The organism is Metabacillus sediminilitoris (assembly GCF_009720625.1).
Classification (GTDB): Bacteria; Bacillota; Bacilli; order Bacillales; family Bacillaceae; genus Metabacillus; species Metabacillus sediminilitoris.
In genome coordinates this window covers 1,259,560-1,374,902 of record NZ_CP046266.1, presented here as the reverse complement: position 1 = coordinate 1,374,902, position 115,343 = coordinate 1,259,560, and the positions used below count along the sequence as shown (strand labels likewise).

The window sequence follows — 115,343 nt, the reverse complement described above, 5'->3', positions numbered from 1 at the left end:
GGGTCTATCTTTGTTGTTGTACTGGCCATTATGTCTTCTATTTATATTAAGAGAAGAGAAACAAAACTGCTTGCTTCGATCTCAGTATTATTTCTAATCATACAGGCTTTAATGGGGGCTGCTGCCGTTATGTGGGGTCAAAACCCATATATTATGGCGCTGCATTTTGGTATTTCAATGATTTCATTTGCTTCAGTATTGTTACTCGCTTTATTAGTCTTTGAGTTTGACTATAAATTCGATGCTAAGGAATTAGTGATTGGGAAAAAGATGAAACGAAATCTTTATTTCCTATCTTTTTATACTTATTTTGTTATTTATTCTGGAGCACTTGTCCGACATGAAGGAGCAGGTCTTGCCCTGCCTGTATGGCCCTTTGGTAATGGTGGTTTCATTTCCCTGGAAACGATTCAGCAACTTGTTCAGTTTGGGCACCGTTCACTTGCTCTGATTTTATTCGTATGGATTTGTTCAACTGCTTATTTTGCATATAAACATTATTGGAACTACCGCGTTATCAAATATAGTATGATTAGTTTGGTTGTATTATTGCTGATGCAAATTACAAGTGGAATCTTGACAGTTGCTACAGGTTTGAGTTTGACATTTTCACTTATACACTCTTTAGTTATTACGCTTATCTTTGGTGTTCTTAGCTATATCATGCTGTTAAATTCTCGCAGCAAAAGTGTAGAAAAAATGTTAGACAACAAAGAGATGAAAAGAGTAGGGTAAGACTTACTCTTTATTTAAATTGAAAGAGGAGAATGGTTGTGAAAAACACCGAGATCGTATTAAAAGATTCGCTTTCTTTGAAAGAGTATTTCTCTTGGAAAGTGATAAAATTAATTATAAAAACTGGAATCATTAAATCCAATATATTAGGGATGCTCGCTGGACTAAGTCTTGCATTATATATCTATGACATCGGGTTTATCGAAAAACTACCGATTATCTTACTATCTTTAATTGGAACATCATTTGTCGTAGGCGGATCTGGTGCTATTAATAACTATTATGACAGAGATATTGATTCTATCATGAAGCGAACGAAGGTCCGTCCAACAGCTGACGGTTCCATCAATCCTAAATTTGCATTATGGTTAGGGATCGCATTGGTTGCGATTGGATTAGTGCTGCTCCTTTCTATTTCAATTTTGGCAGCAGCAATGGCCTTTTTAGGATTTGTCTTTTATGTATTTGCTTATACAATGTTTACAAAACGTTCCACCATTTATAATACTGAAGTGGGAAGCTTGTCTGGTGCAATGCCTCCAATTATAGGATGGGCAGTTATTTCAGCAGATATTTTCCATCCTGTTGCAATTGGATTATTCGTCTTTATGTTTTTATGGCAGCCACCGCACTTTTATGCCATTGCGATTAGACGATTAGAAGAATACAAAGATGCCAGCGTACCAATGCTGCCAGTTGTAAAAGGGATTTATCGAACAAAGGTGCAAACAATTGTCTATTTAATTGTTTTACTAATCACTTCATTTCTCTTTTTCCCATATAGTAAAACAATTACCTTTGCCATGTTTGGACTAACGTTAGTATGGATACTGTTGGGGATTTGGGGATTTAAAAAGGTAGATGATAAAAAATGGGCCAATCTCATGTTTGCCTTTTCATTATCACATCTTACAATTCTTTTTGCATTAATGATTATTATTTCGTTGATCTAAAACAATTCATTTCGTGTTTGTATTTTAAACTGCGCTCGAAAATAGTACAGAAACCTTGGGGGTACTCAATGAATATATTGAGTACCTCTTTTTATTTGGCTGTTTTCGAAAACTTTGTTGCTATATACCAAGTAGTGCGGTGTAGTTGATTGCAGCGAGAGGATGCTCGCTTTTTAGCGGGGCGGGCGGTGAGCCTCCTCGATGTAATGCCTGCAGGAGTCTCGCAATCTGCTCCAATTAACCATAAATAGTTTTCGTTTTAAAAGACAATCTCCTAGAAAGAGCCTTTTATTATGATTTGAGTTTTTAGGTAATCAAAAGAACATATTGACGATCTCAATCCACATTAACAAAAAAATCCAGTGAAAAACTTAGTTTTCACACTGGATTTTCTCTGTTATGTCTATTTGTCCGCTTCCTTTAAAGGATAATAGTTTAAGATATATTATGATTCTTTTAATTCTTCAAACCACTTAATTTTATCTCTTAATTCCACAACTTGTCCGACTAAGACAATTGCTGGGTGTGTAATATTATTGCGTTTTACTTCTTCGACGATTGTTTCTAGGTTGCCTGTAATCGTGACTTGTGATGTTGTTGTTCCCCATTGAATGATGGATACGAGTGTATCTGGACTTTTTCCATGTTCGATTAGTTTTTCACAAATATATGGAAGGTTTTTGATTCCCATATAAAATGCAATTGTATCGATTCCATTTGCTAAAGCTCCCCAATTAATTGTATCCGTTTGTTTGTCTTCTCTACCATGTCCAGTAACAATCGCAAAAGATGATGCATAATCCCGGTGAGTAACTGGTATACCAGCATATGCAGGAGCTGCTATTCCCGAGGTAATCCCAGGTATTACTTCATAGGAAATACCATGATTTTTTAAAACCTCGGCCTCTTCTGCTCCACGGCCAAAGACAAAAGGATCTCCACCCTTTAATCTGACAACGATTTTTCCTTCCAATGCCTTTTCAACTAATACTTCATGTATTTGTTCTTGGATGAGTTCATGTTTACCAGGAAGTTTTCCACAATAAATAAGTTCAGCATCATTTTTGGCATGTTTCAACAACTCTTGACTAATAAGACGGTCATAAACGATGACATCAGCCTGTTTGATACTCTCTAATCCATAGACAGTAATAAGCTTTGGATCACCAGGCCCTGCACCCACTAAAAACACTTTTCCTTTATTCATCGTTTCTACCCTCTTCCATATCCATATAATTCATTTATTTTATCACACTATTTCCAATCTTTAAAAAGGTATTATTTCATGATAGAAGTAATTATTACCAATGCTTTTTTACACTTTTTCTTTTAGTTAAATGAAGTACCCTAATTCACATCTATACATACACTAAATATAAGCCAAATAAAAAAGAATCATTGTTTCATCTAATCACAAGGAGAGAAATGAGATGGAATTTATTGAACTGTATATCCGATCTGATGCATTCATTTTAATTCCTGTCTTATATTATATCGGAGTATTCTTGCGGCAAACCCCGTTCCTCCCAAAATGGAGCTACACTTGGATTAAGCTCATTTTTGCCATTATAGCATGTCTTCTTTATTATGGATTTGAAATTGAATCCGTTGTTCAAGGCATACTTGTTACAGGTGTCGCTGTTATGTTTCGGGATATCCTTCATCATTCAATCTTAGGAATATTTGAAAGAAATACTCATAAGAAGTAGGAGATTCTACATTTTGCTGATAAAAAGACCAGTAAATAGTATCAACTGGTCTTTGGTTCATTTTTATTTAAGCTATCAATCTAGTTAATGAGGAAAAGAATCGTTGAATAAATAGGTAGAGTGAGTAAAAAAATAGGTTAACTCTTTTTATACCACTATCATATTATATACTAGACGTGAGGCAGCACCTTGCGTCACATTAGACTGGCTTACTAAAGTCAGTCTCTTTTTATGAACCATTTGCTTTATGACATAGATTCGTTACCATATCTTTAACAAACGAATATTAACTTTTTCTTTCATTCCATTCATTCACAAGCATTCCATACACAATATGGTCAACATAATGGTCATATAACCATTCGGCCTGCCTAATACATCCTTCATTGACAAAACCTAATCTTTCCGGGATATTTCTGCTCTTCTTATTGCCCGCTGCTGCCCTTATTTCAACCTTATTTAGGTACAGCTCCTTAAATGCATATTCTGTCAAAGCATTTGCAACCTTCGTCATGATCCCGTTTCCTTGAAATTCTTCACCTAGCCAATAGCCTATATATGCCGTTTTGTTTGACCAATTTATTTCATTATATCCAGCTACACCCGCAATTTGTCCATTAACTAAAATAACTGTATTCAAGCTTTTATTTTCAGCAAAGCCTTTTAATGACATTTTTATAAATTCATTTGTATCATCTTGTTTTGTCGTTTGGTCCAGCCATGGAAGCCATTGTCTTAAATAATCTCTTGAACTGTTTGTTAAATCAAAAATTTTTTCTCCGTCTCTTACTTCTAGTAACTTTAAAGATATCTGATCATCAATATTGTATAGAAACATATTCATCTCCTACCATTTTTTTCATATGTCCAATATAATTTATCAGCAGATTTTTTTGTGATGTGAAAGCCAATTTTCTCTAACACGCGAATAGATGCAAAATTATCTGAATTACAGGTCGCTATAGCTTTGTTTACACCTGGTTGGGACAAACCCCACTCTACCATGGCTTTTCCCATTTCAGTTGCATATCCTTTACCACGGTAACGAGGAACAATACTATAGCCAATGTCGATGATTCCCTTTTCATTTGGTCCGCCTTTAAAACCCATATCACCTATTATGCAATTGTCACTTTTATGAATGATGATACCTTCCCACTCATTTTCATGCGGGAAATTGTGAAACCTATTTATTTTATAAAGAAAAAGTTGTTTATATTCTTCTAATGGCCATTCTGGTGCAATACAATATGGGATCAACTTTCGAAGCTCGTCATGACCTTTTAACAATGCTTCCATCATCTCTACTGTAAATGTAATGATTTTAAGTCTTTCAGTCATTATTTCCTGCAAAGTAACTCCTCCTAGCCAAAATGAATACTCCTATGTAACTAATACTCAAATGTTTTTTAAATACTTGCAAATTTCAATAAATCTTTTAAACCTATTTTAAAACGAATACATTTTCTGATCAATAAATCGCAAATGTTACATTTTAGTATTTCATTATTTTCAAGTATAATTGATTACTAGATCAATTTAGTTATTGAAAGGAGAAATTGAATGAATTGATGTTTTTATTTATACATTACTGATTGTTACGTATATTGTATCAAGATTTATTGAAGCCACATTTTTCAGCTACGAGATTGGTATTCTAGTAATTCTTACATTAATTCTTTCATTTAGAAAGGCTGGCGGGCTTTATTTAATTTCCGGTATTTGCTTTCTAAGCACTGGAACTCTTTTATTTATAAGCAATGATTTTGCCTTGGTATACGTTCCTCTTTCATTTTGAATCGATGTCAGACGTTCTTTCCCTATTTTTAGCCCTTCCCTTTATTAACTAAATTATCCGAGTGGGCCGATATGATATCAATCTTGGTCTCTTATTAAGAATAAAGTAAATCAATTGAGTACATTATATAAACGCAGTTTTCTCGTTACATATTTTCTTGGTTTATTCTTAAATATCGCTACCCTTTCATAGTAAAAAATTCGTTAGAACGGACATTGTCACAACTACCAAAAAACAAGGTAGATAAATACTATTCTCAAAATTTATTACGCGCTTATGCACTTTGTCTTACTTGGAGCCCGATGGAAGCAATGATCAGTGCATCAATCGATATTACAAACAAGCATTATTATCAAGTATTCCCAATATTATTTTCGATTGCTTCGATAACCGTCATTTCCGATTGGATACTATCGTATTTCAAGTATAAGAATGTTCCAATAACCATTGAAAATAAGTCAGAAATATCGATTAAAAAAGTTAGTAAAAAAATTATTGAAATGGTTTTTATACTAATTATTTTTATTATTTGTGTTTCTTTCTTACAAAATGTTCTGAACAAAGGCTTTCTTTTTTCTTTCGTTCTTGTGATTATTCCTATTTCAATCATATGTGCCATTGCGGTGTGGTTGATTGCAGCGAGAGGATGCTCGCTTTCCGCACCATCTCTTAAAGGTGCCTAAGACAAAAAGGGCTGTAAAGATTACTCCATATCTTTACAACCCTTTTTTCATATAAGGAAAATGGTATCTTATCATTACGCGTTTTCTGTCCCTTGGGAAATGTCTCGGGGCCTGCTCTCTCTATACCATTGTAAACAAAGGAGAAAAATGAGAAAGAGATCTATGAGATCCCCGCCATAATACATCAGCATCCCACCTATTTCAGCCTGTGCTGCTGGTACGCCAGCAGGTGGGTTTGCATAAATGTATTTAGATAACATACCATGTGCTGCTAAAGCCATGATTAACGTAATTGCACGATATAGATAACTAGATCTATGTGGTGCTGGATCAATATAAATGATAGAAATCGTAAACAAATAGCCGGCAAAAAAAACATGCACATGGATAACGAAATAAAGCAGGAAATAGTCATGCATTATGGCATATAAATTCGTCGTATATAGAATCCACACCCCTCCTACGTTAAGCAGGGAGGTCATAATTGGGTCACTAAGGATACGTAGCGGCCTGCTCTTTAGTGCACGCGTTAGAAGTCTTGCTTGTTTCACATTGAGTGCTCGCAGGACAAGAGTCATCGGGGCAGCTAATACGATAAGAAGCGGAGCAAGCATGCCAAGAAATAAGTGACCAAGCATATGGACTGTAAAATCACTATGAGCACGATTCGCTATCGGGCCTACAAATACCAATGCGGTACAGAGAATCCCTAATATCCAAAAGATCGTACGGGATAAAGGCCATTTTCGATAACGGCAACTTGTAATCGATGCTGCAAGAAGATAAATGATGATTGCAGCCAAAAACGGAAACAACAAGAAGAGGTCATAGGCTTGTTCACTTCCATGATGAATATGATTATTGTTCATTTGCTATTTTCCCATTTCCTCTTTTTGATTCCCTTCCCGTTCGAAAAATTAGGCTCATCGCCGTTAAAACCATCAAGGCGGCAACTATGTTCCAAACTAAATCGTAAATAAGCACATTTTCCACATAGCGAATTTGATGTATTCTCATAATCTTGTGTTGTATGGTTCCATCGTATAACTGAAAAATACCTCCACCAAGCATCATGCCGCCCCACCATCTTTTAAACCAAAAGGCATTCCTGCGATTTAGGTCAGCAACCAGGAACAAACCACCAATCGTTGCAAACCAACTAAACGCGTGAAACAAACCATCTGAGACCAAGCCAATTTCTGTTGTTGACTTGTCATAAAAATGATGCCAATGTAAAAGCTGATGAAAAACTGCTTCATCAAAAAAAGCAACAAGTCCTAGTCCGAACAGAATACCTGACCACAAATTACGACTCAAGTAATCAAAGCGAGCTGAAAAATCTTGATTGTGATTCATTTCAGAAGCCATAGGTGTCCTCCTCCAACTTTATACTAGCTTTCATCCAGTTTATCCAAGAATAACAAGCGATACACCAAAGGAAATCATTCACCAGTAGGATCATGAAAATACCCAATAACATTTCATTTTCTATCATTTAGCAAATTTCTTCCTTCGCATTCTATTGTTTCTTATATTGATTAACTTTTTTCACCTCTTGAATAATTTCACAAATTCTAAGCATCATAATTTGTGTTTAGGAGGTGAAAATGATGGCTATTCAAGAAAATACTAATGAAAAGCAAAAAAATAATGCAATAACTAGCAAACAAGATTCAGGATCAGAATATCACCGTGAACATGCAGGAAATGTTGAAGGTTATGGAGAAACAGAACCATATGTTAAGGGTTTAACTAATATGACTGAAAAAAATGATCAATAATTTTTCAAAGATATACTATTCTTATATAAAGCAAACATAGAAGTGTGTCGTAGTTGGCGTCTTATCTGAAAAAATACGAATCATGTTAAGAGTGAATGAGGTATTCACTCTTTTTATCGATTATATAGGTATCTATGCATGTCAAAAAACAAGCATAGCTTTTTTGCTATGCTTGTACACAAATGATTATTTACTTTCTTCATGTGGCAAACGATCCTCCACTTCTGTTTCAGCCATTCCATACAATCCGTTCATAGCTTGTTCATCCATATCAAGTCCAATGGAATTTTCAATTTGCACATTAATTTTACCTTTTGTTTCTACGACTTTTTTAGAATTTGGATTATTCATAAGAGCTCACCTCCAAATTTAGTATGTTTAAAAAGGCAGCAAATCATTAATCAAAGGTCATGATTGTCCCTTACATATGAAGCTCTTTAGGTGCTTCACCATGATCATTTAAAATACGTACAGTTTCCGGCTGTATTTCTAGAAACACATAATTTGGATCATTTGGTCCCTCAAACCATTTGTTAAATGATTCTTCCCAGAATCTTTCTTTCACTTCTTGGGATTTATTGATCGTCGATGTTCCAGTAATTTCAACATACGTATCGCCTATTCCATTACCTTCATACCCAATCAGCACAGCCACATTTGGATTATTTTTTATTTCATCTACTTTCTCTGTATCAAGCTTTGTTGGTGTAAAAAGGGTTAAATCCTCATTATAAAACGTCATATATCTTGTATGTGGTTTGTTGTTTTCAACGGATGAAAGGACACCTGTTTTATGATTTGCGATCGTATTTATTACTTGTTCTTTTAATTCTTGTTCACTCATCATTATCCACTCCTATCAGTTATTTTATTAAGCTGTTTTCGCAAACTTTGTTGCTATCTATATACCAAGTAGTATGGGTTAATTGCAGCGAGAGGATGCTCGCTTTCCGCGGGGCGGGCGCCTCCTCGGGGGTCTCATCTGTCCCGCTGCTCCAGCAGGAGTCTCTTAATCTGCTCCAATCATCCTTAAATAGTTCTCATTTTAAAAGCAAAATAGAATCCTTTTATTATTACTTTTCCTCTAAATACTGAATTTAAACACTCGTACAAAATCAAATAAAAAGTATACGACTTATTTTCAAGTTATACTGACATTCTTTTTCCACTATTTAAACGGATATTTTTTGGACCTAAAAGAAAAATAGGAATAGAAAGGAAGTTCTTTATGAATAAAAACACTGTCATTAAGGAATTAAATGAGTATTTAAAAGGCGAGTTCATGGGTATCCATGCTTACGAACATTACATTCAGCATACAAATGACCAAAACATGAAAAAATCCCTTCAGCAAATTCAGCAGGACCATAAACAACACGCAGCAAAAATTGCGGAAAGAATTCAAAACCTTGGCGGAAAAGCAGCTGAGGATAATGGATTCATGGGTTCCATAAGGGAATCAATGATGATGATTAAAGGCTTTCCAGATACAACAGATGAAATTTTAAAGGAGTCATAAATGGGCAGCAACTGGGCATTCGAGCCACAGAGAATATCGTACGAGGGGATTTGGATCCAGAGAGCCTACAAATTGTAAAAAGTAATCTTGATGAAGATCGGTCACATATTGATCAATTGAATAGGTTAATGGATTAGATCTAGAGTATCGATTATCTTGTTTATTAGACAATGCTTGTTATCACGAAAATTTATCCTATTCATCCCTGCTAGGCGAACATTAAAAAATGGTGTACAACACACCTACTAACTTCGATGTGGATGAAAATGACTATAAATATACGTGAAGGATTCATTCCAACTGCATTAGGGACAGCCGTAACAGCTGCCGGGTATGCGCTAAAACAAAAACTAGGTTCCATTAAAGCGAAACTTCTATCAGTGCGAGGTTTTCTTATCTCACTGATGGTTAGTGAGACTTATCGGACATCTACGGACAGTTATCCCCCCACCTTCGCTTCATTGTATAACTCTAGCTTAGAGGTGGGGGTTTTACTGCCCGTTAATGGCCCGTTAATGAGGGTTTGTTACGGATTGATGCCAAAATAAACCAACCCATATCCTTCTAATCACTTCCACCACCCTCTAAATATTTTTTCGTAATCGAATTTATCGTCGTTAACATATGTTCCTGCCCATTACTCTTTTATATAACAAATATGAAAACAAGGCTCTTTGAAAAATAATGATCGTTTATCAAGTAAAATTTAAGGGCTGTTCTAATATCTATTTTTCTAATCCTAGCAACCTTTAAGAATAATATTTAGAAAAAAGTGGATAATACGATTGACTGTTATGTAAATAAAGGAGTTAAGTGCAAATGGATGATTTAGTCTTAGCAAGATCACTTTTTGGAACAACGATGGGCTTTCATATTATTTTTGCAACACTTGGTGTAGGTATTCCACTCATGATCTTTTTGTCAGAAATACTCTATCAAAAAACAAAAGATCCAGATTATGCGGTGATGGCCAAAAGATGGACAAAGGGGCAAGCTATTCTATTAGGTGTTGGGATTCCAACCGGAACGATTGCAGGTGTGCAACTTTCTCTATTATGGCCTGGTTTTATGGAGGTTATCGGCAAGGTTATGTCACTTCCATTTCAAATTGAAATTTATGCATTCTTCATAGAGGCCTTGTTTATGTCCATATATGTTTATGCTGCTGACAGACTTTCACCAATAGCAAGAATTATTTCAGTTTTTTTTGTCGTAGTCGGTGCAGCATCATCTGCAATTTTAATTACAAATGTACATGCGTTTGAAGGTACTCCAGCTGGATTTCGCATTGAAAATGGTGAAATTGCTGATGTTGATCCATGGGCAGCGTTTTTTAATCCTAGTTTTATCACAACTGCTGGGCATGTTGCAGTATCTGCGTTTACAACAGGGGCTTTTGTTATTGCTTCAATTGCTGCGTTTAAAATGATAAAAAATCGAAAAAATGAACGTCTTTATCAATTTCATCGCAAAGCACTATTACTCGGCTTAACAATTGGTGGGATCTTTTCATTGGTAACAGCTTTAAATGGACATGAATCTGCCCAATTGCTCCATGAATATCAACCTGAAAAACTAGCTGCAGCAGAAGGATTATTTGAAACACAAAGCTACGCTCCCCTTGCTATTGGAGGTTTTACTGACCGAGAAACACAGGAAATAAAATACGGCATAGAAATCCCTTGGGCGCTCAGCTTTTTAGCTGGAAACCGATTTGATACGGTTGTCGTTGGACTGAATGATTTTCCTGAAGAATATTGGCCGCCATTATTTATCCATACCTTATTTAATGGAATGGTATTTATCGGCAGTTTTCTTATTCTTTTAGCTATTGTTGGTTTAGCATGGAGATTTATCTTAAAGAAAAGGATTTTTCCAAAATGGTTATTAATTCCCGTGATTGCCTCTGGTCCGCTTGCATTGTGTGCCATTGAGTGCGGCTGGATTTTTGCTTGTACTGGAAGACAACCATGGGTTATTTACCGCATATTAAAAACAGCAGATGTTGTAACAACTTCAGGGCAAATTGGTACACTATTTATCCTCTTTACAATTGTTTATTTTGTTTTGGGTGTTGCTGTTGTCCTTGTGTTAAATTACTATTTCAAACGAAATCCTGTTGAAAAAGAAATTGAAATGACGATGAGTTCATAAGGAGGAAAAGGATTTGTCAACGGATGCGCTATTAGCAATTACGATCATATGGGGATTTATTTTTATCTATGCCGTCATGGCTACAATGGATTTTGGTGCGGGTTTTTGGTCGATGGTTTATATTAATAAACCACAAACAAATGCCACCAATATTGCAAACCGATATTTGTCCCCTACATGGGAAGTAACAAACGTATTTATTGTCGCCATCGTTGTCGCACTGTTTAGTTTTTTTCCAGGTGCTACTTTTATTCTCGGAACTGTCTTATTGATTCCCGGTAGTGCAATCTTACTGTTACTTGCCATTCGCAGTGGCTTTTTAGTTTTTTCCCATATTGCCAAAGAATATGAAAAATTCCTTACATATATTTCAGGTATATCAGGCTTTATCATTCCAGGCATATTAATGCTTGTCCTACCTATTACACATGGTCAGTATATTGACGTTGTAAATGGAAACTATGTACTCAATGTTGGAGCTTTACTCTCAAGTCCAAACATCTATGCATTTGCTGCATTTGCCGTGACGAGTACATTGTTTTTATCTTCACTTTTGTTAGCTGACTATTCAAATGTTGCAGAAGATTTAGACGCATATAAATTGTATCGTCGGGATGCACTAATCCTTGGTCCGATCTCAATTATCATGGCTTTTTTCATCATGGTTACGCTTAGAACCGAAGCAAATTGGATTTTCACTAAAATGATGGATAATATGCCGTGGTTATTAGGTTCTGTTGCGATGTTCCTGATTGCAGGAATTTCACTTTTTTTACCTTCCACACGGCATTCAACACTAAAAGGTCGTCCTAGGTTAGCCGTTGTTGCTGCTACATTCCAATATTTTTTTGCCAGCTATGCATATGGACAAGCACATCTACCTTATATGATTTATCCTGATGTGACAATTCAATCTGGATTTACCCATCCAGAAACCTTCCGTGCCCTATTCATTACTTATATAGTCGCATTTATTATCCTTTTCCCTGGTTTTGTTTACTTTTGGCGATTATTTATGAAGGATAAAAGATATATAAAAGCAAAATAAATCTTAGTCGTTTTTTCGAAAATATGAATGAAAGCAAGTTTCCTGACAGATACTTTGTTATGTATTTCATATTTGATATAAAACATGCCTGTTTTATATCATCTATAACCCGTTAGGAGAACTTTATGGATTTTAAAAAAACATTAAGGAGTGCTTTCATGGGAATTTTAAGTGGTAATCCTCAAAATGAACCAATGCATTATGGCGAAGTCTTTGGTACTTGGTCTTTCGTAACTGTTGCGAAGGGTGTGGTATCTGGTTATCAAGCTCATTTGAATCATGCAGGTGATGAAGATTTAAAAAAATTACTAGCAGAAGCTATTCAGCACTGTAATCAGGAGATTGAACAAATCGAAGCAATCCTGAAAGAAAATGGGATCGGACTTCCGCCAACACCACCAGAAAGACCTAATGCTTGCCTGGATGATATTCCTGTAGGTGCGAGATTTGCTGATCCGGAAATTGCTGCTATGTTAGGAACGAATACTGCAGCTGGTTTAGTTGCTTGCAGTCAAATTATCGGTCAATCAATAAGAGAAGATATTGCGGTGTTATTCGGTCAAATTCATACACAAAAAGCAGCATTTGGTGCAAAGGTGTTAAGACTTAATAAGGAAAAAGGATGGTTAATCCCTCCTCCCCTTCACCATAGTCACTCTGAAGACTGCTAAAAAACAAGTGTCTCTAATTGAGGCACTTGTTTTTTAACCATTTATAGTTCACCATTCCACTGCAGAGCTTGTTATCCGCTTTACTCCTCGAATCGAAGCGATTTCCTCCACTAATCGTTGCATGGCAAGATTCTTTTGCTTAGCCTCTATCATAACGTCAAAATCTTGATTAAGCTCCTTTGCCATTTTTAAGAAAGGAAGGATAAACTCTAAAGAAACAAAATCTGCATGTGAACGAAATTCTTTATCGGATTTTGGTGATGAAAGATGAACTTTTGGTATGAGAGATGGACATGCCCAAGTGTTGAAAATACGCTGCAAATATGACGGAAGCTTAACTTCCCCGCTATTCGCCATAAAATGATGATAATCAAGGATCATCGGAATCTTTTCTATCTCACATGTATGGAGCGTCTCCTCAACATTATACGTCTTATCATCATTTTCAAGTGTCATTATCTTTTTTATATGAATTGGCAAATGTTTTATATTCTCATGAAATCGTTTAATAGATTCTTTTTTATCACCATATGCTCCGCCAATATGAATATTGATGATTGAACGATCAATGATCCCCATGGCTTCAAGCATCCCATAATGATATTCCATATCCTTTATAGAATTGATTGTAACTTCATCCCTTGGACTTGTGAAAAGGGTAAATTGATTAGGATGAAAGCTTGGACGCAGTCTAAAATGATTGACCAATTGTCCAAGCTCTTTCCATTCCTCTTTAAAAGGTGAAATAAAATCCCACATGACTTCAGGATGAGTGGCTAAAGGTACAAGTGAGCTAGAAAATCGATACACTTCTATCTCATGTGCCACATTATAATACAGGATTCGTTTCGTATGTTGTATATTTTGCGCTGTCACTTCTAAGAGCTTTTCCTTTCGCTCGTCTTTCGAGAGAGCTGAATAGTGAGCAAATGTTAATGTTTTTGAGGGACTTGCATCCCATAATCCTAAAGCATTCGCAACATAACCAAATCGAATCTTCATAAAACTTCCCCTTTAATTATGTAAATTTGAGCATAGTTCACCATACCCTTTTTTTTACATTTTCATTTCTTATGAAAATTATTTTAAAAGTGGGGATATTTCTACTGCCTAAAATTAGTGTTCGAATTCAATTACTTGTTTATGCGGAAAGAATATTTATCAGTGTATTTTAACTATATTAGCGATTTCTTACCATATATCAGCGAATTTTTAATTATTTCGGCGATTTCTCACATTTATCAGCGAAATCCATCTACTAACTTCCAAAATGATGTAATCATAATATCTCTCTTATAAGGAAAAATGATACTAAAAGAAAAAAGGTGATTAAAATGGAATTACATAATGAAGATATTCGTTATCAAGTGGGTGATACTGTTTATATTTTTTATCGAAACCCCCATACGCAAAATGTTGCGAATATCCAAGAGGCTGCAGTTGTGGATGACCCTGAAAATCCGCATGGGTTAGCGCTTTTTCTCTATGAGACATACTATCCTTTAACAAATGAAGTTGCTGTTTATTCAAGCCAAAATGATGCGGAACAAGCCTACCAACAATATTTTGGCGACTATTAAAGGGGGATGATTTATGGTTAAGCCATTTAAGCCCCAGCTTGTCTACTTTGAACCGGATTCGCTGGACTATCCGCTTGGTCAAGAGCTAAAAGAAAAGTTCGAAAAAATGGATGTTGAAATTCGGTATACAACCTCACATAACCAGGTCAGAAATCTCCCTGGGGAAAATGATTTTCAGAAATATCGAATCGCAAAGTCTACGCTTGTCATTGGCATTAGAAAAACTCTTAAATTTGATACATCAAAGCCTTCTGCCGAATATGCGATCCCTTTTGCAACAGGTTGTATGGGACATTGTCATTATTGTTATTTGCAAACAACAATGGGTAGCAAGCCATATATTCGCACATATGTAAATGTCGAAGAAATTCTCGAAGCTGCAGATAAATATATGGAAGAACGAGCACCTGAAATAACGAGATTTGAAGCAGCATGTACGTCTGATATTGTTGGGATCGATCATCTGACACATACGTTAAAGCGAGCGATTGAGCATTTCGGTACATCTGAGTACGGAAAATTGCGATTTGTTACGAAGTTCCATCATGTTGATCATTTGCTTGATGCTAAGCATAACGGAAAAACGCGATTTCGTTTCAGTGTAAATGCTGATTATGTCATTAAAAATTTCGAACCAGGCACCTCTCCCCTTGCAAAACGGATTGAAGCAGCTGGAAAAGTAGCAAGAGCAGGATATCCACTTGGATTTATTGTCGCACCCATTTACCTGCATGAAGGATGGCAGGATGGCTACCTTCATATGTTTGAACGTCTTAATGAGGAATTACCAGAAGATGCAAGGGATGATATCACCTTTGAGTTTATTCAACATCGGTTTACAAAGCCTGCTAAGAGAGTGATCGAAAAAAACTATCCAATGACAAAATTAGAATTGGACGAATCAGCAAGAAGATATAAATGGGGAAAATACGGGATAGGCAAATATATCTATCAAAAAGACGAGGAAGAAGACATTAAAGATCATCTATACTCTTATATGGAAAAATTCTTTCCAAATGCTAAATTAGAATATTTCACTTAATGAATAAACTCTTTACAATTGAATATGCCTATCATATAAATTCTATGAGAGGCTTTTAAAATTGCTTAGTAAAAGTCATTCTTGATTTTTAAATATAAAAAACTAAGGATAAAATAGACAGGCAAAATAATTACTCAAATAATTCCAGAATGGCAAGTGAAATACATAGAACTGCTAGAGTAAATAGGATAACAGCTGTTACACGATTCTTGATTAATTTCATTCCATAAATACAGAAAAAGATAGCAGCAGCAAATTTCGAATAACTTTGGTAATAAGGATTATCTGAAAAAAATGAACTGCTAAAAACAATCGAACTTAGCAAGGTTGTAGAGATTATTATTTTAAACCACAAAGGTTCCTTTAGGAATTGTTTCATCATAAATTTTATCCATGCCATTATGTATAAACCACCCTTAATGGAAATGATCTTTTTAACTAATCATATGGTATTTTTTTAAAAGTATCACTTCCCTCCTTTAAAAACGAAAACTATCTAAGGTTGATTTGAGCTGATTGTGAGACTCATCCCAGGCATTTACGCGAGGATGCTCACCGCCCGCCCCGCTAAAAAGCGAGCATCCTCTCGCTTTAATCAACCACACCTCATTACTTGGTAAATAGCAACAAAGTTTGCGAAAACAGACAAATAAAAAAAGAGCCTATGGCCCTTATTGTTTCAGTTGATTTAAATCTGTGATACATTCTTGTACAAGGGTTACAGCCTGACTCATTGCAGCACCGCCGCCAAAAGCTGCTGTTACACCAATCGCTTCTAAAATTTCTTCCTCTGTCGCCCCTTGATCGATACATCCTTTTGTATGATAAATAATACAATATTCATCTTGTGAAAAGACACTTATGCCTAATGCAATAAGTTGTTTTTCTTTTTGTGATAATGTGCCCTCTTTAAAGCATGCCTCTGTAAATGCATTAAAATGATGTGCTAGCTCTGGCATTTTTTGAGTAAACGTACCTAATCCCATTTTATAATCAAGCAATGCCGCTTCTGTTTCATTTCTCGGTTCTTGAATATGTTCCATTTATCACAACTCCATTCAATGATTTTCATTGTTAGTATGGAATAATAAAAGTAAACTATTCAGGTAAAAAGAAAAAACGTCTTCTTCATTACTGAGACCCATTTTCTTAGCTGAAATTACTACTACAGGCTGTCTAGCAATCCATATTTTTCACCATACTATTAATGAGGTGGAAAAAATGACGATTGTACGTCTTGGTTATGTTGCCATTAGCATGGAATTAAAAAACGCATCCCCATCGCAAACGATGACATTTGACCAATTTCAAAAAATAGAGGACCGAGAAGCTGCATTACGAAAATTAGAACGTATCTCACTTTCAAATTTAGAAAATACCCTTAGACTGCTAAAGCATAATGCAGCTTCTGACATTCATTTTTATCGGTTAACATCCCGCCTTATCCCTTTGGCAAATCATGAGGAGCTTCTTGACTGGGATTATATGAAACCTTTGCGTGGAATGTTGCGTGAAATTGGAAATTTTGTAAAAAAACATGAGATCAGGATCGACTTTCATCCAGATCATTTTGTCCTAATAAATTCCATAAAAAAGCAGGTATTACAAAATTCAATTCTCACATTAAAACTGCACTACCTTTTATTAAAAGGGATGGGGATTGACACTACTCACCGTTGTGTCATGCATGTTGGCGGCAATTATAAAGAAACTGAAAAATCCCTTGAGCGTTTTATTGATAATTGGATGGTCGTCCCCCGAGCGATTCAAAACATGATCATGCTTGAAAATGACGACACTTCCTTTACTTTGGATGATACTCTATATTTATGTGAAAAACTAAGTATTCCACTTGTATTCGATTATCACCATCATTTAGCCCATCACCAAAATCCAAATTGGGAGGGCAATTGGGACCGCGTTGTCCAAACATGGATGGATTCTCCTCTGCCCATTAAGATGCATATATCAAGTCCAAAAAGTGAAAAAGCCTTTCGTCATCATTCAGACTTCGTTGACATTGACATGTTTTTCAGGTTCTTATGTAAAATAAAGGGAAGCATCCCACAAATTGATTGTATGATTGAAGCAAAGAAAAAGGATGAGGCACTTTTTAAATTAATGGCAGACATCAAAACACGCGGGGATGTTGAGATCATTGACGGCTCAACGTTTCATTTTAAATAAAGGTTATGTTAAATGATATTATTGATTATTATTCAGAAACCAAAGGACTCACAATTTCATTATGAGAACCTTTGGTTTTGTTCTGCAAAACACCAACAAATATCAACGGATCACTTTACATTCTTTTGGTAAATTCCCTTCATGTATCCATGTTTCGACCAAATGATTAAAGAAATTTGGGTTGGCCAAAGGAACTCCATGTCCAATATTAGGAATCATCACTCCTATACAATTTGAATTAGATTCTACAATATCTATTGCAGATTTTTTCATAATAGCTTTTTCTCTTTCACCAACCGTAACCAACATCTTTCCACTTGCTTTTTTAAAATCATTAGGTATTTCAAACGACATGTTTTCTTCTAATACTCTAACAAGTGTGTCAGGTTTTATTTGACAACTTTCTTCATAATATTTTTCAAAGTAGTCATCACCTATATATAATGTTTTTGCTTGCAGTTTAGAAAACCGCCTATTTTTAATGATTGGAAATGATAATCTAATAGAAGACTGAATCAATTTTTTAGCATATGAAATCGGTCTGACCAAAGCACTATTTATTATGGCAACATCAATTAAATCTGGTTTCATACTTACCATTTGAATAATGACTTGAGATCCTAACGAAAACCCAATGACGATTACTTTCTTTGCTTTTTCTTCGATTAATTTCAACAATTCTTCTGCACTACTTTTTATAGAAAAACGAATGTCATCATAATTGTTCAGCCCATGTTCAGGCAAGTCTGGAACAATGCAATGATAATGAGTGAAGTTTTGAATTTGTTTATCCCACATCCAACCGCTCACTCCGCCACCATGTAAAAAATAGCATCAAAGAAGAACTTTTATCACCGTATTCTTGATAATGTAACACCAATTGTTTCATCCCTCTTTTTTAAAAATTTATCATTTTGTTAAGTGTTAGTGATCTATAGGTGATACGTTCAAAATAAACAATACGTTTCATTAATTGGAAATAAGCAACGTTCTATGATCATTTTACATAATTGTCGAGATATTTTATGGCCGCCCCATTAAATCCATGTTTCCAATTGGATAAGTTCTGCTGACTAACGAAGAGATTACCTTCAAACATACATTTATTTAGAGAACGAAAAGGAATGTTTTAAAAAACAAAGAGCTTGGATAACTATCCCAAGCTCAAGTTTCATACTATTTCATTGACAGGATTAAGGCATCTTTTTCCCACGTGATGCCGTGTATAATGAATACCATTCTTCACGGGTCATCAATTCAGACTGTTTAACTGCATCTTGGCAATTATTGATACGTTCCGGATTTGTTGTACCGATAATTGGCTGAATGAGTGCAGGATGTCTCATCAACCAGCCAAGGACGATTGCCTCTGTTGATGTATCCTTCTCAGCTGCCATTTTTTGAACCAATTTCTTTGTATGTAAATCCGCTTCTGTTATGTCATCCAGCTCACGTCCTGAATAGATTCCGTATGCTAATGATGCCCAAGCTTGAATTTGTATATCCTCTAATCGACAATGCTCAATGATTCCATCTCCAAAGTTGATCTCTGTTCCGGCTTTTTGATTGACTAATATCCCATGTTCCACCCAGTCAATTCGTTTTAAACTCATTTCTAGCTGATTGACAATAATAGGCTCCGAACAATAGGCACTAAGCAATTTTATTTGCGCGGCATTCATATTTGATACCCCAAAATTCCGGACTTTCCCTGAGGCTTTTAATAATTCAAATGCCTCAGCAACTTCTTCTGGCTCAATAAGAGGATCAGGTCGATGCAATAATAATATATCTAAATAATCGATCTGCAGTCTTTTTAAGATGCCATCAACAGAGTTCACGATATGATTTTTAGAAAAATCAAAACGGTGTGGTGCATCACCTTCAGGAAAACGGATTCCGCATTTGGATTGAATCACAATCTTTTCTCGTAAATCAGGACGATCCTTCAGTATTCCTCCAAAAATAGATTCCGCTTTTCCCATTTTATAAATATCAGCATGATCAAACATATTAATTCCTGCAGATAATGCAGCGTCAACTGCTTTTTCAGCTACAAGAATATCGTCTTTTGTAACCGGATTTTGATCCCAGCTTCCACCAAATCCCATACACCCTAGTACTAAGCGGCTATTTGTAATTTCTCTTTTTTGTAATGGCATTGTTTTTCTCATCATAATCCTCCTTGGCTCTATCGAAATAAACTTAATTTAGAAAATATGTAATCTGTTTTTATACATTCTCATTAGGATAGAGGATCTCCTGCTTTTATTATTCACCTTTCAATCTGAGCATTCTATATTACCAATCTGAATGACAGGAATGATCTAGAAAATCGCACAAAACTACTTCATTCAATTCTTCCCTATTTGAAAGAATTTTAATTTATTGTCGTTTATTTATAAAGTATGAAGGGTATAAAAAACTAAACCGTTAAAGGAGGACAACTACTATGAAACGAAATACGATACTTGGAACATTAGCAGTCGGTGGTGCAGCCTACATGTTACGGAACAAAGAATCACGCTCAAAAGTTAAGAATCAATTTAAATCGTTTTCTACATCTGAGAACTTCGAAAAGGTAAAAAACAAAATCCAAAATTTCACACAATCTAATTCACAAGGAACAGCAAATAAAAAGCCACAAGTCGTAAAGTCATTAAAAGATCAGGCATTGCCAGATTATGCATCTACCGAAAAGGAAAAAGCAGGAAGAACGTAAATGAGTCGATCAAAAACCAAAACTTTTTAGGAATCGGTTATATCACTGCTTCCTTTTACCTTAACCACAGGTTTCTGCTGCCTGTGGTTAGTGACTTTTTATTTCCCCAAGACGAAAACTTCGTACCACAACATCAATTTCTAGCCAATCCTCTGTTTATAGTCTTTCGGTGTTACACCATAATATTTTTTAAATGTTTTTATAAAATAACTTTTGCAATCAAATCCTAACATTTCTGATATCTTTTCAATTGATTCATTTGATTGGTCAATTAATTCTTTGGCTCTCTCCATCTTGGATTTCGTAACATAATCAATAAAATTTTCGTTTGTATTCTTTTTGTAAAGCCTGCTAAAATAACTTGGATTTAAATGAAGATGCTCGGCTACATCACTTAAGGTAATCTTTTTATTTAAGTTCATTAATACATACTTTTGAGCTTTTAGAATTTCATTCCTCTTTGGTAATTCATTAATTTCAATCATACTTCGAATAAATCTCTTAAAAATAGAAACTAGTTCTTCCTCGAGCTGATAAATCGTTTCAACATTTGTAATAAAATGATCTGAAACCGATACTGAATAGGTAGATTCAAAATTTTGCATAGAATTAAACTTCAGCTTAATATCCAAAAATATTTTCATCATCCACTCTCTGACTGATTCAGGATGATACCGTTTTTCTTCTATAAAAGAGACCCATTTTCGAAGCGATTTTTCTAATTCTTCTACATCCTCTTGGATGATAAGTGATTTTAACTCTTGCATTGCGTCTGTATAGCACGAAAAGATGTTTTCAGCAGTAAAATCTTCCTGTTCGACAAGACCGAAATATCCAAATCTCATATAAAACCTTTGACTAGAAGTCGTTATCATTCCTTTTAATCTCTGAACGAGTTGTTCTATTGATGTGCAATTTTCTCCAATAATCGTTGAAATACTTATGTTTAGATATTCTTGTAACTTGTTATAAATCACTCTTAAAGCTTTTTGTATGATCATCTCCATTTCCAGCCTTTGACCATGGGGAAAAAAAATAAAAAACATGGAATCCTTATAAAAGATGCTAATACCATTTCCTGTTTGATTTAGGATCTCATTTACAAGATTATCAATGCTAAACTTTAGTAATTCATCTGAAACAAATGCTTCTTTCATTTCCACATAACGATCAATAAAACAAAGCAAAGGGGTGCATTGATTGATTGAAGCTAATCCTAATTCATGCCGTTGTTGTTCCCACCACAATTTATTCTCTTGTTTATCATCTATCATTGCATGTAAAAACCTTCTTTTTAAAACTAAGAGATTTTCTTTTATAAGATATTCCATTTGGTTTTTTTTCATATTGGTTGTTTTTTCTTGATCAAGTTTTTCTTTTAATCTCGATAATAAATCCTCGATCATCGTTGCTTCCATTGATTCTTTTAAAATATAATCGAACGTTTCCAGCTTCAATGCTTGTTGGGCAAAATGAAAGTCATCGTGGCAGGACAAGATGATTGAATAGATCGTTGAGTTCCATTCTTTTATATGACGAATTAATTCGATTCCATTCATTTTTGGCATGCCAATGTCTGTTATGATGACATCCGGCATTTCCGTTTTAATATGTTCTAAAGCCTGCGTACCATTTTGATATGATCCAACAACAGAAAAACCTAATTCTGCCCACGGGATCATATGTGTTAAAAATTCTAAGACTAGATAATCATCATCTACCAAAATGATTTTATACATCCTTTACACTCCCTATTTTCTTGGAATATAAAACTTAATTTCGGTCCCTTTAGATCGTTGACTATCTATTTCCATACGGAAGGTTTCTCCATAAATCATCATTAAGCGTTGATAAACATTATTAATTCCTATCCCTGTTAGCGAAGCCTTATTTTCCAATTGATGGTTAAAGGTCTTATTCATGTACTTTTGTTTAAGCAGCTGTAAACGCTCCACATCCATGCCTTTTCCATTATCATTTAAACGAATAATCAATACATCATCTTCAATCCAGGATGAAATAATGATTGTTCCCCCTTTTTGGTCAAACCCATGAATGATGGCATTTTCAATTAATGGCTGCAGAAAAAACCTTGGTATTTCTTCTAATATCGTATTTGATGCTAAATCATTTATGATTTCAATATATCCCTTGTGTCTAAAGTTCATTAACCTCACATAATGGTCAACGACTTCAATTTCTTCATATAATGGAATAAATTCATTGTTACGGTTGATCGTCATTCGTAAAAGGGAGGAAAGGGATTGAATCAGCTTTGCACTATCCTTATCACCATTCATGATGATTTTTAACCGAATTGAATTTAAAACATTAAACAAAAAATGTGGATTAATTTGGGCCTGAAGCATTTCCAGCTCCGCTTTACGTTTTCCATTTTCTTCTATTTTTATTTGTTCGATCATTTCTTCTATTTTATCTAGCATTTTATCAAAGGAGTTACCCAATAACGCGATATCTCCATTTCCTTTAATACCTGATCGAATCTGCAAATTGCCATTTTCCACTTCTTTTGTTACATGACTTAGCCTAGAAACAGGCTTTGTTAGCTCATTTACTAAATAAATAAGGATAATAAGGAATATAAAGAACAAAACTCCTTGTAATAGTAGGGTCGTCCGTGTAATCGTATTGATATTACCAACCGTTTTTTTGTAAGGAACTAAGCTTACTAGCTTCCAATCGGCATTTGATAACGAGCGACTTACAAGCAGATACTCTTTATTCTTATAATCAACAATACTATAATTCTCCTGATTATTTTGAATCTGCTTTATATAGCTAAATTTCTTTTGAATTTCTTGTTCGTTTTGATTGGATATAATCGTTCCTTCAGAGTTAATTAACATTAGGGTTTGTTCATCATTCGAAGCAAATTGCTCAAAAATGTTACTAATTTCTTTTTCATTTATGCTAATAATGGTGTATGCATATGTTTTTCCTGATATTTCGATTGCTCTTGCGATTGTGATTAAGTAAGGATTCTTCTTTTTTTGTGATTCGATGTAAGTTGGATGTGCACCAAGCCAATATGTTTCATAAAAATTTAAATCCTTTATGTTATCAAACCATTCTTGTTTGTAAAAATTATTAGGATCATACTCATAACCAGGATAATTTGTATAAGAGAAGCCATTTTTCATTAAAATGGTGATATAAGATGGCGATAATAAATCTGTCATATCTTCTAAATTCCTTGAAATTTTAACATACTGAAGTGCGCTAAGTTTGCTGACAGGGCCATCTTTTGTATAATGATATTGATTTTCTTTTAAAATTGAAGTAATTTCGTTATTAAATTGAATATAATTTGAAACATACATCAAATTATCTAAGTAACTAGTAATATTTAAATCTAGCAATCGTAACGTGTCTTCCGATTGCTTTACAGCACGTTCCTGCAGAACATCTTTTGTAAAATAGTTTGATACCAAAAAGGTAATAAGCGAAGGAAGGAGAACACATAGAATCGCAGAAATGATTAATCGTTGTCTCAAAGAAAGAGTGGCAAACTTTAGTGTAAGCCCTTTCATTTTTATTTTCCCCTTTTCTTCAAATTGAAAAGTAGAGAGGATCATGTCCTCTCTACTTTTTATCATACTATTTACTTTAACGAAAAACTACTCTTTATTTGCATCAACAATTTCTTCCACTTTCTTTTTCGCATTTGATATCGTTGTGTCTAAATCTTGTTCACCTAATAAATACAACTCTGCCTCTGCATTATAAGCATCATATACTTCTGTAATAAATCCTTTCGGAATTCCTCGTTTTGCAGGTATTGCATTTTCAAGCGTATAGATTAGTGACTCTTTATCAACAGCATCCGGTTTTCTCGTGCTGGCAACTAAGTCATTGACCACTTGTTCTACATCAGCATTTTTCCAAGCAGGAATACTCTTTTGTTGAATCATTAACCCTTCTGTTGTAAACCATCTAATAAATTCATAAGCTTCTGCTTTATGCTCAGAATTTTCGGCAATATTGATAACGTCCCCTTGCATAATGGTGTGAGGTTTGTCACTTTTGTTATTCTTCGGGTATGGAGCCCATGCCATTGTAAATTCAGGTGTGAATTCGCCCCATTCGGTTACCATCCAGCTGCCAACAGGAACCATACTAGCTGATTGAGAGAAAAATTGTTGGCGATAATCAAGCTTTTGAGAAAGAGTTTCTGCCATCGGTACTGATGAACCATCCTCTTGCTCCATCGTATAACGTAATTTCAGTGAATCTTCCACAAGCGGATCATCCATATTTGATGTACCATCTTCATTAATGATGTGTGTTTTATCTTCTTTACCTAACAACTTAAGAACGAGATAAAAATCTGACCATGTATGGAAGTAAGATCCATATTGTTTAGAAGCACCTTCACCCTTTGTTAGCTTTTTCGCATATTCTTGATAGTCATCCCAAGTCCAATCAGTTGGAACTGGTAATCCAGCTGCATCAAGATGATCTTTATTTAATAAAACTAAATTCGTTACTAATTTAGCAGGTAGTCCATAATAAGAACCGTCTATTTTACTTGGTGGGCTATTATATTCTTCTTCCACATTCAAGCCTTCTTTTTCGATAAAACTATCTAGTGGTGCTACTAAACCAGCGCTAACTCGTTTAGCAAAGTCTGCATGATTGGAAAACATCAGCACATCAAGTTGTTCACCAGATGATGCAAGTAAGTCTAATTTTTTTAGATACTCATCATGGTTAAGATTTTCAACTAATGGGACAGATTCAACCTTAATCTTCGGATGTGTTTTTTCAAACTCAGCAATCACTTTATCCCAATTTCCAGCTTCATCATTATACCAGTGATGAAACTTTAAGGTAACAACACCATCCTCTGATTTTCCACCCTCACCACTTGATTTTTCCCCATTTGAACAACCGACAATCGCAAAAACCAAGATCAATGCACAAAACAATACCCCTAATCTTTTGAGATTCATCATTTCTCCCCCTTGATCAATGTGAAATAGATAAACGATTTTCACTACTATTTTTATCCTTTAACACCTCCTAACGATATCCCTTCAATGACTTGTTTCTGCCCGATAATAAAGACGATAAGCAATGGAATAATCGCTGATACGGCTCCTGTCATCATTAACGAATAGATTGTCCCATGTGCATCTGCGAACTGAGCGATTCCTAATTGCAATGTAAAGAGTGATTCAGATCGCAGAAAGATAAGTGGATATTGATAGTCATTCCATGTCCAAATAAAACGTAAAATAGCGTATGTTGCGATTGCCGGTTGGACTAATGGAAGTGCAATATGGAAAAATACCCTAAAATGTCCTGCTCCATCTATCCGCGCTGATTCTATGATTTCATCATTAATACTTAAGAAAAATTGCCGGAGCATAAATGTACCGAAAACACTAAAACTATTTAATAGAATCAAACCTAAATGTGAGTCGAATAGCCCCATAGATTTATATAATAAGAACTGCGGCACTAAGATTGATTGCGGTGGAATCATATACGTCGCAAGTACAATTAAGAAAATGAATTCTCTCCCTTTAAATTTCACCTTTGCAAATGCATAGGCAGCCAAACTTGAGACAATAACGGATGTTAACGTCGTTAAAATCGTTACTTTAAAGGAATTCCAATAATATAAGAGAAATGATTTATCTCCAAACCAAACCTTTGAATAATTCTCGACTGCATTCCATGATGTCGGGATCCATTCAATCGGAAAGGTTAAAACATCCTTCTCAAGTTTGAATGATGCCGATAACATCCAAATAAATGGGAGTAAAAATATGAGCCCAAGTACTGCCATGATGATTGTAGTCATTAATTTGCTTATATCGACCTTTTTAAAAAATTGTTCCACTTTCCTCCCCCCCTTTTCCCTTAGTAGTTGACCCATTTCTTCTGGCCAAACCATTGCAACACTGTAATCAATAGAATTAAGACAAACAGCACTAATGCGATTGTTGACGCATATCCTGTTTTTAATTCGACAAATGCTTGTTGATAAAGGTAAACGACTGGTAATGTTGTTGAATGTGCTGGACCGCCATTCGTCAGTACAAGAATCAAATCAAAAACTTTAAAGGACGAAATTAACCCTGTTACCAATAATAAAAATGTAGTAGGTGATACGAGAGGAACTGTAATCTTTCTAAACATATACCAAGATGTAGCCCCATCCATCTCAGCAGCTTCATAAAGCTCTTTCGGAATATTTTGCAGCCCTGCCAGATAAATAATTAATTGAAAGCCAATATGAGTCCAAATTAAGATAATCATGACAGATGGAAGTGCAAAGCTTGTATCAGCAATCCATTTTGGAGGATCTTCGATACCCATCGACATTAATAGTTGATTAATCGGCCCCAATGTTGGGTGAAATAATACTTGAAATACAATCGCTACAGCGACAACACTTGAAATATAAGGCATAAAGTAGATCACCTTAAAAAAATCTTTGAAATAAACATTTTTGTTTATAATAACTGCTAAAATCAACGATATGAATAAACCAATTGGAACAACTAAAAGCACGATAATGTTATTTGTAAGCGATTTCAAAAATATCGAATCTTTAAATAAGTTCTTAAAATTATCTAGTCCAATAAAATTAAATCCTTTTAATCCAGTAATAAAGTTCCAGTCTGTAAAACTTAAAAAGATAGAAGCAAGGATTGGAAAAATTGTTAATACAGTAACTCCTATTAACATCGGTGCAACAAAAATATAACCTGCTAGTGTATCCTGCCATCCCTTGAAGCGAACTTTTCTTTCTTTTGCAGAAGAAAGTTTAATGTTCTCTTCGACTTGCAGCCCCACTTCGTTCTTCAATTTAATCCCCCCTCTTTTTTATTTGTAAGATGCTAGCCTTATTATAAAATCTTCATTCCTATTACAACAATGAATTATTTTTACTTTATCGGGAATATCTTTACCATTTTCAGAATTTTTAGTTTTCGTATGGTAATTTGCTCAAAAAAATGTGATTAATAGTATAATGAAGACAATCGTATCAGTTTAGGAGGGAGACAGATGGAAACGAATGGGATGATGAGTTTCATCTACAAGTTAACAAATTGGACGATGAGGTTAGCTTATGTAAACATTCTATGGATTGTTTTTTCAATCATGGGTTTAGTTATATTTGGTTTTTTTCCAGCAACAGTTGCTATGTTTGCCGTCATACGATTATCGGGGAAAGATGAGGATGTTCCTGTTTTTAAAACATTTTGGAAAGTGTACAAACAAGAATTTCTGAAAAGTAATCTTCTAGGATTAATCTTGATTATTATTGGCCTTATCTTTTATATGGACTTTCATTTTTTAAAGGCAACAAGTAATACCTTCCTTCAACAATTGTACTTGCCTTTAGTCTTTTTAAGTTGCTTGTTTTATTTGACCGTATTATACATGTTTCCTATTTATGTTCATTACGATTTAAAGACGGTGCAAATCTTTAAAAACGCTTTTCTCATCATGATAATGAATCCGTTACCAACCATATATATGATCGCTGGGATCATCGCTGTTTATTTTGCTGTTAGTTACTTTCCTGGTCTTTTACCAGTGTTTAGCGGAAGTATTTTAACACTTATTATCTCGTCATCAGCCTCTCTTGCCTTTAAAAAAATTGAACGTAAAAAAAGTGAGTTAGAGGCACAAGGGTAGCAATCTATTGTGAGCATCTTTTTTCACTAGATGCTCTTTTTTTAGACGAATCGTTTCACTATACTCACAATCAAAACAATAAGGGAAAGCTACTAGAATAGAGGAATGCTAGATACAATATTTCTCCTACTTGTTCAGTCCATTCTCCTCTTGAAAAAACCAATATTTTCAACTATATTACAAACAACACCATCTTTAGATTAGGGGTAAATCATATGGAAAAGAAAGTGACGTCGGCAATCGAAGTGGCTAAACTAGCGAACGTGTCCCAGTCAACAGTATCACGTGTTTTCACACCTGGAGCTAGTGTTTCAGAAAAAACGAGACAGAAAGTATTAAAAGTAGCTGAAGAACTAAATTATCAACCAAATGCACTGGCAAGAGGACTGATTACGAAAAAAACTAATATGGTTGGCCTGGCTATGAAGGATATACAGAATCCTTTCTATCATGAAGTTTTAGGGGTATTCACAAAAAAACTGCGCGCAAAAGGATATTCTGTCTTATTTGTATATACAGAAAATGAAGAGATTCAACAGGAAGAGATTAATCATTTCTTAGAATATAATGTTGAAGGTATTATTGTAACCGATGCCCTTCTCTCTTCTAAAGTGGTTGCAAAACTCCAAAACAACAATATTCCTGTCACATTATTTAACCGTGATGATAAAAATTTAATGTGTAATTCTGTCAGCTGTGACAATATGAATGCAGCTAGGGAGATTGCTAAATATATTTATGAAAAAGGGTATAAAGATATCGTTTATATTACTGGAAAAATCAATACTTCTACAAACCAGGACAGACAAAAAGGATTTACAGATTTTTTAACTAGCAAAGGCATCGAAGTAACGATCGTAGAAGGAGATTACACATACGAAAAATCCTTCCATCTTACAAAAAATCTAATTGAAACTGGACATAGACCTGAAGCTATTTTTGGAGCAAATGATATAACAGCATTGGGAGCGTTAGATGCACTAAAGGAAAAAAAGATTTGTGTCCCTGACGAAACGATCGTCATTGGATTTGATGATATAAAGATGTCTTCTTGGCCTAATTATGGATTATCTACATGGGTTCAGCCAATTGAACAGATGGTTGATGAAACAATTAAACTATTAGATTCTCCGAACGACAATCATCAAGTCATTCATTTAAAAGGTCAGTTTATCCACCGAAGGACGACAATATAGTGTGAAAATTTTCGTTTGACAAATGTAACCGCTTCATTTACTATACTATTTAAGCGATTACAATTTCACTTTTGCATACGTATGCAATATGGTAACAAGAAAGCAAAAGGCCTAGAAACCTAGATTCCCTTTCTTGTCTACCATTTCTATTTAACTTTTTTGCATACGTATGCAAATTTTAAAAGGGAGAGATTTACACATGGCGATTTATTTAAAACAAGGTAAAGTTGCGGAAGACATTCAAAAAGATGATGCAAAGGTTGCGGAAATTGTTAGTTCCACAATCAAGAAAATTGAAAACCAAGGTGATAAAGCAATTAGAGAATTATCGGAGAAGTTTGATAATTGGAGTCCTGATAGCTTTCGCTTAACTACAGAACAAATTGAAGAAATTTGCTCTACTATTCCAGAACAAACGGTTGAAGATATTGAATTTGCCCAAAACAATATTAGAAGATTTGCAGAAGAACAAAGAAAGTCAATGTTAGATATTGAAGTAGAAACAATGCCCGGTGTTATACTTGGCCACAAAAATATCCCAGTAAGCAGTGTAGGCTGTTACATTCCTGGCGGTCGTTATCCAATGGTTGCTTCAGCACATATGAGTGTATTAACTGCAAAAGTTGCTGGCGTTAAAAGAGTTATTGCTTGTACACCTCCAATTAATGGAGAAATTCCAGCTGCAACCGTTTATGCCATGCACAAAGCTGGTGCAGACGAAATTTACATTTTAGGTGGAATTCAAGCAATGGCTGGGATGGCAGTTGGTACAGAAACCATTGCTCCTGTCGATATGATTGTTGGACCTGGTAATGCATTTGTTGCTGAAGCAAAACGCCAATTATACGGTCGCGTTGGTATTGACTTATTTGCAGGACCAACTGAAACATTAGTTGTTGCTGATGAAACAAGTGATCCTGATATGATCGCTACAGACCTACTCGGCCAAGGGGAGCATGGTCCAACTTCACCAGGTGCATTAATTACAACGTCTAGAGAAATTGCTGAGGAAACAGTTAAAGAGATTGAAAGACAACTAGAAATACTGCCTACAGCAGATATAGCAAGAGTTTCATGGGAAGATTATGGACAAATTATTTTAGTTGATGACGAACAAGAAGCTTTAATAGAAGCTGATAAATTAGCATTTGAGCATGTTGAAATCCTTACAAAAAACCCTGATTTCTTCTTAGAAAACATGACAAACTATGGATGTTTATTCTTAGGACCTGAAACAAATGTTGCTTATGGAGATAAAGTAATCGGGACAAATCATACTTTGCCTACAAAAGGTGCAGCAAGATATACTGGCGGTCTTTGGGTTGGTAAATTCCTAAAAACAGTTACTTATCAAAAAGTGACATCAAAAGAGCAAAGTGCTTATATCGGTGAATATGCTGCAAGACTTTGTCAGTTAGAAAACTTCGCTGGTCATGCTGAACAAGCATTACTACGTGTTCGCAAATACGGAAATAAAGAATAAAGAACTTCTTCCTTTTATTTACTAAAAAAGTAGGTGGCATATATGATAAGTATGTTAGGGTTAATTGGCGGCCTAATTTTGTTAACCATTCTCGTTATGAGAGGAATGAATCTACTAATTGTTGCTCCACTTTCAGCACTGTTTGTCGCAGTGCTGAATGGAGTACCTATTTTCCCGCAGTTCGCAGCTAAAGGAGAGGTAGACTTTATTACTGGTTATATGGGTGGCTTTTCAGGATTTATTACTTCTTGGTACCTCATGTTTTTAGCAGGTGCTATTTTCGGAAAAGTGATGGAAGATAGTGGTGCAGCAGAAAGTGTATCACACTGGATTGTTACGAAAATCGGAATGAAAAACGCTGTACTTGCCATCGTTCTCGCTTGTGCCGTGTTAACATATGGCGGTGTTAGTCTATTTGTCGTAGCGTTTGCCGTATATCCAATGGCAGTTAGTTTATTTAAAGAAGCAAATTTACCAAGACGATTTATTCCGGCTGCTTTAGCATTTGGTTCTACCACATTTACAATGACTTCTGCTGGTTCACCGGAAATTCAAAACTGGATTCCAATTCCTTATTTAAATACAAGCCCGTATGCAGGATGGGAAGTTAGTTTAATTACATCAGTCTTTATGCTTATATTCGGATATTGGTGGCTCATGAAAATAATCCGAAAAGCCGTAAAGAAAGGTGAACAGTTTGTTGAACGTGAAACCGATAATACGGAGATCCGAACAAATTTACCACATCCATTATTAAGTGTATTCCCTTTATTAGTTGTTCTAATTATTGCCTTCATTTTCCACGAATCATTAGCTCAATCAGCATTAATTCTTGCTCTTGTCGGTGGTATTATTGCTACATGGCTATTGAACAGAAAATATTTTAGAAACTTTTGGGATGCAGTTGGTGAGGGAACAATTGGGGCATTAATTGCAATTGGGAATACTGCTGCTGTAGTTGGTTTTGGAGGAGTTGCTAAAATAACACCTGCCTTTGAAACAGCCGTTAATTTTATGACCAGCATACCAGGATATCCTTTAATCGGCGGGGCTTTAGCCGTTATGGTTATTGCCGGATTAACAGGCTCTTCATCTGGCGGCCAATCAATTGCCCTACCTATTCTCGCACCACACTATTTAGATATGGGAGTAAATGCAGAAGCTCTTCATCGAACTGTATCAATTTCCTCCGGTACATTGGATTCATTACCACATGGAGGATATGCTGTCACAACAATCAGATCGATTTGTGGTGAAACACATAAAGATGCATACCCTGCATTTGGTGCTATGACGGTAATTGTTCCAATCATAACAGTAGTTCTTGCGGTAATTTTATTTTCACTTGGTGTAGGTATTTAGGTTAATAGAAAAGAAAACGTTTTATCGTATTTAAAAAGCTGTATGTAGTATTTACTACATACAGCTTTTTTCTTTTTATAATCTCTCTCCATTTGTTGCAATGACGTCTTTATACCAGAAGAAGGACTTTTTCTTTTTCCTTGCTAATGTCCCACTTCCGTCATCATGTTTGTCAACATAAATGAAACCATAACGCTTAGAGAACTCTCCTGATGAGGCACTTACCAAATCAATGCAGCCCCAGCTTGTATAGCCCATTAATTCAACACCATCTTCAATTGCTTCACCAATTGCTTTTATATGATTACGAAGAAAATCAATTCGATAGTCATCATTAATTGAACCATCCTCTTCGACTTTGTCATAGGCCCCTAATCCATTTTCTACAACAAATAGCGGTACTTGGTAGCGGTCAAATAATTGGTTTAAACTAATACGTAATCCTTCTGGGTCAATTTCCCAGCCCCAATCACTTGCTTTTAAGAAAGGGTTTTTCACACCGCCGATCAGATTTCCTTCAGAATTTTCTATATCAGTCTTTTCTTTTTTCTCTGTTCTCGACATATAATAACTAAATCCAACATAATCAACAGTGCCCTCTTTAATTAATTCCAGGTCACCCTCTTGAATGTCTAATTCGATTTTAAGTTCATCGAAATAGCACTTAATAAATGCTGGGTATTCGCCTCTCACCTGAACATCTGCACAAAAATAGTTAAACATACGTTCTTCTTGAAGAGCATACATCACATTTTCCGGATTGGAATCATACGAGTAAACGGGTGCATATAAGATCATACAACCAATTTGAGCACCAGGAATGATGTCATGACATGCTTTTACTGCAATTGCACTAGCAACAAATTGATGATGGAAGGCCTGGAAGGTTGGTTTGTACTTGTCTTCTTCTGTTTGAATCGCAAACCCAAGACCCTGAATCGGCATAATAAATCCACTATTAATTTCATTAAATGTCATCCAATACTTTACTTTGTTTTTATAACGATGAAAGATTGCATTCACATATCTTTCAAAGAAGGTAACCACTTTGCGATTTCTCCAGCCACCATATTCCTTCACGAGATTTAACGGCATTTCATAATGTGAAATGGTTACAACAGGCTCGATTCCATTTTTGTGCAACTCATCAAACACACGGTCATAAAAGGCCAAGCCCTCTTCATTTGCTTCTAACTCATTTCCATTTGGGAAAATTCTTGTCCAAGCAATAGACATACGGAATACCTTGAAACCCATTTCTGCAAATAATGCAATATCCTCTTTATATCGATGATAAAAGTCAATTGCTTCATGGTTTGGATAATCTTTCTCTGGATCGATTTCGAAATTAAAACCTGGGGATTGTAAAATGCTGAGTCTTTCTTTTCCCCCTGGAAGAACATCGGCAATATTTAAGCCTTTATTCCCTTCATGAAAGCCACCTTCTATTTGATTTGCTGCTGTAGCTCCACCCCATAAGAATCCTTCAGGGAATTGATATGTTTTCATTTAAATACCCCCAATATGTTTTCAATATCTTTACTATTTGTTTTTTATGTCAATATATAACTCTTCTTTATAATTAAACGGAAATAGATTACAACGGAATCATAACGATATTCAGTAGGATAGTAAACTAGTTAAGCGAATCTAGTACTTCTTTACATGCAAAGTTACTTGTTACATAAATGTAACACTGTGTATCTTATTGGGGAGTTGTGGTAAAATACGGTTATAGTTTTTCAGGGAGAAAGATACTTTATCTATGACAGAAGGAGATTCTTACATACATGTTTTCAAATGAAATCATCGCTTCTTTCAATGAATTAGAAACTTCACTATACAACTATATCATTCAATACAGTGATAAGGTCGCTTATATGCGTATTCGCGAACTAGCAAATGAAACCCATATATCAACAGCCTCTATCTTACGTTTTTGTAGAAAACTTAATTGTGAGGGTTTTTCTGAATTTAAAGTAAAGCTTAAAATGCATGTGGAAGAAAATAAAAAGACGATAATTAAAAGCTCTCAACATTCGGTAGTAGAGTTTTTTGAACGGACGTTAAAAGGTGATATAGAAGAAAAAATTAAACATGCTGCACATTTCATTACGAAAGCAGATCATGTGATTTTTATTGGGATTGGAAGCTCAGGGATCCTTGCTGAATATGGTGCGAGATATTTCTCAAGCTTAGGTAAATTTTCATTGTATATTAAAGACCCTCACTTTCCAATTCATTCTAAACTCCGGAATAATAGCATAACAATTGCTTTATCAGTCTCAGGAGAAAATCATTTTACCGTTACACATCTTAATCAGCTCAAACAAGAGGGAAGTAAAATCATTAGCATAACAAATAATAAACTCTCAACCATTGCCAAAATTTCTGATCTAAACATTCCCTATTATGTAACGGAGGAATTTTATGAAGAAGCAAACATTACGACACAAGTACCTGTTGTATATATTCTAGAATCGATAGCCCGCGAAATCCATCAACTTAATCAATAGCTACGAACTATCCCACTAGCAAGCAGCGATCATAAATAAGCGTAAACGCCAATCTCTCATTGATTGGCATTTGTTCATTTATTCATCTTTTTTATGATTTTTATGACCTTCTATTCTTTCTTCTTTAAAAGTAAGGCTGTTTTCGCAAGCTTTGTTGCTTTTACCAAGTCGTGCGGTGTGGCTGATTGCAGCGAGAGATGCTCGCTTTCCGCAGGGCGGGAGGTGAGCATCTGGAGCGGAACCCCCTGTGGGGCTCACCTGTCCCTCTGCTCCAATTAACTTTAAATAGTCCTCGTTTTAAAAGTAATATTCCTCTTAGAAAAGAGCCAAAAGTAAAAAGTCGTTTAATTGGTTAAAATAGCTAGATGAATCTCAGAAAAAGGTTAATTTTATTAGCAAATCATTTTATTGTTACATAATCCTATGTTAACATATATTTATGTTACATTTCATAAGGAGTTTTTACGATGAAAACAGTGGAAGCCATTAAAGATGAACAACAGCTATTAACAATTAAATCCTATTTAAAAAACCGTTCTGCAAGGGATTATTGTCTGTTTATGCTAGGAATTAATACAGGGATCCGCATTTATGACTTGTTGCATTTATATGTAAAGGATTTTATCTGTGAAGAAACAGATGAAATCTATCATTTTATGAAATCCTCCGTACACACAGATCCACCAGTTTATTTAAACAAACATGTCCGCGAATCATTACAATCCTGTAGGTTAGAAGGATCACTCCAGTTACATGATTATTTGTTCAAATCCAGAAAAACAAATGAGCCAATTACTCGCCAGCAAGCCTACCGCATTATTAATGAAGCGGCAAAACAAGCTGGAATTAGCGGTTCAATTGGTACACATACCCTCCGTAAAACATTTGGATACCATGCTTATAAAAAGGGAATTGCGATTTCTCTCATTCAAAAAAGACTACAACATATAACCCCATCAGAAACAAGACAATATATAGGCGTGACAAAAGAGCCTTCTGTCCAAATCAAGCTTGACGTGAATTTATAGAAAGTGAGTTGATTCATTATGTTTGCTGAAGAATTGCATACCGACGCGTTTATTCTACTTGCAGCCATTTTATTTATTATGGGAGTCGTTTCAACAAAATTTTCCGCTAGACTTGGAGTTCCATCACTTGTGTTGTTTATGTTAGTTGGAATGATTATGGGTAGTGATATTTTAGGTATTGTCTATTTTGATAATGCAGCACTTGCACAAATGGTTGGCATTTTTGCCCTAGTTATCATTTTATTCGAAGGTGGATTGCAGACAAAATGGTCCTCTTTACGTCCTGTTATTATGCCCTCCCTCTCCCTTGCAACGATTGGTGTTTTAATAACATCTGGTACTGTAGCTGTTGCAGCGAAATATATCCTTGAATTAGGCTGGCTCGAAGCCATTTTATTTGGAGCAATAGTCGGCTCTACTGATGCTGCAGCCGTATTTGCAGTACTGAAAGGACAGAATATTAAAGATAGAATAAGTACCACTTTAGAAGCTGAATCAGGCTCAAACGATCCGATGGCTGTCTTTTTGACAGTAGCAATGATTGAATTGATTACCTTGCCTGATGCAAATATTTTTTCACTCATTGGTTCATTTTTTATTGAAATGGGTCTTGGCCTTGTAGTTGGTTTTATTGCTGGAAAACTAGCAATTAAAGCTCTGAATTCAATAAATCTTGATTCAAGCGGCCTTTATCCGATTTTTGCACTTGCTTTTGCCCTTTTAACTTACGGATTGACCGCATTTTTACACGGAAGTGGTCTACTTGCCGTTTATGTCTTAGCAATCATCATTGGAAATGCCGAAATAGTATACAGACATTCCATTTTTCGCTTTTCAGAAGGTTTTGCATGGATAATGCAAATACTCATGTTTGTTATCTTAGGTCTACTTGTTTTTCCATCCGAACTTTTTACTTGGGATATTAGTTGGAAAAGCCTGTTAATCTCTGCCATTCTCATTTTCATCGCAAGACCAATTGCAGTCTATCTTTCAACAATTAAAATGAACTATACTCATAAAGAGAAAATCTTTTTATCTTGGGCAGGATTAAAAGGCTCAGTACCGATTGTTCTGGCAACCTTCCCAATGCTCGCACATATTGAAGGAAGTCAGCTGATCTTTAATGTCGTCTTTTTCGTTGTCCTCGTTAGTTGCTTAATCCAAGGAGCAACCGTTACAAACTTAGCAGAGAAGCTTAAATTGAATGGTCCGCAAAAGGTCACACCAATTCACGCACTCGAACTCCTTTCACTTGGGAAAACGAATAAGGAAATAGTAGGATTTGAAATTAATTCAGACTCAGTACTTGTTGGGAAAAAAATACTCGACATTCCTTTTCCAGAAGGAGCCATTATTAATGTAATCATTCGCAAAGACCAAGTGGTCACACCAATGGGAAACACAATCATTCATTCTGGGGATTTTCTCTATCTTTTAACATCTAAACAAAACAAGCCAAGATTAAAACAATTATTAGAGGAGAAAAGGCACGAGGTTTATCAAGAGGTCAATAAATCGTCATAAGAAAAACACCCCATATGTGTATATGTTGAAAAGACGTTCAATTGAATTGGACGTCTTTTTTTGTGTGTAAGCAATATTCCAGTCCTGATTTTGCAACAATAATCCTTTTATGATAAAAACATCTATGTTAATAATAAGTGTAACCACTTACATCCAAAAGGAGTGTTATCCATGTTATATCCGATTCATACAGAAACTCGTGGAGTTATAGATTTAAATGGAATCTGGAATTTTAAATTAGATAGCGGCAAAGGCTTTGAAGAAAAATGGTATGAGTCAAAACTAACAGATACCATGCCAATGGCTGTCCCTTCATCTTATAATGATATTGGTGTGACAAGAGAAATTAGAAATCACATCGGCTATGTTTGGTATGAGCGTGAATTTGTCATACCAGCTTACTTAAAAGACCAGCGAATTGTATTACGTTTTGGTTCTGCAACACACAAAGCAAAAGTTTACGTAAACGGTGAATTAGTTACCGAACATAAAGGCGGATTTCTACCATTTGAAGCTGAAATTAATAACAACTTAAAAAAAGGTAAAAATAGAGTGACTGTTGCTGTTGATAATATTTTAGACGAATCTACCCTTCCAGTTGGACTTTACACTGAAAAAGAAGAAGAAGGATTAGGAAAAGTGATTCGCAACAACCCTAATTTTGATTTCTTTAACTATGCTGGCTTACATCGTCCCGTAAAAATTTATACAACACCATCAACATATATGAAAGATGTAACGATTGTAACAGGTTTTAACGGTACGACTGGAACTGTTGACTATAAAATAGATGTTCAAGGAAATGCTGAAACTGTAAAAGTTAGTGTAGTTGATGAAGACGGTAAAGTTGTCACATCAATTGAAGGCACTTCAGGTACTATTGACATCCCAAACGTAAACCTTTGGGAGCCATTAAATGCTTATCTTTATCACCTTAAAGTAGAGGCAATGAACGGCGGACAAACCGTTGATGTCTATGAAGAGCCATTTGGCGTTCGAACAGTCGAAGTAACTGATGGGAAATTTTTCATTAATAACAAGTCGTTTTATTTCAAAGGATTTGGAAAACATGAGGATACGCCAATCAATGGAAGAGGCTTCAATGAAGCAGCAAACATCATGGATTTCAATATTTTAAAATGGATTGGTGCTAACTCCTTCCGTACAGCACACTATCCATATTCTGAAGAATTAATGCGACTAGCAGACCGTGAAGGATTAGTAGTCATTGATGAAACTCCTGCTGTTGGCGTTCATTTAAACTTTATGGCAACGACTGGTTTAGGGGCAGGTTCTGAAAGAGTTAGTACATGGGAAAAAATACAAACCTTTGAGCATCATCAAGATGTGTTGCGAGACCTGATTGCTCGTGATAAAAATCATCCATCAGTTGTAATGTGGTCTGTTGCAAATGAAGCAGCAACAGAAGAAAAAGGTGCATATGAATACTTTAAACCTCTTGTTGAATTAACAAAAGAACTAGATCCGCAAAAACGCCCAGTTACAATTGTCTTATTTGTAATGGCAACACCTGAAACAGATCAAGTAGCAGAGCTATGTGATGTCATCGCATTAAATCGTTACAATGGATGGTATTTTGATGGCGGTAATCTTGAAGCTGCTAAAGTACATCTACGCAAAGAATTTAATGAGTGGAATAAGCGTTGTCCAGGAAAGCCAATTATGATAACAGAATACGGGGCTGATACGGTAGCTGGTTTCCATGATATCGATCCTGTTATGTTTACAGAGGAATATCAAATTGAATATTATCATGCAAACCATGAAGTATTTGATGAATTTGAAAACTTTATTGGTGAACAGGCTTGGAACTTTGCAGACTTTGGAACAAGCCAAGGTGTCATGCGTGTTCAAGGAAATAAAAAAGGTGTATTCACACGTGACCGCAAACCAAAATCAGTTGCACATGAATTCCGTAAACGTTGGACAAACATACCTAATTTCGGTTATAAGGGTTAATACTAAAGCTGGCCTCTCCAAAAGGCCAGCTTTTCTTATTGTTCATCGCCATCCCGAAATTGTGTTGGTGTCATGCCTGTCTCTTTTTTAAAAACTCTTGCAAAGTAAGATGGGTCATCATACCCAATGATCCACGCAATTTCCTCAACCGATAAGTTCTCAGTTTTTAATAGATGTTTGGCTTTTTTTATACGTAACATTTGCTGATAAGCAGTGATTGTCATCTTTGTTTCTTCTTTGAATTTTCGGGATAGATGGCTTGGGTGTGTAGATAAGAGCTCCGCTAATTCATCTTTATTCATTTGTTTATCATAGAAGCTTAGTAAGTGTTCAATAACTTTTTGTGTCATGGTTGAATACTTTCTTAATGAGTTTTCAAGTACTAAATCACAATACTCCTCTATCATGCGATCTTTTAAGAGTTGAAGTTCTGCTAATTGATTAGTATTTTCAATTTCATAAGCATATTTTTCAGAAATACGATGGATGATAATAGCAGGTACATTGCTATTTCTTGCTGATATACGTAAAAGTGTATTGAGCACGATGGCAACATTTCTCTGACTGCGAAGGGGCTGATTTGGAAAGCGTTCCGAAAAATAGAACAGCATATTGCTTGAATTAATCAGTTTTAATGCTGCAATTTTATCACCTTGTTCAACAGCATGCATAAAATCCTTTTCAGTCTTATACCGGACTTTAACAAGTTCAGCTTCCTCATCCAAGGTGATGTTATCAGACTTTATATAAATAGAACGTTTGTTTTGATCAGAAACGATGGTTCGAGGCGTCGTCTCCTGTTCGGTCATTGATTTAAACTGCTGTAGAAAGCTTGCAAAACTGCTAGCTTGTTCTTCCGTTAGGACATAGATTTTATCGCAAACAACTTTTAAATTCTCACTTTGGATGCTACTGAGATGATATTCCCTTGATAAACTATATAAATTAGGTTGTGTTTCAAGATATGGACCGATGATGATTGTGAATCCTTCATTCTTAACGAAGAAGGTATATCCAAAATAGTGTAAATTCCAATGATTAATATAGGAATATAACTTCTCTTCTTCACCTTTCATTTTTTCAAACAAATACAAAATATCTTCATTCCCTGAACCAGGCATAAATGTTGGGACCGAAATGATTTCATGCTGGTACAAAAACTCTCCATTCCCATCTAATACATATGTATTTAAATTGGTAACATGATGGATTTTCATTGCTGTAGAAATGATTTTAGATTGTTCCATACTCTCTTCCTCCAAGAAACAGATCTATATTAAAAAAATGATTTTTATCCTGATAATGTCAAGATAATCCTAACGAGTTTCACGGCTGTTATTTATAATAATACCATACCAGTGCTTACCCAGCTTTAGTTTCTCGGTTATATTGAATATCAGCAAAAAATGAAAGCGCTAGATAAGAGTGAAAAAGCTAAATAAGAAAGCTTTATATCAATCAAAATTATAAATTGCAAAATGAACGCAAAAGATAAAATGATCTTTCAATTTGAACGAGAAAAGAAAAATAAGTTAGAGGAGAACAACAATGAGTACACAAAATCAAGTTCAACCGAATAAAGAAAAAAAAGAATCAGCGATGTCTAAAGTTTTAGGAGTCATTTCAGGAAGTTTCGCCCCTATTATTGGTGTTCTTGCCGGAGCGGGACTCTTAAAAGCATTATTATCTGTTTTAACCACATTAGGTTGGCTGTCACCTGAAAGCGGTACTTATATCATTTTATCCGCTGCAGGGGATGCAATTTTCCACTTCTTACCGGTATTTCTAGGAATATCAATTGCACTTAAGCTTGGTGCAAATGGATATGTCGGAGGAGTGATCGGTGCTTCGATCCTAACTCCTGAAATTTTACACCTTGTAGAAAATGATGTTAAAACGATCGATTTTTTAGGATTTCCTGTTTTATTAGCTGACTATTCTTCTACTGTATTTCCTATCTTTATTGCAATATTTGTTTATGCAGGATTAGATAAATTACTGAAAAAGTTCATTTATAAAGACATTCAAATGTTTATTAACCCAATGATTTCGCTACTAATACTTGTCCCGCTAACAATGCTTATCTTTGGTCCTATCGGTACACTGCTTGGCGAAGGACTTGGTTCAATTATTAATTTCTTAAGTGATAAAAGCGGACTTTTAGCTGGGGCTGTTTTAGGTGCTTCCTGGACTTTCTTAACAATTATGGGATTGCACTGGACAGTCATTCCCCTTGCGATCGCAAACCTTGCGACAGGCCCTGATCCAATCATTGCTATGGCTGCAGCAGCTCCTTTTGCACAAGTTGGGATCGGAATAGCCGTTCTTTTGAAAACAAAAGATAAAGATTTAAAAGCTCTTGCTGCAAGTGGAATCGTTCCCGGAGCTTTGGCTGGAACAACTGAAGCGATTAATTATGGAATTATTCTGCGCTTTAGACGGACAATGATATATGTCATCATTGCATCGGCTGTTGGTGGTGCCATTAATGGAAGCTTAGGTGTTGTCATGAATGATTTTGTGCTTCCAAGTGTGTTATCAATTCCAGCCTTTGCACCAATTGGGTTATTTGTGATCGGTATCGGAATCTCATTTGTCCTAGGATTTGTTTTAACATACCTATTCGGATATGAAGGTAAAAACACAAATGTAAAAATAAATAAAAATTACAAGCGTATTTATGTGAATGTAAAACCTGAGACAATTGGAAGCCCAATACGGGGAAATGTAGTATCATTAGCTACCATTCAGGATCCACTTTTTGCAACTGAAACAGTCGGAAAAGGGATTGCCATTGAGCCTGAAACTGGTGAAGTCGTTTCACCTGTTGATGGTGTAATCACCACACAATTCCCCACAGGACACGCAATTGGGGTGACCTCTGATGACGGTGCTGAAATATTAATTTATATTGGCCTCGATACCGTGAAATTGAAAGGTGAGTATTTCACCTCACATGTCAAGCAAGGAGATAGAGTAAAACAAGGTGACATACTCATCGAATTCGACTTAGAAAAGATCAAATCATCTGGATACGAAACAACGACACCGATCGTCATTACAAATACTGAAGAATATCTCGATGTTAAACCTTCAAAAAGCACTACTGTTCAACAAAAGGATGCTCTGCTGAAATTAACAGTTTAAGACAAAAGTGAATGAGAAAATGACATTTAAAATGAAATCAATAGATGAAGATGATTCTGTATTGGACAGGATCATCTTCTTTTTATAAATAAAAAAAATAACCCCATCTCCTCATATAGATGAGGTTTCATGACAACATGAACTGTATATGTTAAATTTACAAATTAAAAACATATACTCTTACAGCTAACAAAACTATTAAAAAGACCACTTCCTTCTATAATGGTTAGTGGTCTAAGTTATAAGTAAACGTGCTAACAGAATAACGTTCAAACAATTGAATGCTTATTCCTAAATCTATATACAATTGATTGAACAGGTGTCATCTTATCTGCCTAACCAGCCACCATCAACTGCTAATAAATGGCCATGGATATAATTTGATGCATCAGATGCTAAGAAGACAACCGTTCCCATAAAATCTTCAGCAGTCCCCCAGCGTCCTGCAGGTATCCGCTCGAGAATTTGCCGGTTTCGGGTTTCATCCTGCAGGAGCGCCTCATTCATATCTGTTGCAATATAGCCTGGTACAATCGCATTGACATTGACATTTTCTTTTGCCCATTCATTTGATAACGCTTTTGTTAATTGTGCAACTCCACCCTTTGCCGCCGCATAAGCCGGTACTGTTAAGCCGCCCTGAAATGATAGTAAAGATGCCATATTAATGATTTTCCCTTTTCCCTGAGGCACCATATATTTACCAGCTTCTTGACATAAAAGCCACACACATTTTAAATTCACATTGATGACATCATCCCAATCACTTTCAGAAAATGAAACAGATGGTGAGCGTCGTTGAATACCAGCATTATTGACAAGAATATCTATTTGCCCAAGTACATTTACAACAGTAGGTATAGCTGCTTTTACTTGTTCTTGATCTTCTAAATCACATGCAACAATGATACTCTTTTGGCCCATTGCCTCAATTTCCTTTTGAATAGATTGATCCTCCACATTTCGTTGAAGCAATGCTACTGTAGCCCCTGCTTCCGCTAATGCGATCGCCATTTGTCTCCCAATCCCTCTTGTTGCCCCAGTTATAGCAGCTACTTTCCCATCTAATCGAAACATCTGGTACTCCTCCTTACTTATTTGGCAGAATTAAGATTTTTAAAGACTCATCTGGATTCATCATCAATTGAAATCCTTTTTCGATTTCATCAAGCGATAATTGATGTGAAATAAATGGCGTTACATCGATTTTTCCACTTGCCATCATACTGACGGCTGTTGCAAAATCTGAATGACTATAACATCTTGTCGTCGTTAACGACAATTCCCGAAAATGCATGGCTGCAAGATCAATAGTCGGAGGTTGTTTGTATACGCTTACAACAACGATTTGCCCTTGCGTTCTACATGCATGAATCATCTGATTAGCTGTTAGGTTATTTCCTGCAACTTCAAAGACAACATCTGCACCAACTCCATTTGTTGCTTCCATTACTTCTTTTACTACATCAACTTCATTTCCATTTAATGCAATAAAACCAAGTTCTTCTGCTTTGCCTAAACGATATGGACTAATATCAGAAATATATATTTTATCTGCTCCTGCTATTTTTGCTGTTAAGGCAATCAATAGCCCAATCGGGCCTGCTCCTAGTACAACAACAGTATCTCCTACTTTCATATTCGAACGTCGAACTGTATGTATCCCTACTGCGACAGGTTCTGCTAAAGCAGCATGATCATCAGATAATGTTTCAGGTATTTTATGTAGACGATGTAATGGAACAGTTACATATTCAGCAAATCCGCCATGAAAATCAATTCCGATCAATCCAAGCGTTTTACAAACATGTGAATTACCTGATAAACAAGCATCACACTTGCCACAGCTTATTGTTGGTTCAACAACGATTCTATCACCTAGTTTAAAAGTAGACTCACCGTTTATCTCTTCAATCACTCCACTGAATTCATGCCCCATTGCAAGTGGAGCTTTTGCTCTAGGATGCTTGCCAAAATAAATCATCATGTCCGTGCCGCAAATACCCGCGGCGGATACCTTTATAAGTGCTTCTCCCTGATTTAAAGTTGGTTTTTCCAAGCTCCCCACGATGACATTTTTTTCAGAGATGTACAATCCTGCTTTCATTGTAGACATTCCTTTTACCTCCTTGAAAATAGCAAACTCTCAATCTAGTATACTTGTCGACAAGATAACCAAAACAGCAATGAAATACTTTTAATAGGGCAGCACATTTCATTCTTATCACACATATCAGCTATTCCTTGTGGGCATTCACCCCTTTCACTAGCACATTTCTGTTTATTCATGATCAGGTAACAGCGCATTATTCACTGATTTTCGTGTATCCTCGAAATGCTCTTGAATAACTTGTCTTATATAGTTACGATCTTTTGAAAGGAAAGCTTTTACGATCAAGCGATGATTATCCATCAAAGTATTTATTTCATGTATTTCTCCTTTAAATCGTCTTTCTGTTGCCACTAACAATGCTGCAAGCACAATGTGACGAATATTATTCCATAAATGCAAAATTCTAATGTGATTAGCCTCTTGTATCATAATTTCGTGGAAATATAGGTCTTGATAGGCAAACTCAATAAAATCGGCATGTTTCGCTGCCATTTCCATCTTATCAATCGTTTTATGAAGTGTATCGACTAATTGTTCATGATGGCCCATTGAAAGCCGCTCTAAAATAAATGTTTCAATTAAAAAGCGAACATCATATATTTCCTCTATATCCTTTGCAGTTAGCCCCAACACCACTGCTCCCATACGTTCTAAGCGAAGTAAGCCTTCATTCGAAAGCGCTTTTAAAGCTTCCCTCACCGGAGATCTACTCGTACCAAATTCAGCTGCAATCTGATTTTCTGATAAGACTGTGTTAGGTTTAATACTTCCTTTTACAATTTGCAAGCGTAATTCACATGCAATTTTTTCACCTAGTGAATGCCCCTGCAGCCATGAGGATGGATACTGCATCATAACTCAACTCTCCAATCAGGTTGTAACATACATTTATTGATGATCATCAGGAAAAAAATCTCCATTTGTCTACTTGTATACAACTACAATGATTTTACTGAATATTCCAAAGTTTGTAAACAGTTTTTTGTAAGCGCTATTTATTTCTTGTGAATTAAATTCATTTCTTAAGATATTACTATAAAGACCCCTCACCATTTATTGGTAAGGGGTCACCATACACGAAACCCTATAATAGAGCTTGTTTTTTTACACAAGATAAGGCAATTTTGTTTTCAAATAATTGATGCTCATTTCTATACTTTCAAATGGTGTACGTCGGCTCATATCCTGCTCTACCACCCACCAATTTACACCTGTTTCTTCTCCAATATTCAATACCGCTTCAAGATCAACTCCGCCAGTTCCAAGCTCTGCAAAAAATTGTTCTTCATCATTTGTCATATCTTTTAAATGTACGAGAGGTGATCTATCGTTATATCGGCTGATCCATTCTACTGGTTTTTCTCCTGCCTTTGTCAGCCAGTAAATATCCAATTCTGTTTTTACATTCTCAGGATTTGTATCATTAAAAATGGCTTCAAGTGCCACTCTGCCATCCTTTAAACGCTCGAGTTCAAAGTCGTGATTATGATAACAAAGGGTAATGCCTTCTTGACGGCATGTTTCCCCGATTTCATCTAATAACGTAATTAATGATAGATAATCTTCTTCACTTCGACGATTAGGCATTAAGTAAGGACAAACAACATATTTACTTCCTATGATTTTTTGCTCTTCAATCACTTTAGTCAAATTGTTTTCCAATTCTTCAAGTGGCACATGACATGCTGCAGCCTGTAGTCCATATTCATCCAATAACACCTTTACTTCCTCGGCAGTCAATCCGCCAAACCCAGCAAATTCTACTCCATCGAACCCTAGCTCTGCAACTTTTTTCAATGTACCTGCAAAATCTTTTTGGCTTTCTTCTCGTAATGAATACATTTGGACTGCTACTGGAATTGTTTTCATTGTTCTCCCTCATTTCTACTATTTATTTTAAATATAATCTCTCAAATTACGATTGTATTAAAAGATTCAGCTTCTAATGCAAAGGAATAGGTTTCCCCATTTTGCATCGTTAATTCACGTATTTCCTTTAATGGATTAGCAATCACAACAACCTTTGTACCATCGGGATTTAGAAAGGCTGTTGAATTTCCTGTCCAGGAACCAGTTGTTTCAATGCGAACTGCACCAGGCTTCACAAAATGTGAAAAGTGCTTCATTACATAATATTCGGGATTGTAAATCGTATGTTTTGTTTCTGGATCCACTGTAATCATCGAGTTTTGCTCCCAGCCCCATGTGCTTCTTCCTTTTGGCTTCAATACCATATTCCAGTAAATATAGGCATTGGCACCATTCACAAAATAATGACGATACAAATTATGAACATATTGAGCATATGCCCACGTATTTTCGCCGTTTCCACATTCGTTTTCTGTTTGCATATATTTTAATTCCGGATAGCTTTGCACCGTTCGCTGGATCGCATATTTTCCAGCCCATTGGTAGCCCACACCTTTTACATATTGATAAGCGCTTGGATCACTGAGAATTTTTTGTGCATATTCATCATAATCTGATGTTGTCCCTTTCATCAGTTCTTCCCAAGGCTCTGGGGCATTAATAGTCCCAAGCCAAATTTCAGCATCAATGTTATGTTTTTCAAAAGCAGGACCTAAATAGGTACTAATAAACTCTCGCAGTTGATCACCCGTCCATTTACATGAAGGAAACTTTTGATCTGCGACCACTTCATTTTGAACATGAATCTGGTGAATCGTTATTCCTTCTTGTTTATAAGCCTGCACAAATTTAACAAAATAAAGGGCATATGCTTCTAGTACTTTCGGTTCCCAGCGAAGTGTTCCATAATTATAAGCTTTCGGGAATTTCATCCATGTGGGAGGGCTCCATGGTGAAGCAAAAAGCTTCATTTCTGGATTACGCTTCAATGCTTCTTTTATAAATGGGATTAAATATTTTTTATCTCGCTCAATCGAAAAATGCTTCATCTCATAATCTTCAGGTGTTTCATTATGGCTGTACCATTCAAGTGCATAGTCACTTGCTCCGATTGGTAAACGGCATATGTTAAATTGACAGTCACCGTCTGGTAAAAATAATCGATCTAAAACACGGCAGCGTTCTTCTTCTGATAAGAGACTAAGGGCTTCATAGCCAAGCTCATTAAAGCAGCCTCCAAACCCATCAATCTCTCGTTTTAATTCATCAGTAATGATTAAATTGGGTTTATTATATTCGTTTGTAGCAGAGTTTTTTTCCTGCCAATATTGTTTTTTCGTTGTCGATATCCAATAAACTCCCATGATATCCTCCCTAGTTTACTTCCAATACTGTAAATGACCACGGCTTAATTGTTAGAGAATCTCCTATATGAACTGATTTATCTGATAATAATTCAGTGCTTTCTTTAAATGGGTATTCAATCTTCTGTTCTTCGAAGGAGTAGTTAAAGAAGAACTTAATTGTATTTCCTTGATCATTAACACCGCTCTTAATAATGATTGGAAAGCTCATTTCTTGTTCAGTTCCCCAAATATTCGCTCGTTTTAGTGCTTGAGCGAGAATAGAAGACATGATTTCAATTGAGACAATACATCCAATATAAGTTGCATAGCCTTTTCCATACTCATTGCCGGTAATAGCTGCGTACTCTCCCCATCCAGGGTGATCATATTTGGCAAGAATATTAGCAGTTGTTGGAGTAAGTAGCTCCATCCAAGTGTGAACTTTATTATCTGCTTCTTCTACTTCATAAGGATTTCCTGCCAGCTTGACATTTTTTGGTTCAACAAACATTTGGTATTGAACACCACATGCTTTTTCAATGATCCCTGGCTGCGGGGTTGTTCGCACTTTAATATGCTCGTTTGTAAAACCGGATTTAAAGGTGAAAATCGCATGCCCTCCATCTTCAACAAATTGGTTTAATCTCTCAAGAAGTGAATCTGGAGCTACATATAAGCAAGGGACTATAATCAAAGAATACTGATCTAGTTCTTTAGTATCTGGATGAATCATATCAACTTCAACATTTAATTTGTATAATTCATCATAAATGAGCCGGACAATGTCGTTGTAATTCAACTCTGTTTTTTGATTAAATTTAAACCAGCTTAGTCCTGTAAGAGATTCATTGCTTACAAGAATAGCCGTTTTATTTTTCTTTTTAAGATTCATGATTTTAGAAGATAACCGCTTAAAATCAGCTCCAATTGTTTTTGCCTCATGATAGACAGGATTTGGCTGAAGATCGTGACTTAACAGTCCTTTCCAATACGTCTCAAAGGAATTATGGATCGAATGCCAATGCCAATATGCCACCATATTTGCACCTGAAGCAACATGACTAAATGCTTGTAATCGTAACTGGCCTGGAAAAGGGGTCCAATTTGAAAACGCTTGAGCTTCTGTTTCAAGGACAAAATAATTTTGCTGCTTTGTAGAACGTGCCACATCACCGCCAAAGGAAATTTCGATTCCTGTTAAATCCTCCTGTGTTGGATGATATATATCCACACCTGTTATATCAAACGGTTCTGAAGCAGTAAAATGGTTCACGTTTGGCTGTACACCAAACGAATATCCTCTCCACTCAAAATCAAAATTTTGCGTGATAAACTGCCCTTCCTGTCGATACTCTTTCACAATATGAACTTGCCAAGCCAAGAAATCATCAACAAGTTTACGTTGAAATTTGGAAAATTCCGCTCCTAGACTTCCATTAATTGTACCAATTACAGATGGCATATCTTCCCAAGCATGAACATCATTGCTCCAATAAGCGAGACCAAATTCTTTATTTAAAGCATCTGGTGTTTTAAATTTATCCTTTAAGTATTTAATAAATTTCTGTTGAACACTAGGCCCGCTCGTGTCATAATGCTTTGTTTCATTGTCGATCTGATAACCAATAATCGCTGGATGGTCCTTTACATTATCCATTAATTTGCGGATGATCCGCTCTGCATAAAACAAGTAGGCAGGATTTGTAATATCCATAATTTGTCTTGCACCATATTTACCCGGACCATTTTTAGTTACTGCTAATACGTCTGGATGCTCTTTTACCATCCATGTTGGTACTGCATATGTCGGCGTTCCAACGATGACATGAATTCCTGATTTATACATGGCATCAAGTACGCGATTGACAGATGTAAAATCAAAAACACCATTTTGTGGTTCATGTGTACTCCATGTTGATTCCGCTATTCTCACAACATTAATTCCCGCTTCTAGCATCATTTGAATATCTGTTTCAAGTCGTTCATATGGCATATATTCGTCATAATATGCGACACCATATAATAATTCCTTCATTCTGCTTTTCAACCCTTTCATTCACTACTTAATCGCACCATCAGCAATTCCTTCGAGGATATACTTTTGGAAAAACGCATAGAAAACGACAACTGGAAGTGCTGTTAACACTAAGGCAGCTAAAATTTTTGGCCAGTCTGCAACATATTGTCCAAAAAGCATATTAATAGAAAGCATGAGCGTATAGTTATTTACATCCGTTAACATAATTAATGGCAATAAGAAATCATTCCAAAGCCATAATACATTCAGTACTAAAATCGTTGCTGTAATCGGTTTCAATAAAGGAAAGATGATTTTAATAAAAATTTGGAAGTCATTGCAGCCATCGATTTTTGCCGCTTCCTCCAGCTCTTTCGGAATCGATTTCACAAATCCATGATAGAGAAAAACAGCCATGTTTACGCCAAGACCTATATAGATTAAGCCGAGACCGTAAAGGGATCCCTGCAAGCCGAGACCTTTTGCCATTTGGCTTAGGGTGATCATAATGGAATGAAACGGTACTAGCATTGATGCAATAAATAGCGTAAAGATAAAAACGCTAAGCTTACCAGATGTTCTTGCAAGCTTATACCCGGCAAGGGAGCCGCAAAAAACGATACCTGCAAGACCAATGACAGTTACAATTAATGTATTAAAGGCACTCCCTAATAGGTTTAATTCTGAAAAAACACCAATATAGTTTTCTAATGAAAATGATTTAGGAAGTGCTAAAACGGAGTTGAAGATCTCGCCTTGTGTTTTAAAGGAATTAATAAATGCCATATAGATTGGAAATATAGTGACAACAGCCATTAGGGATAATATTAAATTAGTGAATATAGAAGCAGTAAGGTTCTTTCTCATGCTTCAACCTCCTTGCGCTTTAAGATTCTCACTTGAATAAGAGTAATAATTAATACAACAAGGAATAGAATCATTGCTTTTGCATTTGCATAACCAAAACGGAAATTATTCGAGAAAGCTTCCTCATAAATATTCAGTGCCATGACTTGTGTAGAAGTACCAGGACCACCTTGTGTTAAAGCGTACACAACATCGAATACTTTAAATGCTCCATTTAATGTTAAGAAGGAACAAATTGTTATAGCATGCATAATCATTGGCAGAACAACATGTATGATTCGTTGAAATGCATTTGCTCCATCAATCATTGCAGCCTCTTTTAACTGTTTAGGTACACCTTGAAGTGCTGCCATATAGATCACCATCATATAGCCAATTCCTTGCCAAAGCGACACGATTAAAATGGAGTAAAACGATACCTTTGGATCACCAATCCATGATTGATCAAGTACGGAAAAAATCGCTTGTTTAGAAAGCTCAGGAAATACATTTGTAAAGATAAAGGAAAACATCAATGAGCTAATGATTAAGCTAATCATATTAGGCATAAAGAAAATGGTTCTAAAAAAGCCTTTTGATTTGATTCTTGATTCAATTAGCAACGCTAGTCCTAATGCCGCGACATTTTGAATGACAAAAATGAAGATGGTGTACTTAAGTGTAAAGATAAAAGAATGTCTAAAAGCAGCATCATCTCTAAATGCTTCAATATAGTTGCTGAAGCCAACAAAGTTAAATGTTTTATTCAAGCCATTCCAATCTGTAAAACTATAAACTCCTGCCCCAATTGTCGGGATAAAAAGAAAGAGGATATAAAAGATGAACGCAGGTAAAACAAACAAGATTAAACTTAAGTGACCGCTCTTTTTTTTCACTTTCTTTTCAGCTGCAACTAATTTCACTGGACTTTTCAGCTCTGTAACTGGCACATGCTTTCATTCCTTTCAATCTAGCATTCTTAAATAGAGTGAAAGACAATTACTCAATTGTCTTTCACTATTTTGCTATTATTTGTTTACCTTGTTATAATCCTCCCAAGCGCGGTCTAGACCTTCAATAACCTCTTTTTTAGAAGCATCATCTGCATAATAGCTTTGAAGCAGCTTTTCAGATGCAGCTTTAACAGCAGAAGGAATGGCTGGATCTTGATATACTTTCCCTTCAGCAACATAATTCATTGATTCTTCTAACCAAGGATACGTATCAAACGTATGAATTTCAGAAATTGGGTTGAACCCTAGACTTTCATAAAAGGCACTAGAATCTTCATCATCTAAAATATAATTCACAAAATCTTTTGCAACATCTTTCACTTTACTTTCTTTCGAAACGGCTAGTGATGTTGATGCACCTAGATTAATAAGCGTCGCATTTTCATCATCGTTGATCGGCATCGGTGCCACACCAAAGTTCATGTTTTCATTTGTAGCTAACATAGATTCTGCCATCCATGGTCCTTGAACCCACATTGCCGCCTCACCACTTGCAAATGCTGCGGCCCCTTGATCTTGACCTACCTCAAATGGACGATCTGTTCCATGTGCATGAACAAGGTCAATAATGTCAAACATACCATCTAAATCTCCAAAAGTTCCTTTACCAGCATTCATATTTTCAATAAACCCTTTATTTGTTGTGCTTTCAAGAGCACCTACTGTTAATGGAAGGAATAACTGCGGAATATATGAATCTTTATAAGCTCTAATAAAAGGCGTAATTCCTTTATCTTCAAGTGTTTTTACAACCGCTTTCATTTCTGTTAACGTTTTAGGAACTTCAATACCGTTTTCTTCGAATATATCTTTATTGTATAAAAAGCCCCATTGAAGAGTTTCAAGTGGAACAGCAAGCACTCTATCCTCTCTTGTGACCATCGGAGCAACTGTATCATACAGCTTTTCTGCAAATGGTTCACCTGTTAAGTCCTCTAAATATCCAGCTTTATCATATACAGGTAGATCATTTATCGCATGAATCGCAAATACATCTGGACTATCTCCTGAAGCAAGACGTGTTTTCAATAGTTGATCAGCCTCATTCACACTTGGAAGTTCTAGCTTAACTGTCACATCTAGCCCATTTTCTTCTTTTTGCTTTTTAACGAATTGATCAATGTAACTTTCATATTGCTCTTTAAATCTAGGTTGTCCAATAAATACTTTCAATTCGACTTTCTTTCCATTTTCCCCACTTGCATCACCTGAAGAACTGGTACCCCCTGCATTACAACCAGCTAGTAATCCAATAAATAAAATGGAAGAAATTAATATTGTAAGCGCTTTTTTCATTTTCAACTCCCCTTTCTGCTACTATCATAATCTGTTTTTTTTATTTCTTAAATTGAAAATATTAACGCTTACATTTGTACTATTTTAATTATTTCGAATTTTCCCAGGTGAGGATCCATAGTACTTTTTAAATACCCGATAAAAATAAGAAACATCATCATACCCAATCATTGCGGCTATTGTTTTATATTGTAAGGTAGTAGACATGATAAGTTCTTTTGCTTTTTCCATCCGCGATGAAATAATATACTCCGTTACATTACACCCATACCTTTTTTTAAAGGCAGTCGTTAAATATTCCTTGCTGACAAAATACTTTTTTGCGATTATTTCGAGTGACATATTTGGTGAAGAAAAATATTCATCTACGTATTGCTTAATATCATCCAAATTGATTTTTGATTTTTGCTTCCTAATTTCATCAATTTTCAAAATGACTTTTTTACCAATTTCTAATTGATTCATTAATTCTGTTTCAAGTGAGGAATTAGTTTGATAACTGAGCTGTCTCAAATCCAGACCAATATCCTCAAGTTTTAGCTTGTGTTCTTTTATCATTTCCTCCAGTTGCAAAAAGAACAATTGATGAAGATGTCCAATAAGCGAAAAATCACTTTTTAGCTCATCACCTATATTCGCAAGCAATTTTGCCATGCTGCTAGAAAGTTGTGCAGCGTTTAATTCTTTAAACGAGTATGCTAAAGTTTGACGAAATGGTTCAATCAGACTTTCAACCTCCGGTCGCTTCAGAATAAAAAATTGATACCCGATTTGCTGCTGTTCCTTTTTCCTCTTTTCATGTAAAGCTTTTTTCAATGCTTCATTCAATTCGTTTTCATCGACAGGCTTTGGTAAATACTCAATCACCCCTGACTTAATGGCTTGTCTTGTATAGATAAAATCTTGATAACCACTTAGGACGATGGCAGGAATTTCAGGATAGTCTCTTTTTAAAACTTCTAACAATTTAATTCCATCTATTCCAGGCATTTTCATATCTGTAATAATAAAATCAGGACGTACAGACTTGATAGACTTAATCGCCTCTGCTCCATTCGTTGCCTCAATTATTTGTGTAATTTCCAAAGAATCAAACTCTATTAGTGCCTTTACTGTTTCTCTTGTCCAACTTTCATCATCTACGATTAATAAAGTATTCATTGAGTTCACTTCCTTTTTGATAAGGCATCCTTAAAATGATCTTCGTATACTCTGATTCCTTACTAAAGATTTCAATTCCATATTCTCTTCCAAAATAAAGTTTAATTCGACTATCGACATTTTTTAATCCTATACTTCTATTCTGTGACTCTATGTTGGATGATATTTTTCCCCTTAATTTTTCTAACACTTGTATTGGCATTCCCACTCCATTATCTTCAATGATAATTTCGACTTCATCAAATACTTTTTGGATGTCAATCTTCAAATGTCCTTTTTCAATTTGTGACTCAAATCCATGTTTAAATGAGTTTTCTATAATTGGTTGAAGTGTCAAAAGTGGAATGATTGCCTCATTTACAGCTTCATCAACAAATAAGTGGATGGAAATATTGTCTCCGAATCTAACTTTTTGAATATACAGATAATTATTCAAGTGATTTACTTCTTCTTTCATATAAACGAGGTCGCCTCGTTTATTCGTGATATACCGAAACATGAATGCAAGCTTCTGTGTCATCGCATAAATATCTTTTGCATTTCTCTTCAATGCCATCCCTGAAATAACTTGAAGTGTGTTGAATAGAAAGTGTGGATTAATTTGTGATTGCAGAGCGAGAAATTGTGCATCACGATTTTCCATTTCACGTTTATAGTCCTTTTCAATCAACTCTTTAATCCTATTAATCATTTCTTTATATTTTCGATTTAAATGTCCAATTTCATCTGAACGGCTCGTATCTATTTCAACACTAAAATTATTTTCCTCCACGTGCTCCATCTTTCTTGATAAAGCAACGATCGGTTTTGCAACTTGATTAGACACGATTATCGATAGAATTATTGTTAAGAAGATCGAAATAAGAAGAATTGCGATTCCAGTTTGACCGATATACACTGCCCCTACCATCATCACTTCCTCTGGCACCACTTTCAACAAAATAATTTGTTCATTCATCAATTCCTGAAAAAAATAATAATCTTTGTCCTTAGTAAAATACTTGGTTCCTTTTGGTGTGTTTAATTTTGTTGAAATATCTTCACTTATCTTGATTGATTGATCGTTTTCTATTGGCGTATAAAGCTGATTTCCATGATTATCAAGCAATAAGATAGATTCCTGTTCATTGCTTTGCAATTTCTCAGCGATATGTTCCATAAAAGAAAATGAAACTTGCATTTCTAGCTTACCAACCAATTTCTGATCTTCAAATCGATAAATATTACGTGCTAGTGTAAAGCTATTTGTCTCCGGATCAACCTTAAAGATCGCAGCTTTTGCCTCATTATTTTTCGCTTCATCATATTCATTTTCAATATAAAAATCTTTGTTTTCAACTTTGTAAAAGCGACGATCTCCATAAGAAACTAACTTGACCGATAAAATATCTTCGTCACCATTATATAACCCAAATAGCTTATCTTTTATATAGGACTGGGTATTAAAAACATTTGTCGCACTAATATTATCCATTGTTGTAATACTTGGTACGAGCTTATCATCTACAAGAGCCGAAAATAAAAAGTCATTATACCAATTTAATTGCTCTTCTATATAACTATTTGAAAGCTCCATTCGTGAAAGATTTGAGCTAATTTCCGAAGACTCAACAGCACCTCTGGAAATATGTGTCGAAATCAGCATAAAAATAAGTAAAGGAACCATCATGACAAGAAGCAAAGTTCCCATTAATTTTCGCTGCATGCTCTCAACAATATATTTATTAAAATAATGTTTGAATCTACTTCGTATGTGCATGTTCATTCTCCTTAGAACAAATGAATTAGTAAGGAAAGATAAATGAATCTAGTTTGTTTATATTTTAAGGTTAATTCATTTTCAGTCAATATAAATATTCCTAACAGATAAAATAAACACCCAACAAAAAAAGCTATAATCCCTTTATTCATTAGGGTTTATAACTTTAAATTTATCGATGTCCTGTGAAGGATGAACCCCCGACTTCTACCGAGATAATTGAAACCAATAGAATTTTTAGACTATCTTCGAACAATCGTCTTCTAGCCATTTCTTCTACAACTGGCAAGGTAATCGCAGTTTACTTTCTATCCATTTCCCTTTTTAGCCAAAACGGACTATACAGAAGGTAAAAGGTCACAATCATTATGATCTCTAGAGAAATAAGATACCACGGCCATGGCCCCAGAACATCTAAAAGAGAAGCGTTTCCAGGTTTTTTCATGATGTAGAGGTAGTTTGCCCCCAACCACTTATTAAGAAAAAATATACAAATGGCATAAAGGTTGACAAGAAGCACGGTCATCCACATGGAACGAATCGTCGGCCGATATTTAAAGGCAAAAACCATAAACAAACAGGCAAGCACCACTCCACCATGAGAAACAAAAAACTCAATATATCGAAAATGAGGAAACGAATACCGACCAAGATCAGGTGTTAGGACGGCTTGAATAGAACTGCCTAAACCGGCAAAATACATAAATTGAAAAAGTCGGAAGCTACCCGTTAGTAGCATGACGATAGCAAGAATGACAGCAAGGTCACTAAGATGCAGTGGCAAAGCCTTTTTAAACGACCAAGTATTCTTACTTACAAGCCATATATGATAACTAGCATCAGAAGCCAATAAGAGAAGTGCTAGAGAGAGTCGAATTATTCTTCTTTTCTCCTGCTTCTGAATCTCCTCTCTAAAGATAAACAGAAGAATACCAAGAACTAAAATGATTGCGATTGTTATGAGGTGCTCCCTTGAAAAAAGACGAAACGGCTCTAGTTTTGAGTGAAATTGAAAAAATGTTTGCATCTAAATCTCCAATTCCAAAGCTGATTTTTAATCGGGCTATCTATTTTAGGTAAAAAACTGATTCATTTTTTTATTATTAAGAATAATAGAAGGTTTTATGTACCAAAACAAAATAGAATTTTAAAGATTATTATTTAACGGGGGAATTGTCATACATAATCGAATAAATGTTTCTTCAATTCCTTGAAAGGAAAACCCAAAAAAGCTCCAATCCTTTTCAACAAAGAAATTGAAGCTTCTATCTCTGATGACCTGTGAGGGACTTGAACCCCCGACCCCTTTGCTGTGTAAAATCAGGTCAACAATATATAGGGGCAAAAAAATCTGTGTCATTCAATATAAATGGAAAGCATTTGTGGAAGATAATCGGCTATTTAAAATTTTTTAACGATATCATTAACAAAACAGAAATGTGAAAAAACTAAATCGAAATTGAATTTATTAATTTACTAGCATTTTCCCTTGGATCATTAGCCAAGCTAATGTCTGTAATCACGGCAATACCATCTGCACCACTTTTTATAATAGGTGAAGCATTTTCTGATGTAATTCCCCCGATTCCTACTATTGGTATCTCAATGCCTTTGCTTCGAACTTCCGCTATAAGAGTTGTTCCCTGAGCTGACTTTGCATCTTCTTTCGTTGTTGTTGAGTAGATAGGTCCAATTCCCACATAATCTGCACCTTCAGCAATTGCTTTTTCAACCTCTTCAAGATTATGAGTGGAAACGCCGAGAATTTTATTTCCGATCTTGCGTCTCACCATTTCAGCTGATTCATCATCCTGCCCAATATGAACACCGTCTGCATCGAGTAAAAGGGCTAGCTCAACATCATCGTTAACTATAAAAGGAACATTGTTTTCTTTGCAAATAGTTTGTAATTTTTTTGCAAATTGATATTTTTCATCTCCTGTATAGGCACTCGTTCCTTTTTCGCGAAACTGAAAAAGTGTAATTCCACCTTTCAGCGCTAGTTCTAATACATGAGTAGGTTCCTGTTGGCAATTATTACTGCCCATAATGAAATAGACTTTTAACAAATTCCGCATTTGTTCGATTGAAATTCTTGACAATCTATTTCACTCCTCTTTGTCGTTTTTGATAAGCCCAATGATTTGTAGGACCATGACCGCTTCCAATCTCTAAGTCATCTTCAATCGCTGCTTGTATAAAACGTTTTGCTGTTTCAACCGCATGTTTGACTGATTTTCCCTTTGCCAATTCTGCAGTCACTGCTGCAGCAAAGGTACAGCCTGTACCATGTGTATTCTTGGTTACCATTCGTTTCCCTTTAAAATAGGTGAATTCTACGCCGTCATATAAAATGTCAACCAACTCTTCTTCCCTTCCATGACCGCCTTTCATGACAACATGTTTGGCCCCTAGTTGATGCAATCGTTTCGCTGCTTCTAGACGATCATCTATCGTATCAATACTCATATCTGCTAGTACTTCTGCCTCCGGAATATTTGGTGTGATGACCATTGCTAAAGGAAGCAGATGTTTTTTCAGCGCTGCAATTGCTTCATTTTGCAGCAATGAAGCTCCCCCTTTTGCAATCATGACTGGATCAACAACAATATTTTCCCATTTAAATCTTATGATACATTCGGAAACAGCTTGTATGATTTCACTACTAAACAACATACCGGTTTTTACTGCATCTGCTCCAAGGTCTGTGCCTATTGCCTCAATTTGCTTAACGACTGCCTCGACTGATAAAGGGTATACCCCATGAACACCAAGTGTGTTTTGCGCTGTGACAGCTGTAATGGCTGACATTCCAAAAACGTTTAACTCCTGAAATGTTTTTAAATCAGCCTGAATACCCGCACCGCCTCCACTATCAGATCCTGCAATTGTCAATGCTTTGCCTATCGTCATAATCTCTATCTCCTTACACATTTTTTACAGTTTTTCAACATTCGCATTTGTTTGTATTTCTTCAGGTGAAATTGTTGCTAATTTGTTTAATAATTGGATTTGGAAGCTGCCTGGTCCTTCTTCTGCTGTTTGTTTTGCCGCTGTTTCAGCTGTTACTCCATATGCAGCTAAAGCTGAAACCGAAGCTACTAACAAATCCTTTTCAACAGCTGCAAAAGCTCCTATGATCGAGCTTAATAAACAGCCAGCTCCTGTTACTTTTGTCAAAATCGGATGGCCATTGTGGACAAGATATGTTGTTTCTCCATCTGTAATCACGTCATCTTTTCCAGTAATAACAACAACAGTATTTAGTTTTCTTGCAGCAATTTGCGCTAATTCAACGATGTTACCAGTCCCTTCACCTGCATCTACACCCTTAATCGTCCATTCTTCACCAATCACATTGGCAACTTCTGCTGCATTTCCTCTTAAAATGGAGATCTTTACCTCCTTTACGATTCGGTGTGATGTTTCTGTTCGATAAGGAGTAGCACCGGCACCAACAGGATCAAAAATAACAGGTACACCATGTTCATTTGCTGATTTCCCTGCAATGATCATCGCCTCGATTTCGTCAGGTGAGAGTGTTCCGATATTTAAGACAAGGGCACCAGCTATTTTAGCCATATCTGCCACTTCTTCTTTTGCATACGCCATAACAGGTGATGCACCTAATGCTAATAGTCCATTCGCCGTAAAATTTGTTACGACAACATTTGTAATATTGTGTACAAGTGGATTGATCTTTCTAACATTTTCTAACGTTTTGACTAATTGTATTGTTTCCATATCATTCATGTCCCTTCTGGTGCGTTTTACTTCATGACAAGACCGCCGTCTACATATAACGTCTGACCGGTCATAAATCTGCTCCAATCTGAAGCTAAAAATAAAACAGGTCCTTCGATATCACTTGGGGAAGCAAGTCTTCTTAATGGTGTTTGCGAGATAATCATTTCTTTTACTTCCTCTTTTGTGTTACGGCTTGCATCTGTTGGATAGACAAGTCCTGGCGCCACACAATTAACACGTATTCCAAAAGAACCCAGTTCTGCCGCTAAATTTTTACTATAGCCAGCAAGAGCTGATTTAGCGGTTGTATAGTCTGGATACGGAACAATTGGGCGTTCGACTAAGTTACTTACTATGTTGATAATGCTTCCTTGTACTTGTTTTTTCATTGCAGGTACGACAGCTTGGCATACATAATGGGTGGAGCGGAGGGCACCATCTATTTGCTCCTGGTAATCCTCCCAAGATAATTGCCACGCCAATTTCCGTTGATCAGGATTAAATGTATATGGCTTAAACGCATTGTTTACGACAACGTCAATTTTTCCTGTTTCTAAAAGGATTTCATCGACCATATCCTTCACAGATTGCTCCTGGGTGACATCTGCTTGAATAGCCCACGAATCACCACCAAGCTCTATACAAGCTGAAACAACATTTTCGGCAGCGGTTTGATTTTGCAGATAATTAACAACAACAGTAGCCCCTTCTCGAGCAAAGCCTCTGGCTAGAGATGCACCAATTCCGCGGCTTGATCCAGTGACAAGTACAACTTTGTTTTGAAATTTCATTTGATATCTCCTGTTATTTTTTCGGAATGAGTTCTTCTGTGACAATTTCATCCATGTTTAATCTGTTTTTAACCAAACCTAATCTTTGATATGTATCTGCAGCCTTTTGCAGGACATCGATGTCAAATGAACCTAATCCTTTTTCATCTGTTGCAGACGAGACACTTGATGCATTTCGCATCTTAATTATCTCTAAATTGTTTGCTTGATCTTTACCATCTATTGCAACATTTACGGCTAAGGATGCTGCTTCATCCGGATTGTTCAACATCCATTCTGCACTATTTTTATAACCTGTTAAAAAGCTTTGTAAAAGCTCTTTTTTCTCTTGATACGTTTCCTCTGTTACGACAAAAACATCACTTGGAAAGTTTAGAAAATCCTTAACCTCCATAACATTCACTTCTCCGAGACCTTTTTGTTTACCAGTATATAATCCCGTATCTGTTGCAGCAGTAGCGTCAACTTGTCCTTGCATAAGTGGAGCAAAATTCAAAATGCCTGTTTCAACGATTTTCACATCATCTTCCGTTAAGCCAGCCTCATGCAATAACACTAATAAATTTTGTCTCGTTCCACTTGAAAGGCTATAGACACCAATTGTTTTTCCCTTTAAATCCTCTGGTTTTGTCATATTTTTTTCTTTTAAAGACACAATGTTAAAAACATTCTGGGGATAAACATTGTAAATCACGCGTAGCTTTTCGCCTTTATCCAGGGCAAAAAATAACGAGCCTGGATCAGTAAACGCAATATCAGCCTGTCCAGACAGAATATTTTTGATGGCATCCCCTCCACCTGCTCCAGGAATAAAGCTCATGTTTAACCCCTGTTCTTTGAAAAATCCCTTTTCTTCCTCTACAAGTAAGTTTGTTTGTTCTGTAATTGGTTGACTCCAGCTGGCAACACGAATGGCTTCCACGGCCTCTTCTTTTTCCTTTGCATCCTCTTGTGTTGGTTCAGTAGAACCTTGATTACATGCTGTTAACATCGCTAACAGTAAGACTAATAAAACCTTTATCATTGCTTTCATCTTTTTCTCTCCTTCTGCATCGGCTTTAGAAGCCATCTTTCTAGTAAACGAACTGCCTCATAAAGAACCATCCCTAACGCAGTAAGCAAAATAAGGACGGCAAACATTAGTGGTGTGTCCATCATTCCTTGTGAAGCAATGATCATCGCCCCTAAGCCTTCACTGCCACCTATAAACTCACCAACAACAGCTCCGACAACTGCTAAGATAACAGCTACACGAAATCCCGCCAAAATACCAGGTAAGCCTGCAGGAAGTTTAAGATGAATTAATGTTTGCCATCTTGTAGCATTCAAAACGCGAAATAACTCTTTTTTATTTGAATCAGTCTGTTGAATGGAGGTAATCGTATTCTCCATTAATGGAAAAAAGCAGATAAGAGCTGTAATGACTACTTTAGACGGCATTCCAAACCCAAACCATAAAATAAATAAAGGGGCTAACGCAAGCTTTGGAACAGCCTGACTAGCAATTACATAGGGAAGGAGAATTCGTCTTAAAATCTCAATTTCTCCCATTATAATACCAGCAAGCATTCCTAAAAGGGTCCCAATCAAAAGCCCTAAAACAACTTCTGAAGCTGTACGATAAATATGAGGTAAAAAATAGCCACTCACCAATCCGTCCCAAAGTACAGTTAACACAACCGAAGGTGCAGGTAATACGAGCTCTGACATGGTGCTTGCTACAAGCTCCCAAACAATCATAATTAAAATGAACAGGACAAAAGAATAAAGATGATATTTTTTCATACTCTGCCTCCATTCATGGCTTCCCGCACCTTTAGGCAATACTCATTAAACGATGAACTATATCGTTCAGCAGCACGACGCGGCTTTAATAGAGACACATTTATATCGTAAGTAATTTCCCCTGCCTTCATCACAGCAACATGATCTGATAAATACACTGCCTCAGATATGTCATGGGTAATAAATAACACGGTCATTTTTTGATGCTGACAAAGTGTTAATAAATCATCCTGTAACTCTTCCCTTGTAATGGCATCTAAAGCAGCAAAGGGTTCGTCCAAAAATAACATCGAAGGATTTTTAACCAAAGCACGTGCAATGGCAACTCTGCTTTTTTGTCCACCCGACAGTTCAGCTGGATAATGATGATCATAATCATTCAGTTTCATCATCCTTAATAACGTCCTTGCTCGTTCACGCTCTTCCTTTGTCGGTTTTCTTTTAAGCGAGATTGGCAGGAGGACATTATCAATCACTGTTTTCCATTCCAACAAAGTAGGTGACTGAAAAACAAAGCCAATTTCAGTTGAAGGTCTCACTACTTTCTCATTTCCTAAATAAACGGCTCCTTTGTTAGGATGCAGAAGTCCTGATGCCATTTTTAATAGTGTTGTTTTTCCGCAACCACTTTTACCTAATAAACTATGAAATTCCCCTTTTTTGATCTCCCATGACGTATCATTGATAATTGTTTTTTCCCCTTCGTAACTATACGTTACTTTGTCAATGATTAAAAAACTCATGTTGTCATCTCCTAATCTACATATGAGGCCAAACTTTCTGCATACTCCTCTGCACTATGTTCAATATCAACCATGTTCACCAAATCTAGTAAATTAAAGCGCCCATCATGATGCCAGCCTGCTTCTGGGGAAGTCATATGTCCAAGAGCTGTAATTCGTGTGACTCCCGCTGCTCCTAATAATTCAGCCATTTGAAATAGCTCATTTGGTGAAGCTGCGATTCCGACCGTTTGGAGGTACGTCCGATATGCTTCAATATTTGGAAGGACGTCAATAAGCTCGTCTACTTCAACAACTTTAATTACCCTATTTAAGCAGCTTGGTGTTAGTTCACCTTCATTTCCGCCAAATACAACCGTCCACGAACCGTTTTGTTCCCCTAGTACTTCCTTTTCCTGCTTTGTAAACAAGCTCATCTCTTCTTTTTGTCTCCATTCAGCAAGACTTACTCCTTCTTCAATGGATAGAGTTCTGCGGGGATATCTTTGTTCAAAATTCTCTAATTCATGTGCTAAATATCTAGCAAACTCTCTCGGAGATACATTTCCACCCTTTTGCACATAAAACAAATGGGGGGAGTAACAACCTTGCTGATCATATCGAATCACATCGTATGCGGCATCCCGAACCGTTTTCCATGCTTTACGCGAGTCAAGACTGATCTTTGAAACAATTCCAAAGCTGATTTTATGCCCAAAGGGAAGGAAACGAGTTGTAATGGGCACACGACTTTTTATCGATTCCAATGATTGATTGCCACCATAAGCTAGAACGATATCTGCTTGTTGAAACAGCTGTCTTTCCTTTTCTTCATCCCCGCCTTTCCACCAAATAACTGCTAAACAATCTGCCAGCCTTGGTTCTGTTTCCACGATCATGTTTGCAAACCAGCCGGCAAATAAGGGTTCAGCACTCGGTACTTTTCCGATTGTCCCGGATTTCACTAAAAGATTCGATATTAAGCTCCAAAGGGGGAGAGCAGGAACATTCCCTGACCATATTTGCACAGTCAAATTTGCCCCTACAGCCTTAGAGAATCCTCTTTTCGTTCTTGGCTGAAAATCATCAAGAAGCAAAGGGTTGCCAAAATCCTCAACAAGAAAACGCTGCAAGTTCTGCTTGCGAAATGTTTTTAAATAATTGGTTAAACCAATTCTAATTAATTCTTCATCATAGCCTGTCACAATAGGTAACAGTTTTTCAGCTTTTTGACGATAAGGATTTGTGCGATCTAGAAGCTGCTCGATTACCCTATCAATAATTTGGATAATTTCGGTTACTGTTAGTGACTTAAGAATGTTTGCACTTGCCTGTTTTATTACTGCTATCACGTCATCGAGCTGTTGTTTTGATAATACTGGAACTTGTATGTCTAGCTTTTCTGACTTTCCTTCAAAAGTTAAGGTTCTATATTCAAGTTCTCCCTCTTGGAATCTAGGGAGATAGCCTGCTATTTCTTTCATTGAGAAGGCTCCTTTGCCGCAGCAATGAACTCATCAACAGCAATTGAGCACCCTTTTGCTTCTGCTCCTTGAACTCTGCCCAATAAAAGAAAACCTTCCTCATTTTCCATTCCGAGATCCTCTGTTAAAATCGTTGTAACAGAATTATAGTTTGCTAAGTCACAATGCACGAGAACTCCCTTTTCCCCATTAGGAACTTCTTCCCCTGTCAATGGATTTATTACTCTCGTTCGAATCCAATGTGGACCTGATTTTACAGATGGAACCATGGCATTGCCATCATCATAAAATTGTGTACTCAGTTCGGTCATCCCATACATGTTGATGCAGTGCGATTTTTCAACACCTAATAACGTTGATAAAGTTGTATAAAAAGTCTCTAAATCTAGTTCCTTTGATTTATTTTTAAAGCCGCCAGTATCTAGAATTCTACTTCCGGCTGGTAAACGGAATGATCTGCCTCGCGCTTGTAATTCTTCAAATAAATGAACAAAGCTAAATGATGCACCAAGGAGGGCAAGGGGATTTCCTGTTTCTTCAGCTTGTTCAAGTTCTAGTAACAATGAATCAACTTGCAAGCCCTTTTCATTTACAAAATAGTGACTATCATTTGTCCCACATTCTTTAAACGCCAATGCTAGATAATGAGATAAAGATGAATTAGGCATTTCCTCTTCAGTTGGAAAGAGTATCCCCATTTTCATTCGTTCATGACCATTCATAAAGCGTTCTCGGAAATTTTTCAACATGGAATGGTTGTACACGTCTAACGTTGGATGATAATGCTTTCCTCTTATTCCTTTTGTTGTACCACTCGTCATAAACACATCTTCTGCGTTTTCTGGATCTTCACAGCTTAGGGTGAGCTCCTTAAATGCATTAATCGGTACTGCAGGGATATCCTTCCATGACTTGACCATTCTCGGTGTTTTTCCTTTTTGTCGACAATACATTTGGAATGGAATGTTATGTTTGTATTGATATCGGAATAACTGTAATGCTTGATCATTAAAAGCATCTTCTGTATGGTCGTCATTTTTAATAAATTCAAGTACTCGTTTTACGATTTCTTGTGTCAATTTTCTAACCCTCTCTTTTGAATATTTCTAAGTTGGATAAGGCTGTTTTTACCAAGATAACTAAATTTTCTCCTGCTATTTTGAACAACAATAAGGGCACGAAGATATCAATTTATCATTTGCTGAATACAAAAAGAGCACTCTGCTGGTACGCAAAGTGCTCATAGTTTCCCTAATCACATTCCCTACGCTGGCATTATCCAACAGGTTATCACGGTCAGCAACAGAATAGTTGCAATCTCAGCCAGTTTCCACTAGCACCCGAAAAAATCAATTTACACGTAGTTTACTTAATTAAAGGAAAAAAAACAAGGGATTTACTTTACTAATTACATTGGTTTTGATTTATGTCCTAGACATATACTTTTTTCTATCCACTTAAATTCTTACTCTCTTCTTAATAAATAGATACATATGAGGTTTAGAATTCCTTTCAATAATACATTAGGATAAACAATAGAAACTACCTGAATCCACTCATTTTTTAAAAGAATAACTTAAATTTTCTTTTTCAATAATCTAGGTCTTTACTGAGATGAGATTCTTCCTAAAAAAATTTGAAAATAAATCTATTTCAATCTAATAATTTTTGTATAAAATTTAATCTCTCATTTGCATTACCCTCAGTTATGATATCAATTCCACTATCGATCCTTTTTTCAGTTTTGGCTCCATCAATTGCTTTCTTTGCCTGTTCTACACTTAGATATCCTATATCATAGGGATTCTGTGCTATAGTAGCATTCATCTTTCCTGCTTCAATGGATTCTACCATATCTGTTATACCATCCGTTCCAATGACAGGGATATTTACCTCTTTCTTCTCTAATGTTTTTAATACATCTAGAGCTAATCGATCGCTAGTAGTAACAATCCCTTGAATATCAGGATGTTTTTGTAAAATAGCACCAATTACTGGTTTCGGATTTCCAAATTGGTCATAACCTGACTGTTCTGTGACAATTTCTATTCCGATATCCTCTAACACTTTTTTCATGCCATTTTTTCGATCAATCATAGCTTGGTCATCTTGTCCTCCATAAATGATCGCTACCTGTTCCCCTGGATACACCATTGAACCTAACAACTTGCCTGCTGTTTTTCCTAATGCATAATGATCTGTTCCAATGTAGGATGTTTTATGCTCCCACTCAATATCCCTCGAAGCAAAAATGACAGGAATATTATTTTTCTTATACTCTTCCAAAACAGGGATGGTATCTGCTGGGACAGTTGGTGTTACAATTAGTGCATCTGGATGTTGTTTTAAGACCGTTTTTAACAAATTGGGCTGATTACTAATAGGATAGACAGAATCTGGTGCAAGAACTTCCCCCTCTATATCAAAATCGCGAAAACCTTCTTTGGCTCCTGACTCAATAATTTTCCAATACTCTGTATCTAATCTTTGTCCAACAAATATTACTTTTGGCTTATTATCTTCTTTAAGAAACCAAATTACTAAGCTTATAAAAACCAAAAGGAAAGCTGTAAAAACAAAAGGAATGATCCCTCTCTTTTTCAAAATTCCTACTCCTTCCAATGATTAGCTTACCGATTATTCGTCTTAATTTCTATGTAACCATTATTTTTAGAATGCAAGCTTGTTAATTTACACTCATTAATCATTGTTAAAAGAACGCTTACACAGTTTCTAAATCTGAACAGAGTTTAATAAAAATATAGCACAGAAAAATTGTAAATATTGAGGAATAGAAACAACGCTTACATTAAACGCACATATTATGTCCAATGCAGATAAAGTTGTAGTCGATATCTACCATAATACAGCTCAGAATTCATATTAACAACTAAGAAATTTGAACCAAATCTTACAAAACACCAGAAACAAAAAATGACTGAACTCCTTGATATAACAAGGAGTTCAGTCTGTAAGCAAGATGACCTGTAAGGGAATTGAAACCACGTCCCTTTTGATCCGTTGTAAAGAGCCGTACGTAAAATATCGAGGTACTTTTCAGCTAGCAATGATATCAAGTTCTTTTCCCTATATTTCCACGAAAGACTAAAGAACAGCCCATCTCATGCAGTTTTAGTAGCTTTATAGACAATTATTATATTAAAAAATCAAGGTTTATCTCTTTATAAAGAAATAGCCCCTGTTAGTAAAGCAACAATAATCATGACGACACATGTTCACACTGCCCACTTTAATATAAATTTTTGATGTTCCCCAAAATCTACCTTTGCCATTCCAACTAATAAATGTGTTGAAGCAATTAATGGACTCATTGCATGTATAGGCTGACCAAGGACAGAAGCTCGTGCAATTTCAACAGGATCTACTCCGTATGATACTGCAGTTTGAGCAATAATTGGTACGACTCCAAAATAATGATGACAAATAGGCCGAAATAAGAGGCTATCTTTGAACGATTCTCGTTTCGCAAGCTTCACCCATAACACCCAGGGGATGATCAAAAAGCATACTAATACCCACCATTCCCACGTAAAGAATTCATTTTCCAATCACCCTTTAAGATCAATTATATATATGATCTTCTAACAATCGGATTTCTTCCTTTTTTTGGAAAACCACCTCCTGAGAAGTTTCCTTTGTATAACGAAAAGAACTTTGCATAAAATGACAAAGTTCAATTTAGAGCTTATTGGTCAAGTGTTCTTTATGGTTTAAGAATAACTTTTATACAATTATCTGTTCTTGTATCGAAAACTTCATACCCATGCTTTGCTTGATCTAATGGAAGGACATGTGTAACAACATCCCCAATATCCACCTTGCCTTCCGATATGAGATTGTAAAGATAAGGCATATATGGAATAACAGGTGCCTGACCTGTCTTAATATCTACATTTCGTTGGAAGATGTCACCTAATGGAAAACCGTTATAACGTCCTCCGTAAGCACCGGTTACTTGAATGGTTCCAGCTTTGCGCACGGCTTGCGATGCAATAATAAGCCCACCCAATGCACCCCCATGAAGCTTCATTCCTGATGCAAGATATTCAAGCGGGGTCATTTTACCGCTCATCCCTGAACAATCGATGACAATGTCTGCTCCACCTTGTGTTATCTCCCTTAAATACTCCCCAACGTTTTCATGTTCTTCAAAATTTACTGTTTCTACTTTATTCGTTTTTTTGGCATGCTCTAAACGGTAATTAAGATAATCTACCGCAATCACTCGATTTGCACCTTTAAACCACGCAAATTTCTGTACAAGCAGCCCAACTGGACCACATCCTAACACTATAACAGTATCACCAGCTTTGACACCTGCATGATCAACACTCCAATAGGCTGTTGAGGCTGCGTCCGAAAGTAAAACTAATTTCTCATCTTTTACTTCACAATTCTCCGGGATTTTGAAAGGTGTAAAATTCCCATATGGAACACGCATATACTCAGCTTGTCCGCCGGCATATCCTCCAGTTGTTTCTGAATATCCGAAAAAACCACCCTGTTCTCCGTGAGGATTTGAATTATCACATTGGCTTGTTAAATCGTGATTACAATACCAGCATTGTCCGCAGCTTACATTAAAGGGAATGATAACCCTGTCCCCTTTTTTCAATTTCGTTACTTCAGGGCCTACTTCTTCGACAACACCCATTGGTTCATGGCCAATCACATAATCAGTCGGCATATTGGGAATCATTTGATGAATCAAATGCAAATCAGAGCCGCATATAGCTGAGGTTGTTATTTTTACGATAATATCATCACCATTTTTAATACTGGGATCTTTTACATCTTTTACCTGAACATTTTTACTTCCCTGGTATGTGACAGCTTTCATAGTCCTCTTACCTCCTTTATTTATTAGGGGTTGCAAACATCCCAAGTCTGTCCGTATCCTTAGGGAACAACTTCATTCCTGCAATCATTAATGCATTGTCAGCTGATTTCAGGTCTAATTCCACTTGCTTGCCTATATCATTTGGATACAGCCAGCCTTTGCTTATCATTAAATTTGATATCTCTGTATGCAAATCAATTGCTTGATCCATTTGACGATATAATACTTCTCTTAACTCAGGACTTGCTGTTTCAGTTAGCGCAATAGCATATGTATGAATACCGGTTTTGACTGAAAGAAGAAATTCCAGTGCAATGCCCGAATCGGCCATCTCCGGCATATGTTCAGCACCTTGGGGATCTAAATAATCCATTTCCATGTTTATTCACCTCATTTTATATAATTAGTTCTTGCTCCTTTATAAAACTCTTTAAGCTCATTAATCGCAGCAATTGATTGCTGAACATCTTTCTCCATCAATGCTTTCAAGTCATTATCGAAGCAAACTCCCTGCATGAGCTTTGATTTCAATAAACACACAGTTTTTAAATTTAAAATTTCATGGGTTTCCATGGTTTCATGAAAAGCCAAGCTTTCTTTTTCCATAAGGGCACCTCCTACATACGAAATAATTTCTCTATATTAAGAGTAAATTATGCAGGGAAAGAATCCGATTATGGAATATATTTCATGGAATAAGGACTCATGATGGACGCAAGATAAAAAAAGCTTTTTAATGATTGGAGAGAGAGTAATGGTCAAATACTTAGGACTTCATGAATCACTTGAAACACTCGAGTTATTAGCATTTAAAACGGTATGTTTAACAAAAGCTACAACAATGAGTAAATTAGTACAGGATGAAGAGCTTGGTACCATTCTTTCCAACGATATGGAATCAGGAGCACAAAATATTCAGCTTCTGCAAACCTTCATAACAAAAAGGGAGGAAAATAACTAATGACGAATATCTTGCAAAACTTGGCAGGTATGGGAGGATTAACAGATCAGGTGATCGCTTCGGATTTCTTAATTTCTTCAAAATCTGCTGTTAGAAATATTGCATTTGCTATCACAGAAACATCAACACCTGAACTAAGGGAAGCTCTACGTGAACAGCTAAGAGATGCTGTCGAAACACATGCAAAGATAAGTGACTATATGACTTCCAAAGGGTATTATCATCCATATCACTTAGGTGATCAAATAAATGTAAGGTTACAGGATGCACATACAGCATTAACCCTTAAAGAACAATAAAAGATTGGTTTTATAAACCTATCAAACCAAGAAAACTATTAATATAGCTCCATTCACAAAAAAGAAGAAAATGACCAAAACAACATTTCATGAATTACTTCAGCAATACCACCATGATCATTTGTAAAATCCCATATCATAGTTTTCTCCTTTACATAGTCTTTTTCAAGAAGGAAGTTACAGTTGATAAACAAAAATCCTAAAAAGCTTCAATTCCTTTCATCACAAGGAATTGAAGCTACATTTCAGATGACGCAACTACCCCCACAAGAAACTAATTGTCATAGTACCCCAATAGCTCTGATATTTTTTTTGCACTCGATTGTAGTTCCTTTTTTATTTCATCGTATTGATGTTTATCAGCATTTTTTGATTCACCAATAAGGGCAAGAGAAGAAACGACTTCCCCTGTATAGTCTCGAATTGGCACAGCAAAACTGACAAAACCGATTGCATACATATCCTTTGTGATGGCGTATTGATCGTATTGAATTTGTAAAATTTGTTGTTTCAATCGTTCTGGGTCAGTCATTGTGTACTTTGTGTACTTTTTTAAAGACTGTGTAAGGACATTGTCAATAATATCTTTATTTTTGTGTGCTAAAATGACGAGTCCTTCTGCTGTACAGTGTAAGTCGTTATATCGCCCACTTTTCGTGATTAATTTAACTGGTTGATCACCCATTTCACGCAGTAAATAGACGACATGATTGTGCTCCATAACACAAATATGTGCAGGTAAATGAAATCGATTCGCAAGTTTTGTGAGGATTGGTATTGCATCTGTGTAAATTTCTTTATTCAATTGGACAATACCGCCTAATGCTAAATTCGAAAAGCCAAGACGATAATGACTATTTGATTTATTTTGGACTAAAAACCCTTCTTGAACCAGTTCTTTCACGTAACGATGCACAGTGCTTTTAGACAATTTTAGTTTTTCTGCCATTTCGGATATTCCGAATTCGTATTGCCTTGGTGTAAAAAGCTTTAAAATACGCATGGCATTTTTCACTGAGGCAACAAAATATTTTTCATTTAATGAATGTTTCAATGTCAACATCCTTTTCATGGGATTGAACGTAATTTGTCATAGTTTTACTTGTGAAGAGCACGTTGGTAACAATTTGTTGTAAGTTTGGCAATATTCGCTGTTTTGGACCGGCGACATTAATTGCGGCAAATACCTGGTTATTTTTATTGTAAATGGGAGCGCCAATTGACACGATATTTTCAATTAATTCACCTTTACTTATTGAATAGCCTTGCTCTCGAATCGTCGCTAATTTTTGTTGTAATTGAGGTAAGCTTCCGAATGAATAGTTGGTTGCTTGGTCTAAGCCGCCTTCAAATAGTTTTTCAACCGTAGTAGGTTTTACAAAAGCTAAAATGGCTTGACCAGACGCTGTACAATGTGCAGGATTACGGCGGCCAATATGTGACAATAGTTGAACACGGTGGTGGCTATCTTCCTTTTTTAAATAAATGACGTCTGTGTTATCTAAAATGGCAATGTGTGAAGATTCCCCTGTTTGAGCTGTTAATTGTTTTAAGAAATAGGTTGTTTCCTTCAGGATGGCTAATTGATCGATAACAGTATTCGATAATGTGAGGACGGAAGATCCTAAACGATATGTATTAAAAAGGATATTTTGATAGATAAATCCTTCACTTTCTAACGTCTGAATCAAGCGGCAGGCTGTACTTTTCGAAACACCAACAAACTCTGAGATTTCGGATAAAGTTAATTCTGGATGGTCAATGGAGAAGCTCTTTAAAATGCGAAGGGCATTTGTTAATGAGCTTTTTGTTGTACGAGACATGATCGAATATCCCTCCTCATAATAACTAAATACTCTTATAAAATTCCACTTCATTTCTAAATAACCTTTGAAAAAAATTTCAATTTTCTTTTTTATGTTCCATATAGCAGAATGAAAGCCTTTTCATGAAAGTGACCACCCTTTATCATTCATTTATAAAGTTATTTTACTAACTTTCTCTAATTTCTTTAAATTCAAGGAAGGGGTGTATATTGGTGAAGCTTCAAGTCTACGAGTCACAAGTTAATCTGAAAACGTACCAAATGCAAAAGTTAAATGAACTATTAGTTTTTATTAAAGGCTTTAATGAGTTTTACAAAGAAAAACTTAAAAGTATTCATTTACCTATTCTTTCACTGAAGGATGTAAGTCGTCTTCCTTTTACAACAAAAAGTGAATTAGCTGAAGATCAAACATTGTACCCTCCATATGGTCGTAATCATTCTTATCCAGAAGGTAGCTATATCCGTTATCATCAAACATCAGGAACGACCGGGCGTCCTTTAAAGGTACTCGACACGACGGCAAGTTGGAATTGGTGGTCAGATTGTTGGGTGGAAGTTTTAAAATCTGCGGGTGTAACGAACAATGATCGTGCATATTTAGCGTTTTCGTTTGGACCGTTTATTGGATTTTGGGCAGCGCACGAAGCTGTTCAAAAACTCGGTAGCATAGCCATTCCAGGTGGCAGTATGTCGTCTGCGGAACGTTTAAACAGCATGCTTCAAAACAGAGCAACCGTTCTTTTATGTACACCAAGCTATGCCCTTCATTTAGCAGAAGTAGCCGAACAGATAGGGCTAAATATAAAAGACTCAACGATTGAAAAAATCATTGCAGCTGGAGAACCAGGAGGATCGGTCCCTTCAACACGTTCTCAAATTGAACGATTATGGGGAGCTAAACTATATGATCATGTTGGGATGACTGAAATGGGTGCGTATGGCTATTCTTGCCAAGAACAAAATGGATTGCATGTCAATGAAACTCAATTTATCGTTGAAGTTATTAACCCAGATTCGTTAGAACATGTGGGGCCTGGTGAACGCGGTGAGCTTGTGTTAACGAATCTTGGACGTTTCGGTTATCCGATGATTCGCTATCGTACTGGTGATGCTGTTGTATATAAACCGGAAGCTTGTGCCTGTGGAAATCCATTTTTACTTTTACCAGGCGGTATGCTAGGTCGCACAGATGATATGGTTGTTATACGTGGTGTGAATATTTACCCGTCATCTCTTGAAGCCATTATCCGCGAATTCGATTCAATTAAAGAGTTCAGAATTCTTTACTATACAGAACAGGAAATGAATCAAGTTAAAATTCAAATCGAAGGCCCAGATGCGGTAGTACCTCTTTTGGCGCAATTATTACGAAAACGGATAGGTCTACGAATTGATGTCGAGCGAGTGGAAGACAATTCCTTGGCACGCTTTACTATGAAGGCTCGCCGTGTTATAGACAAACGTACCGATGGAGTATCTGTTTAATAATGAGATTGTTTTGGAGTATAAAAATAAACTAGTAGTAAGGGAGAAAACAAAATGACAAACATACGTGAAGTTTTAGTTATCGGTGCAGGACCAGTTGGTATGACGGCTGCTCTTGCACTTCATAGTCAAGGTATTCATGCAACAATTATTGAAGCAGAACCAGAAGGTCGTGAGCGTGCAGGCAGTCGTGCGATTTATCTTCATAAAGAAACTTTGAAACTATTAGAGCTTATTTCCCCAGGCTTAGGTTTCGAACTAGCTGATATCGGGATTGTTTGGCCCGTTAAGAAAACATACTATCGTGGGGAACCAGTCTACAAACGTGTTTATGAGCCACCAGCACCAAAGACGATTCCAGCGTTCTCAAGCTTACATCAACACGAGATTGAAAAAGCGTTATTTAAAGCCTGTCAAGCTGCCAATGTAGAGTTTGTCTGGGGAGAACCAGTTAAAGATGTAGTCACTTCAAATGAAGGTGTTACCATTGAAACGGAAAATGATGTTTGGAAAGCAAAATATGTTGTCGCAGCAGATGGTGCACATTCTGCGGTTAGAAAGTCTGTAGGTATTAAATTCGAAGGGCCACGTACAAGTGATGCCTTTGTCGTAGTAGATGTAAAAGAAGACGAAGAAAATCCACTTCCAATTGAACGTACTTTCCATTATCAGCATCCAGATGCTGGAGGACGTAATGTGATGTATGTCCCATTTGCAGGGGGATGGCGAATTGATTTACAGTTATTTGAAGAAGATGATCGTGCATTCTACGGATCAGAAGAAGGTGTACGCGAATGGCTTCCAAAAGTGATGGATCCGAAGTATATCGAACGTATTTCATGGATATCAACCTATACATTCTATCAAGTCGTTGCAGAAAGCTACACTGATGAAAATCGCCGCATTATTTTAGCTGGTGAAGCTGCCCATTTATTCGCTCCGTTCGGCGCACGCGGATTAAACTCAGGTGTACCTGATGCAATAGTAGGTGTACAAGGGATTGCTTCTGCATTAAAATCCGAAACGAATGAAGAAGCACGTGGAGCCATTGAAGCAGTAGCGAATGAAAGGTTAAGCGCAGGTTTATATAATCGTGAATGTTCAAACTTGGCTCTGGAACATATTCAGGGTACAAATGAAGAGATTAAGCTAAAGCGAGAGATTAGTGCTTTCCTAGCACCACATATTCCAAAACTAGGAAAGTGGCTAGACGAAGGCCCATTCGGACCACGTTCAGGCCCGCCGGCATTATCGACGAAGTACTAATTGATACCGTTGCTGTTTGCGGGGGATAAGACTGAAAAGCAAATCTAGTAGACTAAGAAATGTGCTATATAAAGCGTTTAATATGGCAGCAAATATCCTGGGGCATTAATCTAATATTCATTTTACTCATTGCTCGTTGTAAACTTAACGATATTGTAAAACAGAAGCTCTAGTTCCCTTTGAATAAGGAACTAGAGCTTCTGTTTTATATATTTTTTTATTTGTTTATATTAAATTGATCTCCTACTCGACACAACAAATAGTACCTATCTTTCCGTAAAAGAAAATGGAACATCAAAGTTAGATATGGCAGTAATATATTTAGAATTGAAAGATAGAAATAATATGTTCCATTAAAAAAGCATCCTATTTGGATGCTTTTTTGGATATATATTAATCTTTGCCATTACACACACCTAGATAATTTCCCCTATAAAAATTCCTTCAAGGTAGCGGTCTGTATTGTCTTAAATGAAGATGAGATAAAAGTCTTAGAATGAATAAGCCCTTTATCCCTTATTTATTGAACTTATTATTTGAACGAAATTTTTAATAAGACTGCTTCTATAGTGGAAAAGTGTATCTACTTATAGTAGATACGCTACCCATTAGTTCATTTAGAAATGATGGGTATTAAACAATATTCATTATTTTTCGGAAGTATCACCATTATTATTGCTAGTTGTCTTTGTATCTTCGCGATTTTTAACACCTTTACTTTTGTAGGGTTTGGCACTCTTTGCTTTTTTTGCACTAGCTTGCCAACGATTCCAACCTTTCTTACCTGTTCCTCTGCCTGTTCCGCCTTTACCTTTAGCTTTACTCATAGAATCAACTCCATTATTCTTGTACGTCAAGGTACCTATCATTCGTTAGTCTTAACCATTTTACTTTGGTAAAAACCAAACATAATGAAATATAAGCATATAACAGTCAGATATTGTTTTAAACAATAAATAAATTTAAAAGTCGATTAAACACTATTTTTTTCTTCAATGTCGAACCTAACCCATTATTTTCATATAGAAAAAGCTTTACTTTTAGCACCCGTAAGTTCAAAAAGACTAAATCTTATTATTTACTCCATTTTAATGTATTTAAGAATATATTCACATCCTCGTACACCTTCTCACGTTCTTTATCTAACGTAATAATGTGACCAGATTGTTCATACCATTTTATTTGTTTATCTTCTGTATTTACAGTATTGTAAATAATTTGAGCACTCTCTTTGTATAAAGAATCATCTAAGCAGCCTTGTAAAACCAGAATGGGTGAGATAATTAAATCGAGTTTTTGCCTCGTATCAAAGATAATTTGTTGAAGTTTTTTTAAAGAAGGCATTGGTGTTTGTTCAAATTTTTTCAGTACATCAATAATTTGTTCCTCGTCCTTATCTTCAAACTTCATATACACCGTAGCATAATTTCGTACACGATTATATAAATCATCAATACTTTTCTCTTGCATTGGAGCACACATTGAAACAATGCCATTTACGGATAATTCCATCCCTACTCTTAAAGAGAAAATTCCTCCTAAAGAAACTCCTGCAACAGCAATTTCTTTGAATCCTTCAGCTTTAAGAAAATTGTAACCGCTTATTACATCTTGCCACCAATCCTCTGGACCAGTATGGATGAGTTCGTTAGGTTCCATTCCGTGCCCTTTGTATAAAGGCGCGTGACACGTATAACCATGTTGTTGTAGATACTTTCCTAACATTTTTACATCTCTCGTACTTCCAGTAAACCCGTGCAGTAAAAGAACAGCTTTATTTCCGCCTCTGTATGTAAAAGGCTTAGGTGCAACTACTTTCATGATCTTATTAACCCCTTTGTTTAATTGTAATTATTATTAATAAATCACTTAGGCTACTTTAGTAAATTTTTTCGAATGCTGTGCAATTTTTGAAACCAACGCCCAAAGTATAAAACCAATAATGAGAAAGCCAACATTCATGCTAATGACCCCTCCCCATCCGAATATTGACCAAAATACCCCTCCGAGTGTTCCTCCTACACTTGAGCCAGTATAGTAAAGAAATAAATATAAAGAAGAGGCTTGTGCTTTGTTTTGAGTTGCACGTTGTCCGACCCAGCTGCTTGCAATCGAATGACCTCCAAAGAATCCATAGGTAAACAAACCAAGTCCAAGTATTTTTATAAACAAACTAGAATTTATAGTCAAACAGACACCGATTAAAGCCATTAATAAGTTTATGAATAATATTTTTTGCTTCCCATGCCGTTCTATCAATTTTCCTGTCCCCACAGAGCTAAACATCCCAATGATCATAATTAAAAATATCCAACTTACATATGTTTGACTTAACGAATAAGGCTTTCCGAGTAATACGTAAGCAATATAATTGAACAACGCTACATTAGTCCCTAAAAGTAAAAATCCCATGACAAATAAACAAACTAGAGCTGGATCTTTCAGATGGTCAATTAATGATTTACCTAACTTTCCAATTTCTAATTGACGTGCTTTGAAATTTTGCGAAGGTGGTAAGCTATTCCAAAAGATCAGAGTGGCAGCTAAACTTATGATACCAATTCCCCCTATTGCTATGTGCCAACCAAAGTAGTCGCTCAACACACCTGAGAAAACTCTGCCAAAAACAGCACCAATTGAATTGCCACATATATATAAACCCATAGCCGTTCCAAGACTCTTGGGCTCTATTTCTTCTCCAAGATAAGCCATTGCAATAGAGGGCAGTCCTGCCAATAAAATTCCTTCAATTGTTCGTAATGCCAGCAGAAAATGAAAATTAGGACTGAATGCAGTGAGAATACAAAACACAGAAGTGGCGAGCATGGAAATGACCATGATAGACTTGCGTCCCCATACTTCTGACAAAGAACCAATAATCAGCATGCTAATGGCAAGCACTATTGTAGTTATTGAGAGGGACAAGCTTGCTGTAGTTGGATTAATGTTGAATTCTTTTGTGAATTTTGGCAATAAAGGCTGTACGCAATAAAGAATAGCAAATGTATTGAAACCAGCGGCAAAGAAAGCAAAACTGGTTTTGCGAAAGAGCGGCGTACCTTTTTGAATGTACCTCATAGTATGATCACCCTAAAATTTTTAAATTTTTTTCCAATTCTTTAACAAATCATGTTCTTTCAGAAACATCCTCTAGTGTTCTTGATTTTTATAGTACCACCGTTTTTGTATGATGTATAATTCATTATATTAATGTTTTTAATGTATATATGTAATAAGTAAATCAGATGAAAAGTGGTGTTATAGAATGGAATGGCAACAGTTTGAATATTTTCAAACACTAGCACGAATGCAACACGTGACACATGCTGCAGAAACTCTATCAATTTCCCAGTCAGCCCTTAGCCGTTCGATTGCCCGATTTGAGGATGAAATAGGAGTGCCTTTATTTGATCGTCAGGGACGTTCCATTAGATTAAATAAATATGGTCATATCTTTTTAAAGCATGTAGATAATATGATGAAGGAATTCGATGAAGGTAAACAAGAAATTAAAGATTTACTTGATCCAGATAAAGGAGAAGTGTCACTTGGGTTTCTGCACACTTTGAGTACAAGTCATATACCTGATTTACTCGCTTCTTTTCGTGCCCACTATCCAAAAATTAATTTTCGACTTGGACAAGGTCCCTCTCATAATCTTATTGATCAGCTGCAATTAGGAGTATTTGATCTTTGTCTAATTGCTCCAATGGAGAAAACATCTCCAATTGTATGGAGGCAGCTTTGGAACGAAGAACTTTTTGTTATTGTCCCAAAAGACCATAAATACGCTAATCGTAAAAATATTACGTTAGAAGAAATTGCCGATGAATCTTTTATTCATTTAAAAGAAGGGTTCTCTCTTCGTATCACCATTGAGCAAATATTTAAAAAAGTGGGAATTACACCTAAGATTACATTTGAAGGGGAGGAAGCAGACACCGTTGCAGGGCTTGTCGCTGCTGGGCTGGGAATTTCAATTCTGCCAAATTTAAAAGGGACAGACCAAAGTAAAATATCAAAAATACCTGTCAAAAGTCCACAGTGCCAACGTACAATTGGAATTGCATGGGTAGAGGGAAGATATTTATCACCTGCAACTGAAAAATTTAAACAATTTGTTTTGGACCATTCCTACGAATACGAATAGGAATGGTCATTCTTTTGAGATAAATTTTAATTAACAATATTTAAATTTTGTTTATGCTAACAATCCCCTTATAAAGCTAAGCACTCTTTAGTTGAAAAAGAAGGATTGTTGCTCTTTTTATAATAAGCTATTTGATTATCACAAAAAGATAGTAACCGCAGAGTAAATCAATAACAAGCACATAATGAACCGAAATGACTTGTCATGTTTGGTGAAAATTATTTTGAATAACGAGCCAAACCCTGACCACAGAAGCAATGCTAACCAGCCTAGAAAGATGGCTAAAGATAAGTAGAAAACAATGGATTTAATAGAATGATTGAACGGCAGAATAAAAGCACTCATCACTGTTAAAAAGAACAAAATGCTTTTGACATTTATCAATTGAAAGATAAAACCTGATATAAAGGAAGATTTCACATCACTAAAATTCTCTTTGGAACTTTTTGATAGACCCACCTGCCAAGCCAAATAGAGTAGATATATCATACCGGCAATTTTAAAATATGGCTCTATAATAGGAACTAAATTGTATAAACCAGTAGTAAATACTCCACGAATAATTCCAAGTGCCGCAAACCCTGTCAAGATACCAATCATGAACCTCCATGACCCTAAAAGCCAAATCTCCTCGCTTCATTCATCATTAGGATGTTACTTGGACCCGGTGTAATTGATGTAAAAATCACATACGAAAGAAATGCTATTAAACTCATAGACTCACCTTCATTTACTAATTTACGATAGAACAGCTTTTATTGTATGATGTTCATTGCTATAAATAAAATTGAAATTTAAAAATTCATTATCATTTTTTCCGATACATCATACAACTTAAGGAGAAACGATATGGAAATTAGACACCTTATAACAATTCAGGCTATTGTAGAAATAGGAAGTTATACAGGGGCTGCTGCGAAGTTAGGTTATACTCAATCTACTCTGACCTCTCATATACAAGCACTTGAACGTGAGATCGGCGGGGAGCTTTTTACTTATGTAAATAGAAATTTGCAACTTACTCATTTAGGTAGGGAATTAATCCCTTTATCGGAGGATTTACTTTCTACTCACGAACAGATTAAGAACATGCGAAACACCCAAGAGGTTAAGGGTGTACTAAAAGTGGCTGCACCAGAGTCTTTAACAATCTCTAGGTTAGGTCCAATCATAAGGGAATATTCCTTAAAATATCCGAATGTCAAATTAATATTAACTAACGGTACATGCGGGCAAAACCAAATCGACTTAATAAGTGGACGGGTAGATGTAGCATTCATGGTCTATCCAGAAATAAATCCTGAAAAATGCATTCATTATTCTTTAATTGAGGAAAAAATCGTTCTTGTAAATGGAAATAGCGGTCCAGAACATTTTGACGAATATAAAAAAAATAACACCAACCATTTTTTCATCACAAACGAAGAAGGCTGTAGTTATCGATCAATGTTCGAAAGATATCTTTTAAAGCATGGCATACACAATTTTCAAACAATGGAACTATGGAGCATAGAAGCAATCAAACAGATTGTAATGAGTGGACTTGGATTTTCTGCCTTGCCTTACATGACAGTTAAAGAAGATATTGAGAATGGGAATCTAAAAATCTTAACTCATTCTGAAAAATTCGAACCAATTTATTCTCATATGCTGATAAAAAAGAAAAAATGGTTAACTCCAGCGTTAGAGGCTTTAGTGGAACTTGTTATAAATTCCATTAGTAAAACTGTTAAAGAAATACCTGCTCAAAATCAAGAAATAGAATTAGTTAATCAAAGCTAAAAAAAACAATAAAAAGAAAAGCTGAATTTCACTAGAGAAAATGGCTTTTCTTTTTGTATGTTTTATTATAAATAAAAAGTGGAAAATGTATACGTTGCTAGTGATACCATGGCTCATTTTTAAGAATAATAGGGACTACTCTCCCCCTCAGTTTATTCAACTCTGTTTACAATTATATCCAAATGGATAATCATTTAACTTTTCCTTAATAAAAATGATCCCATCTACCATTATCTTCAACAAACGGCGTCAGATTGTTGAAGATCCTTTATAATGTAAAGTACCTCGTTTGAATCAACTGGTCTAACCGTTCATCAATATTTCAATAAAGTAAAATTGTTGTGCAGCTCCCTTTCATTAATTGATATCCTGATTGCCAAGTCTTTCGTTCGTAAAACAAAATCTCTGACACCTATAAATTCAGATTCAGCAATCAAATAGAATTGTGTTCCCTTTTTTATCCCTTTAAAATTATTCTTTAGCTTATATATCTTCATTATCTTACCTAGCTACTCCCTATTAAATCGATTGATTGAAAACTGAGAAATATCTATGTCATTCCTACCTGAAATAATCAAGTTACTTAAGGCTTGTCCAACTGCACTACTAAATTTGAACCCATGTCCTGAGAATCCTGCTGCAATAGCAACGTTTGAATACTTAGGATGTAGATCTATAATGAATTTCTCATCAGGGGTAAGGGTATACATACAGGTTTTACCATACTTCAATTGCCCAATATCTGGGATATATTGATTTAAAAATTGCACCAAATCACCAAATCCTCTGCTATTTCACCAAATCCTCTTATTGCTTCATCTGGATTTATTTGATCTCCACCATCATGGCGACCTACCTTCAAACCGGAACCATCAATACTCGGAAAACCGTAATAAAGTCCTTGAGGTGTCTCAAATGCAAAGGCAGGAAAACGGCTATGATTATAGATCGTTTCATGAGTATGAAACCAAGCAAATGTCTTTCTCACTGGTGTAAGAGGAATATCCAAGTCCAACATTGAAAGTAGACTCCCTGCCCACGCTCCTGCAGAAACAACCAACGCATCCGAGTAAAAGGTCTTTTCGTCTGTCTTGATTGTTACTTTATCATTTAGAATAGAAATTTCCCTTACCCTATTATTTGATAGGATAGTAGCACCATTCAATTCAGCAAGTTCTTGGTATACTTTAATACTTTCCTCACATTTCAGTACTCCAGACGTAGGTTCAAAGCACCCCATAAAATGGTTAGGTAAAGTGATCCCAGACCACCTTTTACGAATTTCCTCTGAATCAATAACATCTAGTGGCAGCGAATACTTTTTAGCACTAGAGATAATATTTTTAATAAAATCGGATTCTTCATTACCAACACTAAGGACTCCCGTTTGAATAAATAATTGTTTTCCGCTAGCTCTTTCTAAGTCATTCCATAATTCTTGTGCTTTAAGAATGAATGGAACATATTCCTCTCCCTCAGCATAAGCATATCGAATTATTCTCGTTTCACCGTGATGACTCCCTTTGTTATGTGGTGGGTTATAGGAGTCTAATAATAAAGTTTTTTTTCCACTCTTGGACAAATAATAACCTGCTGCCATTCCCATTGAACCTGCACCAATAATGATTACATCATATTTCATACCAGTTAACCTCCAAAACTAATCCCAGCTACTCAATTTTTTATTAAATTATAATTGATATTCTATCTTGCATGAATCATTTTTTTAATAAATTTAGTCTACGTACATACCTCTACAACCTTCATATGAAACAATTAAGGAAACAGACTAGCAGGATAAAAGACCGAAAAGAGGTTTTCTAAAAAATCTTCGGTATTTTTATGTAGTTTTTAATCCCCTATAAGAATAAGATTTTGCCTGTTAATCCATGCTAATAAAAACAGTATTCATCTTTATCGATTAGAAAAAATGAGAATGGGGTACTCACTTATGACGGGAATTCTACTAGCCATCCTCGCAGCTGTTTCATGGGGCAGCATTGTATTTGTCAGTAACAAGCTTGGCGGTGACGAAGACAGTCAAACACTTGGAACAACAGTCGGTGCCTTGGTATTTGCCATTGCAGTGTATATTTATAGGATGCCTGAATTATCAACTGTCACTTGGGCAGTAGGTTTTATATCAGGTTTGTTTTGGTGTATTGGACAAAAAAATCAGTTTGGAGCTGTTCGCTATTTAGGCGTTGCCAAAACAGCACCGATGTCGACAGGCTTGCAGCTGATTGGAACAACTTTTTTCGGCGTTTTTATTTTTAAGGAATGGCAAACTACCTCAAGTATTGTGATAGGACTTGCTGGACTTGCTTGTATTATTACCGGTGCCTTGCTTACCTCACTCAATCAGGGTGATGACAAAGGACAGGAAAAAAGTCGAAAAAAAGGATTACTCATCTTGCTCATTTCTACTGTAGGCTATGTCACATATGTCGTATTAATTCGCAGGTTTAATATTGATGGCTGGGCAGCAATACTACCCCAAGCAATTGGGATGGTTACAGGTGCATTCTTTATTACGATGCGGGATAAACCATACAACAAGTATGCTATTCGTAATATTTTGACAGGCCTTATATGGAGTACAGGAAACCTTGGACTTTTACTTGCATTGCCTAAAATCGGTGTGGCAACAAGCTTTTCTCTCTCGCAAACTGGCATTGTCATCTCAACCATCGGCGGTCTCTTCTTTTTAAACGAGCGTAAAAGCAAAAAACAGGTATGGATTGTACTCTTGGGATGTTTGTTTATTATCATAGGCGGAGTCTTGTTAGGCCTTACAAAAAGATAAAGGAGTGTTCGGGATGTATCCAAGTCTTGATGGGAAAGTCGTCGTAATTACAGGTGGTGCAACAGGCATTGGAAGGGCAATGGCTGAGAGATTCGGTGCTGAAAAAGCGAAGGTTGTCATTAACTATTTCAAAGAGGAGCCAGAACTCAATGCCATTTTAAAGACCATTGAAGAATCTGGTGGGAGTGCAAGCGCGATCCAAGGAGATGTCACTCAGGAAGAGGATATTAAAAGGATGATTCATCATGCTGTAAAGACGTTCGGTTCATTGGACATTATGGTTAATAATGCCGGTATTGAAAATGAAGTCCCTTCTGAAGATCTTTCACTCACTGATTGGAATAAGGTCATTTCTACAAATCTGACAGGCCAATTTTTAGGGTGTCGAGAGGCGATTGGTTACATGCTTGATCATGATATAAAAGGCTCTATTATTAATATGTCGTCTGTTCATCAGGAAATTCCATGGCCTCATTTTGTCCATTATGCAGCAAGTAAAGGCGGAGTTAAGCTGATGACTGAAACTCTTGCACTTGAATTTGCTCCACATGGAATTCGGGTAAATTGCATTGCTCCCGGTGCAATCGATACTCCGATCAATAAGGAAAAGTTTGATGATCCTGAATTGAAGAAAGGTGTAGTCGAACTTATTCCAATGGGGTATATCGGTAAGCCTGAAGAAATTGCAGCATGTGCAGTATGGCTTGCTTCAAGTGAAGCCAGCTACGTCACCGGTCTGACCCTCTTTGCTGATGGTGGAATGACCCAATATCCCGGGTTTCAGGCAGGAAAGGGTTAGGAGTTCTAAATGATAAATGATGGTGTTCGTCAGTTGAAAAAAGATGATAGTCCGAATGCAGGACTTAATTTAGGTGGTTTTGTTGATTTAAAATAAAGTTTAAAAACACCTTATAAACCAGTATTTTACCGATAAAAAAAGAATCCATTATGAAAAAAGTTTAATCAAAATGGATTCTTATCTATAAAATTTAAGTTTCGGTTTTATAAAAAAGTTTGATCATAATCGCGCCCTGTAATTGAGGATTAGACAACAATAAGTGAACAATGATGTATAATAATTTCTGAGGCGATTAGGATTTCGGCTGCCACTTTATATCAATCACTGTGAGAAGAGCAAACCCATTAACGATTTGCTCCAAAGATTACAGACATGCATTTGATTTAGCTAAATGTATAAATTCGTATTTTCCAATCAAGGGAGAATTTTAGATTATCGAATTTGATACTGATTTTATACACCTAGGGCTTCTGTTTTCATCAATTCATCAATATTAGCTAGCGCTTGTTCTGCATCATCGCCTTGAGCAATTACTTTAATTGTTTCTCCCTGTGGGATTCCTAGCGACATGACACCCAAAATTGATTTTAAGTCTACCTGTTTTCCTTTATACTCAAGGCTCACCTTTGAAGAAAATGGCGTAACCTTATTAACTAATAAGGTCGCAGGTCTTGCATGAATTCCAGAATCGCTAATTATTGTATATATTTTTTCAACCATTTTTATTCCTCCATCTTTAAAAAACTCTTTTATTTTATAAGTAAAAAACTTCGATCATTCTATTACTTTGTCAGGACATTCTTTTCAATGAATCGCTTAAAGTCCTAAGATTTTTGCGCCCAAGGTTAATCTTTGCTAGTTCCAGAAATGTACATTTTCATGTACCCCAGTCTTATATCTTCCAACAATCTAGAATAATTCACTTTTGTATAATCTGACACATCTACTTCATATAAAGTTCCTAATTCAAACGTGTCATATCCTCTTGTTGTACATCTTTTTATAAATTCCTCATAGTTCAATAAATTATCTGCATTTCTTCTATCTGCTAACTGATCCCCTTTTTTGTAGGAAGTTACGATATGACTCAAATGCCTTGTCGGATCCAAATCTCGCTTTTTTTGGCGTTCAAACAAAACATCTAAATCTGCAATTAACCGAATCGTAACAACCTCATAACCATATCTTTCTACTAATTGCTGAATATGAGGCTTTTGTTTTTGACTAAAAGGATAATCAGACATAATATTGCTGCCTGCTTGCATTTGCTGTTCCATTATTTCATAGTACTTCGCCCATGCTATCTTTTCTATCTTCTGCTTTTCTTCTAAATTACGATAACCATACATATCACAATAATATTCTTTCAAGTCATCCTGAGAAAGATTATAAAATGACCCTAATTTACTATTGATGATATGACTCAAGTAGGTTTTACCTGTTCCTGGTAAACCTGCTAATAAGATTAAGACTTTATCCATCTTACCACCTCATAATCTAACGAATAAAGAAAGAGTACAAGGAATTCCTAGTACTCTCTTTATTCGCCACATCTTCTCCAATCCTTATGAAAAAGATTAATGAACTTTTTTTATCATTATTTTACTTGAAGGGTACGGTCTTCTTTATTCATGAAGATTCCAATTTTATGTTTGACAATTTCTTTTACTGCCTGATTACATGGAATAATATTATGTCGTAATGATTTCGTTACTTTTGTTTCACCGAATGTTTCTTTCGCTGTTTTCGTCCATGCTACTAGCAACTCAGTACCTACATTAAATTTACGAATCCCGTTATTAATTAATTCATGGATATCCATTTCATTAACACCTGTACCCCCATGAATAACTAAAGGTACATCTACTACAGCGTTGATTTCTTTTAATAATGGTAGATTTACTTCTGTTTTAGATTTATATTGACCATGATTCGTACCAATTGCAATGGCTAAAGCATCTACTCCTGTTGCTTTAACAAACTCTTCTGCATCTTTTGGGTCAGTATAAACCTTATCATCCTCATCTACATGAATCCCTTCTTCAGTACCGCCTATAGTCCCTAGTTCGCCCTCTACTGAAACACCATATTTGTGTGCATATTCTACTACTGCTCTTGTTTTCATAATGTTCTCTTTGAACGGTAAATGAGAACCATCAAACATCACTGATGTATATCCTTTATTGATTGCCTCTTTAATATCATCAAAATCCCTTGCATGGTCTAAATGCAATACCACATCTACCATTTCATTTGTGGCCATCGTTTTACATACAGCAACAATATTTTCATGACCAATGTATTTCGCAGTATCTATACTTGTTTGAATAATAATTGGTGCTCCTTGCTCTTTTGCTGCACGGATCATATCAGGTAACATCTCTAAATTATGTGCATTAAATGAACCAACAGTATAATTCAATTCTTCAGCCCTAAGTGTTACTTCTTTTAATGTTGTATACATAGTCAATTACTCTCCCTTTATACTAATCTTTTATTTTCTTCCTTATCGAACACCACGCGTAACCTCTTTAGAAACTTGCATCATTTGATCCATTTTCTTTAGATAGATCTGTAATAATTCTTCATTATTTACTTTTGCTGCTTCTGCACGCTTCTTGTTATAAAGTTTTAATAAAGTTTTGTAACCATCACCTAATGACTTTTTAGCCTGAATACTCTTTTCTAACGAATCAATAGCATGATCTTCATCCCCAAGTTCATTAAATGCTAAGCCAATCTCCTCATAAATTTTTGCTCGTTCTTCTCCAACTGCTTGATTTACTTCTTCTTTTTTAATGGAGATGGTACGTAATAACTCATCTTTTCGTTCAATTGTTAACACTGCCTCTTCGGTTGTTTCTTTTTTCGGTTCTTTAGTTTTTTTCTTTCCAAATCCAAACATTACTTGAACCTCCTTTTCTCTTCCCACATTCTAGAAAGCTTTTAAAAGTGGACCAATGAGCCATGCATATAGTAATGCAGCTGTTACTGTATCAACATCTGTAGCTGTTGCATTGACAAATCCCATAGAATTGAAAGTCGTTACTAACAGTGCTGGTAATAATGTAATGAAGAAACCATGTACAATACCACCAATAATTGCACCGCGAATACCACCTGTTAAGTTACCGAAGATACCGGCAGTACCACCCGCGAAGAAAGCTGTCAGCATACCTGGTAAGATCATGGCCAACCCAAAGACTGGCAATACAAACATGGCAATAATTGAACCTATAGTAGTTGTGATAAACCCTACAATCACTGCATTAGGGCTAAATGGAAATAGGACCGGGCAATCTAATGCAGGCTTTGCATTTGGAACCAACCGCATGGCAATCCCTCTAAATGCCGGTACAATTTCACCTAGTAATAAACGAACCCCTGCTAGTAATACATACACTCCAACTACGAATTGGATAGATTGTAAGAAAGCAAACATTAAATAGTTGGTATTTCCTGATAATGTAGAACCGAACTCTTCACCTGCAAACGCTGCTGTAATAATATAAAGAGGAGTCATTACCACCATCAAAGATAGATAGGTATCTTGTAAGAATTCAAATTGAGCTGGTAATTTCAAATCTTCAACAGATTTTTTCTTTTCGCCTTTTCCCCCAACTAGTTTCGCTACACCTGCTTCAAACACATACCCAACCGTACAAAAGTGACCTAAAGCAATATCATCCATACCAGTAATCTTACGAACAAATGGTTGTGCAATCGCAGGCATTGCTACCGCAAAGACACCCCCAATGAAACCGCCTACTAAAATCAGTGCAATACCACGTAAACCTGCAAAGTAACCAAATACTGTTGTCATAGTAGCCATCCAAAGAATTGCCTGACCAGTTAAAAAGATGTATTTCCATTTAGTGAAACGTGCAATGATAATATTAAAAACAAAGATAGCTAAGAAAGTTAGTGCGATATCACGACCCAAGCCTAACTCATTCATTGCTTGGCCGTTAATAGCTTCAATCGAAGGAATAATCCCTTGCATATGGAAGCCTTCTGTAAATATTTGACCAAAATAGATTAAACTACCAACAATAATACTTGAACCGGCTGCCAATACCATAAACCCTAACATCGTCTTTAACGAACCAGAAATAACTTGCCCTGTTGATTTCTTTTGCAAAATTAACCCCAACATAGCAATCAATGCGATTGTGACTGATGCCTGTGTCAAAATATTCTCGATAATAAAGTTTATTACACCCATTTTTTACCCCCATCTCTAGGTATCTTTATTTATATTTAAGCTAAAACGCCTTTTTCCCTTAATACCGGGGTGATTTTTTCTTCAATCTCTGGTTTAGATACAATATTTCTCAAATAAACAATTGTCGTTTGTTTTGGATCAACTGAAAATTTCTCAAATTGGGATTTGAAATTCTGTGCCGTTATAATAATATCGGGTTTTACTGAAACAGCAGATGAGATATCACTATGATCTAGCTTGGCATTGACACCTAACTTGCTTAGTACATCCTCTGCCGCCATTTGACAAGCAAAACTGCTTCCTAAACCTGCTCCACATACAAATAAGATATTTACTTTTTTCATTTCACTCTCTCCTCTTTCACTTTTTGGATTAATATTATTTGTTGCTAGTTAAAATCATTGTTTTATATAAACAATCTTCATCAATTGTAGTAACCACAGCTTTTCTTACTCCATTACTTCACTTCCATATAACACCTGTTTAAATATGTTTACATCTTGTGCTTTAATTAACTGGTCTAATTTCTCTTCATCATTAATTAGCTCAATCAAATTTTTCATCACATTTAGATGTGAATAAGAATCCACTGCGGCTAGACAAAAAACAATTTTCACCGGATCATTATCCGGATTTCCGAAATTCACCGGTTCCTTTAACGTCATGACACTAATACCTAATTTATTTACTCCATCTTCCGGCCTTGCGTGTGCTAACGCTAAATGCTTCCCTACTACTATATAAGGCCCATACTCTTCAACAGATTTAATCATGGCGTTTATATAGCGCTCTTCAATGACCTCTTCTGTTAACAATACCTGGGCAGATTTCGTAATCGCCTCTTTCCAATCTTTACATTCTTGCTTTAGTAGAATGTTGGAATCCCTCAAAATATCCTGCAACATCGGCTGTATCTCCCTTGTATTAATTTTTAATTGATGTTCTTTAAAAGTAGCTTCTACTTTTTGATAGCTTTCCTGTGTTACCTTACCGCCGCTTTCTACAATTAACATCAGAATATCCTGCATCAGCTTTGTGGCATCTAACTGATTGGATACGATTCTTCTCTTATTCTTATTTTTGAGTAAAAAATCTTTAATTTCCTTCTTATCACTTTCTCTTAAAATCGGATTAAGCAATAATACAGGTTTTCTTGGATAATCAATTGATATGGTCGTAAAAACTACATCAACATCCAGCTTGTCAATAAAGGCTAATTCATACGAACTCAATACTGCTACAATCTCGATATTGAATTGCTCTTTCAAATTCGCAGCCAAAAGCTTTCCAGTTGAAATCCCATGATTACAAAGCACAACCGCTTGATAAACATATTGTTCTTTCTGCTTTATCTGGCTGGCAGAAGTTGAAAAATAAACGGTCAAAAACCCGATCTCATCTTCTGATAATGGTTTTTTGATGTAGTCCTCTATTTGCTTACTAAAGCAAGTGACTGCTTGATAAATCTCGGCATAGGACTCCTTAATCGTGTCTTTCAACGGATTAAATACCTGTAAATCGTTCTTCGCCCTGCTTAATAACCCTGTGATATGCCTATATAAACCTTCATACAAATCTTCTTCTCTCTGAGAAAAAGGGATCCCGGTTACTTTTTCTACATGCTCAATTAATTGAATAGCTAATAATTGGGCGGTAACCCAATCGAATGAATTATTCATATCTTTTGGATTAAACGATTCGATTGTAAAGGTCGTATATTTGATTTCATTTAATGATGGATATAAACCAAACTCTATACAGATGGAATCGACAAAATTTCTGACAGGATCTTCTTTTATCTCTGCTCTAACTTTAGCTAATTCCCTAAGGGTATTTCCTTCTTGTAACCGCCTTACCCATATACCTAAAAATAGAATGCTTTGATTTCGATATACATGATTTATCTCTACTCTGGATTTTTCAAAGACGTCATCATAATGTTCTCCAATGACCCTCAAAGCTCTTGTATCCAAATAATCAAGGACAAATTGTTCTGCAACAGTGTTCACTGTATCTACATCTCGGTATCCTAATAGATTAGCAATATCTGTCATACTATTTATCATGTCGTACAACATAGTACGTATTGATCGTTCATCGCCTTTAAATACAATACCTTGCTTCGTTAAACTCACTACAGAAATACCATATTCCTTTAAAAACTGACGAAGTTTTCTCATATCCTCATCTAATGTACTTTTCGATACCTGCAGTTTTTCTTCCATTTCAAAAAGCAATGTCGTTTTTGTGGTATCGGCAATATCTAAAAGTAAGGCAAGAAAACGTTCATTGGGCCGATAATAATCTGATTCTCTGTCATCACCAATTTTGGTCAGGAGCTTTTCGCGATCCACATCAGAGAGGTCTAACTTCAACCCCTTTCCTCTTGTCGTCGTTATGGATGGATAACTATTTTCTGCTAGATATTTATTAATCAGGACCAATTCGTTTCGAAAAGTACGCTCACTAATATTGAACTCTTTACTTAAAACCTCACAAGTCAAAAAGGTATTTACTGTCAAAAACCTGGTAAGTACTCGTTGAGTTCGTTCTTTCATGATAGTAACCCCTTTCATAGTTTGATTATAAATCGGAATATTCAAATAGTTTAGTACATCTTATTGCAACTTCAATTTGCAAAAATGTAAGCGTTAACACTTTTTAAAACAATCTATGAATCAAATATCCATAAAAAAAGACGTATCTCTTATAGAAATCATTCTATTGTTTATCAATAAAATGACAAAAAACCTACAACTCCAAAATGGATGTAGGTCAGCAATTATATTTAAAAATTTTTCTTCATGATACCTAACTAAACAGCTTAATAAAGGTTTATAACAACAAAAAGCGACCCCGTTAATTCTAATGAATAACAAGGTCGCTTAGCCTATTTTCACACTTATTACGATCTTCATCCTTTCAGTCTCCTTTAATGGTAGTCTATTGTTTTACCATTTTATCTCCCGACTGATTAGGAACAGTATCATTATTAAATTGATGAACCAAATATGTAAGGTAAGAATTTAATTCAAATCGCTCTTTATTAACAAAATCAGTCAATGTTAATTTGTTTTCTCTCATTATTTTACCTCCTGTATTTATTTCCTTATCTTTATCATTCCCAATCTATCATTCTTTTATTCATATAAACTTCATTATGGAACATAGGAAAGCTCCTAAAACTTCTAAAACCTCGTTCCCAGTATCGGCCCCACCTACGCCAAATACCATGACGGCCACGCGTGCCATCCAACCCAATATCATTATAATTGAAAACGCTTTCAGATTCAAATGTTAATAGAAATCAAATTTCGACATTATAAATCCCTTTCTGAGTAATCTTTAACTTTCTAGCCTTTTTTGAACAAGGTTTGCTAAATGATCAGAAAAAGTATGCCTGAATGTATGGACTAAGATAAAAACTACTCTTCTTTATAGCAAATCGACCAAAACAACTCCTTTTCATGAGTTGTTTTATTTTTTAATACCAGATTGCTCATATAAACAATTGAATTCATTACTTGAAGAAACTCAAAAGACAGTCAACAACTGATCATCTCTTAACTTATACATTAATTTTATAATTCAGTGCTAACTCATCCCCAAGTCCCTTTTTCCCCAGTTCTGCTTTGGTGTCTCTTAAATTGTAATCTCAACATCTTAAGGGGATATACTCAATTCACTAATAACTTTAGTAATTGTTTTTTAACTTCTACGTTCGACCTTCAAACATTTGAAAAAGAAGCGTGTTCAGAAAAGGACGACTTTCTGTACAGGTTGATACTAGGTGAAATTTTCTTTCATCATCACTTATGACCTTTACCTAGATTATCTGTTTTTCTATTTTATTAATTGAGGGAGTGATCGTTTTTCTGTTATGATTTTATTTATAAAGTCATAATATAACTTTTTCACTATAACCCACTCAAGAACATTCGGTTATATAGTTACATAAAATTAGAAACTTGTCGGAATGAGTGATGATAGAATGAATAATCAAAAAACACCTCAAACACCTGATACTAATGTTAAAAGATTAGATCAGTCTGAACTTTCACTAGCTGTTCGTTCATTTTTGTCAACTTTAGATGTAAATGGAGAAACACGATTGCCACAACGTGCTTATCTAGCTGTTCGACATGCCATTCGGCATCTTCAATTACCTCCTGGACAGACTGTGCTGGAAAGGGAAATGGCAGAAATCCTCGGCATGAGCAGGACACCTGTACGTGAATCACTTGTCCGTTTGGAAACGGAAGGATGGGTGCGGCTCATACCGCGTCGTGGTTTTATTGTTGCACCACTTGTAGCAGATGATCTTCAACAAATTTATGAAGTAGTGGAAGCTCTGGATGGTGTTGCAGGCAGACTTGCTACTGGCCGTGCTACTCAAGAAGAGTTAAATCAACTTGAGCATCTGATTGAAGAACAAGAAAAGGCACTAGAACGAAACGATCTACTTGCATGGACGGACCTTGATGATCAATTTCATAATTTCATTGTTGATTTGGCACAAAATCCACGCCTTAGAGGGATTGTGGATAGTCAGTCTGACCAACTCTATCGCGCACGGTTATATACAATCGGGCTTCGACCAAAGCCAACACGTTCAGTGATTGAACATAAGGCAATTTTATCAGTCATGCGAGCCGGTGAGCCTGATGCTGTACGAACTATGTTGCAGTCTCATCGTTATAGAGCGCGCAACGAAATTCTAGAGGCTCTTCGATCTATGCCTCCATTACCGGAAGAGAAACGATAAATAAGGAGACTTTTTCATGATTAAAGAATTTATCATTATTAATAAAGAAAGGCTGTAGTAGATTTCACAGAAATCTACTACAGCCTTTCTTAGTTAAACGGTTGTGCCAGTTATATTTTTACCATCCATTAATTTTCAGGATAGTATTTTCTATTTTACATAGTTACAAAGCTTACCAATTTGCTCTACTTCAACAGCTACAATATCTCCCGACTTCATTGGACAACTTCCAGAAGGCGAACCAGTAGCCAATACATCACCCGGCTCTAGTGTCATAACCTGTGAAATCCAACTGATAAGGTAAGGAATGGAAAGTGACATCTGATTCGTATTACCCTCTTGTACGACTTTTCCGTTTAATGTTGTAACGATTCGTAAATTAGTTGGATCTATTCCTTTTACAATACACGGACCCAAGGGGCCAAAGGTATCAAAACCTTTGCCGCGCGTAAACTGGGGATCCTTTTTAGTAAGATCTCTTGCAGTCACATCATTAAATATCGTACAGCCAAAAATATAATCCAATGCCTCTTCTTCTTTTATATTTTTGCCGCGTTTACCAATAACGAGTGCCACTTCCCCCTCCATTTCCACCTGCTTGGTTAAATCACTTGAGGGAAGAATGATTTCCCCCTGATCGGGAATCACCGAAGATGCCGGTTTTAAAAACAAAAACGGTTCTTTGAGATTGGCCTGCCCCCCCGTTTCTTTTGCGTGTCCAGCATAGGTCCAGCCAAAATTAACTATTTTTGATGGTACTACAGGCTCCAGAATCTTCACATCATGATATTTAACTCTTGATCCATCAAATTTCAGTTCATTGTTTGTAATTTCGATAAAATTACTAGACAATTGTAAAATTTCATCATCTTCAACAATACCGTAATATACTTTACCGTTCTGTAGTTGATAGCGAACTATTATTTGTGTTTTTTGTAGGACGTGCATGACCACAACAACTCCATAACTTACTTGATGAATCTTACCTGCTCACTAATTAACTTATATTGTTCTTCCTTCTTTTTATTGAACTCCACCTTATTTTCTTCAAAGATGTTATTTCCTTCTGCATCAATGGAAACAATAAGAGGACCGAACTCATTCACTTCACATACCCAAAGAGATTCAGGCATTCCGAGGTCTTTCCAGTGTACTTCTTTGATTTGTTCAACACTTGTTGCAGCATAAACAGCATTTCCGGCTGGAAAGACGAGATGCAGTGCCTTATGAGTTCTGCATCCTTCTTCGGTGTTCTTTCCCATTCCACCTTTTCCAACAATGAGTTTAACACCTGTTTCTTCGATAAATTCCTTTTCAAACTTTTCCATTCTCATACTAGTTGTCGGACCGATAGAAACAATCTCATACTCTTCATTGCCAAGGTCTCTAACAATGGGACCTGCGTGGAAAATAGCTTTTCCCTTAAGGTCTACAGGCAATGGGATTTTTTCTTCAATAAGTCTTCTGTGAGCAACATCCCTGCAAGTAACCAGTGTACCAGTTAGGTAGATAATGTCCCCAATTCGTATATCCTTAAGATCTTCATCTTTTATAGGTGTTGTTAATACCTTCTTGCTCATAGTGTTACCCCCTCGTGAGTATTAATCTCATAATTCAAATTACTGTCAAATGTAATTTTTCCTCGTCTATGGGACCAGCATCCTGTGTTAACGGCAACTCCAATAGTTGAAGGATGTCTAGCTGTATTGACAACATTTACACCCATAACAGATTTAGATCCCTTAAGTCCCTGAGGTCCAAGGCCAATAGCGTTAATTCCGTCCTCAAGAAGCTTTTCCATCTTAGCAGCATTTTCATTTTCATTACGACTTCCAACACTTCTCATAAGAGCTTTTTTAGAGTTCATAGCAGCTGTTTCTACAGAGGTACCGACGCCTACACCAACAAGAAGTGGAGGACAGGCGTTAATTCCATAACTAGTCATCCGATCGAGTACAAACTTTACTACACCTTCATAGCCTTCACCTGGCATTAGAACTGTTGCGACTCCAGGAAGGGTACAGCCGCCACCTGCCATATAAGTATAAATTTCCACTTTATCACTGTCTTCTTCAATCTCCCAGAAGATACTTGGTGAACCGTCACCGATGTTCTTTCCTGTATTGTATTCATCAAATGTTTCGACAGAATTGTGTCGTAATGGTGTTTCTTGAGTTGACTTATACACACTATTCTTCAGAATACTATCTAACTGCCCAATAAGGGGGAAATTCTCTCCGCACTTAACAAAAAACTGGAGAACACCTGTATCCTGACATGAAGGTCTCTTTAACTCATAAGCTAGTTTCTGATTCTCAAACATTGTTTTGTAAATGATTTTAGCAAGTCGGTTATCTTCCTCTTCACTTAATTCTTTTAATCTATTTTCTACATCATCAGGAAGTTTGTAGCTGACAAGTGAAATGAATTTTGACATCAAATTAGTCATCTTTTCTTTTTGCTGTACCTTATCTATAATAATGCTCATAATACCTCTCCTTTTATCTCTTTAGTTTTTTGTGTAAAATAGTGAAGAAAATTAGGAAATGCCCAAAAGTTCCAATGATAGAATCTGCTATTAACGCCCGGTTCCAGCTATATCGATTGCTTTAGCTAACGCGAGTAAACCCACAAATAACAGAAACGTGTTTACGTTTTTCTAATCCTTTAGCATCCACCATACTTCCATTTTCTAAGTAATACTCACAACCCCAAAGAAAGAAATCGTTTTCAAAAGAAAATTTCCTGCCTAATGCTTGAGCTAAATGAGCCAGTACATGTAACCATACTGTTTATCCCATTCTTAACGGGCAGTAAGACTCTCACTTCAAGATTCGAGAGAAACAAAGAAGATAAATGGGAGATAACTACACGTAAAGATCCAAAAATTTCGCTAACCATCAGTGGGGGATGAAGAACCCCCCACTGATGGAAGTCTCACTTTATCTCTTTTCAAATTCCTTCATCAGGGATAACAGCTAGATGAAAACACGATTTTCACTCATCGATGACCTCCTACCATTCCCCACATCTCTTTCATGTGAATCAGTTTAATGTGAATACCTTATGAGCTAATTATTAAATAATGTATACGTTAATGTCAATAGTTTTAATTTTTTAAATAAGAACTTATTTTTCAGATAAATATGATCGGTTGCCTATAGATATTGAAATCATCATATTATAAATAAATATTTTCTGTTTTTTTATCATTAGTATATTGAGAGATGGTGAAATATTCTAAAAATTAGATTGACATCAACGTATACGTTAACATACAATTTAATCAATGGTATTCTACTGGTTTATTCCTTGAACCATTTAATTTAGAAATAAAGGAGTGATATTATTTGATACGTTTTCAAAAGAAAAAAATTTTACAACTGTGATCATTCTTTAGCTGGATAACTTGGATAATAGAAAAAAAGGCCAATCAGTGAAAATAAAAAGAGCTCCTTTTAAGGCAACATTACCCTACCAATTTATTCTCCTACAAGACACGATTTGTTTTCTGTATTATCATAAGGGATGATATTTTTGTATGCGCTACCATTTTTTATTTTTTCGCAGACTATAAATAGAGTAGTAGGTTAGAAATCAATTGGTTCAAGTGATTACAACTAAAATCAGCAAACAAGTTCGTTTCATCAAGTAAATAAAGAATAACCTAGAACCTAATTAAACGTTGTCCCTTTAGGTTCTGGATAAAAAAATATTATATTCATAGCTTAACAATGTAGTCATACTCTTAACTATTTAATAGTACAAAAAATTTTGATTTCATACTTTTTATGGGAGCTGGTTTGTATGTTAACAATCCTAGCATTATTAATGATCATTGTATTCATTGTACTTCTCTCAAAAAATAAATTATCTGTATTTGGGGCATTAACTATTGTTCCATTTGTTTTTGGAGCAATTGCAACCTTTGTAACAGGTGCTTCCTTTTTGGACCTCTTTGAATGGATTAAAGAAGGTATTTTATTTAGTGTAGATGAAGAAACTGGAAAGGTTTCTACTGGGGTTATTTCACCTGCTATTGTTATCTTATTTGCGGTGTTGTATTTTGGTTTAATGCTTAATGTTGGTTTGTTTGACCCTTTATGCGAATTCTTTATTAAAAAAGCAAAAGGGGACCCATTGAAAGTTACAATGGCAACAGTTTTAACTGCGACAGTAGTCACTATGAATGGTGATACTACTACAACTATTATTATTTGTGTTGCTGCTTTTCTTCAACTTTATAAACAAATGAATATTAAGCTAATTTATCTAGCTATTATTATTGTTACACCTATTGGAATTTTTAATCAGTTACCATGGGGAGGCCCAACAATTGCTGCAAGCACAGCAATGGGTGTAAGTATTAGCGAATTGTTTGCAGATTTATTGCCAGGAATGATAGTTGCTGAAGTATTTGCAATTTTTATGGCTTATTTTATCGGAATAAAAGAGAGAAAACGCTTAAACTTTGATCCTAAGACTGCTAAAGATATTTCTCCAGAGCAAATGGAAAGCATGTTAAATGCTATTCGGCTAAAAGATCCTGAATTAAAGAGGCCTAAACTATATGCTTTTAATTTGATTTTAACGCTTGCTATTTTAGTTATGCTTGTGATGGATGTTGCACATGGAGGTGTTTTATTTGGTATAGGTGCAGCAATTGCCCTTACGGTAAACTATAAGTCTGCAAGTCTTATTAATGAAAGAATTGATGATTTAGCAGCAGATGCTTTAGCACCAGCTTTGGCAACTTTGGCTGCCGGGGTTTTCTCTGGTGTATTGACAGGTAGTGGGATGTCAACTGCTTTAGCAACATCTATTACAGCTATTATCCCAGAATCATTAGGTACAAATATGGCACCAATCTACGCGTTAATTGCAGCACCTGCCATTACATTTTTACCGCAAGATGCTTTCTATTTTGGGATTGCTGGCGTTATGTCAGATGTTATGGGGCAATATGGAATTTCTGCTAGTGAAGCGGCAGTAGCTTCCATGGTGGGACAGGCATTCCGTCTAATTTCACCAGTTATTCCAGCTCTCTATATGTTAGTTGATTCTACGGAGACAAACTTTGTAAACTTTCAAATAAAGTATGTCATTTATGCTTGGCCAATTATATTTATATACCTTGCTGTTTATACATTAACAGGGGCATTGCCGATCTAGAAAAAATCATTTTTAAGAATTAGTTGTACTTTGCTATTGGATAAAATCGATATCATGAAGTACAACTAGTTCAATTCTTTTGATTAGGCTACGTTAGAATTTTATATAGAAATTTCCTATCAAATGAAAAAGGTAGGTAAAAGTAAGATTTAGTTTGGGTAAATTGTATTTTACACAAAGTCTCTCCTTTTCTTTCATTTCATCCACTGATCGTACATTTCCTTTCGCACTTGATTATATAAGCAAATATACAGCTGAGTTTATTTCAGGAACGAGCTTTTGTCTTAAGCTGTGAATGAAAAATTTTGGTCTAAGCAGTAAAACTTTTCTTCGCAGTAGAAATCTATAAGTTTTTGAAACGTGTTTCGTTTGCCTATTTTAACAAAATACAAAATATGGATTGACTCATCTAACCTTGAGTCAATCCATATTGATCTTAGTTCACAATCGTTTTTTTCTGTACGTCATTTAACTGTTTAATCATATCCTGCAGCTTTTCTTCAGTAAAGTTACCGTTACTAAAGTTTGATAATGCCCGCAATGGCATATATTTCATCATCGCTTCCATCATTTCATTAAAATCACCTTGATCTTCAGCGGCAGCTGCAAATGGGCTTCCTTCTTGCGCTTTTACGAGTAATTCTTTCGCAAGTGGTGCTACTTTAGGGTTTGAAAGCAGGTCACCTACTGTTGTATTACGATGAACTTGTAATGGAAGTTCAACAGTTGATTCAACTCGAACTTTTTCTGATAAGACAATATCTTTAGAGCTTTTTCCTACCAATAGTTCAAATTCTCCGCTTTCTACATGCCAATCTTTTAACTCTGTATTGTAGTAAGCAAATGAACGCTTATCTAAAGTAAAGGTAACTGCCTTTTCCTCACCAGACTGTAGTTCAATTTTTTCAAACCCTTTTAATTCCTTTACAGGTCTGCTAATGCTGCTTTCTACATCTTTTACATAAAGCTGAACAACTTCTTTACCAGCAACAGCTCCTGTATTTTTCACATTCACTGTAACAGTGAGTGTTTCTGAATCTTTTATTACCTTTGAGCTAACTGATAGATTGTTATATTCGAATGTTGTATAGCTTAATCCATATCCAAATGGGAATAATGGCTCTACATTTTTTGTATCGTAATAGCGATATCCAACATATATTCCTTCACGATACACTACTCTGTCTCCATCACCAGGGAAGAACAGATAAGACGGATTGTCACTTAATTGGTTAGGAAATGTTTCTGCAAGCTTTCCACTTGGGTTTGCATCGCCAAATAGAATGTCTGCAATTGCCCCGCCAAGTGCCTGCCCTCCAAGATAGCCCTCAAGTAATCCTTTTACTTTGTCTAACCAAGGCATTTCAATTGGTGCACCATTACTTAGAACAACAACTATATTTTGATTTACTTCAGCAACAGCTTCAATAAGACGCTTTTGATTTTCTGGAATGTGTAAGTGTACACGATCATATCCTTCAGATTCATAGCGATCTGGTAAACCCGCAAACAAGATAACATTTTCCGATTGTGAAGCAACTTCTTTAGCTTCTTCAATTAATGTTTCATCAATTGTATCTTTATCACGAAAGTAGCCTTGAGCATAGGCAACATTTACTGTTGACCCGGCTGTTTTTTCAATTTCTTCAACAATGTTTTCAAGCTTTGTTGGATTAATATGAGAGCTTCCTCCACCTTGATATCTTGGTGCCTTAGCAAATTCTCCGATTACCGCAATATTTCCCTCTTTTTTAAGCGGTAGGATGCTGTCTTCATTTTTCAATAACACCATACTTTCTCTAGCTGTCTCTCTTGCTAGCTGATGATGTGCTTCTTTGTCATACGTTGCGTTTTCTTTCTTTTCTTCTACTGCCTTAAAAATAATACGTAAAATACGTTCTACAGCAGCATCAAGCTTTTCTTCAGATAAAGTACCATTTTGAAGGGCTTCAATGACCTTGTTTTCGCCAATACCTTTTGAAGCCGGCATTTCGAGCTCTAGACCATTTGCAAGGGCAACATCACGTTCATTTACTGCTCCCCAATCAGAAACAACAAAGCCTTCAAAGCCCCATTCTTCTTTTAAGATTTCATTTAATAAGTAGTTATTTTCAGAGGCATATTCACCATTAACTTTATTGTAGGAACACATAACAGTCCATGGTTGTGATTGCTTAACTGCTCCTTCAAAGCTTGCCAAGTAAATTTCACGGAACGTTCTTTCATCAACAATTACATCTGTTGACATTCTGCGGTGCTCCTGGTTGTTTGCTGCAAAATGCTTAAGTGATGTTCCAACGCCTTGACTTTGAACACCTTGAATATGATTAGCTGCCATTTCCGATGAAAGATACGGATCTTCTGAGAAATACTCAAAGTTACGTCCGCACAAAGGTGAACGTTTAATATTTGCACCTGGTCCTAGAAGAACAGCAACATCTTCCGCTTGGCACTCTTCTCCTAGAGCTACCCCAACTTTCTGGATAAGCTTACGATCCCATGAGCTAGCCATTCCCGCTGCAGATGGAAAGCAAGTTGCTGGTACACTGTCAAATAATCCTAAGTGATCGGCGCCTATATTTTGTTTGCGTAATCCGTGCGGACCATCTGTTACCATAATAGATGGTATACCTAGTCGTTCTATTCCTTTTAAGTTCCAAAAATCTTTACCGGAACATAGATCTGCTTTTTCTTCTAATGTCATTTGTGAAATAAGAGATTTAATATCTTTCGTCATTATAATTCCTCCCTAAAAATCCATATTAGTAAACGCTTTCTTATAAACTATAAGAATATTATAAATAACGCTCTAACTTAGATTTGGTAATATTTTAGTTTTTTTAGCTATTTTTTAATATTTTTTATTCAATGTGTTATGATTTTAAGTAAAATTAATGTAAGGAGTCCGTTATGAAAATGCAGGATTTACAATATATTTGCAAACTGATTTATGAATCTTTTCACATTCCTGTTATTTACATAAATGAAAATGATGTTGTGGAGTTAGAATTTACTTCTCTGAATATTGAAAGCCCATTTCACACATCCAAACAAGAAATGTTAAAGCCATTTCAATTTTATAAGGATCATTTCCCATTCCCCTTATTCGTCACAACGGATTACTATGAAAATTATTTTATGATTCAAGTGATGGATCATAATCAATACAAAGGGACAATCATTGTCGGCCCTACCCTTCCATATGACCTTACCAATGAAAGAGTAAATGCACTGATTCATGATATGCCTATCCGAAAGGATTTAAGTGAGAAACTCGTCCATTATTATGAATTACTTCCTCGTTTATCAAATATGAAATTTATCAACATCAGTATGCAGCTGTACTATATGCTTTTTCAAAAAACGCTGGATCCGGCAGATATCATTCTTAAAAACATAGAATTGGGAGAAGACTTATTAAAAATTGAAGATCCTCATGTGGCAATTTCACAAAAACGGGAAAATGTGTCGTTTCACCATGATTTTATGTATGAGAAAAGGCTATTTCAATACATTAAAGAAGGAAGAAAGGACGAATTTTTAAAAATATATAAGTTAAGCCCTGAGAAAGGAGAGTTAGGAGTATTATCTAAAAAAAGTCAATTACGTAATAGTAAGAACCTCGGCATCACTGCAATTACACTAGCAACACGTGCTGCAATGGAAGGTGGACTTCACCATGAAATTGCCTATACACTAAGCGACTTGTATATTCAAAACCTTGAAGAATTAACGGATATGAAAACAGTTGATGCCTTTATGGAACAAGCCTTAAGCGATTTTGCTGACCGGGTACGGAAACATAAACAACATAGATACTCTAAACCTATTAATAGGTGTTTAAATTTTATCTACACTCACCTTTACGAAGATTTAACCCTTACAAGTCTAGCTAACCTTGTTGATCTGCATCCTAATTATTTATCTTCTCTTTTTAAAAAAGAAGTAGGAATTTCAATAGCTGAATATATTCAACGAACAAAAGTAGATGAAGCCAAGTCGTTATTAACATTTACCAACTATTCATTATTAAAAATTACTACGATTTTAAATTTTCATGACCAAAGCTATTTTACTAAAGTGTTTAGAAAATATACGGGGGTTACGCCGAAGAAGTATAAAAATACTCTAGAGAAGGGTCAATAGCAAACAGATTGATATCTTTCATTCATACAAGTGGATAAATTTCCTTCGTATTATTTTTAATATCTCATGGCAAATAAATAGCAAAACACCATTCACAAATGGGGATGCAACAGACATCCCCCTTTTCTTTTCTATATTGAATTTGCATAAAAGAGATATTATACACCAAGTTAAATTTTGTGACTCCAGAGAGGTTTTATCCTTCTTACCTTTATCGAAAGATAAAATGTAGCTTTCTGCAGCGCTTAAAGCATCAGCCCTCTCGATTTACAATCATTATGGAGCTCAATCCCTTCAACCAGTTGGCTTTCGGCCCGCCACCTAACTGTCTACGCTTAAAGACTAAAGTTACCTTTAGTCCTCCAAGACTCGCTACGAGCGAATGGCTAGTTCTTACTCGACGGGAATCCCACCCGTTATATGATACGACCTAAGCTTGGCCGCACAAGCGCCCGATTGTTGAAATCTTTGAAACAACTCTGTTGTTACGAACAAATATTTATATTTTTAAATTTCGCTTTTTCATCATTGTTATTGCCTGAAGTAAACCACCAGTAATTTTTCCACCGGCCATCCTATTACATACGAATTTAGCTGAAAATTGATTTATGAAGTTGTCCTCACTACTAAACGTTTTGTTTGTTTCATACGCATAAATTCTGGTAGTATCAAGAGCACGAAAACTATCAATTGAAAGTATCGAGGAATCAACATTACCCATTGGAAATAGAAGGCGATCAAAAGATTTGCTACTCGACCAATGCTGTCTAATACGTCTTTTAATATCATCCGTTGTACCAATGTACACTTGTGAATATTCATCAAGTACCATTACGTAATAACCTGCTTTTCCATCATACAAATTAAGGTCATACACCTCAGTGAATTGACTATTCTGTTTAAGAAACTCTTCTATTTCTGTACAAAATTCGCTGTGATTTAATAAAGAGAAATATTCTATAATTAAATCAAAATTCTCTAAACAGTCCTTAAGTTGTTTTTCACACCATTGTTCCATGTATATCTTACCTTCTTCATCAGCTTCATCAGCATAAATATCCCTAGAAAAACGTACTCTAAATGAGCTTCTATTATTAACAATTGCATATTTTTCTCGTGTTAACTTCAATCCTCGTTTGCCCTCAAGTACCTTCAATCCAAAATGATATGCCATAGGTCCTCCGCCTTTTTGTTGTCGCATAAGAAAATTTAATACATAACTATATGCATTTATATTATCTTGAAATCAAGTTCTCATACAGATAGGTAAGGGTTTGAAGTTATCGCTCCCTTTTCCCCCTGTTTACACCGTACATGAAACTTTCATCTCATAAGGCGTTCCAACTAATCCAAGCCATTCAATTCTATGAATTTATGAAGTTCTTCCAATTTTAATTGTATTTAATTTGCATAATCTACGAAGATCATTAACCTTTTCAAGTTGCTTATTGTCTAGATTGAGTTCTTTCAGAGCTACCATGATTTTATAATCATCTTTTATGTGAATGAGTCGATGAACTGATTCATGTAAGACAATTAAATTCGACAGCATTATATTCTATTTTTATTTTCATTAAACATGAGAAAACATTGTCAACTTATAGATAATACAGTAAATCTCTAGATTAAAAAAAGATAACGATATAAACGTAGGCACTGAAAAAGTCCTATTAAAGAGAAAAAGAAGTTAACAACCTACTGTATATAGAGACAAATTCTGGCATAAAAACCTCGCCTTTTTCTCGGCCAGTATTTTTATAATGTTGTGGATCTGAATATCTGCGATCTCCTAGAATGCATAAAAGACTATTTCCTTACTTTGATGTCATACCACCAGAAAGAATAAATTTCATCGCAACTTCCGGTTTTATATCAACGATTTCTACCTCGTCTTTTGGGACTAAAAATGTGAATCCAGCAACCTGAAAGGATTGTTGAACATATACAGCCACATAATCTTTTAATGGATCATACAGACTTTCCAAGTCTTCTGCCATAATAAATCCGAGGGTTTTAATTTCTGTACCAGGAATGGTAATCATCGCAACTTTAGAAAATGACTTTTTTTCACCAATAAATGAATGGATCGTGTCTTTTATGACAGTGTATATGATTTTAACAAAAGGTATTTTTTCGAGGAGCTTATCGATCAAACGAAAAATAGCTCCAGTTAAAAACTTAGTTGATAACCATCCTAAAATCGTGATAACTGCTAAGGTACAAATTAGACCTATGCCAGGTATATAATCTTCTTTTAAAAAAGGTATTAATATGTTACCTAAAAGTCCATCTAAAAAGATGAAAATTTTGTAGACAATGTAAACAACAAGAATAATTGGTACAAATGTCAAAATCCCATTAATAAAACTTCGAAAAATAATCTTCATATTTCTTCTCCTATTTGTTTTTTTCTATCATCATATTATACATAGTAATGAGCCTCTAAGTAACCGTCGGGAGCTAAACATATTATTACCCTCATTACACTCGTATCTAGAGCTTCTATTGAAGGTGGACTTCATGATGAAATTGCTTTTGGTTTACATTATCGTTTTATCCAACAAGTCGAGGAAGTAAATAGAGTGGATGAAGTTAAAAACTAGCGAGTGAGGTACTTTATACATTTGCAAATTTGATTTCTAAGTCTCCATAGTTTATGTGTTACTAACCCTCAGCTATATTACACCATCATTTTTAATAGTAAATACTTGCTCTTCTTTGTTATTTTCAGCAAATCTCGGTATATATCTTAAATTTAAATATACTTTTGACTATAGAGGAACTCTTCAAAAAATTAGGATTATACACGAAGTTTATTTAAGAAGATTTTAAGAGCGTTCATGCCTCTTCTTTATAAATTTTTATCATTCTATCAAGTTGATCTCTTCCGTATATTGAAATCTAAATAAACTTTGCAAAATATAAAGATCCAGAAAAAATAATCATCGTCAATAATTTGCAAATTTTACAAAGGGAAGTTTTATTTCAACTTTAACTTGTTGGTATTACAACATACTGACTCTGACAAAATTAATATTTCATAAACGTTGATATATCAGCATTTGTAAACATTTATTTAGTTGCCGGCTCTAATTTTCCTTTCTGGACTATTTATATTTCGATACCCTGAAGCAAAAATTCCAACTGCCAAAAGGCCCCCTCTAAAAATGCAAAAAAGTAAAGCTTCAAAAGAGACATTTCTCTATTGAAGCTTTACTTTATACTTATAATCTAGGATTTTGCTTACCATCACTGTGATAGAAACTATACAAAAGGACTTTGGGGAATCACATGAACCGTCCCTATGCTTCCCCAAAAGATTACTTTTGCCCATAATAAGCAACTGGACCGTGCTTTCTTAAATAGTGTTTATCAAGCAGATATTGATCTATTAGATCTATTTGTGGGTTCAATTGGAATGTATGGAGTGCCATTTTGGCTACTTCGTCTAGTACAACAGCATTATGAACAGCTTGATCTGCATTTTTCCCCCAACAAAACGGTGCATGTGAAGCGACAAGAACACCTGGCATTGCCACTGGGTCGAGATCTAATTTTTTAAACGTTTCTATGATGACATTTCCTGTTTCTAGTTCATATGCTTCTAAAATTTCTTGTTGTGTTAATGAGCGGGTTATAGGAATTTCACCGTAAAAATAATCTACATGCGTTGTCCCAAGAGCTGGAATCGGTCGATGAGCTTGTGCCCAACTTGTAGCCCATGGTGAATGAGTATGAACGATTCCACCAATTTCACTAAATGCTTTATATAGAACAAGATGAGTTTCCGTATCTGAAGAAGGGAGCAAAGATCCCTCAATAACATTCCCTGCTAAATCCACCACAACCATATCTCCCAGTTTTAGTTCATTATAAGCAACACCACTTGGCTTAATGACAACAAGCCCCTGTTCGCGATCGATTCCGCTTACATTTCCCCATGTAAAAGTGACTAGACCGTGTTTTGGCAGTTGAAGATTCGCTTCCAAAACATCTTTTTTCAACTGTTCTAACATACGGTTTCCTCCCTATATTTTTAATTCATGTTTAGAGTGATGAAGTTCTTCATTAAGCTGTTCTGCTCTTTCTCTTTTTATATTTAAACTATCAATGGCCGCTTGTTGGATTGTAAGTCCTTGTTTATAGCGCTTGATAAAAACTTCAAAGCCTTCAACATCTTTTTCGTCTACATCCACTTTTACTCCGGCATAATCAATATATACTTTTTTATTAAGATACTCTTCCAATGATTCATTTTCTTCTTTTTTGGTCATAAAAGATGCGAGCAGAGCAATCCCCCATGCACCACCTTCACCAGCAGTCTCCATAACAGATACAGGTGCATTCATAACTGAGGCCATTACCTTTTGGCCAACACCCTCGGTCTTGAACAATCCTCCATGTCCCAATATTTTGTCAATCTGAATTTCTTCTTCATTTAACAGAATATCCATTCCAATTTTCAGAACTCCAAGTGCTGAGAATAAATGTACACGCATAAAGTTTGCAAGATTGAAATTACTTTCAGGTGAACGTACGAATAATGGCCGCCCTTCTCTCATTCCTGTAATATTCTCACCAGAATAATAGCCGTAAGACAATAGTCCTCCGCAATCCCTATCCCCCTCAAGAGCCTGATTGAATAAGATTTCGAAGAGTTTGTCTGTATTGACTTCATAACCAAGAACTTCTGAAAACTCACTGAAAAGCTTCACCCAAGCATTAATATCAGATGAACAGTTATTCGCATGAACCATAGCAACCAGACTACCAGAAGGCGTGGTCACTAGGTCGATCTCCGGATGGACACATTTCAATTCTTTTTCCAGCACAATCATCGCAAATACCGACGTTCCCGCTGAAACATTTCCTGTACGCTCTGAAACACTGTTTGTTGCGACCATCCCCGTTCCTGCATCGCCTTCTGGAGGACAAAGTGGAATACCAAATTGAAGGTTCCCGCTCACATCTAATAGCTTTGCTCCTTCTTCTGATAAGTGCCCGGCTTCATCGCCAGCAAGCATTACCTGTGGTAAAATTCCTTCTAATTTCCACGGATAATTCTTTCCACTGATCAAATCATTAAAAGAATGAATCATCCTGATATCATAATTCTTTATTTCCACATCGATTGGAAACATACCGGAGGCATCTCCAATTCCTAAAACTTTTTTGCCTGTCAACTTCCAGTGAATATAGCCAGCTAATGTGGTGAGATAATCAATATCTTCTACATGTTCCTCTTCATTAAGAATTGCTTGATACAAATGAGCAATACTCCATCTTTGCGGGATATTATAATTGAAGAACTTTGTTAGTTTTTTTTCAGCTTGTTCAGTGATTGAATTCCTCCAGGTACGAAATGGCACCAACAACTTACCATCTTTGTTAAACGCCATATAGCCGTGCATCATCCCACTAAAGCCAATTGAGCCAACGTTTTGAAGAGTTATTCCATACTTTCCTTTCACTTCAGTTACCATTTCTTGATAACTTTTTTGAAGCCCCTTCCAAATATCATCTAGAGAATATGTCCATATCCCTTCTTGCAAAATGTTCTCCCAGGCATAGCTTCCGGAAGCTATTGGTGAATGGATAGAATCAATCAAAACTGCTTTGATACGAGTAGAACCAAACTCAATACCTAAAGCTGTTTGACTGTTAGCAATATCAACTTTTATTTGATTCACCTTATTAGCCAATATCATTGTTCCCCCTTAAAAACCCGACTTTTGAACTCAAAGTTTTGTGCTCGTTATTCATTACTTTCTAGAAGGATATTTTCACGTTCTCTAAAATAATTAGCAGTTTGTGCAACTAAATGATGTAATTTTTTAGAGTCAGGAATAGAGTTCATCGCAGGGTAAGGATCTCCACCTGGTCCTAGTGGTTCAGGCGTAACGAATTTTCCGTCCTGATTAAAGCCAATTAGATATAATGCCATAATAATAGTGTCAAAATCCATAAACCCTTCTCCCAATGCGCCACGATTACTATCTGCCATATGAAGATTGACAAGTTGATCACCTGCTTCAAGGATGGCTTCCCCAATATGTGCTTCCTCTGATTGCATGTGATACACATCCGCATTAATGTGATTGATTCCTGGGTGTCCTACCGCCTTAATATAATTTTTTGCATCAGCTACTGTATGAATGAAACTCGTTTCTGCAGCACGAATCGGCTCAATTGCACCTTTGATGCAATATTTCACAAATAGATCACTGACGATATTTAATGTTTCTACGCTTCTTAAAAACTCTGCATCGTCATATTCATTAGGTCTACCTACAGCCCCTGGTACAACTAATAAATAATGCCCCCCGACCTTATTCATAAATTCTAGTTCTCTCTTAATGTAATCAATTGCTGCTTGCCGCTTACTTGGAATATTGCTAGAAAGATCATTTTCTACTGAAAACATTCCACACACACCAGATACTTTCATTTCATATTTTTTAAGGATCTCTATTGTTTCTTCTACTTGATAGCCAAGATCATTCCCATAATGGTTTCCATGAAGCTCAATAAAATTGATACCGTTTTCTTTTAATCTTTTAACTGAGTCTTCTAACGTTTCAAGCCCAAATCCCCAATTACTCCATGACAAATTCAATTTCTGTTTAAAGCGTTCCGGTTGTTCTCTTTTTAATTTTAAAAAAGCTTCTCGAATTTTAAGATCCTTCAATTTATAATTTTGTTCCTGTATCATTTTTGTTCAATTCCTTTTCTCTTTTAATAAAAAATCCCCCTGACTACATACTTCCTTTAAGGGGGATTTTAGAATTTATTTTTTAGAAATCATAGTCTCCAGCATTTTCTTTTGTAAAATCAGTAGGAGGTCCCATGATAACTGTTTTTCCATCTTTCCAAAGCTCAATTCCCCCTACATTTTCAATGTTTTGTCCATTTTCTGGTTTTTTCCCTTCAACTAAATCTTTCGCAAGGGAAACTGTTAAATATCCTAATTTATCCGGCTCCCATAATACAGCCATATCTAAAGAACCATCTTCTAAATACGGGATGGAATCCTTCGGTAATGTTCCACCGATAACTGCAATTTTATCCTGCATTCCTTTTTCTTGAATCGCTTGAGCCACTCCAAGTGGAGCCGGTGTTGAAAAGACCATAATGCCTTTTAAATTCGGATGAGACTTCATTAAATCCAATGTTTTTTGATATGCAACTTGTTGTTTTTCATCAGTTGGAATTTTATCAGTTACTAACTTAAGTCCAGGATAATTCTCTTCCATTTCTTTCTTTGCGGCATCAATCCAAGTATTTAAATTTGCTGCAGAAAGTCCACCCGTTACAATAGCAATTTCTCCTTCTTCAGTACCCATTTGTTCAACAAGTGTTTGTGTAAAGTGACGACCATATGCTTCGTCATCAATTTGATGAACAGATAATTCTACAAGTGATTGGTCAGCTGGAGTATCCCAGTCGATTACAATGATTCCTTGCTCTTTTGCCTTTTTAAGAACTGGTGTTAATGATGCTGCATCATTTGGAGCAACTGCGATTGCATCAACATTTTGACTGATTAAATCTTCAATAACCTTTACTTGTTGTGCTGCATCCGCTTCTGTTGGACCAGTATAAATTACTTCTACCCCTAAATCTTTACCTGCTTGAATCGCACCTTCTTCAGAAGAGTTGAAATAAGGAATACCAATTAACTTTGGTACAACAGCAATTTTAATTTTGTCATTGTCACCCTTGCTTTGTTTTTCACTGCTATTTCCTGAAGCACCACTTGACACACATCCAGCTAATAAAACCCCTACAAGCATTACTGATGTTATAAGACCAAGAATCTTTTTCATATTATTCTCCCTTTTTTAATAAAGTTTTTTATATTAATCTGAAAATCAGATTACATACATTTCCTCATGCTACAGCTGTTTTTTGAGCTTTTTCATCCAATTTAAATTTTGCAAAGTTTAATACTAAGACAAAGATCAGAATAGCTCCCATTATGACGTTCACGATTGATCTTGGAACACCTAATAAATTCAGTCCACTAGAGAGCATTTGGAAAATGATCGCTGCGTATACTGTCCCAATTACTTTTCCATATCCACCTTGAATTTCTGTTCCCCCAAGGACGGCTGCGGATACACTTTGTAATAAGTAGGATGAACCTAAGTCCACTTTTGCTGAGTTATAACGTGATGTCATAATGATTGAAGCAATGACTGAAAGCAATGCAGCAAATAAATAAACTTTCATTAGGACTCTACTATTATTTACCCCAGAAAAGAGGGAAGCGACTGGGTTACTACCCACCATGTAAACACTTCTACCCCATTTCGTTCTTGTTAAGAGTACTCCCGTTAAGATCGCAATGATGATAAAAATGATCATCGAAAGTGGAACAATCCCCATATAATAACCATTTCCTATTAAGCTATAAACCTCGCTAAATCCAGATATTGAATTCCCTTTTGTAATACTCAGGATGATTCCTTCAAACAACACCATTGTTCCCAATGTGACAAGAATTGGAGAAACACCGATTTTTGATACAATCACTCCATTTAGCAGTCCACATAAGAGCCCTACGATAATACCTACGACAATAGAAAGAATGACTGGATACCCATGGCTTTGCATAATGGCAATAGTTACTCCTGATAATGCTGCAATGTAAGTGATGGATAAATCGATACCACCTGTTACGATGACAATCATCATCGCAATGGCAAGTAAGCCAAACTCAGGGAGCTGGAACATCATATTATTTAAATTATTGTGACCAAAAAAACCCGGTATAAAGAGACTCATTAACACAAATACACTTAAAGCAATTAATCCCAAAATATTTTCTTTTGATAATGATATCGCTTTCATTTCCTCACCCCTTGTTAAGCTTCTACTTCGATCTTGGCTAACTTATCTTGTGAGCGTTTATATTGAAGTTGGTCAAAAGAAACGGCTAACAAAATAATGAATCCAGTAAATACTTTTTGCCAAAATGGATCAATTTTAGCTAAAATAAGACCATTCTGAATAATCCCTAACAACAATACTCCTAAGACTGTTCCCAATATGGTTCCACGTCCGCCCATAATGTTAGCACCACCTAGTACAACAGCAGCAATAACCATTAGTTCTAAACCAAGCATCCCATTAGGATCCACTGATTTTGTATATGCAGTTTGAGCAATTGCAGCAATCCCTGCTAAAAAACCCATATATGAGAATACAAAAATTTGAACTTTATCAAAGTTTATCCCCACTCGTACTGCGGATTCTTTATTTCCGCCAATCGCTAACACTTCACGTCCAATTAATGTATATTTCAAGATATACCATGTTAAAATTGCAACAGCTGCAAATATGAGAATAATAATTGATACACCAAATACTTTGATATTTGCAAAGTTAATAAAAACTTGCGGGAAATTACTACTATTTAGATATACACCATTCGTGATATAGAGAACTAATCCATTGATGATACTCATCATCCCTAATGTTACAACAATTGCTGGAATCTTAATCTTTGATACTAACACTCCATTAAGTGCTCCTAAAAGAATTCCTAATAATGGTGCAATTAAAAATGCTATTATTAAGGACATAAAATGATCTGGCATAATCATCAATAATTTGACTGTAATGACACAGACAGCACTTGTCACTGCAGCAACAGATACATCAATTCCCCCAGTAATGATAATTAACGTCATCCCTACTGCTAATATACCAATGACTGAGTTTGCTTTTAATACATCTAGCAGATTATCTGCAGTAAGGAAAACTGGGCTTACAAATGCTAATGTGATGCAAAGTAATAAAACAATGCCTACAATACTCATTTCTTTTGATTTTAAAAATGTTTTCATGCGATAACCCCCTTACTAACGGGACTGTTCGTTTCTGTTTTAGCATTTTGAGAACCGAACAAGGCGTAATTCATAATATTTTCTTGCGTTGCTTCTTCAATATTTAATCCCCCGGCTATTTTCCCGTGTCTCATGACTAAAATACGATCGCTAACAGCTAGCACTTCAGGTAATTCCGATGAAATAACAATAATCCCCATTCCCTCTTTAGCAAGCTGTCGAAGTAATTTATGAATTTCCGTTTTTGCACCGATATCAATTCCGTTTGTTGGCTCATCAATGATTAATATTTGTGGTTTTGTAGAGAGCCATTTTCCAATAACTACTTTTTGCTGATTCCCTCCAGACAGATCTCCTGCTGCTCTTTGTGGAAGTGCAGGTCTCACATCTAGCGTTTCAACATAGTGGTTGGCCAAGCCGATCTCTTTTTTACGTTTAATTAATCCAAGGCGGTCACGAAGTTGATGCAAAATCGGAAGAGAAATATTATTAATAATTGATTGCCCTAATATTAGACCTTGTGTTTTCCTACTTTCAGGTATATAAGCAATCTTGTGTTTCACAGCATCTACTGATGATTTGATACGGACAGGCTGACCACTTAACTTCATTACCCCTGAATCTGGTTTGTTCATTCCGAAAATAGCTTGTGCCAGTTCTGTACGACCTGAGCCGACCAATCCTGTAATCCCTAGCACTTCTCCCGCTTTTAACTCAAAAGAAATATCTTTAAAATTTCCGTCTTTCGATAGTTGATGAAGTTCTAGTAAAGTTTGACCCCCTGCTATTCTTTGTTGATTTTTCTCATACTGAACTTGTCTACCTACCATTAATGTAATTAATTTATCTTCATCTAGTTCTGCAGCAGGGTAGCTACCCACATACTTCCCATCACGTAATACTGTAAATTGATCTGAAACCGTAAATAATTCTTTTAGTTTATGGCTGACGAAAATAATAGAAATTCCTCTTTGTTTTAACTTATTAATTACTTTGTACAGTTTTTCAACTTCCCCGGATGAAAGCGAAGAGGTCGGTTCATCCATAACAATTAATTTTGAATCAAATGCAAGTGCACGAGCGATTTCAATTAGTTGTTGTTGAGCTATACTTAGTTTTTCCACCGGAGTATGAACATCGATTTCAAAATCTAGTTCTTTAAGGGCCTTTTTCGCAACCGCTTCCATTTCACCCCAATTTACTTTTTTCCATGGCTTTTTATTACTATCGCGTCCTATATAAATATTTTCCGCAATCGATAAATTAGAAAATAAACTCAAATCTTGATAAATAATAGATATACCCTTTAATGTCGCATCGATTGGTTTATGAATCTGTGCTTCTTTTCCTTCAAAAAGAAATTTTGCGCCTTGATCCGGTTTGTATATCCCAGCTAAAATTTTGATTAATGTTGATTTTCCCGCTCCGTTTTCTCCAATTAAAGCGTGAACCTCACCTTTTTTAATTCGGAGACTCACATCATCCAGAGCTTTTACACCAGGAAATGTTTTACTGATATTTGTCATTTCTAGTAAATATTTGGACACTTATGCCTACCTCCGTTCTAGCTCTTAGATTCTTATCTTAATTGCTTAGTCCGAAGACCATAATAAGTAAGATTATTTTCCACACAATACTCATTTAATTGCTCTATTGTCGGTAATCCTGATTGAGCACCTAATTTTGATACTTTAAGTGCTGCGACAATCGCTGCAAATCGTGCAGCAGATTCAAGACTTTCCCCATCTGCAATCGCACATGCCAATGCCCCAGCATAAGAATCACCAGCACCAACAGTATCAACAGCGTTCACTGGGATTGCTTCAATAAAGGTTGTTTTCCCGTTTTCATAAAGCAATGCGCCTTTGTCAGCCATTTTAATGATGCAATTTTTAATTCCAAAAGTTTGATCAAAAAATTTACCTGCTTCAATCGCTGTTTCAATTGACGTTACTTCAATACCTGTTAGATGTTTTGTTTCTTGGAGATTAGGTGTAATGACATCCGCATAAAGCAATGCCTCTTTTGTGACCCCTTCTGCAGGAGCTGGATCTAAGATGATGAACATTCTCTTACTTTTAGCTTCCATCATGGCACGAATCACGACCGCTTCAGGAATTTCCATTTGCACTAGTAATACCTTACTATTGTCTATTTGTGAAAAGGCTTCTTGAATATCATGTTCGTTTAAAGAATCATTAGCACCTTTAACGACCAACATTGTATTTTCAGCTGTTGCATCCACAGTAATGATGGCACATCCAGTTGATTCATTTTCAACTCGTTTTAAGAAAGAAGTTTCAATTTGATGCTGCTTAAAATTTTTTTCTATTTCTTTTCCGTATGCGTCAATACCGATTGAACCTATCATATTTACTGATTTTCCAAGTCGAGCACAGGCCACCGCTTGATTAGCCCCCTTACCTCCACATAAGTTTGTCACACTATGCCCAAAAAGGGTTTCCCCATGTTTAGGATATTGATTTGTTAGGGCAACGATATC

General features: G+C 35.8%; 105 protein-coding genes and 4 pseudogenes (2 of these 109 only partly in view). 34 read left to right on the top strand and 75 right to left on the bottom strand.

What is annotated here, in order from left to right; genetic code table 11:
- Positions 1-735 carry the 3' portion of a COX15/CtaA family protein gene (locus GMB29_RS06725; protein ID WP_136355525.1) on the top strand. The gene continues 204 nt to the left of window position 1, outside the view, so the window shows 735 of its 939 coding nt (coding positions 205-939); its start codon lies off the left edge, out of view; its stop codon occupies positions 733-735.
- Between the two features lie 38 nt (positions 736-773).
- Positions 774-1,688, top strand: coding sequence for a heme o synthase (cyoE, locus tag GMB29_RS06720; RefSeq protein ID WP_136355523.1), 915 nt, complete (start codon positions 774-776; stop codon positions 1,686-1,688).
- A 445-nt stretch (positions 1,689-2,133) separates the two neighbouring features.
- Here the strand turns inward: cyoE and cobA are convergent, their stop codons facing one another.
- On the bottom strand, positions 2,134-2,895 hold the full coding sequence (gene cobA, locus GMB29_RS06715; RefSeq protein ID WP_136355521.1) for a uroporphyrinogen-III C-methyltransferase: 762 nt from the start codon (positions 2,893-2,895) through the stop codon (positions 2,134-2,136).
- Positions 2,896-3,118: 223 nt separating this feature from the next.
- On the opposite strand from cobA, the gene GMB29_RS06710 reads away from it, so the two are divergent.
- Positions 3,119-3,397: a phage holin family protein gene (locus GMB29_RS06710; RefSeq protein ID WP_136355519.1), complete on the top strand. Its 279-nt coding sequence runs from the start codon at positions 3,119-3,121 to the stop codon at positions 3,395-3,397.
- A 286-nt stretch (positions 3,398-3,683) separates the two neighbouring features.
- Here the strand turns inward: GMB29_RS06710 and GMB29_RS06705 are convergent, their stop codons facing one another.
- Entirely contained in the window at positions 3,684-4,235 is a 552-nt protein-coding gene (locus tag GMB29_RS06705) for a GNAT family N-acetyltransferase (protein WP_136355517.1), read from the bottom strand.
- A gap of 2 nt (positions 4,236-4,237) precedes the next feature.
- Entirely contained in the window at positions 4,238-4,750 is a 513-nt protein-coding gene (locus GMB29_RS06700) for a GNAT family N-acetyltransferase (protein ID WP_136355516.1), read from the bottom strand.
- Between the two features lie 660 nt (positions 4,751-5,410).
- Here GMB29_RS06700 and GMB29_RS06695 point away from each other — a divergent pair.
- Positions 5,411-5,878 (top strand): hypothetical protein, encoded by a 468-nt coding sequence (locus GMB29_RS06695; RefSeq protein ID WP_136355514.1) that lies wholly within the window; start codon positions 5,411-5,413, stop codon positions 5,876-5,878.
- Positions 5,879-5,952: 74 nt separating this feature from the next.
- On the opposite strand, the gene GMB29_RS06690 is transcribed toward GMB29_RS06695, so the two are convergent.
- On the bottom strand, positions 5,953-6,747 hold the full coding sequence (locus GMB29_RS06690; RefSeq protein ID WP_136355512.1) for a cytochrome c oxidase assembly protein: 795 nt from the start codon (positions 6,745-6,747) through the stop codon (positions 5,953-5,955).
- Entirely contained in the window at positions 6,737-7,246 is a 510-nt protein-coding gene (locus GMB29_RS06685; protein WP_136355510.1) for a DUF2243 domain-containing protein, read from the bottom strand. The genes GMB29_RS06690 and GMB29_RS06685 overlap by 11 nt, the downstream gene beginning before the upstream one ends.
- 242 nt (positions 7,247-7,488) lie before the next feature.
- Between GMB29_RS06685 and GMB29_RS06680 the strand changes: the two genes are divergently transcribed.
- Positions 7,489-7,659 carry a hypothetical protein gene (locus GMB29_RS06680; protein WP_155443845.1) on the top strand — a complete coding sequence of 57 codons (171 nt, stop codon included), beginning with the start codon at positions 7,489-7,491 and terminating at the stop codon, positions 7,657-7,659.
- A 186-nt stretch (positions 7,660-7,845) separates the two neighbouring features.
- Here GMB29_RS06680 and GMB29_RS06675 read toward each other — a convergent pair whose 3' ends face one another.
- Both GMB29_RS06675 and GMB29_RS06670 read right to left on the bottom strand, forming a co-directional pair.
- Positions 7,846-8,010 carry a DUF4021 domain-containing protein gene (locus tag GMB29_RS06675; RefSeq protein ID WP_136355508.1) on the bottom strand — a complete coding sequence of 55 codons (165 nt, stop codon included), beginning with the start codon at positions 8,008-8,010 and terminating at the stop codon, positions 7,846-7,848.
- Between the two features lie 70 nt (positions 8,011-8,080).
- Complete coding sequence (locus GMB29_RS06670) at positions 8,081-8,503, bottom strand: pyridoxamine 5'-phosphate oxidase family protein (RefSeq protein ID WP_136355506.1); 423 nt, start codon at positions 8,501-8,503, stop codon at positions 8,081-8,083.
- 384 nt (positions 8,504-8,887) lie between these two features.
- On the opposite strand from GMB29_RS06670, the gene GMB29_RS06665 reads away from it, so the two are divergent.
- The 5 genes and pseudogenes from GMB29_RS06665 to GMB29_RS06645 all read left to right on the top strand — a co-directional run bounded on the left by GMB29_RS06665 (position 8,888) and on the right by GMB29_RS06645 (position 13,051).
- The gene (locus GMB29_RS06665; RefSeq protein WP_211091263.1) at positions 8,888-9,178 is read left to right on the top strand and encodes a DUF2383 domain-containing protein; all 291 of its coding nucleotides are present in this window, start codon (positions 8,888-8,890) and stop codon (positions 9,176-9,178) included.
- Positions 9,179-9,450: 272 nt separating this feature from the next.
- A pseudogene (locus tag GMB29_RS27955) lies at positions 9,451-9,535 on the top strand (asparagine synthase); the annotation flags it as partial.
- Positions 9,536-9,997: 462 nt separating this feature from the next.
- Positions 9,998-11,332 carry a cytochrome ubiquinol oxidase subunit I gene (locus GMB29_RS06655; protein WP_136355505.1) on the top strand — a complete coding sequence of 445 codons (1,335 nt, stop codon included), beginning with the start codon at positions 9,998-10,000 and terminating at the stop codon, positions 11,330-11,332.
- 13 nt (positions 11,333-11,345) lie between these two features.
- Positions 11,346-12,380 (top strand): cytochrome d ubiquinol oxidase subunit II, encoded by a 1,035-nt coding sequence (locus GMB29_RS06650; protein ID WP_227551552.1) that lies wholly within the window; start codon positions 11,346-11,348, stop codon positions 12,378-12,380.
- A gap of 158 nt (positions 12,381-12,538) precedes the next feature.
- On the top strand, positions 12,539-13,051 hold the full coding sequence (locus GMB29_RS06645) for a DUF3231 family protein (RefSeq protein WP_136355503.1): 513 nt from the start codon (positions 12,539-12,541) through the stop codon (positions 13,049-13,051).
- Positions 13,052-13,099: 48 nt separating this feature from the next.
- Here the strand turns inward: GMB29_RS06645 and uvsE (GMB29_RS06640) are convergent, their stop codons facing one another.
- Entirely contained in the window at positions 13,100-14,053 is a 954-nt protein-coding gene (gene uvsE, locus GMB29_RS06640; protein WP_136355501.1) for a UV DNA damage repair endonuclease UvsE, read from the bottom strand.
- A 332-nt stretch (positions 14,054-14,385) separates the two neighbouring features.
- On the opposite strand from uvsE (GMB29_RS06640), the gene GMB29_RS06635 reads away from it, so the two are divergent.
- Together GMB29_RS06635 and splB are read left to right on the top strand one after the other, a co-directional pair.
- Entirely contained in the window at positions 14,386-14,631 is a 246-nt protein-coding gene (locus GMB29_RS06635; RefSeq protein WP_136355499.1) for a transcriptional regulator SplA domain-containing protein, read from the top strand.
- Positions 14,632-14,644: 13 nt separating this feature from the next.
- The gene (gene splB, locus GMB29_RS06630) at positions 14,645-15,673 is read left to right on the top strand and encodes a spore photoproduct lyase (RefSeq protein ID WP_136355497.1); all 1,029 of its coding nucleotides are present in this window, start codon (positions 14,645-14,647) and stop codon (positions 15,671-15,673) included.
- A gap of 130 nt (positions 15,674-15,803) precedes the next feature.
- Here the strand turns inward: splB and GMB29_RS06625 are convergent, their stop codons facing one another.
- Both GMB29_RS06625 and GMB29_RS06620 read right to left on the bottom strand, forming a co-directional pair.
- Positions 15,804-16,073 carry a hypothetical protein gene (locus GMB29_RS06625; protein WP_136355496.1) on the bottom strand — a complete coding sequence of 90 codons (270 nt, stop codon included), beginning with the start codon at positions 16,071-16,073 and terminating at the stop codon, positions 15,804-15,806.
- A 271-nt stretch (positions 16,074-16,344) separates the two neighbouring features.
- Positions 16,345-16,716: a carboxymuconolactone decarboxylase family protein gene (locus tag GMB29_RS06620; RefSeq protein ID WP_136355494.1), complete on the bottom strand. Its 372-nt coding sequence runs from the start codon at positions 16,714-16,716 to the stop codon at positions 16,345-16,347.
- A 178-nt stretch (positions 16,717-16,894) separates the two neighbouring features.
- On the opposite strand from GMB29_RS06620, the gene uvsE (GMB29_RS06615) reads away from it, so the two are divergent.
- Positions 16,895-17,860 carry a UV DNA damage repair endonuclease UvsE gene (gene uvsE / locus GMB29_RS06615; protein WP_136355492.1) on the top strand — a complete coding sequence of 322 codons (966 nt, stop codon included), beginning with the start codon at positions 16,895-16,897 and terminating at the stop codon, positions 17,858-17,860.
- Between the two features lie 102 nt (positions 17,861-17,962).
- Here uvsE (GMB29_RS06615) and GMB29_RS06610 read toward each other — a convergent pair.
- A pseudogene (locus tag GMB29_RS06610) lies at positions 17,963-18,740 on the bottom strand (alpha/beta fold hydrolase).
- Between the two features lie 313 nt (positions 18,741-19,053).
- Positions 19,054-20,034 carry an aldo/keto reductase gene (locus GMB29_RS06605; RefSeq protein WP_136355491.1) on the bottom strand — a complete coding sequence of 327 codons (981 nt, stop codon included), beginning with the start codon at positions 20,032-20,034 and terminating at the stop codon, positions 19,054-19,056.
- 278 nt (positions 20,035-20,312) lie between these two features.
- Between GMB29_RS06605 and GMB29_RS06600 the strand changes: the two genes are divergently transcribed.
- Entirely contained in the window at positions 20,313-20,582 is a 270-nt protein-coding gene (locus GMB29_RS06600) for a hypothetical protein (RefSeq protein ID WP_136355489.1), read from the top strand.
- Positions 20,583-20,722: 140 nt separating this feature from the next.
- On the opposite strand, the gene GMB29_RS06595 is transcribed toward GMB29_RS06600, so the two are convergent.
- The 5 genes from GMB29_RS06595 to GMB29_RS06575 form a co-directional block, all read right to left on the bottom strand.
- Positions 20,723-22,321, bottom strand: a complete 1,599-nt coding sequence (locus GMB29_RS06595; protein ID WP_136355487.1) for a response regulator transcription factor — start codon at positions 22,319-22,321, stop codon at positions 20,723-20,725.
- A gap of 12 nt (positions 22,322-22,333) precedes the next feature.
- Positions 22,334-24,133, bottom strand: a complete 1,800-nt coding sequence (locus GMB29_RS06590; RefSeq protein ID WP_196305230.1) for a sensor histidine kinase — start codon at positions 24,131-24,133, stop codon at positions 22,334-22,336.
- 87 nt (positions 24,134-24,220) lie between these two features.
- Positions 24,221-25,555 carry an ABC transporter substrate-binding protein gene (locus tag GMB29_RS06585; RefSeq protein WP_168733891.1) on the bottom strand — a complete coding sequence of 445 codons (1,335 nt, stop codon included), beginning with the start codon at positions 25,553-25,555 and terminating at the stop codon, positions 24,221-24,223.
- A gap of 53 nt (positions 25,556-25,608) precedes the next feature.
- Entirely contained in the window at positions 25,609-26,412 is an 804-nt protein-coding gene (locus GMB29_RS06580) for a carbohydrate ABC transporter permease (RefSeq protein ID WP_406600338.1), read from the bottom strand.
- Between the two features lie 59 nt (positions 26,413-26,471).
- On the bottom strand, positions 26,472-27,422 hold the full coding sequence (locus GMB29_RS06575) for a carbohydrate ABC transporter permease (protein WP_406600316.1): 951 nt from the start codon (positions 27,420-27,422) through the stop codon (positions 26,472-26,474).
- Between the two features lie 201 nt (positions 27,423-27,623).
- Here GMB29_RS06575 and GMB29_RS06570 point away from each other — a divergent pair, with 201 nt between their 5' ends.
- The 4 genes from GMB29_RS06570 (at position 27,624) to GMB29_RS06555 (ending at position 32,300) form a co-directional block, all read left to right on the top strand.
- A complete protein-coding gene (locus tag GMB29_RS06570) occupies positions 27,624-28,259 on the top strand; it encodes a YesL family protein (RefSeq protein WP_136355482.1) in 636 nt (211 codons plus the stop codon).
- Positions 28,260-28,474: 215 nt separating this feature from the next.
- A complete protein-coding gene (locus tag GMB29_RS06565; RefSeq protein WP_136355480.1) occupies positions 28,475-29,455 on the top strand; it encodes a LacI family DNA-binding transcriptional regulator in 981 nt (326 codons plus the stop codon).
- A gap of 199 nt (positions 29,456-29,654) precedes the next feature.
- Entirely contained in the window at positions 29,655-30,938 is a 1,284-nt protein-coding gene (hisD, locus tag GMB29_RS06560; RefSeq protein WP_136355478.1) for a histidinol dehydrogenase, read from the top strand.
- 42 nt (positions 30,939-30,980) lie between these two features.
- Entirely contained in the window at positions 30,981-32,300 is a 1,320-nt protein-coding gene (locus GMB29_RS06555) for a GntP family permease (RefSeq protein WP_136355476.1), read from the top strand.
- Between the two features lie 75 nt (positions 32,301-32,375).
- Here the strand turns inward: GMB29_RS06555 and GMB29_RS06550 are convergent, their stop codons facing one another.
- Positions 32,376-33,809, bottom strand: a complete 1,434-nt coding sequence (locus GMB29_RS06550) for a glycoside hydrolase family 1 protein (protein ID WP_136355474.1) — start codon at positions 33,807-33,809, stop codon at positions 32,376-32,378.
- Positions 33,810-34,090: 281 nt separating this feature from the next.
- On the opposite strand from GMB29_RS06550, the gene GMB29_RS06545 reads away from it, so the two are divergent.
- The 4 genes from GMB29_RS06545 to uidA all read left to right on the top strand — a co-directional run bounded on the left by GMB29_RS06545 (position 34,091) and on the right by uidA (position 39,348).
- Positions 34,091-34,816 (top strand): MurR/RpiR family transcriptional regulator, encoded by a 726-nt coding sequence (locus GMB29_RS06545; protein ID WP_136355472.1) that lies wholly within the window; start codon positions 34,091-34,093, stop codon positions 34,814-34,816.
- Positions 34,817-35,283: 467 nt separating this feature from the next.
- A complete protein-coding gene (locus GMB29_RS06540) occupies positions 35,284-35,844 on the top strand; it encodes a tyrosine-type recombinase/integrase (RefSeq protein ID WP_136355470.1) in 561 nt (186 codons plus the stop codon).
- A gap of 18 nt (positions 35,845-35,862) precedes the next feature.
- The gene (locus GMB29_RS06535) at positions 35,863-37,368 is read left to right on the top strand and encodes a potassium/proton antiporter (protein WP_136355468.1); all 1,506 of its coding nucleotides are present in this window, start codon (positions 35,863-35,865) and stop codon (positions 37,366-37,368) included.
- 171 nt (positions 37,369-37,539) lie between these two features.
- Entirely contained in the window at positions 37,540-39,348 is a 1,809-nt protein-coding gene (gene uidA / locus GMB29_RS06530) for a beta-glucuronidase (RefSeq protein ID WP_136355467.1), read from the top strand.
- A 35-nt stretch (positions 39,349-39,383) separates the two neighbouring features.
- On the opposite strand, the gene GMB29_RS06525 is transcribed toward uidA, so the two are convergent.
- On the bottom strand, positions 39,384-40,595 hold the full coding sequence (locus tag GMB29_RS06525; RefSeq protein ID WP_136355465.1) for a helix-turn-helix domain-containing protein: 1,212 nt from the start codon (positions 40,593-40,595) through the stop codon (positions 39,384-39,386).
- 301 nt (positions 40,596-40,896) lie between these two features.
- Between GMB29_RS06525 and GMB29_RS06520 the strand changes: the two genes are divergently transcribed.
- Positions 40,897-42,495 carry a glucose PTS transporter subunit IIA gene (locus GMB29_RS06520; RefSeq protein ID WP_136355463.1) on the top strand — a complete coding sequence of 533 codons (1,599 nt, stop codon included), beginning with the start codon at positions 40,897-40,899 and terminating at the stop codon, positions 42,493-42,495.
- A 327-nt stretch (positions 42,496-42,822) separates the two neighbouring features.
- On the opposite strand, the gene GMB29_RS06515 is transcribed toward GMB29_RS06520, so the two are convergent.
- The 26 genes and pseudogenes from GMB29_RS06515 to GMB29_RS06390 all read right to left on the bottom strand — a co-directional run bounded on the left by GMB29_RS06515 (position 42,823) and on the right by GMB29_RS06390 (position 69,911).
- Complete coding sequence (locus GMB29_RS06515) at positions 42,823-43,572, bottom strand: glucose 1-dehydrogenase (RefSeq protein ID WP_136355461.1); 750 nt, start codon at positions 43,570-43,572, stop codon at positions 42,823-42,825.
- A 13-nt stretch (positions 43,573-43,585) separates the two neighbouring features.
- Positions 43,586-44,611: a zinc-dependent alcohol dehydrogenase gene (locus GMB29_RS06510; protein ID WP_227551550.1), complete on the bottom strand. Its 1,026-nt coding sequence runs from the start codon at positions 44,609-44,611 to the stop codon at positions 43,586-43,588.
- Between the two features lie 165 nt (positions 44,612-44,776).
- Complete coding sequence (locus GMB29_RS06505; RefSeq protein ID WP_136355665.1) at positions 44,777-45,460, bottom strand: GntR family transcriptional regulator; 684 nt, start codon at positions 45,458-45,460, stop codon at positions 44,777-44,779.
- 252 nt (positions 45,461-45,712) lie between these two features.
- Entirely contained in the window at positions 45,713-46,477 is a 765-nt protein-coding gene (locus GMB29_RS06500) for a sugar phosphate isomerase/epimerase family protein (RefSeq protein ID WP_136355459.1), read from the bottom strand.
- Between the two features lie 41 nt (positions 46,478-46,518).
- Positions 46,519-47,841 (bottom strand): glycoside hydrolase family 30 protein, encoded by a 1,323-nt coding sequence (locus GMB29_RS06495; RefSeq protein ID WP_136355457.1) that lies wholly within the window; start codon positions 47,839-47,841, stop codon positions 46,519-46,521.
- Positions 47,842-47,851: 10 nt separating this feature from the next.
- Positions 47,852-49,858 (bottom strand): beta-galactosidase, encoded by a 2,007-nt coding sequence (locus GMB29_RS06490; RefSeq protein ID WP_136355456.1) that lies wholly within the window; start codon positions 49,856-49,858, stop codon positions 47,852-47,854.
- A gap of 24 nt (positions 49,859-49,882) precedes the next feature.
- Positions 49,883-50,707 (bottom strand): carbohydrate ABC transporter permease, encoded by an 825-nt coding sequence (locus tag GMB29_RS06485; protein ID WP_136355454.1) that lies wholly within the window; start codon positions 50,705-50,707, stop codon positions 49,883-49,885.
- Positions 50,704-51,636 carry a carbohydrate ABC transporter permease gene (locus tag GMB29_RS06480; protein WP_406600315.1) on the bottom strand — a complete coding sequence of 311 codons (933 nt, stop codon included), beginning with the start codon at positions 51,634-51,636 and terminating at the stop codon, positions 50,704-50,706. Before GMB29_RS06480 ends, GMB29_RS06485 begins: the two co-directional genes overlap by 4 nt.
- A 78-nt stretch (positions 51,637-51,714) precedes the next feature.
- A complete protein-coding gene (locus GMB29_RS06475; protein WP_136355452.1) occupies positions 51,715-52,995 on the bottom strand; it encodes an ABC transporter substrate-binding protein in 1,281 nt (426 codons plus the stop codon).
- 84 nt (positions 52,996-53,079) lie between these two features.
- Positions 53,080-54,156 (bottom strand): response regulator transcription factor, encoded by a 1,077-nt coding sequence (locus tag GMB29_RS06470; protein WP_136355451.1) that lies wholly within the window; start codon positions 54,154-54,156, stop codon positions 53,080-53,082.
- Positions 54,131-55,915: a sensor histidine kinase gene (locus GMB29_RS06465; protein ID WP_168733890.1), complete on the bottom strand. Its 1,785-nt coding sequence runs from the start codon at positions 55,913-55,915 to the stop codon at positions 54,131-54,133. Before GMB29_RS06465 ends, GMB29_RS06470 begins: the two co-directional genes overlap by 26 nt.
- 301 nt (positions 55,916-56,216) lie before the next feature.
- Positions 56,217-56,942 (bottom strand): YwaF family protein, encoded by a 726-nt coding sequence (locus tag GMB29_RS06460; protein ID WP_136355447.1) that lies wholly within the window; start codon positions 56,940-56,942, stop codon positions 56,217-56,219.
- Between the two features lie 421 nt (positions 56,943-57,363).
- Positions 57,364-58,017, bottom strand: a complete 654-nt coding sequence (thiE, locus tag GMB29_RS06455; protein ID WP_136355445.1) for a thiamine phosphate synthase — start codon at positions 58,015-58,017, stop codon at positions 57,364-57,366.
- 1 nt (position 58,018) lies between these two features.
- Positions 58,019-58,828: a bifunctional hydroxymethylpyrimidine kinase/phosphomethylpyrimidine kinase gene (gene thiD / locus GMB29_RS06450; protein ID WP_136355443.1), complete on the bottom strand. Its 810-nt coding sequence runs from the start codon at positions 58,826-58,828 to the stop codon at positions 58,019-58,021.
- Between the two features lie 24 nt (positions 58,829-58,852).
- A complete protein-coding gene (gene thiM, locus GMB29_RS06445; RefSeq protein WP_136355441.1) occupies positions 58,853-59,659 on the bottom strand; it encodes a hydroxyethylthiazole kinase in 807 nt (268 codons plus the stop codon).
- A 26-nt stretch (positions 59,660-59,685) separates the two neighbouring features.
- The gene (locus GMB29_RS06440) at positions 59,686-60,453 is read right to left on the bottom strand and encodes an SDR family oxidoreductase (protein WP_136355439.1); all 768 of its coding nucleotides are present in this window, start codon (positions 60,451-60,453) and stop codon (positions 59,686-59,688) included.
- A 13-nt stretch (positions 60,454-60,466) separates the two neighbouring features.
- On the bottom strand, positions 60,467-61,486 hold the full coding sequence (locus GMB29_RS06435; RefSeq protein WP_136355437.1) for an ABC transporter substrate-binding protein: 1,020 nt from the start codon (positions 61,484-61,486) through the stop codon (positions 60,467-60,469).
- Positions 61,483-62,238 (bottom strand): ABC transporter permease, encoded by a 756-nt coding sequence (locus tag GMB29_RS06430; RefSeq protein ID WP_136355435.1) that lies wholly within the window; start codon positions 62,236-62,238, stop codon positions 61,483-61,485. Before GMB29_RS06430 ends, GMB29_RS06435 begins: the two co-directional genes overlap by 4 nt.
- Positions 62,235-62,981, bottom strand: coding sequence for an ABC transporter ATP-binding protein (locus tag GMB29_RS06425; RefSeq protein WP_136355433.1), 747 nt, complete (start codon positions 62,979-62,981; stop codon positions 62,235-62,237). The genes GMB29_RS06430 and GMB29_RS06425 overlap by 4 nt, the downstream gene beginning before the upstream one ends.
- Positions 62,982-62,992: 11 nt before the next feature.
- Positions 62,993-64,444 (bottom strand): acyl-CoA reductase, encoded by a 1,452-nt coding sequence (locus GMB29_RS06420; RefSeq protein ID WP_136355431.1) that lies wholly within the window; start codon positions 64,442-64,444, stop codon positions 62,993-62,995.
- Positions 64,441-65,523, bottom strand: coding sequence for a LuxE/PaaK family acyltransferase (locus GMB29_RS06415; RefSeq protein WP_136355430.1), 1,083 nt, complete (start codon positions 65,521-65,523; stop codon positions 64,441-64,443). The genes GMB29_RS06420 and GMB29_RS06415 overlap by 4 nt, the downstream gene beginning before the upstream one ends.
- Before the next feature lie 574 nt (positions 65,524-66,097).
- Complete coding sequence (locus tag GMB29_RS06410) at positions 66,098-67,048, bottom strand: sugar ABC transporter substrate-binding protein (protein WP_168733889.1); 951 nt, start codon at positions 67,046-67,048, stop codon at positions 66,098-66,100.
- Positions 67,049-67,680: 632 nt separating this feature from the next.
- Positions 67,681-67,878, bottom strand: a pseudogene (locus GMB29_RS06405) (citrate transporter); the annotation flags it as partial.
- 290 nt (positions 67,879-68,168) lie between these two features.
- Positions 68,169-69,305 (bottom strand): zinc-dependent alcohol dehydrogenase, encoded by a 1,137-nt coding sequence (locus tag GMB29_RS06400; protein ID WP_136355426.1) that lies wholly within the window; start codon positions 69,303-69,305, stop codon positions 68,169-68,171.
- A 16-nt stretch (positions 69,306-69,321) separates the two neighbouring features.
- On the bottom strand, positions 69,322-69,684 hold the full coding sequence (locus GMB29_RS06395) for a spore coat protein (protein WP_136355424.1): 363 nt from the start codon (positions 69,682-69,684) through the stop codon (positions 69,322-69,324).
- An 11-nt stretch (positions 69,685-69,695) separates the two neighbouring features.
- Positions 69,696-69,911, bottom strand: a complete 216-nt coding sequence (locus tag GMB29_RS06390) for a spore coat protein (protein ID WP_136355422.1) — start codon at positions 69,909-69,911, stop codon at positions 69,696-69,698.
- A gap of 148 nt (positions 69,912-70,059) precedes the next feature.
- Here GMB29_RS06390 and GMB29_RS06385 point away from each other — a divergent pair, with 148 nt between their 5' ends.
- Both GMB29_RS06385 and GMB29_RS06380 read left to right on the top strand, forming a co-directional pair.
- The gene (locus tag GMB29_RS06385) at positions 70,060-70,266 is read left to right on the top strand and encodes a hypothetical protein (RefSeq protein WP_136355420.1); all 207 of its coding nucleotides are present in this window, start codon (positions 70,060-70,062) and stop codon (positions 70,264-70,266) included.
- Positions 70,266-70,565 (top strand): spore coat protein, encoded by a 300-nt coding sequence (locus GMB29_RS06380; protein WP_136355418.1) that lies wholly within the window; start codon positions 70,266-70,268, stop codon positions 70,563-70,565. The genes GMB29_RS06385 and GMB29_RS06380 overlap by 1 nt, the downstream gene beginning before the upstream one ends.
- A 274-nt stretch (positions 70,566-70,839) precedes the next feature.
- On the opposite strand, the gene GMB29_RS06375 is transcribed toward GMB29_RS06380, so the two are convergent.
- Positions 70,840-71,619: an IclR family transcriptional regulator gene (locus GMB29_RS06375; protein WP_168733888.1), complete on the bottom strand. Its 780-nt coding sequence runs from the start codon at positions 71,617-71,619 to the stop codon at positions 70,840-70,842.
- Complete coding sequence (locus GMB29_RS06370) at positions 71,600-72,388, bottom strand: IclR family transcriptional regulator (protein WP_168733887.1); 789 nt, start codon at positions 72,386-72,388, stop codon at positions 71,600-71,602. Before GMB29_RS06370 ends, GMB29_RS06375 begins: the two co-directional genes overlap by 20 nt.
- A 215-nt stretch (positions 72,389-72,603) precedes the next feature.
- Here GMB29_RS06370 and GMB29_RS06365 point away from each other — a divergent pair, with 215 nt between their 5' ends.
- Positions 72,604-73,878 carry a phenylacetate--CoA ligase family protein gene (locus GMB29_RS06365; RefSeq protein ID WP_136355412.1) on the top strand — a complete coding sequence of 425 codons (1,275 nt, stop codon included), beginning with the start codon at positions 72,604-72,606 and terminating at the stop codon, positions 73,876-73,878.
- A 54-nt stretch (positions 73,879-73,932) separates the two neighbouring features.
- On the top strand, positions 73,933-75,144 hold the full coding sequence (locus tag GMB29_RS06360) for an FAD-dependent monooxygenase (RefSeq protein WP_136355410.1): 1,212 nt from the start codon (positions 73,933-73,935) through the stop codon (positions 75,142-75,144).
- Positions 75,145-75,791: 647 nt separating this feature from the next.
- On the opposite strand, the gene GMB29_RS06355 is transcribed toward GMB29_RS06360, so the two are convergent.
- From GMB29_RS06355 to GMB29_RS06345, 3 genes are all read right to left on the bottom strand, one after another.
- Complete coding sequence (locus GMB29_RS06355) at positions 75,792-75,971, bottom strand: DUF3934 family protein (RefSeq protein ID WP_136355408.1); 180 nt, start codon at positions 75,969-75,971, stop codon at positions 75,792-75,794.
- A gap of 247 nt (positions 75,972-76,218) precedes the next feature.
- Complete coding sequence (locus GMB29_RS06350; protein ID WP_136355406.1) at positions 76,219-76,965, bottom strand: alpha/beta hydrolase; 747 nt, start codon at positions 76,963-76,965, stop codon at positions 76,219-76,221.
- Between the two features lie 48 nt (positions 76,966-77,013).
- Positions 77,014-78,222: an MFS transporter gene (locus GMB29_RS06345; protein WP_136355404.1), complete on the bottom strand. Its 1,209-nt coding sequence runs from the start codon at positions 78,220-78,222 to the stop codon at positions 77,014-77,016.
- 187 nt (positions 78,223-78,409) lie between these two features.
- Here GMB29_RS06345 and GMB29_RS06340 point away from each other — a divergent pair, with 187 nt between their 5' ends.
- Positions 78,410-79,294: a LysR family transcriptional regulator gene (locus tag GMB29_RS06340; protein ID WP_136355403.1), complete on the top strand. Its 885-nt coding sequence runs from the start codon at positions 78,410-78,412 to the stop codon at positions 79,292-79,294.
- 138 nt (positions 79,295-79,432) lie between these two features.
- Here the strand turns inward: GMB29_RS06340 and GMB29_RS06335 are convergent.
- Positions 79,433-80,010: pseudogene (locus tag GMB29_RS06335) on the bottom strand (LysE family transporter).
- Between the two features lie 133 nt (positions 80,011-80,143).
- On the opposite strand from GMB29_RS06335, the gene GMB29_RS06330 reads away from it, so the two are divergent.
- The gene (locus tag GMB29_RS06330) at positions 80,144-81,076 is read left to right on the top strand and encodes a LysR family transcriptional regulator (protein ID WP_136355401.1); all 933 of its coding nucleotides are present in this window, start codon (positions 80,144-80,146) and stop codon (positions 81,074-81,076) included.
- 509 nt (positions 81,077-81,585) lie between these two features.
- Here GMB29_RS06330 and GMB29_RS27805 read toward each other — a convergent pair.
- Together GMB29_RS27805 and solA are read right to left on the bottom strand one after the other, a co-directional pair.
- Positions 81,586-81,846, bottom strand: a complete 261-nt coding sequence (locus GMB29_RS27805; protein ID WP_319941511.1) for an FAD-dependent oxidoreductase — start codon at positions 81,844-81,846, stop codon at positions 81,586-81,588.
- Positions 81,834-82,718, bottom strand: coding sequence for an N-methyl-L-tryptophan oxidase (gene solA, locus GMB29_RS06320; RefSeq protein ID WP_319941489.1), 885 nt, complete (start codon positions 82,716-82,718; stop codon positions 81,834-81,836). The genes GMB29_RS27805 and solA overlap by 13 nt, the downstream gene beginning before the upstream one ends.
- Positions 82,719-83,027: 309 nt before the next feature.
- Here solA and GMB29_RS06315 point away from each other — a divergent pair, with 309 nt between their 5' ends.
- Together GMB29_RS06315 and GMB29_RS06310 are read left to right on the top strand one after the other, a co-directional pair.
- Positions 83,028-83,882, top strand: coding sequence for a GRP family sugar transporter (locus tag GMB29_RS06315; RefSeq protein ID WP_136355397.1), 855 nt, complete (start codon positions 83,028-83,030; stop codon positions 83,880-83,882).
- Positions 83,883-83,895: 13 nt separating this feature from the next.
- Positions 83,896-84,681: a glucose-1-dehydrogenase gene (locus GMB29_RS06310; protein ID WP_136355395.1), complete on the top strand. Its 786-nt coding sequence runs from the start codon at positions 83,896-83,898 to the stop codon at positions 84,679-84,681.
- A gap of 453 nt (positions 84,682-85,134) precedes the next feature.
- Here the strand turns inward: GMB29_RS06310 and GMB29_RS06305 are convergent, their stop codons facing one another.
- The 8 genes from GMB29_RS06305 to GMB29_RS26910 form a co-directional block, all read right to left on the bottom strand.
- Entirely contained in the window at positions 85,135-85,401 is a 267-nt protein-coding gene (locus GMB29_RS06305) for a phosphocarrier protein HPr (RefSeq protein ID WP_136355393.1), read from the bottom strand.
- Positions 85,402-85,526: 125 nt separating this feature from the next.
- On the bottom strand, positions 85,527-86,162 hold the full coding sequence (locus GMB29_RS06300) for a P-loop nucleotide/nucleoside kinase family protein (RefSeq protein ID WP_136355391.1): 636 nt from the start codon (positions 86,160-86,162) through the stop codon (positions 85,527-85,529).
- Positions 86,163-86,278: 116 nt separating this feature from the next.
- Positions 86,279-87,145: a class II fructose-bisphosphate aldolase gene (locus GMB29_RS06295; RefSeq protein WP_136355389.1), complete on the bottom strand. Its 867-nt coding sequence runs from the start codon at positions 87,143-87,145 to the stop codon at positions 86,279-86,281.
- A gap of 42 nt (positions 87,146-87,187) precedes the next feature.
- A complete protein-coding gene (locus GMB29_RS06290; RefSeq protein ID WP_136355387.1) occupies positions 87,188-87,586 on the bottom strand; it encodes a tetratricopeptide repeat protein in 399 nt (132 codons plus the stop codon).
- Between the two features lie 30 nt (positions 87,587-87,616).
- Positions 87,617-88,906 carry a PTS sugar transporter subunit IIC gene (locus tag GMB29_RS06285; RefSeq protein ID WP_136355385.1) on the bottom strand — a complete coding sequence of 430 codons (1,290 nt, stop codon included), beginning with the start codon at positions 88,904-88,906 and terminating at the stop codon, positions 87,617-87,619.
- Positions 88,907-88,941: 35 nt separating this feature from the next.
- Positions 88,942-89,250: a PTS sugar transporter subunit IIB gene (locus tag GMB29_RS06280; RefSeq protein ID WP_136355383.1), complete on the bottom strand. Its 309-nt coding sequence runs from the start codon at positions 89,248-89,250 to the stop codon at positions 88,942-88,944.
- Between the two features lie 105 nt (positions 89,251-89,355).
- On the bottom strand, positions 89,356-91,464 hold the full coding sequence (locus tag GMB29_RS06275; RefSeq protein ID WP_136355381.1) for a BglG family transcription antiterminator: 2,109 nt from the start codon (positions 91,462-91,464) through the stop codon (positions 89,356-89,358).
- Between the two features lie 385 nt (positions 91,465-91,849).
- A complete protein-coding gene (locus GMB29_RS26910) occupies positions 91,850-91,990 on the bottom strand; it encodes a hypothetical protein (protein WP_168733886.1) in 141 nt (46 codons plus the stop codon).
- A gap of 907 nt (positions 91,991-92,897) precedes the next feature.
- Between GMB29_RS26910 and GMB29_RS06270 the strand changes: the two genes are divergently transcribed.
- Positions 92,898-93,671, top strand: coding sequence for a GntR family transcriptional regulator (locus tag GMB29_RS06270; RefSeq protein ID WP_136355379.1), 774 nt, complete (start codon positions 92,898-92,900; stop codon positions 93,669-93,671).
- Between the two features lie 150 nt (positions 93,672-93,821).
- Here the strand turns inward: GMB29_RS06270 and GMB29_RS06265 are convergent, their stop codons facing one another.
- The 3 genes from GMB29_RS06265 to ttdA are packed head-to-tail and all read right to left on the bottom strand — an operon-like array spanning position 93,822 to position 96,159.
- A complete protein-coding gene (locus GMB29_RS06265; RefSeq protein ID WP_136355377.1) occupies positions 93,822-94,619 on the bottom strand; it encodes a fumarylacetoacetate hydrolase family protein in 798 nt (265 codons plus the stop codon).
- Between the two features lie 20 nt (positions 94,620-94,639).
- Entirely contained in the window at positions 94,640-95,251 is a 612-nt protein-coding gene (gene ttdB / locus GMB29_RS06260) for a L(+)-tartrate dehydratase subunit beta (protein WP_136355375.1), read from the bottom strand.
- Positions 95,248-96,159, bottom strand: a complete 912-nt coding sequence (gene ttdA / locus GMB29_RS06255) for a L(+)-tartrate dehydratase subunit alpha (protein WP_227551547.1) — start codon at positions 96,157-96,159, stop codon at positions 95,248-95,250. The genes ttdB and ttdA overlap by 4 nt, the downstream gene beginning before the upstream one ends.
- A 1,286-nt stretch (positions 96,160-97,445) precedes the next feature.
- On the opposite strand from ttdA, the gene GMB29_RS06250 reads away from it, so the two are divergent.
- Positions 97,446-98,843, top strand: coding sequence for a citrate:proton symporter (locus GMB29_RS06250; protein ID WP_328591447.1), 1,398 nt, complete (start codon positions 97,446-97,448; stop codon positions 98,841-98,843).
- A gap of 436 nt (positions 98,844-99,279) precedes the next feature.
- Here GMB29_RS06250 and GMB29_RS06245 read toward each other — a convergent pair whose 3' ends face one another.
- Positions 99,280-101,580: a glycoside hydrolase family 3 C-terminal domain-containing protein gene (locus tag GMB29_RS06245; protein WP_136355371.1), complete on the bottom strand. Its 2,301-nt coding sequence runs from the start codon at positions 101,578-101,580 to the stop codon at positions 99,280-99,282.
- Positions 101,581-101,753: 173 nt separating this feature from the next.
- Here GMB29_RS06245 and GMB29_RS06240 point away from each other — a divergent pair, with 173 nt between their 5' ends.
- The gene (locus GMB29_RS06240) at positions 101,754-102,989 is read left to right on the top strand and encodes a helix-turn-helix domain-containing protein (protein WP_136355369.1); all 1,236 of its coding nucleotides are present in this window, start codon (positions 101,754-101,756) and stop codon (positions 102,987-102,989) included.
- Positions 102,990-103,488: 499 nt separating this feature from the next.
- On the opposite strand, the gene GMB29_RS06235 is transcribed toward GMB29_RS06240, so the two are convergent.
- The 10 genes from GMB29_RS06235 to rbsK all read right to left on the bottom strand — a co-directional run.
- Entirely contained in the window at positions 103,489-104,163 is a 675-nt protein-coding gene (locus tag GMB29_RS06235) for a GIY-YIG nuclease family protein (protein WP_136355659.1), read from the bottom strand.
- 640 nt (positions 104,164-104,803) lie between these two features.
- Positions 104,804-105,376 (bottom strand): DUF502 domain-containing protein, encoded by a 573-nt coding sequence (locus GMB29_RS06230; protein ID WP_136355367.1) that lies wholly within the window; start codon positions 105,374-105,376, stop codon positions 104,804-104,806.
- Between the two features lie 933 nt (positions 105,377-106,309).
- A complete protein-coding gene (araD, locus tag GMB29_RS06225) occupies positions 106,310-107,005 on the bottom strand; it encodes an L-ribulose-5-phosphate 4-epimerase (protein WP_136355365.1) in 696 nt (231 codons plus the stop codon).
- A gap of 12 nt (positions 107,006-107,017) precedes the next feature.
- Positions 107,018-108,697 (bottom strand): xylulokinase, encoded by a 1,680-nt coding sequence (locus tag GMB29_RS06220; RefSeq protein WP_196305229.1) that lies wholly within the window; start codon positions 108,695-108,697, stop codon positions 107,018-107,020.
- Positions 108,698-108,744: 47 nt separating this feature from the next.
- Complete coding sequence (locus GMB29_RS06215; protein WP_136355360.1) at positions 108,745-109,701, bottom strand: sugar phosphate isomerase/epimerase family protein; 957 nt, start codon at positions 109,699-109,701, stop codon at positions 108,745-108,747.
- Positions 109,702-109,783: 82 nt separating this feature from the next.
- Positions 109,784-110,815, bottom strand: coding sequence for an autoinducer 2 ABC transporter substrate-binding protein (locus tag GMB29_RS06210; protein WP_136355358.1), 1,032 nt, complete (start codon positions 110,813-110,815; stop codon positions 109,784-109,786).
- Positions 110,816-110,879: 64 nt separating this feature from the next.
- A complete protein-coding gene (locus GMB29_RS06205; protein WP_136355357.1) occupies positions 110,880-111,842 on the bottom strand; it encodes an ABC transporter permease in 963 nt (320 codons plus the stop codon).
- A 14-nt stretch (positions 111,843-111,856) separates the two neighbouring features.
- A complete protein-coding gene (locus GMB29_RS06200) occupies positions 111,857-112,840 on the bottom strand; it encodes an ABC transporter permease (protein ID WP_136355355.1) in 984 nt (327 codons plus the stop codon).
- Positions 112,837-114,387, bottom strand: coding sequence for a sugar ABC transporter ATP-binding protein (locus tag GMB29_RS06195; RefSeq protein ID WP_211091261.1), 1,551 nt, complete (start codon positions 114,385-114,387; stop codon positions 112,837-112,839). Before GMB29_RS06195 ends, GMB29_RS06200 begins: the two co-directional genes overlap by 4 nt.
- Before the next feature lie 32 nt (positions 114,388-114,419).
- On the bottom strand, positions 114,420-115,343 hold the 3' portion of the coding sequence (rbsK, locus tag GMB29_RS06190; RefSeq protein ID WP_136355352.1) for a ribokinase. 36 nt of this gene lie beyond the right edge of the window; only the last 924 of its 960 coding nucleotides appear in the window; its start codon lies off the right edge, out of view; the stop codon is at positions 114,420-114,422.

Coding starts and splice junctions, on each gene's coding strand:
- cobA (WP_136355521.1), bottom strand. CDS start 2,895: ATGAATAAAGGAAAAGTGTTTTTAGTGGGTGCAGGGCCTGGTGATCCA.
- GMB29_RS06710 (WP_136355519.1), top strand. CDS start 3,119: ATGGAATTTATTGAACTGTATATCCGATCTGATGCATTCATTTTAATT.
- GMB29_RS06705 (WP_136355517.1), bottom strand. CDS start 4,235: ATGTTTCTATACAATATTGATGATCAGATATCTTTAAAGTTACTAGAA.
- GMB29_RS06690 (WP_136355512.1), bottom strand. CDS start 6,747: ATGAACAATAATCATATTCATCATGGAAGTGAACAAGCCTATGACCTC.
- GMB29_RS06685 (WP_136355510.1), bottom strand. CDS start 7,246: ATGGCTTCTGAAATGAATCACAATCAAGATTTTTCAGCTCGCTTTGAT.
- GMB29_RS06680 (WP_155443845.1), top strand. CDS start 7,489: ATGGCTATTCAAGAAAATACTAATGAAAAGCAAAAAAATAATGCAATA.
- GMB29_RS06675 (WP_136355508.1), bottom strand. CDS start 8,010: ATGAATAATCCAAATTCTAAAAAAGTCGTAGAAACAAAAGGTAAAATT.
- GMB29_RS06670 (WP_136355506.1), bottom strand. CDS start 8,503: ATGAGTGAACAAGAATTAAAAGAACAAGTAATAAATACGATCGCAAAT.
- GMB29_RS06665 (WP_211091263.1), top strand. CDS start 8,888: ATGAATAAAAACACTGTCATTAAGGAATTAAATGAGTATTTAAAAGGC.
- GMB29_RS06655 (WP_136355505.1), top strand. CDS start 9,998: ATGGATGATTTAGTCTTAGCAAGATCACTTTTTGGAACAACGATGGGC.
- GMB29_RS06645 (WP_136355503.1), top strand. CDS start 12,539: ATGGGAATTTTAAGTGGTAATCCTCAAAATGAACCAATGCATTATGGC.
- uvsE (WP_136355501.1), bottom strand. CDS start 14,053: ATGAAGATTCGATTTGGTTATGTTGCGAATGCTTTAGGATTATGGGAT.
- GMB29_RS06635 (WP_136355499.1), top strand. CDS start 14,386: ATGGAATTACATAATGAAGATATTCGTTATCAAGTGGGTGATACTGTT.
- splB (WP_136355497.1), top strand. CDS start 14,645: ATGGTTAAGCCATTTAAGCCCCAGCTTGTCTACTTTGAACCGGATTCG.
- GMB29_RS06625 (WP_136355496.1), bottom strand. CDS start 16,073: ATGGCATGGATAAAATTTATGATGAAACAATTCCTAAAGGAACCTTTG.
- GMB29_RS06620 (WP_136355494.1), bottom strand. CDS start 16,716: ATGGAACATATTCAAGAACCGAGAAATGAAACAGAAGCGGCATTGCTT.
- uvsE (WP_136355492.1), top strand. CDS start 16,895: ATGACGATTGTACGTCTTGGTTATGTTGCCATTAGCATGGAATTAAAA.
- GMB29_RS06605 (WP_136355491.1), bottom strand. CDS start 20,034: ATGAGAAAAACAATGCCATTACAAAAAAGAGAAATTACAAATAGCCGC.
- GMB29_RS06600 (WP_136355489.1), top strand. CDS start 20,313: ATGAAACGAAATACGATACTTGGAACATTAGCAGTCGGTGGTGCAGCC.
- GMB29_RS06595 (WP_136355487.1), bottom strand. CDS start 22,321: ATGTATAAAATCATTTTGGTAGATGATGATTATCTAGTCTTAGAATTT.
- GMB29_RS06590 (WP_196305230.1), bottom strand. CDS start 24,133: ATGAAAGGGCTTACACTAAAGTTTGCCACTCTTTCTTTGAGACAACGA.
- GMB29_RS06585 (WP_168733891.1), bottom strand. CDS start 25,555: ATGAATCTCAAAAGATTAGGGGTATTGTTTTGTGCATTGATCTTGGTT.
- GMB29_RS06580 (WP_406600338.1), bottom strand. CDS start 26,412: ATGACTACAATCATCATGGCAGTACTTGGGCTCATATTTTTACTCCCA.
- GMB29_RS06570 (WP_136355482.1), top strand. CDS start 27,624: ATGGAAACGAATGGGATGATGAGTTTCATCTACAAGTTAACAAATTGG.
- GMB29_RS06565 (WP_136355480.1), top strand. CDS start 28,475: ATGGAAAAGAAAGTGACGTCGGCAATCGAAGTGGCTAAACTAGCGAAC.
- hisD (WP_136355478.1), top strand. CDS start 29,655: ATGGCGATTTATTTAAAACAAGGTAAAGTTGCGGAAGACATTCAAAAA.
- GMB29_RS06555 (WP_136355476.1), top strand. CDS start 30,981: ATGATAAGTATGTTAGGGTTAATTGGCGGCCTAATTTTGTTAACCATT.
- GMB29_RS06550 (WP_136355474.1), bottom strand. CDS start 33,809: ATGAAAACATATCAATTCCCTGAAGGATTCTTATGGGGTGGAGCTACA.
- GMB29_RS06545 (WP_136355472.1), top strand. CDS start 34,091: ATGTTTTCAAATGAAATCATCGCTTCTTTCAATGAATTAGAAACTTCA.
- GMB29_RS06540 (WP_136355470.1), top strand. CDS start 35,284: ATGAAAACAGTGGAAGCCATTAAAGATGAACAACAGCTATTAACAATT.
- GMB29_RS06535 (WP_136355468.1), top strand. CDS start 35,863: ATGTTTGCTGAAGAATTGCATACCGACGCGTTTATTCTACTTGCAGCC.
- uidA (WP_136355467.1), top strand. CDS start 37,540: ATGTTATATCCGATTCATACAGAAACTCGTGGAGTTATAGATTTAAAT.
- GMB29_RS06525 (WP_136355465.1), bottom strand. CDS start 40,595: ATGGAACAATCTAAAATCATTTCTACAGCAATGAAAATCCATCATGTT.
- GMB29_RS06520 (WP_136355463.1), top strand. CDS start 40,897: ATGAGTACACAAAATCAAGTTCAACCGAATAAAGAAAAAAAAGAATCA.
- GMB29_RS06515 (WP_136355461.1), bottom strand. CDS start 43,572: ATGTTTCGATTAGATGGGAAAGTAGCTGCTATAACTGGGGCAACAAGA.
- GMB29_RS06510 (WP_227551550.1), bottom strand. CDS start 44,611: ATGTCTACAATGAAAGCAGGATTGTACATCTCTGAAAAAAATGTCATC.
- GMB29_RS06505 (WP_136355665.1), bottom strand. CDS start 45,460: ATGCAGTATCCATCCTCATGGCTGCAGGGGCATTCACTAGGTGAAAAA.
- GMB29_RS06500 (WP_136355459.1), bottom strand. CDS start 46,477: ATGAAAACAATTCCAGTAGCAGTCCAAATGTATTCATTACGAGAAGAA.
- GMB29_RS06495 (WP_136355457.1), bottom strand. CDS start 47,841: ATGGGAGTTTATTGGATATCGACAACGAAAAAACAATATTGGCAGGAA.
- GMB29_RS06490 (WP_136355456.1), bottom strand. CDS start 49,858: ATGAAGGAATTATTATATGGTGTCGCATATTATGACGAATATATGCCA.
- GMB29_RS06485 (WP_136355454.1), bottom strand. CDS start 50,707: ATGAGAAAGAACCTTACTGCTTCTATATTCACTAATTTAATATTATCC.
- GMB29_RS06475 (WP_136355452.1), bottom strand. CDS start 52,995: ATGAAAAAAGCGCTTACAATATTAATTTCTTCCATTTTATTTATTGGA.
- GMB29_RS06470 (WP_136355451.1), bottom strand. CDS start 54,156: ATGAATACTTTATTAATCGTAGATGATGAAAGTTGGACAAGAGAAACA.
- GMB29_RS06465 (WP_168733890.1), bottom strand. CDS start 55,915: ATGCACATACGAAGTAGATTCAAACATTATTTTAATAAATATATTGTT.
- GMB29_RS06460 (WP_136355447.1), bottom strand. CDS start 56,942: ATGCAAACATTTTTTCAATTTCACTCAAAACTAGAGCCGTTTCGTCTT.
- thiD (WP_136355443.1), bottom strand. CDS start 58,828: ATGACGATAGGCAAAGCATTGACAATTGCAGGATCTGATAGTGGAGGC.
- thiM (WP_136355441.1), bottom strand. CDS start 59,659: ATGGAAACAATACAATTAGTCAAAACGTTAGAAAATGTTAGAAAGATC.
- GMB29_RS06440 (WP_136355439.1), bottom strand. CDS start 60,453: ATGAAATTTCAAAACAAAGTTGTACTTGTCACTGGATCAAGCCGCGGA.
- GMB29_RS06435 (WP_136355437.1), bottom strand. CDS start 61,486: ATGAAAGCAATGATAAAGGTTTTATTAGTCTTACTGTTAGCGATGTTA.
- GMB29_RS06430 (WP_136355435.1), bottom strand. CDS start 62,238: ATGAAAAAATATCATCTTTATTCTTTTGTCCTGTTCATTTTAATTATG.
- GMB29_RS06425 (WP_136355433.1), bottom strand. CDS start 62,981: ATGAGTTTTTTAATCATTGACAAAGTAACGTATAGTTACGAAGGGGAA.
- GMB29_RS06420 (WP_136355431.1), bottom strand. CDS start 64,444: ATGAAAGAAATAGCAGGCTATCTCCCTAGATTCCAAGAGGGAGAACTT.
- GMB29_RS06400 (WP_136355426.1), bottom strand. CDS start 69,305: ATGAAAGCTGTCACATACCAGGGAAGTAAAAATGTTCAGGTAAAAGAT.
- GMB29_RS06395 (WP_136355424.1), bottom strand. CDS start 69,684: ATGGAAATGGATTATTTAGATCCCCAAGGTGCTGAACATATGCCGGAG.
- GMB29_RS06390 (WP_136355422.1), bottom strand. CDS start 69,911: ATGGAAAAAGAAAGCTTGGCTTTTCATGAAACCATGGAAACCCATGAA.
- GMB29_RS06385 (WP_136355420.1), top strand. CDS start 70,060: ATGGTCAAATACTTAGGACTTCATGAATCACTTGAAACACTCGAGTTA.
- GMB29_RS06380 (WP_136355418.1), top strand. CDS start 70,266: ATGACGAATATCTTGCAAAACTTGGCAGGTATGGGAGGATTAACAGAT.
- GMB29_RS06370 (WP_168733887.1), bottom strand. CDS start 72,388: ATGTCTCGTACAACAAAAAGCTCATTAACAAATGCCCTTCGCATTTTA.
- GMB29_RS06360 (WP_136355410.1), top strand. CDS start 73,933: ATGACAAACATACGTGAAGTTTTAGTTATCGGTGCAGGACCAGTTGGT.
- GMB29_RS06355 (WP_136355408.1), bottom strand. CDS start 75,971: ATGAGTAAAGCTAAAGGTAAAGGCGGAACAGGCAGAGGAACAGGTAAG.
- GMB29_RS06350 (WP_136355406.1), bottom strand. CDS start 76,965: ATGAAAGTAGTTGCACCTAAGCCTTTTACATACAGAGGCGGAAATAAA.
- GMB29_RS06345 (WP_136355404.1), bottom strand. CDS start 78,222: ATGAGGTACATTCAAAAAGGTACGCCGCTCTTTCGCAAAACCAGTTTT.
- GMB29_RS06340 (WP_136355403.1), top strand. CDS start 78,410: ATGGAATGGCAACAGTTTGAATATTTTCAAACACTAGCACGAATGCAA.
- GMB29_RS06330 (WP_136355401.1), top strand. CDS start 80,144: ATGGAAATTAGACACCTTATAACAATTCAGGCTATTGTAGAAATAGGA.
- solA (WP_319941489.1), bottom strand. CDS start 82,718: ATGAAATATGATGTAATCATTATTGGTGCAGGTTCAATGGGAATGGCA.
- GMB29_RS06315 (WP_136355397.1), top strand. CDS start 83,028: ATGACGGGAATTCTACTAGCCATCCTCGCAGCTGTTTCATGGGGCAGC.
- GMB29_RS06310 (WP_136355395.1), top strand. CDS start 83,896: ATGTATCCAAGTCTTGATGGGAAAGTCGTCGTAATTACAGGTGGTGCA.
- GMB29_RS06305 (WP_136355393.1), bottom strand. CDS start 85,401: ATGGTTGAAAAAATATATACAATAATTAGCGATTCTGGAATTCATGCA.
- GMB29_RS06300 (WP_136355391.1), bottom strand. CDS start 86,162: ATGGATAAAGTCTTAATCTTATTAGCAGGTTTACCAGGAACAGGTAAA.
- GMB29_RS06295 (WP_136355389.1), bottom strand. CDS start 87,145: ATGTATACAACATTAAAAGAAGTAACACTTAGGGCTGAAGAATTGAAT.
- GMB29_RS06290 (WP_136355387.1), bottom strand. CDS start 87,586: ATGTTTGGATTTGGAAAGAAAAAAACTAAAGAACCGAAAAAAGAAACA.
- GMB29_RS06285 (WP_136355385.1), bottom strand. CDS start 88,906: ATGGGTGTAATAAACTTTATTATCGAGAATATTTTGACACAGGCATCA.
- GMB29_RS06280 (WP_136355383.1), bottom strand. CDS start 89,250: ATGAAAAAAGTAAATATCTTATTTGTATGTGGAGCAGGTTTAGGAAGC.
- GMB29_RS06275 (WP_136355381.1), bottom strand. CDS start 91,464: ATGAAAGAACGAACTCAACGAGTACTTACCAGGTTTTTGACAGTAAAT.
- GMB29_RS26910 (WP_168733886.1), bottom strand. CDS start 91,990: ATGAGAGAAAACAAATTAACATTGACTGATTTTGTTAATAAAGAGCGA.
- GMB29_RS06270 (WP_136355379.1), top strand. CDS start 92,898: ATGAATAATCAAAAAACACCTCAAACACCTGATACTAATGTTAAAAGA.
- GMB29_RS06265 (WP_136355377.1), bottom strand. CDS start 94,619: ATGCACGTCCTACAAAAAACACAAATAATAGTTCGCTATCAACTACAG.
- ttdB (WP_136355375.1), bottom strand. CDS start 95,251: ATGAGCAAGAAGGTATTAACAACACCTATAAAAGATGAAGATCTTAAG.
- ttdA (WP_227551547.1), bottom strand. CDS start 96,159: ATGAGCATTATTATAGATAAGGTACAGCAAAAAGAAAAGATGACTAAT.
- GMB29_RS06245 (WP_136355371.1), bottom strand. CDS start 101,580: ATGACGAAAGATATTAAATCTCTTATTTCACAAATGACATTAGAAGAA.
- GMB29_RS06240 (WP_136355369.1), top strand. CDS start 101,754: ATGAAAATGCAGGATTTACAATATATTTGCAAACTGATTTATGAATCT.
- GMB29_RS06235 (WP_136355659.1), bottom strand. CDS start 104,163: ATGGCATATCATTTTGGATTGAAGGTACTTGAGGGCAAACGAGGATTG.
- GMB29_RS06230 (WP_136355367.1), bottom strand. CDS start 105,376: ATGAAGATTATTTTTCGAAGTTTTATTAATGGGATTTTGACATTTGTA.
- araD (WP_136355365.1), bottom strand. CDS start 107,005: ATGTTAGAACAGTTGAAAAAAGATGTTTTGGAAGCGAATCTTCAACTG.
- GMB29_RS06220 (WP_196305229.1), bottom strand. CDS start 108,697: ATGATATTGGCTAATAAGGTGAATCAAATAAAAGTTGATATTGCTAAC.
- GMB29_RS06215 (WP_136355360.1), bottom strand. CDS start 109,701: ATGATACAGGAACAAAATTATAAATTGAAGGATCTTAAAATTCGAGAA.
- GMB29_RS06210 (WP_136355358.1), bottom strand. CDS start 110,815: ATGAAAAAGATTCTTGGTCTTATAACATCAGTAATGCTTGTAGGGGTT.
- GMB29_RS06205 (WP_136355357.1), bottom strand. CDS start 111,842: ATGAAAGCGATATCATTATCAAAAGAAAATATTTTGGGATTAATTGCT.
- GMB29_RS06200 (WP_136355355.1), bottom strand. CDS start 112,840: ATGAAAACATTTTTAAAATCAAAAGAAATGAGTATTGTAGGCATTGTT.